Source organism: Aliiglaciecola sp. NS0011-25 (assembly GCF_040370605.1).
Classification (GTDB): Bacteria; Pseudomonadota; Gammaproteobacteria; order Enterobacterales; family Alteromonadaceae; genus Aliiglaciecola; species Aliiglaciecola lipolytica_A.
Genome location: NZ_BAABWR010000006.1, coordinates 115,343 through 219,159, shown reverse-complemented (window position 1 = coordinate 219,159; position 103,817 = coordinate 115,343). Strand labels below are relative to the sequence as shown.

The 103,817-nt window shown below is 40.3% G+C and carries 86 protein-coding genes and 4 tRNA genes (1 of these 90 cut by a window edge); 38 read left to right on the top strand and 52 right to left on the bottom strand.

Annotation, left to right across the window (positions count from 1 at the left end):
- Nucleotides 1-5: 5 nt before the first annotated feature.
- Nucleotides 6-293: a DUF6471 domain-containing protein gene (locus ABWV72_RS07490; protein WP_342807264.1), complete on the bottom strand. Its 288-nt coding sequence runs from the start codon at nt 291-293 to the stop codon at nt 6-8.
- A 216-nt stretch (nt 294-509) separates the two neighbouring features.
- Here ABWV72_RS07490 and ABWV72_RS07485 point away from each other — a divergent pair, with 216 nt between their 5' ends.
- The 12 genes from ABWV72_RS07485 (at nt 510) to ABWV72_RS07430 (ending at nt 11,263) form a co-directional block, all read left to right on the top strand.
- Nucleotides 510-899 (top strand): DUF2170 family protein, encoded by a 390-nt coding sequence (locus tag ABWV72_RS07485; RefSeq protein WP_216050020.1) that lies wholly within the window; start codon nt 510-512, stop codon nt 897-899.
- A 25-nt stretch (nt 900-924) separates the two neighbouring features.
- Entirely contained in the window at nt 925-1,605 is a 681-nt protein-coding gene (locus tag ABWV72_RS07480) for a PspA/IM30 family protein (RefSeq protein ID WP_216050019.1), read from the top strand.
- 16 nt (nt 1,606-1,621) lie between these two features.
- Nucleotides 1,622-2,674, top strand: coding sequence for a potassium channel family protein (locus ABWV72_RS07475; protein WP_216050018.1), 1,053 nt, complete (start codon nt 1,622-1,624; stop codon nt 2,672-2,674).
- 30 nt (nt 2,675-2,704) lie between these two features.
- Nucleotides 2,705-3,352 (top strand): YjfK family protein, encoded by a 648-nt coding sequence (locus ABWV72_RS07470; RefSeq protein ID WP_216050017.1) that lies wholly within the window; start codon nt 2,705-2,707, stop codon nt 3,350-3,352.
- Between the two features lie 33 nt (nt 3,353-3,385).
- Nucleotides 3,386-3,802, top strand: a complete 417-nt coding sequence (locus tag ABWV72_RS07465; RefSeq protein WP_216050016.1) for a DUF350 domain-containing protein — start codon at nt 3,386-3,388, stop codon at nt 3,800-3,802.
- Nucleotides 3,803-3,813: 11 nt separating this feature from the next.
- Entirely contained in the window at nt 3,814-4,425 is a 612-nt protein-coding gene (locus ABWV72_RS07460) for a DUF1190 family protein (RefSeq protein ID WP_353369671.1), read from the top strand.
- Between the two features lie 38 nt (nt 4,426-4,463).
- Nucleotides 4,464-5,630, top strand: coding sequence for a glutathionylspermidine synthase family protein (locus ABWV72_RS07455; RefSeq protein ID WP_353369669.1), 1,167 nt, complete (start codon nt 4,464-4,466; stop codon nt 5,628-5,630).
- Between the two features lie 5 nt (nt 5,631-5,635).
- Entirely contained in the window at nt 5,636-6,193 is a 558-nt protein-coding gene (locus tag ABWV72_RS07450; RefSeq protein WP_303499524.1) for a rhomboid family intramembrane serine protease, read from the top strand.
- Between the two features lie 102 nt (nt 6,194-6,295).
- Nucleotides 6,296-7,030 (top strand): VC0807 family protein, encoded by a 735-nt coding sequence (locus tag ABWV72_RS07445; RefSeq protein ID WP_342807256.1) that lies wholly within the window; start codon nt 6,296-6,298, stop codon nt 7,028-7,030.
- Nucleotides 7,031-7,060: 30 nt separating this feature from the next.
- Complete coding sequence (locus ABWV72_RS07440; RefSeq protein ID WP_353369666.1) at nt 7,061-7,729, top strand: ABC transporter ATP-binding protein; 669 nt, start codon at nt 7,061-7,063, stop codon at nt 7,727-7,729.
- Nucleotides 7,722-10,184: an ABC transporter permease gene (locus ABWV72_RS07435; RefSeq protein WP_353369664.1), complete on the top strand. Its 2,463-nt coding sequence runs from the start codon at nt 7,722-7,724 to the stop codon at nt 10,182-10,184. The genes ABWV72_RS07440 and ABWV72_RS07435 overlap by 8 nt, the downstream gene beginning before the upstream one ends.
- Nucleotides 10,169-11,263: a lipocalin-like domain-containing protein gene (locus tag ABWV72_RS07430; protein ID WP_353369662.1), complete on the top strand. Its 1,095-nt coding sequence runs from the start codon at nt 10,169-10,171 to the stop codon at nt 11,261-11,263. Before ABWV72_RS07435 ends, ABWV72_RS07430 begins: the two co-directional genes overlap by 16 nt.
- A 48-nt stretch (nt 11,264-11,311) precedes the next feature.
- On the opposite strand, the gene ABWV72_RS07425 is transcribed toward ABWV72_RS07430, so the two are convergent.
- Together ABWV72_RS07425 and ABWV72_RS07420 are read right to left on the bottom strand one after the other, a co-directional pair.
- A complete protein-coding gene (locus ABWV72_RS07425; RefSeq protein WP_353369660.1) occupies nt 11,312-12,604 on the bottom strand; it encodes an alkaline phosphatase in 1,293 nt (430 codons plus the stop codon).
- A gap of 174 nt (nt 12,605-12,778) precedes the next feature.
- The gene (locus tag ABWV72_RS07420; protein WP_353369658.1) at nt 12,779-13,729 is read right to left on the bottom strand and encodes a chemotaxis protein CheV; all 951 of its coding nucleotides are present in this window, start codon (nt 13,727-13,729) and stop codon (nt 12,779-12,781) included.
- Between the two features lie 348 nt (nt 13,730-14,077).
- Between ABWV72_RS07420 and ABWV72_RS07415 the strand changes: the two genes are divergently transcribed.
- The 3 genes from ABWV72_RS07415 (at nt 14,078) to ABWV72_RS07405 (ending at nt 19,019) form a co-directional block, all read left to right on the top strand.
- Complete coding sequence (locus tag ABWV72_RS07415) at nt 14,078-15,679, top strand: isocitrate lyase (protein WP_216050006.1); 1,602 nt, start codon at nt 14,078-14,080, stop codon at nt 15,677-15,679.
- A 113-nt stretch (nt 15,680-15,792) separates the two neighbouring features.
- Nucleotides 15,793-16,731: a LysR family transcriptional regulator gene (locus tag ABWV72_RS07410; RefSeq protein ID WP_216050005.1), complete on the top strand. Its 939-nt coding sequence runs from the start codon at nt 15,793-15,795 to the stop codon at nt 16,729-16,731.
- Nucleotides 16,732-16,847: 116 nt separating this feature from the next.
- Nucleotides 16,848-19,019 (top strand): malate synthase G, encoded by a 2,172-nt coding sequence (locus ABWV72_RS07405; RefSeq protein WP_353369655.1) that lies wholly within the window; start codon nt 16,848-16,850, stop codon nt 19,017-19,019.
- 76 nt (nt 19,020-19,095) lie between these two features.
- Here the strand turns inward: ABWV72_RS07405 and ABWV72_RS07400 are convergent, their stop codons facing one another.
- The 7 genes from ABWV72_RS07400 to ABWV72_RS07370 all read right to left on the bottom strand — a co-directional run bounded on the left by ABWV72_RS07400 (nt 19,096) and on the right by ABWV72_RS07370 (nt 25,458).
- Nucleotides 19,096-20,115, bottom strand: a complete 1,020-nt coding sequence (locus ABWV72_RS07400) for an NAD-dependent epimerase (RefSeq protein WP_353369653.1) — start codon at nt 20,113-20,115, stop codon at nt 19,096-19,098.
- A gap of 10 nt (nt 20,116-20,125) precedes the next feature.
- Nucleotides 20,126-21,406, bottom strand: coding sequence for a Vi polysaccharide biosynthesis UDP-N-acetylglucosamine C-6 dehydrogenase TviB (gene tviB, locus ABWV72_RS07395; protein WP_353369651.1), 1,281 nt, complete (start codon nt 21,404-21,406; stop codon nt 20,126-20,128).
- Nucleotides 21,407-21,642: 236 nt separating this feature from the next.
- Complete coding sequence (locus tag ABWV72_RS07390) at nt 21,643-22,761, bottom strand: nucleotidyltransferase family protein (RefSeq protein ID WP_353369649.1); 1,119 nt, start codon at nt 22,759-22,761, stop codon at nt 21,643-21,645.
- A gap of 4 nt (nt 22,762-22,765) precedes the next feature.
- Nucleotides 22,766-23,614, bottom strand: coding sequence for an HprK-related kinase A (locus ABWV72_RS07385; protein WP_353369647.1), 849 nt, complete (start codon nt 23,612-23,614; stop codon nt 22,766-22,768).
- Complete coding sequence (locus ABWV72_RS07380) at nt 23,601-23,879, bottom strand: hypothetical protein (protein WP_353369645.1); 279 nt, start codon at nt 23,877-23,879, stop codon at nt 23,601-23,603. The genes ABWV72_RS07385 and ABWV72_RS07380 overlap by 14 nt, the downstream gene beginning before the upstream one ends.
- Before the next feature lie 14 nt (nt 23,880-23,893).
- A complete protein-coding gene (locus ABWV72_RS07375; RefSeq protein WP_353369643.1) occupies nt 23,894-24,541 on the bottom strand; it encodes a hypothetical protein in 648 nt (215 codons plus the stop codon).
- A gap of 146 nt (nt 24,542-24,687) precedes the next feature.
- Complete coding sequence (locus tag ABWV72_RS07370) at nt 24,688-25,458, bottom strand: S1 family peptidase (RefSeq protein WP_353369641.1); 771 nt, start codon at nt 25,456-25,458, stop codon at nt 24,688-24,690.
- A gap of 100 nt (nt 25,459-25,558) precedes the next feature.
- Between ABWV72_RS07370 and ABWV72_RS07365 the strand changes: the two genes are divergently transcribed.
- Complete coding sequence (locus tag ABWV72_RS07365) at nt 25,559-26,404, top strand: patatin-like phospholipase family protein (protein WP_353369639.1); 846 nt, start codon at nt 25,559-25,561, stop codon at nt 26,402-26,404.
- A 61-nt stretch (nt 26,405-26,465) separates the two neighbouring features.
- Here ABWV72_RS07365 and ABWV72_RS07360 read toward each other — a convergent pair whose 3' ends face one another.
- Nucleotides 26,466-27,356: a hypothetical protein gene (locus ABWV72_RS07360; protein ID WP_353369637.1), complete on the bottom strand. Its 891-nt coding sequence runs from the start codon at nt 27,354-27,356 to the stop codon at nt 26,466-26,468.
- A gap of 177 nt (nt 27,357-27,533) precedes the next feature.
- Here ABWV72_RS07360 and ABWV72_RS07355 point away from each other — a divergent pair, with 177 nt between their 5' ends.
- Both ABWV72_RS07355 and ABWV72_RS07350 read left to right on the top strand, forming a co-directional pair.
- Nucleotides 27,534-28,271, top strand: coding sequence for a PEP-CTERM/exosortase system-associated acyltransferase (locus ABWV72_RS07355; protein WP_216049995.1), 738 nt, complete (start codon nt 27,534-27,536; stop codon nt 28,269-28,271).
- Between the two features lie 112 nt (nt 28,272-28,383).
- The gene (locus tag ABWV72_RS07350; RefSeq protein WP_216049994.1) at nt 28,384-29,250 is read left to right on the top strand and encodes a ThiF family adenylyltransferase; all 867 of its coding nucleotides are present in this window, start codon (nt 28,384-28,386) and stop codon (nt 29,248-29,250) included.
- 499 nt (nt 29,251-29,749) lie between these two features.
- Here ABWV72_RS07350 and ABWV72_RS07345 read toward each other — a convergent pair whose 3' ends face one another.
- The 5 genes from ABWV72_RS07345 to ABWV72_RS07325 form a co-directional block, all read right to left on the bottom strand.
- On the bottom strand, nt 29,750-30,580 hold the full coding sequence (locus ABWV72_RS07345) for a PEP-CTERM sorting domain-containing protein (protein WP_353369634.1): 831 nt from the start codon (nt 30,578-30,580) through the stop codon (nt 29,750-29,752).
- 192 nt (nt 30,581-30,772) lie between these two features.
- Nucleotides 30,773-33,439, bottom strand: a complete 2,667-nt coding sequence (prsT, locus tag ABWV72_RS07340) for an XrtA/PEP-CTERM system TPR-repeat protein PrsT (protein WP_353369632.1) — start codon at nt 33,437-33,439, stop codon at nt 30,773-30,775.
- 94 nt (nt 33,440-33,533) lie between these two features.
- On the bottom strand, nt 33,534-34,775 hold the full coding sequence (gene wecC / locus ABWV72_RS07335) for a UDP-N-acetyl-D-mannosamine dehydrogenase (RefSeq protein ID WP_342807233.1): 1,242 nt from the start codon (nt 34,773-34,775) through the stop codon (nt 33,534-33,536).
- Between the two features lie 9 nt (nt 34,776-34,784).
- Nucleotides 34,785-35,909, bottom strand: coding sequence for a non-hydrolyzing UDP-N-acetylglucosamine 2-epimerase (gene wecB, locus ABWV72_RS07330; protein ID WP_342807231.1), 1,125 nt, complete (start codon nt 35,907-35,909; stop codon nt 34,785-34,787).
- Nucleotides 35,910-35,934: 25 nt separating this feature from the next.
- The gene (locus tag ABWV72_RS07325; protein WP_216049989.1) at nt 35,935-36,177 is read right to left on the bottom strand and encodes an acyl carrier protein; all 243 of its coding nucleotides are present in this window, start codon (nt 36,175-36,177) and stop codon (nt 35,935-35,937) included.
- A 134-nt stretch (nt 36,178-36,311) separates the two neighbouring features.
- Between ABWV72_RS07325 and ABWV72_RS07320 the strand changes: the two genes are divergently transcribed.
- From ABWV72_RS07320 to ABWV72_RS07305, 4 genes are read left to right on the top strand one after another with little or no spacing between them, the layout of a single operon-like run.
- Nucleotides 36,312-37,889, top strand: coding sequence for an acyl-CoA ligase (AMP-forming), exosortase A system-associated (locus ABWV72_RS07320; RefSeq protein WP_353369629.1), 1,578 nt, complete (start codon nt 36,312-36,314; stop codon nt 37,887-37,889).
- A complete protein-coding gene (locus tag ABWV72_RS07315) occupies nt 37,882-39,117 on the top strand; it encodes a pyridoxal-dependent decarboxylase, exosortase A system-associated (RefSeq protein WP_216049987.1) in 1,236 nt (411 codons plus the stop codon). The genes ABWV72_RS07320 and ABWV72_RS07315 overlap by 8 nt, the downstream gene beginning before the upstream one ends.
- Before the next feature lie 21 nt (nt 39,118-39,138).
- The gene (locus tag ABWV72_RS07310) at nt 39,139-40,431 is read left to right on the top strand and encodes a chondroitinase-B domain-containing protein (RefSeq protein WP_353369627.1); all 1,293 of its coding nucleotides are present in this window, start codon (nt 39,139-39,141) and stop codon (nt 40,429-40,431) included.
- Between the two features lie 24 nt (nt 40,432-40,455).
- Nucleotides 40,456-41,901 (top strand): polysaccharide lyase, encoded by a 1,446-nt coding sequence (locus ABWV72_RS07305; protein ID WP_216049985.1) that lies wholly within the window; start codon nt 40,456-40,458, stop codon nt 41,899-41,901.
- A 22-nt stretch (nt 41,902-41,923) separates the two neighbouring features.
- Here the strand turns inward: ABWV72_RS07305 and ABWV72_RS07300 are convergent, their stop codons facing one another.
- The 3 genes from ABWV72_RS07300 to ABWV72_RS07290 are packed head-to-tail and all read right to left on the bottom strand — an operon-like array spanning nt 41,924 to nt 46,218.
- Nucleotides 41,924-43,144 (bottom strand): hypothetical protein, encoded by a 1,221-nt coding sequence (locus ABWV72_RS07300; protein ID WP_353369624.1) that lies wholly within the window; start codon nt 43,142-43,144, stop codon nt 41,924-41,926.
- Nucleotides 43,113-43,922, bottom strand: a complete 810-nt coding sequence (locus ABWV72_RS07295) for an outer membrane lipoprotein-sorting protein (protein WP_353369622.1) — start codon at nt 43,920-43,922, stop codon at nt 43,113-43,115. Before ABWV72_RS07295 ends, ABWV72_RS07300 begins: the two co-directional genes overlap by 32 nt.
- A complete protein-coding gene (locus ABWV72_RS07290) occupies nt 43,912-46,218 on the bottom strand; it encodes an efflux RND transporter permease subunit (protein WP_353369620.1) in 2,307 nt (768 codons plus the stop codon). The genes ABWV72_RS07295 and ABWV72_RS07290 overlap by 11 nt, the downstream gene beginning before the upstream one ends.
- 360 nt (nt 46,219-46,578) lie before the next feature.
- On the opposite strand from ABWV72_RS07290, the gene ABWV72_RS07285 reads away from it, so the two are divergent.
- Nucleotides 46,579-48,822, top strand: a complete 2,244-nt coding sequence (locus tag ABWV72_RS07285) for an acyl-CoA dehydrogenase (RefSeq protein ID WP_353369618.1) — start codon at nt 46,579-46,581, stop codon at nt 48,820-48,822.
- A gap of 217 nt (nt 48,823-49,039) precedes the next feature.
- Nucleotides 49,040-49,783, top strand: a complete 744-nt coding sequence (locus ABWV72_RS07280; RefSeq protein ID WP_216049981.1) for a hypothetical protein — start codon at nt 49,040-49,042, stop codon at nt 49,781-49,783.
- 87 nt (nt 49,784-49,870) lie between these two features.
- On the opposite strand, the gene ABWV72_RS07275 is transcribed toward ABWV72_RS07280, so the two are convergent.
- The 11 genes from ABWV72_RS07275 to murJ all read right to left on the bottom strand — a co-directional run bounded on the left by ABWV72_RS07275 (nt 49,871) and on the right by murJ (nt 64,263).
- Nucleotides 49,871-50,341 carry a type IV pilin protein gene (locus ABWV72_RS07275; RefSeq protein ID WP_436792310.1) on the bottom strand — a complete coding sequence of 157 codons (471 nt, stop codon included), beginning with the start codon at nt 50,339-50,341 and terminating at the stop codon, nt 49,871-49,873.
- An 11-nt stretch (nt 50,342-50,352) separates the two neighbouring features.
- A complete protein-coding gene (locus tag ABWV72_RS07270; RefSeq protein ID WP_353369615.1) occupies nt 50,353-54,438 on the bottom strand; it encodes a PilC/PilY family type IV pilus protein in 4,086 nt (1,361 codons plus the stop codon).
- Nucleotides 54,439-54,451: 13 nt separating this feature from the next.
- Nucleotides 54,452-55,018: a pilus assembly PilX family protein gene (locus tag ABWV72_RS07265; RefSeq protein ID WP_216049978.1), complete on the bottom strand. Its 567-nt coding sequence runs from the start codon at nt 55,016-55,018 to the stop codon at nt 54,452-54,454.
- A complete protein-coding gene (locus ABWV72_RS07260; protein ID WP_216049977.1) occupies nt 55,015-55,884 on the bottom strand; it encodes a PilW family protein in 870 nt (289 codons plus the stop codon). Before ABWV72_RS07260 ends, ABWV72_RS07265 begins: the two co-directional genes overlap by 4 nt.
- A complete protein-coding gene (gene pilV / locus ABWV72_RS07255) occupies nt 55,881-56,522 on the bottom strand; it encodes a type IV pilus modification protein PilV (RefSeq protein WP_216049976.1) in 642 nt (213 codons plus the stop codon). Before pilV ends, ABWV72_RS07260 begins: the two co-directional genes overlap by 4 nt.
- Nucleotides 56,523-56,849: 327 nt before the next feature.
- Nucleotides 56,850-57,791 carry a 4-hydroxy-3-methylbut-2-enyl diphosphate reductase gene (ispH, locus tag ABWV72_RS07250; protein ID WP_216049975.1) on the bottom strand — a complete coding sequence of 314 codons (942 nt, stop codon included), beginning with the start codon at nt 57,789-57,791 and terminating at the stop codon, nt 56,850-56,852.
- Nucleotides 57,792-57,802: 11 nt separating this feature from the next.
- Nucleotides 57,803-58,234: an FKBP-type peptidyl-prolyl cis-trans isomerase gene (gene fkpB, locus ABWV72_RS07245; RefSeq protein ID WP_216049974.1), complete on the bottom strand. Its 432-nt coding sequence runs from the start codon at nt 58,232-58,234 to the stop codon at nt 57,803-57,805.
- Nucleotides 58,221-58,733, bottom strand: a complete 513-nt coding sequence (gene lspA, locus ABWV72_RS07240; protein ID WP_216049973.1) for a signal peptidase II — start codon at nt 58,731-58,733, stop codon at nt 58,221-58,223. The genes fkpB and lspA overlap by 14 nt, the downstream gene beginning before the upstream one ends.
- Entirely contained in the window at nt 58,726-61,551 is a 2,826-nt protein-coding gene (gene ileS, locus ABWV72_RS07235; protein ID WP_353369611.1) for an isoleucine--tRNA ligase, read from the bottom strand. The genes lspA and ileS overlap by 8 nt, the downstream gene beginning before the upstream one ends.
- Nucleotides 61,552-61,581: 30 nt before the next feature.
- Nucleotides 61,582-62,508 (bottom strand): bifunctional riboflavin kinase/FAD synthetase, encoded by a 927-nt coding sequence (ribF, locus tag ABWV72_RS07230; RefSeq protein ID WP_353369609.1) that lies wholly within the window; start codon nt 62,506-62,508, stop codon nt 61,582-61,584.
- A 186-nt stretch (nt 62,509-62,694) separates the two neighbouring features.
- On the bottom strand, nt 62,695-64,263 hold the full coding sequence (gene murJ / locus ABWV72_RS07225; protein WP_216049970.1) for a murein biosynthesis integral membrane protein MurJ: 1,569 nt from the start codon (nt 64,261-64,263) through the stop codon (nt 62,695-62,697).
- A gap of 212 nt (nt 64,264-64,475) precedes the next feature.
- Here murJ and rpsT point away from each other — a divergent pair, with 212 nt between their 5' ends.
- The 3 genes from rpsT (at nt 64,476) to olsF (ending at nt 67,660) form a co-directional block, all read left to right on the top strand.
- Nucleotides 64,476-64,736 carry a 30S ribosomal protein S20 gene (gene rpsT / locus ABWV72_RS07220; RefSeq protein WP_216049969.1) on the top strand — a complete coding sequence of 87 codons (261 nt, stop codon included), beginning with the start codon at nt 64,476-64,478 and terminating at the stop codon, nt 64,734-64,736.
- A 296-nt stretch (nt 64,737-65,032) separates the two neighbouring features.
- Nucleotides 65,033-65,833 carry a UDP-2,3-diacylglucosamine diphosphatase gene (locus tag ABWV72_RS07215; protein ID WP_216049968.1) on the top strand — a complete coding sequence of 267 codons (801 nt, stop codon included), beginning with the start codon at nt 65,033-65,035 and terminating at the stop codon, nt 65,831-65,833.
- Nucleotides 65,834-65,941: 108 nt separating this feature from the next.
- Nucleotides 65,942-67,660, top strand: a complete 1,719-nt coding sequence (gene olsF / locus ABWV72_RS07210) for a bifunctional ornithine lipid synthase OlsF (RefSeq protein WP_342807222.1) — start codon at nt 65,942-65,944, stop codon at nt 67,658-67,660.
- Between the two features lie 337 nt (nt 67,661-67,997).
- Here the strand turns inward: olsF and ABWV72_RS07205 are convergent, their stop codons facing one another.
- Nucleotides 67,998-68,360, bottom strand: coding sequence for a type IV pilin protein (locus ABWV72_RS07205; protein ID WP_353369605.1), 363 nt, complete (start codon nt 68,358-68,360; stop codon nt 67,998-68,000).
- Between the two features lie 80 nt (nt 68,361-68,440).
- Here ABWV72_RS07205 and ABWV72_RS07200 point away from each other — a divergent pair, with 80 nt between their 5' ends.
- Genes ABWV72_RS07200 through ABWV72_RS07185 form a run of 4 tightly spaced genes read left to right on the top strand, consistent with a single transcriptional unit; the run spans nt 68,441 to nt 72,768 of the window.
- A complete protein-coding gene (locus ABWV72_RS07200) occupies nt 68,441-68,989 on the top strand; it encodes a GspH/FimT family pseudopilin (RefSeq protein ID WP_342807220.1) in 549 nt (182 codons plus the stop codon).
- A complete protein-coding gene (locus ABWV72_RS07195) occupies nt 68,983-69,609 on the top strand; it encodes a prepilin-type N-terminal cleavage/methylation domain-containing protein (protein ID WP_353369603.1) in 627 nt (208 codons plus the stop codon). Before ABWV72_RS07200 ends, ABWV72_RS07195 begins: the two co-directional genes overlap by 7 nt.
- A complete protein-coding gene (locus ABWV72_RS07190) occupies nt 69,602-70,720 on the top strand; it encodes a hypothetical protein (RefSeq protein WP_353369601.1) in 1,119 nt (372 codons plus the stop codon). Before ABWV72_RS07195 ends, ABWV72_RS07190 begins: the two co-directional genes overlap by 8 nt.
- Entirely contained in the window at nt 70,720-72,768 is a 2,049-nt protein-coding gene (locus ABWV72_RS07185) for a type IV pilus modification PilV family protein (protein WP_353369599.1), read from the top strand. Before ABWV72_RS07190 ends, ABWV72_RS07185 begins: the two co-directional genes overlap by 1 nt.
- A 104-nt stretch (nt 72,769-72,872) precedes the next feature.
- On the opposite strand, the gene ABWV72_RS07180 is transcribed toward ABWV72_RS07185, so the two are convergent.
- From ABWV72_RS07180 to tig, 6 genes are all read right to left on the bottom strand, one after another.
- Entirely contained in the window at nt 72,873-74,759 is a 1,887-nt protein-coding gene (locus ABWV72_RS07180) for a SurA N-terminal domain-containing protein (RefSeq protein ID WP_342807215.1), read from the bottom strand.
- Nucleotides 74,760-75,061: 302 nt separating this feature from the next.
- Nucleotides 75,062-75,334 carry an HU family DNA-binding protein gene (locus ABWV72_RS07175; RefSeq protein ID WP_353369596.1) on the bottom strand — a complete coding sequence of 91 codons (273 nt, stop codon included), beginning with the start codon at nt 75,332-75,334 and terminating at the stop codon, nt 75,062-75,064.
- Nucleotides 75,335-75,570: 236 nt separating this feature from the next.
- Nucleotides 75,571-77,937 carry an endopeptidase La gene (gene lon / locus ABWV72_RS07170; protein ID WP_353369594.1) on the bottom strand — a complete coding sequence of 789 codons (2,367 nt, stop codon included), beginning with the start codon at nt 77,935-77,937 and terminating at the stop codon, nt 75,571-75,573.
- A 287-nt stretch (nt 77,938-78,224) separates the two neighbouring features.
- Nucleotides 78,225-79,502: an ATP-dependent protease ATP-binding subunit ClpX gene (gene clpX, locus ABWV72_RS07165; RefSeq protein ID WP_216049960.1), complete on the bottom strand. Its 1,278-nt coding sequence runs from the start codon at nt 79,500-79,502 to the stop codon at nt 78,225-78,227.
- A gap of 95 nt (nt 79,503-79,597) precedes the next feature.
- Entirely contained in the window at nt 79,598-80,227 is a 630-nt protein-coding gene (gene clpP / locus ABWV72_RS07160; protein WP_353369592.1) for an ATP-dependent Clp endopeptidase proteolytic subunit ClpP, read from the bottom strand.
- A gap of 90 nt (nt 80,228-80,317) precedes the next feature.
- Nucleotides 80,318-81,628: a trigger factor gene (gene tig, locus ABWV72_RS07155; RefSeq protein ID WP_353369590.1), complete on the bottom strand. Its 1,311-nt coding sequence runs from the start codon at nt 81,626-81,628 to the stop codon at nt 80,318-80,320.
- 445 nt (nt 81,629-82,073) lie between these two features.
- Here tig and ABWV72_RS07150 point away from each other — a divergent pair, with 445 nt between their 5' ends.
- Nucleotides 82,074-82,913, top strand: coding sequence for a GGDEF domain-containing protein (locus tag ABWV72_RS07150; RefSeq protein WP_353369588.1), 840 nt, complete (start codon nt 82,074-82,076; stop codon nt 82,911-82,913).
- Here the strand turns inward: ABWV72_RS07150 and ABWV72_RS07145 are convergent.
- Both ABWV72_RS07145 and ABWV72_RS07140 read right to left on the bottom strand, forming a co-directional pair.
- Nucleotides 82,845-84,518: a ligand-binding sensor domain-containing protein gene (locus ABWV72_RS07145; RefSeq protein ID WP_353369586.1), complete on the bottom strand. Its 1,674-nt coding sequence runs from the start codon at nt 84,516-84,518 to the stop codon at nt 82,845-82,847. The two genes, ABWV72_RS07150 and ABWV72_RS07145, sit on opposite strands and share 69 nt — an antisense overlap.
- Before the next feature lie 146 nt (nt 84,519-84,664).
- Complete coding sequence (locus ABWV72_RS07140; RefSeq protein WP_353369584.1) at nt 84,665-86,719, bottom strand: S8 family peptidase; 2,055 nt, start codon at nt 86,717-86,719, stop codon at nt 84,665-84,667.
- A 390-nt stretch (nt 86,720-87,109) separates the two neighbouring features.
- Between ABWV72_RS07140 and ABWV72_RS07135 the strand changes: the two genes are divergently transcribed.
- Entirely contained in the window at nt 87,110-87,982 is an 873-nt protein-coding gene (locus ABWV72_RS07135; protein ID WP_353369582.1) for a type II secretion system protein N, read from the top strand.
- A 131-nt stretch (nt 87,983-88,113) separates the two neighbouring features.
- Here the strand turns inward: ABWV72_RS07135 and ABWV72_RS07130 are convergent.
- From ABWV72_RS07130 to ABWV72_RS07105, 6 genes are all read right to left on the bottom strand, one after another.
- Nucleotides 88,114-88,198, bottom strand: a tRNA-Leu gene (locus ABWV72_RS07130).
- Nucleotides 88,199-88,201: 3 nt separating this feature from the next.
- Nucleotides 88,202-88,277 (bottom strand) — tRNA-His (locus ABWV72_RS07125).
- A gap of 137 nt (nt 88,278-88,414) precedes the next feature.
- Nucleotides 88,415-88,491: transfer RNA gene (locus ABWV72_RS07120), tRNA-Arg, on the bottom strand.
- Between the two features lie 26 nt (nt 88,492-88,517).
- Nucleotides 88,518-88,594 (bottom strand) — tRNA-Pro (locus ABWV72_RS07115).
- 187 nt (nt 88,595-88,781) lie between these two features.
- Nucleotides 88,782-89,042 (bottom strand): DUF5062 family protein, encoded by a 261-nt coding sequence (locus ABWV72_RS07110; protein ID WP_216049953.1) that lies wholly within the window; start codon nt 89,040-89,042, stop codon nt 88,782-88,784.
- 35 nt (nt 89,043-89,077) lie between these two features.
- Nucleotides 89,078-89,737, bottom strand: a complete 660-nt coding sequence (locus ABWV72_RS07105; RefSeq protein ID WP_216049952.1) for a hypothetical protein — start codon at nt 89,735-89,737, stop codon at nt 89,078-89,080.
- A gap of 208 nt (nt 89,738-89,945) precedes the next feature.
- Between ABWV72_RS07105 and folD the strand changes: the two genes are divergently transcribed.
- Both folD and ABWV72_RS07095 read left to right on the top strand, forming a co-directional pair.
- Nucleotides 89,946-90,800, top strand: a complete 855-nt coding sequence (gene folD / locus ABWV72_RS07100; RefSeq protein ID WP_216049951.1) for a bifunctional methylenetetrahydrofolate dehydrogenase/methenyltetrahydrofolate cyclohydrolase FolD — start codon at nt 89,946-89,948, stop codon at nt 90,798-90,800.
- Nucleotides 90,800-91,363, top strand: coding sequence for a DUF1415 domain-containing protein (locus tag ABWV72_RS07095; RefSeq protein WP_353369579.1), 564 nt, complete (start codon nt 90,800-90,802; stop codon nt 91,361-91,363). Before folD ends, ABWV72_RS07095 begins: the two co-directional genes overlap by 1 nt.
- Before the next feature lie 195 nt (nt 91,364-91,558).
- On the opposite strand, the gene ABWV72_RS07090 is transcribed toward ABWV72_RS07095, so the two are convergent.
- From ABWV72_RS07090 to ABWV72_RS07075, 4 genes are read right to left on the bottom strand one after another with little or no spacing between them, the layout of a single operon-like run.
- Nucleotides 91,559-92,581, bottom strand: coding sequence for a DUF4340 domain-containing protein (locus ABWV72_RS07090; protein WP_353369577.1), 1,023 nt, complete (start codon nt 92,579-92,581; stop codon nt 91,559-91,561).
- A complete protein-coding gene (locus tag ABWV72_RS07085) occupies nt 92,574-94,439 on the bottom strand; it encodes a GldG family protein (RefSeq protein WP_353369575.1) in 1,866 nt (621 codons plus the stop codon). Before ABWV72_RS07085 ends, ABWV72_RS07090 begins: the two co-directional genes overlap by 8 nt.
- A gap of 4 nt (nt 94,440-94,443) precedes the next feature.
- A complete protein-coding gene (locus ABWV72_RS07080) occupies nt 94,444-95,178 on the bottom strand; it encodes an ABC transporter permease subunit (protein WP_216049947.1) in 735 nt (244 codons plus the stop codon).
- Entirely contained in the window at nt 95,178-96,101 is a 924-nt protein-coding gene (locus ABWV72_RS07075) for an ABC transporter ATP-binding protein (RefSeq protein WP_216049946.1), read from the bottom strand. Before ABWV72_RS07075 ends, ABWV72_RS07080 begins: the two co-directional genes overlap by 1 nt.
- Nucleotides 96,102-96,491: 390 nt before the next feature.
- Between ABWV72_RS07075 and tsaA the strand changes: the two genes are divergently transcribed.
- Complete coding sequence (tsaA, locus tag ABWV72_RS07070; RefSeq protein WP_216049945.1) at nt 96,492-97,196, top strand: tRNA (N6-threonylcarbamoyladenosine(37)-N6)-methyltransferase TrmO; 705 nt, start codon at nt 96,492-96,494, stop codon at nt 97,194-97,196.
- 4 nt (nt 97,197-97,200) lie between these two features.
- Here tsaA and ABWV72_RS07065 read toward each other — a convergent pair whose 3' ends face one another.
- Nucleotides 97,201-98,376, bottom strand: coding sequence for a DUF1501 domain-containing protein (locus ABWV72_RS07065; RefSeq protein WP_353369572.1), 1,176 nt, complete (start codon nt 98,374-98,376; stop codon nt 97,201-97,203).
- Nucleotides 98,377-98,381: 5 nt separating this feature from the next.
- Entirely contained in the window at nt 98,382-99,806 is a 1,425-nt protein-coding gene (locus tag ABWV72_RS07060) for a DUF1800 domain-containing protein (protein ID WP_353369570.1), read from the bottom strand.
- Nucleotides 99,807-100,065: 259 nt separating this feature from the next.
- On the opposite strand from ABWV72_RS07060, the gene ABWV72_RS07055 reads away from it, so the two are divergent.
- Both ABWV72_RS07055 and ABWV72_RS07050 read left to right on the top strand, forming a co-directional pair.
- On the top strand, nt 100,066-101,781 hold the full coding sequence (locus ABWV72_RS07055) for a proline--tRNA ligase (protein ID WP_353369568.1): 1,716 nt from the start codon (nt 100,066-100,068) through the stop codon (nt 101,779-101,781).
- A 182-nt stretch (nt 101,782-101,963) separates the two neighbouring features.
- On the top strand, nt 101,964-102,803 hold the full coding sequence (locus ABWV72_RS07050) for an MBL fold metallo-hydrolase (RefSeq protein ID WP_353369566.1): 840 nt from the start codon (nt 101,964-101,966) through the stop codon (nt 102,801-102,803).
- Between the two features lie 14 nt (nt 102,804-102,817).
- Here ABWV72_RS07050 and ABWV72_RS07045 read toward each other — a convergent pair whose 3' ends face one another.
- A protein-coding gene (locus ABWV72_RS07045; RefSeq protein ID WP_353369564.1) for a GGDEF domain-containing protein crosses the window boundary here: on the bottom strand, nt 102,818-103,817 show its 3' portion. It continues 56 nt past the right edge of the window; 1,000 of the gene's 1,056 nt are visible here — the last part of the coding sequence; its start codon lies off the right edge, out of view — the gene reads right to left on this strand; it ends in the stop codon at nt 102,818-102,820.

Here is a 103,817-nt window from a genome sequence, read left to right as displayed (position 1 = left end):
GTTTTTCAAAATTCATCTTCATCCAATGAAATTTGCATATCTGCAAATAACTCAATGATATCTTCTCGCTCAATTCTACGCATTTTTAAAACGTACATTATTTGTAAAAGTAAATCAGCACCCAAAATTCCTTTGTTCACTTTATTGCGCAAATTATCAGCACTTTGCGTAATGCCAATAGTATTTAATCTGTCACTGAGATCTTGGTATTTGACTCCGCGCTTAGACATTTCAGCCTTAATGATACGTTGCACTACTTGTCGCCAGTTTGCGTTATGTTGTTTTTCTGTCACGTTCCACCCAATCAAAATAAACCAATTTGTGAATTATAATTTACAAAAATAAATTATACTAGCCAAATAAGTAAAATAAAGTTTGACTTTAAAAATCATTTATCAGTACAATCCGACCCGTTGCGAAAAAACTTACAATTCATTTTGAACTGATCATGTTTTTTCGTTTACAAAGGTAACATACTATAGTCATTACACTGACAGGAGAGTAGGCATATGACTTGGGACCTTGATCAACTTGAGACCCTTTTATCAAAAAACGACAACATTGTTGTCACCCGGGAAGACAATTGTTTATTGATCGGAAATGGTGATGGTTTAGACGCATGGTTGGCGCTCAGTGGAGAGCAGATCATTATCGAATCCATTTTATTTTCAAGTTCAGAAGTCAAAGATAAAGCAGCTTTGAACGAAGAAATATTAAAAACACATATGTTGTTTCCATTAACAACGATTGGAATATCCCAAGTTGCTGAGCAAGACTATTACACTGCATTTGGTGCATTAAGTTCACAATCTAAAGCAGAGAGCATTCAAATTGAATTAGATGCCTTATTCCACAATGTGGCTGCATTTTTAGACGCTTATCAAGAACATTTGCACTAAACATTTAGGTATTTTGGAGAAGATTATGTCGGTTTGGAGAAAGTTAATTACAGCTGTTAAAGGTGGCGCAACTGAAGCTGCTCAATCCGTTGTAGACAGTCAGGCCATTCGAATTCTTGAACAAGAAATTCGTGATGCAAAAGAAGAATTGCGTAAATCAGATCATGCTCGCACGCAAATTCTGGCAAAATGTAAATTGGCAAAACAAAAGGTTGATAGCCTGAAAGTATCAATCGGACAATATGAAGAGCATGCCCGCAAAGCGGTAGAATCGGATCGTCAACTGGCGTTAGATTGTGCTCAAAAAGTAGCGGATTTAACTGCAGAGATGGAAACAGAGCAAGAGTTTCTTGATCAATTTACGCAATCAGAAAAACAACTTGCCACAAACATTAATCAGGCCAAAGACAACCTGAAGCGTTTAGAACAACAAGTTGACATGGTTAAGGCTACTGAGTCAGTTCAAAAAGCACAAGTTGCGGTTTCCTCCAGACACATGGGTGCAAACAGTAAAATGAAAACCGCTACTGAATCGTTAAGTCGTATTCAAGATAAGCAGAAGTTACGTAGTGCTGAACTAGAAGCGGCTGAAGAGCTTGCCTCAAGTGATTCGACTACGGACTTAGAAAAACGCTTAGCGGAAGCTGGAATTCAGGGCGGGAAAAGCTCTGCCGATGACGAACTTAAACGCATTTTAGGCCAATAAATTGGTCAGTTTCTAAATGTTATTAGTACTTAAAGTTCGCAAAGTACTCACTCGAGTTTTTTCGGAGATGCGCTGGTACACTATTGTACTGGCGCTTTTGTTTTATGCACTAAGCACATGGATTTTACTTTATGTGTCTGGTGAAGATGCCCTTCTCAACGTTAATGATTTCATATATTGGTTAGTTGTGACCGGTTCGACTGTTGGTTACGGCGACATGTCGCCCGTTACGAGCGCTGGTAAATATATTGTTTCCTTTTATGTTATCCCCTTAGGTTTGAGTATTTTCGCCTTAGTCTTAGGCCGAGTCGCAGCTTGGGTTTCTATGCAATGGCAAAGAGGAGTGAAAGGTTTGAAACCATTAGATCTTGAAAACCATGTTCTGGTAATTGGCTGGAACGGTCATCGCACGATTCAACTACTTAACTTGTTGCTAAAAGAACGTGCAGAAACAGAAAATAAGCCAGAAATTGTTTTATGTGTCAAAGCGGACATAGACAATCCGATGCCAGACAAAATCGAATTTATTAAAGTTATCTCATTCAATAATGATAAAGAAATGGATCGGGCCTGTGTAGACAAGGCGGCGGTCATTGTCATGGATAACGAAGAAGATGATGTCACTATGACAACGTCTTTGTATTGTAGTAAACGAAATGAGAACGCCCATTTATTGGCTTACTTTAAAGATGAAAGCTTAGTCGACTTATTGCAAACCCACTGCCCTAATGTTGAATGTACTCCTAGCGTAGCGGTTGAAATGTTGGCTAAGTCAGCATTCGATCCTGGCTCAAGCTTATTGCAACACGACTTGTTGACAGTACAAGAAGGACAGGCACAGTTTTCGATGGAAGTGCCTGACTCAGTTCAGAACCTGTCTGTTGAAAAATTATTTGTCGTCCTTAAACAAAAATACAACGCTACCTTTATTGGTTTTGTTGAGCCAAGTATTCCCGCCAAAGTTACGTTAAACCCAGACTTCAATGTGGCAATCTTGCCAAAATACAAATTATTTTATATTGCTGAACAACGTATCAGAGCCCTTGATTGGCAATTGTTTACTGAATAAAAACAGCAGTTTAGATTCTACGGAGAAATCATGTTTTCAAAATGGTTTACTAAAAAGAGTGATAATTCTGACATAAAAGCGCCCGAAATTATGGGCTTATATTTAGGTGGCTCTTTTGAACTTGACGACTTAAAACTCAAACTTATCGAACCTGAATTAGTCATTGAAGGTGCGGCTAGACAGCATTTAATTCAGGCTGTCGGCGAAGCTCACTTAGATACCGGTGGCAAGATATTACGATATTACACTGACGATGACGCTTTTTTACAGGTTGTTTTAGACGGTGGTGACACAGAAAATCACATTACCGATGTGAAGTTATGGTACTTTTATGAAACACAAACCGTTGGTACTGATAACCAATGGAGAGATTTGATTGAACGTCAGATTTCTCAGCCCCATTACCAAATCGAAAACAACACTTATAGTCGAGTATGGAACGCCGTAGGAGATGAGTCTCCCCCCGTGGCAATGACTGAAAAAACCTTCGAGCTTGATGGTGATACAAGTCAAACGGATCAATTTGTGATGTTATACGAACGGCAAATCGGCAACGAAAGCTACGAAACTTTGTTGGTTTGTGCAGAAGAAAAAATTGTAGATAATAACCATGATCGCTGCCTAGTTATCAGCACTGGGTTCGATGTCTTGCCTGCCGATATTAAAATAAACGGTTAGCAAATCTAAATTTATATAGAAAAGGAAAAATCGATGGACATTTTATTGGAATCAATAGCCGGATTGGGTAACTTTACAATTTATTTCGTGGTCTCAATAGTGCTTCTATTTCTATTTAAAATTGTGTACGCATGGGTAACCCCCCACGATGAATGGAAACTGGTAAAGGAAGAAAAAAACACCGCTGCCGCTATCGGTTTTGGTGGCGCTATAGTCGGCTTTAGTATTGCCCTTTCTGGCGCTGTTACCAACTCGGCATCGCAATTTGATTTCGCTATTTGGGGTGTCATCGCTCTAGTGGCACAAGTTTTAGCTTTTCTTTTGTTGCGTTTCACTTTTATGCCCGCAATTGCTGAACGAATTGATAATCAAGAAGTGTCTGCTGGAGTAATGTTAGCCTCAATGTCAATTGGTGTTGGTTTACTCAATGCGGCTTGTATGACCTATTAGGAGACACGAGCATGACACGTAAACGCAGTGAACATATTAATTTGAGCAGAATGCGTAAGCATTTTTCAGTCAAGCCTTTGGCGATTGGCGTAGCCTCTGTTTTTTTAGCCGCTTGTACGAATAGCCGTCAAGAAGCAACAATATACAAAGATGCCCAAGATTGTGCGAATGATAACCCTGAACAAGCGCAAATTTGTCAAACAGCCTATCAAGAAGCGCTGGCGGAAGCTGAGCGCACAGGCCCTAAATATAACACCGAACAAGATTGCGAAGGCGAATTTGGCCCGAATCAATGTCAACGGATAGAACGCAGTTCGGGGTCCTTTTTTATGCCGTTTATGGCAGGTTATATGTTGAGTAACTTGCTCTCACCTAATCGTTATCAATATCAACCTATGTTTACCTCCTATTCACCTTACTCTTCATATCGTTATCGATGGATTGGTGCCGGTGGATACGATTATGGCGACTTGCGTAAACGTAACTACAAAGTCAGACCCGACGCATTTAAGCCTAAACCGGCCGTCACGCGAACAATAAAACGAGGTGGATTTGGTAGTTCTGTGCGGGCTAAATCAAATTGGGGCAGTAAGAGCAGCTCCAAAGGTGGTTGGGGCGGTTAATTCCCCTTTCATTCATTAATCACAGCAATAGAGTCCTGATGTTCAGAATACCAAGTGAGCCCCGCAAAAACTGGCAACAAAAAGCCAAGGAATTTGGCTTTTCGTTCCACAGTATGTACGGCGAACCCTACTGGGATGAGTCAGCTTATTATCAGTTCAATTTGCAGCAAATAGAAAAAGACTTGGAAGACCCCACAGTCGAAATTCATCAAATGTGCTTACAAGTTGTAGACAAAGTGGTGAATAGTGACGCTTTATTGTCAGCTTTTAAAATCCCAGAAGCATTTTGGCAAGGGCTTAAAGATTCTTGGCGCAATCATGATCCCTCTTTATATTCACGACTGGATTTTGCATATGATGGCAGTGGCCCTGCCAAGCTTTATGAAAATAATGCAGACACACCTACCAGCTTATATGAATCAGGATTCTGGCAGTGGTTGTGGTTACAAGATTTGGTGGATGGCAATCGCATATCTCGCCATGCTGATCAATTTAATTCTTTGCAGGAAAAGTTAATTTGGCGATTAAATGAAATTGCTAAACATTATCAAACCAAGCATATCCACTTTGCCTGCTGTCAGGACACAATAGAAGACAGAGGCACTGTTCAATATTTGCAAGACTGTGCCGCAGAATCTGGACTCAAAGCGCCTTTTGTATTTATCGAAGACATTGGATTGGGTGAGTCGGGCCGTTTCACAGATTTAAAGAATAATGAAATAGATACCTTGTTTAAACTGTATCCTTGGGAATTTATGCAGCGCGAGGAGTTTGGTGACTTTGTGGAAAGCTCCCAAACTAATTGGATCGAACCTTTATGGAAAAGTATTCTGTCGAACAAAGCGCTAATGCCTATGTTATGGAAGATGTTTAAAGGTCACCCAAATTTGCTGCCTTCTTATTTCGAAGATGAATTACATCTATGTGATCACCAGCGAATTGTAAAAAAACCCATTTTTTCTCGTGAAGGTGCAAACGTCAGTGTGATTGAAAAAGGACAACAGATTATTCATGCCGACGGCCCTTATGGCGAGGAAGGATTTATTTACCAAGCATTCCATCCACTGCCTAAATTTGACAACAACTTCACATTGATTGGCTCCTGGTTAGTTAATGATAAAGCCGCTGGAATTTCTGTTCGAGAAGATACTTCGGTTATTACCCAAGATATGTCCCGTTATCTACCACATATTATTTTAGGATAAGTCGAATGGGCTCAAAAACAACGGCTTTAGCATCCCAGTTGAAATTTGTTTTGTACTTGATGCTATTTTTTGCCGTGATAGAAGGCATCAATATCCTATTTGGCCGCAGTCTAAATATTTATGGGATATACCCACGTGAACTGATTGGCTTACGGGGAATTATTTTTAGTCCATTTTTACATGGCAATTTGAGCCATTTTGCATCCAATATTATCACTTTAGGCATATTTAGTTTGCTCGTCATGCAGTACGGTAAAAAAACCTATATAACTGTCAGCATCTATTTAATGTTAAGTATTGGTGTGTTGGTGTGGTTGTTCGCTCGCCCTGCTATGCACATTGGGGCTAGTGGGATAATTTACGGTTATTTTGGATTTTTAGTTTTAGGGGGGCTAATATCAGGTCGCATAAAACTCATTATAATTTCACTAATAGTAGGCTTTTTCTATGGAGGCCTAATATTTGGTGTAATTCCCTCAAACGCTTTTGTGTCATGGGAATCTCACTTATTCGGATTTATCGCGGGGTTATGCGCGGCTAAATTATGGGCAAAAAAACGCTAATCACAATAAAAGGTCGCTTTACGTTTAATGCCTATGAAAACCATAGTGGATTGATTGCGAGTTCGATATACTGACAACAGTTAAATTTATTTTAAAGATTTTATGAATAAGCCAACAGCAAACGAGTCAACTCAAAATACGAAAAAAAACCCGCCACAAAATAACGGGTTTTTAGGTAATCTTGCGTTCAATATTGTTATTCCAGTATTGATTTTGTCGTATCTCAGTGGTGAAGAATATTTGGGACCCGCATTAAGTGTGGTTTGCGCTTTGGCATTTCCTATTGGATACGGTATATGGGACTTAAAAAAATCTGGAAAAGTAAACGGTTTTTCCATTCTTGGCATTATCAGTGTCATACTTACCGGTGGTATCACCTTGTTGAAACTTCCCGCCGAATACATTGCGATTAAAGAAGCGGCTATCCCGGGCATTTTAGGTATTGCGGTTTTAATTTCCCAATATACCAACCGGTCGTTAGTTAAAATTCTTATCCTTAATGAAAATGTGATCAATTGGAATGCATTAGACGAGGCATTGGAGAAAAAACAAAATACCGCATTATTTAATCGAAAAATAACCATCAGTTCTTATATCGTCGCCGCTTCGTTTTTTGTTTCATCCTTTCTCAATTACATATTGGCGAAAATCATCTTAGTCAGCGAGCCTGGCACAACCGCATATACTGAAGAGTTAGGGCGCATGACTGCGCTAAGTTATCCAGTGATCATGGTGCCAAGTTTAATTATGCTTTTTTCCGCTTTGGCCTATTTAATTGTACAAATGAAAAAGTTAACCGGTGAAGATTACTTGTCTTTCATTCAAGAAGAAGGTTAATTGATTAAACGTTAAAAATTTGGTGGTGCAATGATTAAGATTGAAGCGCTATCTAAGTCTTACCAAGACGGAAAGCAATTAACCTCTGTTTTAGACAATCTAAATTTAACTATTGCTCCTAAGCAACAAATTGCAATTACTGGCGAGTCTGGTTCTGGTAAGTCAACACTGCTGCATTTGTTGGCTTGTTTAGACAAACCAGATACAGGCTCGATAATAGTTAACCAGCAAAATATCTGTTTATTCTCCTCTAAGGCTAGTGATGCCTATCGACAAAAATCTATCGGCATTGTTTTCCAAAAATTCAACCTCATTGAATGTTTATCGGTTTGGGAAAATGTGTGTTTTCCTGCTCGTTTAAACCAAAATTTAGATGAAAAATATCTGCTTAGTCTGTTGGAGGAGTTAGGCATTGCGAAGCAACGCCATAAAATGCCCATGGATTTGTCTGGAGGTGAGCAGCAACGAGTAGCCATCGCCAGAGCTTTGTCTCATAAACCACAACTAATATTAGCCGATGAACCCACTGGTAATCTTGACGACAAAAATAGCGACAAAGTAGCTAATTTACTGTTATCACTGTGTTCTTTGCACAACGCTATGCTGGTTATGGTTACTCACAGCCATAAACTGGCCAAGCAAGCCCACCTCCACTATCACTTGAGCGACAAAAAGCTAACCCTTCAAGCTAATGATTAAATTAATTCATGCTGTATTGTGGGTGATCCTAAAAAGCTATCGATTGCAAAGATATCGAATTTTTACTGTATTGTTAGCAATCATTATCGGATGTGCTGGTTTCTCTTCTGTTCTAGTCATAAATGAGACCGCCAAACGCAGTTACAACGATGCAAACCTGCCGTTGTTTGCAGACGTACACTACGCGATTTATGCCAAGCAAGGAGCGTCAATTTCCAAGGCAGATTATGCCAATTTACGGAAAAGTGGACACCGAAATATAGTTGCGCTATCGCGCATGGAAGTTGAGGCGATAGATAACAGCACCCTAGTTTTTATTGGAATCGATTATTATGCGCTAATGAGCTTAAACAACGGGCATTTGAATTCCAATTCGTCCGAGGATTCCATTGGGTGGTTTTCTCCAAATATAAAATTCATGCTTCACCCCGAGTATGCTAAGCAATTAATTGCCAAAAAAGTACTCTCCTCAGATAATTATTTAACACTCAATTCTCAGCTATCAATAGGCCCTATTAGCCAGATAAAAACTGCGGGGTTAAATAATCAAATTGTCAGCGACATTGAAACCTTATTTAACCAATTCGATAACAAGACGATTTCTTATCTGTTGGTTGTGGGAAATTATGACGACAAACGGCCTCCGCCAATTAAGCTGCCAACACATCTAAAATTAGTCAAATTAAAGACTGCAGAAGACGCTAACCAACTGACTGCCAGCTTTCACCTTAACCTGTTCGCGATGGGACTACTCATGTTCGTGGTGTGCATGTTTGTAGTGTTAAATGCGTTAAATTTATTAATGATTAAACGCGTACCCATGTTCAAGATTTTAAGACAACAGGGGGTGCCAGTATCAGCCGTGTTTATCGCTAGCATCATTGAAATGTTGGGTTTAGCCGTGATTTGCAGTGCTATAGGCGTAATCTTAGGGATCGAAATATCGCAATGGTTATCGCCTGCGGTAAACCAAACTCTTGAGAGCTTGTATGATGTAAAAGTAGGTTTTCAGACATTTTCTTGGTTCACTTTATATTTGCAAGTTTTGCTAGCCAGCATTATTGGTTTAAGCCTCGCCGCAGCCTTGCCCTTGCGTTTGGTTAATCATCAAATAGGCTCAATAAGTGCTTCAACTCCACGAACAAATAATGAGAACAAATGGTTAGCATTTTCACTCATATCAATTTTAATCAGCATATTGGTTTATTTTAGCGACGCAGACATATTTGGTTCGTTTGTGATTATTGCTTTGTTGATAATCAGTGGCTGTTTCATGGTTTTGTTTATATTACCCAAGTTACTTTCGGTGGTTATTCGGCTAATTCCTCATAAAATGCCGACTTTACGTTGGAGTTTGGCGGACGCAAAACGCGTTTCAAACAAAAGTAGCATTGCTTTTTGTGCCTTTTTTATCGCTGTAGCGGCAAATGTTGGTATGAATTTAATGGTCAACAGTTTTCGAGTTGCAACGGATTCATGGATAACCCAACGTCTCAATGCCGATGGCTACATTTATACTAAGAATACAGACCAAGTTATCTCCTTAATTAAACAAAACTACCCTACTGTTAACCCCGTTATTCGGCAGCAAGAAACGGCAAGCTATCAAGGGAGTCCAATTCAAATTCGCTCCTATCCAAGTAATGTTGAGCACCAAAAAGCGTTGTTATTTGAACGTTCTTTATCTGCACCTTGGAACACCTTTATCGATGGTAACGGCATTTTTATTAATCAACAGTTTGCCCTTTCAAAGCAACTTAAATTAGGGCAAAAAATAGAGATATCTCGGCGTGATAATTCTAAGTTATCGATGCAAGTTGTTGCTATCTACTATGATTATGGTAATCCCAAACCACAGGCATTCATTTCTGAGGATTTAATAAAAGATCAATTAATCGGCCGACACGTGATCGCCTTATTCAATCAAGCACCTGATCAATCTTGGTTGGCTGAACTGAAAAAGCGAATAGCAATGCAAATTCCAGAAGCACAAATCATGGAAACACAGGAAGTGCTGAAAACATCAATGCAAACATTCGATAGCACATTTGTGGTGACCCAAAGCCTCAATATCATCACCCTATTGGTCGCTGCTTTTTCATTAGCATCTTCCCTTAGCGTGATAGATTTTGACAATAAACCTCAGCGCGCTTTAATCCGCTCTTTAGGCATCCCAACCCTTCGAATTTTAATCCTCACGCTGTTTCAATACACTGTGTTGTGTTTGTTCATTTGTGCTCTGGCGATACCATTTGGCATTTTACTTAGCTGGCTACTGATCCACCTTATCAATGTACAAGCTTTTCACTGGTCTTATCCTTTGATTATTGAATTAAAAACGATTGTACAGCTAGTTTGTTCCAGTTTGGCTGTCGTGCTATTCGTTGTTGTTTTACCTGCAGCTAAGGCAATATTGAAGCCACCTATTGAGGATATAAAATGGCTAAATGGATAAGACTGCTGAACGTAATACTATTAACAAGCCTAGTATTAACTGCCTGCTCGGAAGCTGATAAACCTTCTTCTGGCATGTATGGAGGCTTACTAAACCAAGAAAACTTTTCCAGCGCAAAAGCCCATACAGAATTAAAAATTAAATTTCCGCAAGATCATTTAAGCCATCCAGAATTTGCCATTGAATGGTGGTACTTAACCGCTAACCTGTTTGACCAGCAAGGAAATCAATATCCGCTGCAGTGGACGCTATTCCGTTTTTCAGGGGGGGTTACCGATTCTAACTGGAGCGATGGGCAACTATATATGAGCCATGGGAAATTAAGCTCTAAAACCGATGATTGGTTTGAAGAGGTGTTCGCCCGAGGAGGCGTTGGTAATGCAGATGTTTCGTTAGCAGCGAATTCTAACGCTTTTACGGCGTATTTAGATGACTGGCAATGGCGTTCAGAATCAGCAGATTTATTTCCAGCCACATTGAATTTTAACCTCAATGAAGACGTTAATATAAGACTCACAATGAAAGCAAGTGGTCCTTACGTTTTGCACGGTGAAAATGGTTACAGTATTAAGCTTAGTAACCATCAGCACGCCTCAATGTATTATAGTCAGCCATTTATTGATATTACTGGAGTGATCGAGTTACCCACCGCAAAAATTGAAGTTTCTGGGCAAGGTTGGTTCGATCACGAATGGAGTGCAGGCCTGTCAGATCAGGCAACCGAAGGCTGGGACTGGTTTTCATTGCATCTACAAGATGGTCGTAAACTTATGTTGTATCAGGTTCGTCATGGGCAATTGAGGAATTCCTGGTTCGGCAGTTTAATAAGTTCAAATGGAGATAAAACTCACCTAACTGAACAAGATATTGTCGCTTCAATTAATGGCTACTCAGAAATTGATGGTGTGAAAATACCTCTCAATTGGTCGATATCCTTACCCCAATACCAAATTGATATTCGCGTTTCAGCATTTAAAAAGGACCAATATAATCGTGGCATGTTTCCCTATTATGAGGGAGCAGTGTCAATTGAGGGCAGTCATAAGGGGTTAGGGTTTATGGAGTTAACAGGGTATTAGCAGCCAAATCAGGAAAGCGACTTGACTGCTAACTTTGCCAATTGATGACTATTCAGATTGCATTAATTCAAAAATAACTTTTGGAATATCAGTATTGTCCATATGACCATGGAAGTGTTCTTTTCCTGCGCCCATAGCAAAAATTTGAACATCCACGGCAGTATGACCCGAGCTAGTCCAACCTGAGTTTGAACGAATATCCATCAATTTTTTAAGCTGAACATAAAGTGCTTTACTGTTTTTCAAATCCGCTTTTTGCAAAAGTGACTTTTCAGTTTCATTCAGTTCAAAACCCAACCCTGCTTCTGCGGTGTCTAACGGTGTTTCACTATTTGCCATTGATTTTGCCAAAGAGCTTAGAGACTGTGTCAGATTTTTTAACGGATCAGGATTCCATTGATAGTTGCCATTAGCTGCAATTGTAAAACCACCAGTACTATGATCGGCAGTCACCACCACTAAGGTATCTGGATTCTCTTGAACATATTGTTCTAACCATTCCAGAGTTAACGCCAAGTCATGCATCTCTGCCATAGCAGATGCAATATCATTTGAGTGTCCAGCCCAATCAACCTGACTACCTTCTACTAATAAAAAGTAACCTTTATCGTTAGTTAACTGTTTAACCGCTGTTTTCACCAATGCAGGTAGACGCTGTTTTCCTGGCATATCCAGGGCCCAAGGCATGCCTTCATCGCCAAATAGTCCAATAACAGGTCCAGGTTTAAGGGAAGTTAGTTGCGCTAAATCATCAATATATTGATAACCCGCCGATTGAAACTGCTCAACTATATTACGATCATCACGAATAAAGTATTTCCAACCACCACCTAACATTACATCTAGTGCAAATTGACCATTCACTTTGTCGTCAAAATAACTGTCTGCTATTGCATCGTAGTTGCGGCGACTTTCATTGTGCGCTGCAAAAGAGGCTGGGGTTGCATGATTAATTTGTGATGTCACAGCGACACCTGTTTTTAAGCCATTCATACGAGCTTGTTCAAGTACCGTTTTAACCGATTTTTTGTTCTCATCCACAGCGATGGCGCCGTTATATGATTTCACTCCAGCAGACAAAGCGGTAGCACCTGCAGCGGAGTCGGTTACATAACCACTTACTCTAGCCGGATAAGTGCTCGCCATCCCAACTAAATGTCGGTCAAAGACCGTTGGTTCAATGACTGGCGAAGACTTTTTGTCTGCAAAATAACGATATGCTGTGGTGTACGCAGGCCCCATGCCGTCGCCAACTACCATTATAATGTTTTTAGGTTTTTCTTGACTAGCTTGCGCTACAGAAACAAACAGCAATAATGTAAAAACCGAAAGCCACTTCATTCTATCTCCAAAGGTTAGTAAAAATAATTTCAGGGGAAATGATACGTGAAATTTTATCTGGATAAACCGATTTCTTGTATTTTCACTAAACTTAACAACAGTGTGATCTACAAGGGTAAAAAATCATAACAAAAAATCACAAAAGTAAATTGCAGAGCCATTGAAGATAAATATCTATTTGGACTCTTGAAGTTTTTCTCGCATCCGTTGTTGAACCACATTTACGAGTAAATCCGGCTGAAACTTTGAAATAAAACGGTTACATCCCACTTTTTTAACCATCGCCTCATTAAAGCTGCCACTGAGTGAGGTATTTAAGGCAATAAATAAATCACTCATTCGCTCGTCTTGTCTCACTTCTGCGGTCAAGCGATAGCCATCCATTTCGGGCATTTCAGCATCAGTAAACATCATTAGAATCTGGTCTGTTACCTGTTTACCACTGTTTGCCCACTCTCGCAGCAGGTTCAACGCCATCAAACCATCACTGCGCTCTATAATATTAATACCCAACTGTTTTAACGTATCGCGAATTTGAAGACGGGCGGTAGAAGAGTCATCAACAACTAAAACTGTTTGCCCGTTTAAATGTTTCAGCACATCTTCATCTAATATTTCTTCAGAAATGTAAGTGTCATATTCGATGATTTCAGCAAGTACTTTTTCAACATCAATAATTTCGACAAGTTCTTTATTGCCATTTATTTCAATTTGCGTAATTGCTGTTAAATAATTATTTTTTCCAACTGTAGTTGGTGGGGCTTGAATATTACCCCACGACGTATTAACTATATTAATTACATCTCCAATCAGAAAACCTTGCACAGTTCGGTTGTATTCAGTAATGATTACATTTTGGTTAACAATATCTGTTGAATCTGGCAACTTTATTGATTTGCGTAGATCAATAATGGGAATAGACTTTCCCCGATAATTAGTCACCCCTTTTAAATTCCCGTGGCTACCAGGCATTTGATGCATCATGGGGACAGTAATCACTTCCTTTACTTTAAATACATTAATTGCAAATGTGTGCCTTGAACCTAATTTGAACATGAGCAATTCCAGTCGGTTTTCACCAACTAATTGAGTGCGCTGATCAACGGACGCTAAAATTCTGCTCATAAAATCTTAAAACTACTAAGTGATAAACGAAAGAATAACGCGAAACCAGCACATAAGGGAGTAAATAAACCACTAGCGGCAATTTAAAAGTCACTTTTTTGAGCTTATCAACGATGAGGTGAATTTACTTTACCCTTTGAATTCTAAGGAAATACAAACCAACATTCACAATATCTATTTCGAAAATCATTATTATACGTTTTTTTTATTATCCATGTGAGGCTAGGATAATTGCATCGACACAAAACAATAATCAGGTGAATCGATACCAGTCGTCTAGATGTGTTCAGAATAATTATGCACTAGGCCTCAGTTCCCTACACATGTAATAGAAATAAGGAAAATATGATGTCTCAATATCAAAATGACCTAAACGCTGTAAGTCAGTTATGCCAAGAAAATGGTTCTGGTTGGAATGCGATTAACCCTGAATTTGCTGCAAGAATGAAAGCTCAAAACCGTTTTCAAACCGGACTTGATATCGCGAAATACACAGCGGCTATTATGCGCAAAGATATGGAAGAGTATGATGCAGACTCTAGTCAATATACTCAATCTTTAGGTTGCTGGCATGGTTTTATTGGACAACAAAAAATGTTGGCAGTGAAAAAGCACCAAGGTACAACAAATAAAAAATATTTGTACCTATCAGGGTGGATGGTTGCAGCACTTCGTTCAGAATTTGGTCCTCTACCTGACCAATCTATGCATGAAAAAACCACTGTGTCTTCACTTATAGAAGAGCTATATACTTTCCTACGTCAAGCAGATGCAAAAGAATTAGGTGAGCTATTTCACGAGCTTGATTCAGCAAGAGCTGCAGGCAAAGATACTAGCGAAATTCAGTCAAAAATTGACAATTACGAAACGCATGTGGTGCCAATTATTGCAGATATCGATGCAGGCTTTGGTAATGAAGAAGCAACCTACTTGTTAGCTAAGAAAATGATCGAAGCCGGCGCATGCTGTATTCAAATCGAAAACCAAGTATCTGATGCTAAACAGTGTGGTCACCAAGATGGCAAGGTTACTGTTCCTCATGAAGATTTCTTAGCTAAAATTAATGCCGTTCGTTACGCCTTTCTTGAGCTAGGTGTAGATGACGGTGTAATCGTAGCAAGAACTGACTCTCTAGGCGCAGGCTTGACGCAAAAAATACCTGTATCTACATCTGAAGGCGATTTAGCGTCTCAGTACAATGCATTTTTAGACACCACAGAAGTTAAATCTGTAGATGACTTACAAGAAGGCGATCTTGCCCTTCGTCAAAATGGTAAATTGGTTAAACCTGTTCGTTTACCTAACGGTTTATTTAAATTCAAAGACAATACTGGTGTTGATCGTGTAGTGCTTGACTGCATAACTTCATTGCAAAACGGTGCAGATCTTTTGTGGATTGAAACTGAGAAACCTCATGTTGGTCAAATCGGTGCAATGGTTAACGAAATTCGCAAAGCGGTACCAAATGCTAAATTAGTTTATAACAATTCACCTTCATTTAACTGGACCTTAAACTTCCGTCAGCAAGTATTCGACGCTTGGGTTGAAGCAGGTAAAGACGTTAGCGAATATAACCGTGAAGAACTTATGCAAGTTAAATACGACGATAGTCAATTAGCCATAGAAGCTGATGAAAAAGTGCGCACCTTCCAAGCAGATGCTGCTCGTGAAGCTGGCATTTTCCATCACCTAATCACGTTACCTACTTATCACACTGCTGCATTATCAACTGATAATCTAGCCAAAGGTTACTTCGGTGACGAAGGTATGCTTGCTTATGTTAAAGGTGTTCAACGCCAAGAACTACGTCAAGGCTTAGCATGTGTTAAGCACCAAGCGATGGCAGGTTCTAACATGGGTGACGATCACAAAGAATATTTCAGTGGTGAGCAAGCCCTTAAAGCTGCAGGTGAAGACAACACTATGAATCAATTCGACGTTGCTTTATAAAGCTAACTTTTAACACGCTAAAAAAGCAAGACGTAATGTCTTGCTTTTTTTTTGTGGTATCCCTTATACAGCTGGTATAATCACTGATAAATCAGTTTAGAAGTGAAGTTAATTTGAATATTGCTAAAGTTGATCTAAATTTATTGGTATATCTGGATGTGTTGCTTCGCGAAGGAAGCGTAACCAAAGCTGCAAATCAACTCAGCATAACCCAACCAGCAATGAGCAATGGTTTAAAGCGTCTACGTGATTTGTTTAATGATCCCTTGTTAGTGCGCACCAGTGACGGTATGACGCCAACTAAACGGGCATTGGAACTTCAACCTGTTGTGCGTGATGTTTTAGCCAAGTTGGAAACAACTATTCAGCCTGAAACAGAATTTATACCTGCCAGTAGCCAAAGAACATTCCGCATAATGGCCAGTGATTATGCAGAGTCAACCTTGTTAATTGAAGTCATTCGTCAACTGGGAAAAATAGCGCCGAATATCACCTTGGACGTTATTACACCGAGTGATGTGACTTTCCACGATGTTGAACATGGTAAAGTTGACATGGCGATTAACCGCTTTGATGAACTCCCCCTCTCCTTCCATCAAAAAGTCATATGGTATGATGCTTTTTCTTGTGTATTGAAAAGTAGTAATCCGATTGTTTCGCACTTTGATTTAAGCAGTTATTTGTCTGCGCAACACATTTGGGTGAGTAAAACAGGCTTTGGAGTAGGTGTTGGTGTTGATCCTAACGAAGTGCAAAAATTAGGTTGGGTAGATGCAGAGTTAACTAAATTAGGTAAAAAGCGAGATATTAGGGTATTTACCCGACATTATCATGTTGCCTTACAGTTAGCTAAAGCTCAAAATCTAATTGCTACACTACCTAGCAAAGCTGCAAACTTGTATCGCAACGATCCTGACGTGGTCATTTTAGAACCGCCATTTGATATTCCCCCCATTGGCCTAAAAATGGCTTGGAGCGCGCTGCTCCATCACGATGCGGGGCATATTTGGTTCCGTCGTCTGATTAGTGAAGTAGCCAATCAACTTAGTTAATTGGCACTTCCAGCTTCAACATTCACAAAATCTATCACAAAGATAAAAGCCATAAATTAAACATATTCCTAAGAAGTGGGTAGAATCAATCTATTGGACAGCTTTGGAGTACTACAATGCAAAATTATATATCTCGCGGAAAATTGAAAATAGCGGAAGAGTTAGATTGTTTCATTAAAGACGAAGCAATTGGCCAAACAGAAGTAGCATTAGATACTTTTTGGAATGGGTTTGAGCAGTTGTTGACGGAGTTCATGCCGAAGAATCAGGCGCTGTTAAAAAAGCGCGACGACTTACAAGTAAAAATCGATAAGTACTGCCAACAAAATCCGCAATATAACCTTTCTGACTACAAAGCGTTCTTGCAAGAAATTGGTTACCTGTTACCTCAACCTGCTGGGTTTCAAATTAGTACGCAAAATGTTGATCCTGAAATTGCAACTATGGCAGGTCCACAACTCGTTGTTCCAATCAACAATGCGCGCTATGCAATTAATGCGGCAAATGCAAGATGGGGTAGCCTTTACGATGCCCTTTATGGCACCGATGTGATTAGTGAAGAAAATGGTGCTCATAAGAGTGGTCCTTATAATAGTGTTAGAGGGCAAAAGGTTATAGAGCACGGACGTCACTGGCTTGATGTCGCCGCTCCGCTTGAAAAGGGAAGCCATCAGAATGTAATAGCCTATTCAATTGAACAATCAACTTTAGTTTGCAAACTTGATAATGGTGAACAAACCCAACTAAGTGATATAGATCAATATATAGGTTTCATTGGCGAAGTTGACGATCCTAAATCAATTATACTTACCCACAACGGGCTGCATATTGAGTTGCAATTCGACCGCTCGCACCCAGTTGGCGCAGCGGACCCAAGTGGATTAAAAGATATCGTCCTTGAAGCGGCTTTAACCACTATCATGGATTGTGAAGACTCTGTTGCCGCCGTTGATGCAGAAGATAAAACTTTAGTTTATCGAAATTGGTTAGGCTTGATGAAAGGCACACTTTCCACTTCTGTGCAAAAAGGCCAAAATACCATTGAGAGAACACTCAGTAACGATAAGGTTTTTACAAATCTAGATGGTCAAACAACTAGCTTGAAAGGTCGCAGTTTGATGTTTATTCGAAATGTTGGCTTGCTAATGTCAAACGATGCCATTTTGTTTGATGGTCAGGCAATACCTGAAGGCATTATGGATTGCATGATCACCTCTTTGATCGGTAAACATGACTTATTAGGACATAGCCCATTCTCGAACAGTGAAAAAGGCAGTATCTATATAGTGAAACCTAAAATGCATGGCCCAGAAGAAGTTGCGTTTTCAAATGCCTTATTTGCACAAGTAGAAAAAATACTTGGACTAGATGAAAATACGATAAAAATGGGTATTATGGATGAAGAAAGACGCACTTCAATTAACCTCAGTGCCTGTATAGAAGCAGCGAAAACCCGTGTAGTATTTATCAATACTGGATTTTTAGACCGCACCGGCGACGAAATCCATACGTCTATGCAGCTTGGTCCATTTGGTTTAAAAGGGCAATTGAAGACACTTCCGTGGATAACTGCTTATGAAAAAGATAACGTAGGTCATGGTTTAGCGGCTGGCTTGTCTGGAAAAGCACAAATTGGTAAAGGCATGTGGCCAATCCCCGACCACATGGCCGAAATGATGAAAGCCAAAATACAACATCCTAAAGCCGGTGCGAATACAGCTTGGGTGCCTTCGCCCACTGCCGCGACTCTACATGCTTTGCACTATCATCAAGTTGATGTATTTGCAGTGCAATCGACACTTAAAACGCAACATAGTGATGGATTAGACGATATCCTTACTGTTCCTTTAATGGAGCCAGGAACAGTGCTAGATGACGAAACTAAGACCCGAGAATTAGACAATAATGTTCAAGGCATTTTAGGTTACGTGGTTAGATGGGTAAACCAGGGAATTGGCTGTTCAAAAGTGCCCGATATCAATGATGTAGGGCTGATGGAAGACAGAGCGACACTTAGAATTTCCAGTCAGCATATAGCCAATTGGTTATTGCATGGAATAGTTGACGAGTCACAAGTCAATGCATCATTAAATAGAATGGCAAAACTGGTAGACCAGCAAAATGCCGGAGATCCTGAATACATCAATATGTGTCCAGATCTGGATAAATCTATTGCTTTTGAGGCGGCAAAGGCACTAATTTTCGAAGGGGTAGATCAGCCAAATGGTTATACCGAACCTTTACTGCATGAAATGCGTCGTAAGATGAAAGAGCAACTCGCTTCTTAACCTGAGTACAAATAAAAACGCAAGGTGACTCTTATATAGAGTACCTTGCGTTTCTTATTTCAAACCTGAAAAACGATTAATTCACGTTGAAGTAATCTTTATACCAACCTACAAAGTTTTTAATCCCGGTTTGAATTGTCGTTTGTGGACGGTAATCAACATCTCGAACCAAAGCTTCAACATCAGCGTAAGTATCAGGAACGTCACCCATTTGCAGCGGCAGTAGCTCTTTCTCTGCGGTTTTACCCAGGTTATCTTCCAAGGTCTCAATATATTCCATTAACTGAACAGGTGATTGGTTACCGATGTTGTAAACCCGCCAAGGTGCTTTACTTGTTCCAGGATCTGGATTCTTACCAGACCAATCTGGATTAGACTCAGCTGTGTGATCTAGGGTGCGGATAATACCTTCTACTATGTCATCAATGTAGGTGAAATCGCGTTTATGGTTACCGTAGTTAAACACTTTAATCGGTTTATCTTCTAAAATCGCTTTAGTAAATAAGAACAACGCCATGTCTGGACGCCCCCAAGGACCGTAAACGGTAAAGAAACGCAACCCAGTCGTAGGCAAGTTGAATAAATGACTATAAGTATGAGCCATCAGTTCGTTGGCCTTTTTACTTGCCGCGTATAACGATACTGGATGGTCAACGTTATCGTGCACAGAGAAAGGCATAGACTCGTTAGCCCCATAAACTGAACTAGAGGAAGCATAAACTAAGTGTTTCACTTTATTGTGTCTACATCCCTCTAATATATTCATAAAACCAACAATATTGGCATCAATATAAGCGTGAGGATTTTCTAATGAATAACGCACACCAGCTTGTGCCGCCAGGTGTACGACTTTGTCAAATTTATGTTCTTCAAACAAATCAGCCATAGACTCTTTGTCTTCCACTGACATTTTAACAAAGGTAAAGTTATAGCTGTTTTTATGTTGCTCTACTCTTTTTAATCTATCGAGCTTGAGGTTCACGTCATAATAATCATTGAGGTTGTCTAAACCCACTACTTCATCACCACGTTCAAGCAAATACAAACTTACATGAGATCCAATAAAACCGGCAGCCCCAGTTACTAAAATTTTCATTTACTTTGTCCTAAAGTCTTAAATCAACGATTTCTTTATCAATAATATATTTCAAGTCAAACACAACACAATTGTCTTTACCTAGCGCACGAAGTTCTTGGCTCGACATTTGTTTGAACTCTTGGTGGGCAACGGCCGCAATGATAGCGTCATATTTGCCCACTTCCGGTTCACTGACTAATTTCAATCCATATTCAGCTTGAACCTCTTCTGATTCAGCCCAAGGATCATAGATATCGACATTCACATGATAGTTATCCAACTCAGTGGCAATGTCGACTACCTTAGTATTGCGAATATCGGGGCAGTTTTCTTTGAATGTGATCCCCATAAGAAGCACATTAGCGCCATTGACCATGATTTTTTTGTTTAGCATTTTTTTCACTAGACGACTGACCACGTACTCGCCCATTTGGTCGTTAATGCGACGGCCCGCCAATATAACTTCAGGATGATAACCAATCTCTTCGGCTTTATGGGTCAAATAATAGGGGTCAACACCAATACAGTGGCCGCCTACTAACCCGGGGCGAAACGGCAAGAAGTTCCATTTACTACCGGCGGCTAATAACACCTCTTCGGTGTCAATACCGAGCCTTTCGAATATCATTGCCAACTCATTTATTAGCGCAATATTCAAATCTCGTTGGGTATTTTCAATCACTTTAGCCGCTTCGGCGACTTTTATGGAAGACGCCCTATGTGTACCCGCTTCAATAATACTGAGATACAATTGATCGACTAAATCACCAATTTCAGGAGTGGAACCACTGGTGACTTTGATAATGCTTTCCAGACGATGGGTTTTATCTCCTGGATTGATTCGCTCTGGGCTGTAGCCTGCATAGAAATCTTGGTTGAACTTCAATCCAGAATACTTTTCGATTAACGGAATACATACTTCTTCAGTCGCACCTGGGTATACTGTTGACTCATAAATAACAGTAGCGCCAGATTTGACCACCTTACCAATCATTTCACTGGCTTTTTTCAAAGGGGTCAGATCAGGTTGACGATTTTTGTCTATTGGTGTTGGAACGGTAACAATAATAAAATCGCACTTGGACAGATCTTCGGGTGCAGATGAAAAGGTTAATGAGGTAACACTTTGCAACTCTTCAGGAGAAACCTCTAAGGTGTGATCTTCACCTCGATTAAGCTCTTCAATCCGCTGTTGATTGATATCAAAGCCAAGGGTAGAGAATTTTTTCCCGAACGATACAGCTAATGGTAAACCAACATAACCTAACCCAATGATGCCTATGCGCTTTTCATAGATATTAACCGTCAAACCTAACCTCACTTTTAAGCCCAGAAAATGATTATTGCTAATCTCATAGTTTGCACCTAAATTAACAGAATTAGTAGTGCTAATTGAAATACTTAGGTATCAATTTTACCTGAGTATGCAATCAAAATTACCACGGTTTTTTTTAACTATGTAATTGAAAGTATGTGATTAAGTTTAATTCTATTGTTCGATAAAAAGATCAAAAGTAAAACCAACAGAAACCTAAAACATTGAAATTACCAATTGGGATTTTCAGGTAATTTCGGGTCAAAATGATGTTTTCCCATAATTTGATCTCGAATCGCAAAAAACGACTTAAATGCAAAATGTTTTATTAATACGTTAAATGGCATTTTTATCCAGTGACCACGAAGATAGACCAATTTTTTTGCCCAACGAATTTTTGCGGTTAAAAGCAAGTCATGTTCTGGACAAATTGCGGGGATAATAGCGTGATTCATTAACCAAACTTGTATCTTAGTCATTTTGTAACGAGCAATATAATCATTTGCTATCTCAGGAACAGAGATATCGGTATAAAACTTTAGTGCGTGCATACAACAAACGAACTCGAATTCGAAATCAGTCTGCTTTGACAAGTCAATTAATGACGTCCAAAAATCATCGCTTTCATACTCTTTTATTAATAAGGTAATATCAAATAAATCTCTAATCCAACTGCTACTATCTTCATTGGCAAATAAGTGAATAATGCTATGCATAACAGTGGTTGCGGGCTCCAACACAAAACAACCAGAAGCCGTTTTTAAACGTGATGAGATAAATTGATCAATATTTGTGGTTCGTCCACTAATTGGCGGATATAGATTGTGGTGCATATCAACCACAGTGGCTCGATTAATATGGATTAGTGGGGGTACTTCATGAGCCCACTGACGATAGTACTTTTCATCGTAATCACTTAGAACTTCAGACTGCCAACGATTATTCTTGAGGTGCGCTTCGGCAGCACTCAAGTCTTTTTTGTTTACCAAAACATCTATATCAGAACAAACTCTTCCGTGACTATTCAAACTATTACGCAGCGTGTATCCGGCTCCTTTTAAAAAGACCGCGGTAATACCAACCTGCTCTAATTGTAGGCGAAACTCAACGGCTTCAAAAAGAATTTGTTGAGCTTGTCGCTTTGCATAAACCTGAGCTGAGCCTAAATGGCGTTTTGCAAACTCAGGATATTGATCAAAACTTCCATCTCGCAAAGCCACATGATACAAGCTAGCTAATAACTTACTCTCACGGAAAATGAAAATAACATTCTGCCATTGAGACAAGGTTAACGTCAGTCCCAAACGAGGTGATAACAATAGTTGAAATAGTATTTTAGTGTCTAACAATTTATTACCCGATCACATCTTCACTGAGAAATTCATTTACTTCATTTAAGTCACTATACTGAATTTCAAAAAGTCGACAAGATTTAATAATTTTAGCAACAGCGTCAAAAGCCTCAGCGCCAAGTACATTGTAGTTAAACGCATTTTTACTCAAGGTGTTGAAGGCATCTAATTGAGTTAATTGGTAAATATTTAGTGTGGATTGGGCTACATATTTTGGAAAAACTACAGCAACAATTGGGGCTTTTTCAAACGTCTGATATTGCTTCCAATTCAACACTTTAACGTGAGCTACATCGCCCTTTTGCGTATCTTTACATATAGGTGAGAAGTAGGCTTTAGGATGCCAAGACTTAATCAGATCGATTGAATTATTTTTAAGACAAACCGGCCTAAAAAGAGGGTTAACCATAGAGGTTGAAGTGTCAATAATAGCCATTTCATCAGAATAAACATCCCAGCCTGACAATCCCAAGTGGGCAGTAAGTGTGCTCTTCCCCGAGCCAGGGAGTGCAGGAAAAATAATTGCTTTGCCGTTTTTAACGAGTACGGCTGAATGAATTAATAAGCGCTCAAATTCATGGGCAGCAATACACCAGTTCATTCCCCATTCAAGAACGGCAGCGGCTTGAGATATTGGAAGAGGTTTAAACGGAGAATGTTGATCAGAGTAAAAACTAATTTGCGGTTTAATAAATCGTCTTAATAATGATTCGTAAACTAGACGAATGGAAAAGTCGACAGGTCCATCAACACTATCAGCATCTGAATACAAACTACTGGCAACTGTCGAAACGTGTTTAACATCTGATTTTAAAGAAAAGCGGTAAAGACCGGTGTCAATAATCTGCATCTAGCTCTACAACTTTTTGAAGAACCTTCTTCTTAACTAAATCGTGGAAAACGAATTCTGCTTCAGACTGATTTAAACCAAGAATAGATTGAAGTAATTTTGCATCGAAGGTTGACTCAATATTGAGTCCAACCTTCTTGGGAGCTTCTAAATGTTTAGAATTGATGAACAGAGTGTTGCTATCATAACCAGAGTATATTCCCAGACCACTCCCATCTTCAAAAAGATGAATCCGAGATCCTGGAGTAAGACTATAGTAACTCACGTCTACTTAATTTCTTAGGATGGCTCCCAGTTACTAAGTGCATGATAGTCAGTCATACCTAACTCAATATCAAGTACAGGCGTGCCCGTTTTGTCTTTCACATACATGAAAACAAACACTTGCTTGCATAAATCTTCGGCTTGAGCAACACCTTCGTATCCCGAATAAAAGCCAAAGACAGCGTTTAAGAATACTGCACCCAATTTTTGGTAGGAACTTCCACAGTTTCCGCTTAATAAATTTCCACAACTATCATCGCTGTAACGGAAGAATTCCTTCGGAAGATTGAGAGAGTAGCCTTTAACAGCATCAATGCTAGCAATATACTTATCTCGTTCTTTTTTACATTTGTCATCACTTTTTCTATGACTACCGTGATTCATGTCTTGTAATTTTTTGAACATGTCATTGCAATTGTTGTCGAGATCCTTCCACTTGTGTGGACGGCATCCGTCATCTAGCACTGGGATAGTACAGGTTTTTTCATGGGTACTAGTTGACAAGTTACCTGACAAATTACCTGACACATTGCAAGTGGTTCCCCAGACTGATTTGGCTGGAAGGCTAACAATCACTGCTCCGGTGGCCGACTTTTTAAGAAAATTACGGCGCTTGTTCACAGCAGAAACATCCTTTTTATACGACTTATCGAATTCATTCATTGATTAAAACCCTTTTTATGCGACTTCTAAAACGCAATTAACTTGATTGAGATCGTAGAAGCAAAAACCACGCCAACACAACAATCCATTGATTTATATATGTTTAATTTGTGTAATATAGTGCAACTGTAAATTTTTTCGACAAGCTAATTTATATCTACATTAGCCGATCGCAAAAGCTGTTTGACATATTTTACAGGTATTGAGTAAGTAATTCCACTAGGCTCGGATAAAATAGTTTCCTTTGTTTCCTTTACAAACACTTTATTAATAACTGCAACGACTTTTCCAGTCTCTACTTCGTATACTGCACTACCACTATTACCTGGGTAAGCAGTTGCATCCATTTGGTAAACTAAGTAAGGCTCTCGTAACCGTTTTAAGGTTTTTGCATCCAATTGACTAGAATGTTCAGTTGGGACAATCACCGGCGTCGATGATGCGATAATTCCGCGATGTGTTGCAGGATATAAACCGAGGATTGCACCAATAGGAAACCCAGTGAAAGCCACTTCTGTTCCATCTGGAATCAAATTGCTACCCGCTAACTGAAAAGGCTTTAATTTTGTGCTAATGCGCAGTAATGCTAAGTCATGTAATTCATCGACTTCTACTATGTATGCCTCATACATTTTAGGATAACGGCCAACTCCCGCTAAAACCACACGCTTTTGTTTCGCTGTCTCATCTAAAGGTTTAGCAATGACATGATTATTAGTCACAATATATTGTCCGTTTGCAACAACAAACCCTGTGCCGTGTAAACTGGTTTGCGGCGCTTTAATTGGATCGTAAATTCCAATTCCCACTACAGATTGTTTCGCCTCTTTTACAATATCGACAATATTGTGGGCGTAACTAGCAGAATGTGTAAGTAAAATAACAAATACAAACAAACGTTTAATCAAACTAGACATAAAATCCATATTCCATTAATTAGCTTAAAATAATAATGCAAAAAACCAAATTGTCAGCCATATTTGAAAGAAAACCAGCTTTATACGAAGTGAAGTAGCCATGTCGCATCCATACAATAACAATAAAAGTCAGATCGTACCTATTTTTTCAGGCGGAGGCACTCGGTTATCTTGCCATATTGGAATACTTCAGGCTTTACTTGAAATGAATCTGTCATTTAATCACGTCGTGGGGATCTCAGGTGGGTCTATCATCAGTGCTTTGTACTGTAGTGGCATGCCATTGGAAAAAATATTAGCCTTATCGCTGGAAACGGATTTTAAACAATTTAAGGGGTATTCCATATTTCGCCTGCTAAAAGAGGGAGGATTAAGTTCGGGAAACCAATTCGAAAAATGGATGGATAAGCAGTTAGAAGGTAAAACCTTTTCACAACTCTCTACCGAGTTAAGCATAGTCGCTACAGATGTTAATGGTGGCGGTCCAGTGGTCTTTAATCATCAAACCACGCCAGATTTAAAAGTTTCTCAAGCTGTTCGATTTTCAATGTCTATTCCATTAATTTTTAGCTTTAAAACCTATGGAGATCACCTTTTGGTGGATGGCGCAATTTTAGCGGAGGATGCGCTTTTTAGAAATTGGACGGGAAGTGACGCTAAAAATGTTTGTTTCAGGTTGAAAAGTCAGCAGATACAACAAGTACGGAAGCGGCAGGTATTTTTTCATTTACCTGAATATATATTTATGCTGATAAAGACCTTTATGACAGCCCTATCAAGGGAATATGTGCACGCTGAGCATTGGCATAACACGATTATAGTTGATACTGGAACCTACTCTTCAGTTGATTTTTCACTGACGATAGAGCAAAAAAAAGAGCTTTATCAAATTGGCTATGACACTGCCCACGAATTCTTACCCAAAAAAATCACACCATTGCAGTAAATTCTAATAATCTATAGTTAGTCAAGCAGTTCTGCTAATTTATTGGTAAATAACTCAACCATTACTTACCTAACATTGCACTCAATGGTAAAAGTACAATTTGCGCCATAAATAACGGCACATTTCCTTTTAAATACCCCACACAAATGTGGCTCACTTTAGCACCACTGCCTGACATAGGGATCTCTGGCGTGACAACAATATTCAGCACGTCGTTGCTGCGCAGACTCTCTAATTGTCGTTTATCAATACACAATTTGTGAGACGAATAAATCATCGGACCCTTTATTAAGTCGTGACCGATGGCTTGGGCGCGTTCCAACAAAGCAGAAGATAGCAAACTCATTGGGTACATTTGTGGAAAGCGAACTTTATCAGCAAATTCATCGATATATTCAGATTGCTCGCCAAAAGCACTGGTTAGGAAGTTTTTCGCATTGCCAACAATCATGTATTTACGCTTCAAAAAACATTGGCTTGCCTGATCAAATGTACGATCTGCGCGCATTCCCCAATCAACATCCTCTGGAAAGTTATCGGGCAGTTGAATAGGATTATATTCAGACTCACGCTTAAATCCCAAAATAACGGCTTTGTCATTTGCTTTTAACAAAAGACGATTAGAATGCTGCTCACCGTCCGCGGTTTGTGTTTTTTTACCTGCTTTGATATCCAGCGTTAGGCTATCACCAGGATTCACAACCCCAGCAAACGTAAACTCAAATACACTGAAGGAAAAGTTTTGAATTTCATCCGATGTATTTAATTCAGTTTGGCGGTGTTGAAATTGAGTTTCAATAAAGCAGCCTAATTGAAATCCCAGAGCGATAGGCCCTTTAAATGGATTATCAGCAATCCAATTCCAGCGATTTTTATCATGAAACAAGTTAAAATCGTCTGTCGAATTCCTAGCCGTTTCAATGTGAATTTGTGATAACTGATAGTTTTTCAATTAAAATCCTCTTTTGAATGATATTCAGGCCAACTTTAAACTAATGTATAACATAGAAATTGCGGTATTTGTTTGACAAATAAGGACTTTAACCCGACACTTTAGTATTAACATAGTTTTAATTTTTTGAGTTTCCCTATTAATAATGGTCAATAAACATAACAAAGGAAAGTTGTAATGACAGAAATTTCTGCGGACAGTATTTCGGGTCATTTTTCCGATTATTTAAAACCTGTATTTTCGGAGTCTGAGCAGCACAAAAAACACTCCTTTGGTATTCGTCACCAGGTGTACTGCGAAGAGTTGCATTTTGAACCTGAAAACATTCAAAAAGTCGAAACTGATGATTTCGATGACCATGCCTATCATTGCCTAATTCAACATAAATCAAGTAAACAATATGCTGGCACTGTAAGGTTAATAACCTCAGCAGATGATAGTCAAAAATTACCGATTGAACTTTACTGTCAAGATGCAATTCAACGACCTGAACTTTTTCCTGATAATTTTGCTAGGAACGATATTTGTGAAATATCACGTTTAGCGGTTCCATTAGAATTTAGACGCCGGAAAATGGATAATTACGACGGTGCAGCTTTAGGTGTTATCAATAAAGAAATATATTCAGAAACAGAATTGCGCTGTTTTCCATTTATTGCAGTTGGATTATATTTATCTGCCACGGCAATTTTGCTGAATAAAAATATTCATCATTGTTACGTTATGGTTGAGCCTAGGTTAGCCAGAAGTATGCGATTTGTTGGACTACCTTTTGAACAAATAGGTCCGGTAATCGATTACCATGGGAAACGAGCCCCATTTTATATTCAACCTCAATCAGTTGAACAAAACCTTAAACAAGATTTTAAAGCCTTATTACGCAACATAACAGCTGAACTCGCCCCACAAATATAGATGATTGATAGCGACTAAGCATTACAGCCATAGGCGATACAAGGATATTACGGGAAGTTAGATATATCCCGTTAATAGACCACGACACTAATTACTTTTGAGAGCGAGATTTATGTTTGACTATAAAGAAGCATTTTCACGTAATATTGGCTGGATGACTGAAGCAGAACAAGATGTTCTCAGACATAGTAAGGTTGCAGTAGGCGGATTAGGCGGTGTAGGTGGAGACCACGCAATTGTCTGCGCAAGGCTTGGCATAGGTAACTTCCACATATCTGATATGGATCAGTACGATTTAGTAAACTTCAATCGCCAAGCTGGAGCTTCAATGAAAACTTTAGGACAAGAAAAATCTAAAGTTATGGAAGATATATTGGCAAACATCAATCCTGAATCAAGTGTCAAGAATTTTGACAAAGGGATTAATGACGAAAATCTCGAAGATTTTTTAGACGGTGTAGATTTATATATTGATAGTTTAGATATTTTTGCTATGGATATTCGCAGAAAGGTTTTCAAGAGGTGTTACGAAAAGAATATCCCTTGCATTACTGCAGCTCCAATGGGAATGGGAACTGCAGTATTAGTTTTCATGCCGGGTAAAATGTCATTTGAAGAATATTTCTGTTTAGAAGGTTTAGAACCTGAAGACCAGTTCTACAATCTAATCATGGGCTTATCTCCAGCTATGTTGCAATTGAGCTATCTAGTTGATAAAAGCAAAGTAGATTTTTGGGCAGGAAAAGTTCCCTCAACACCAATGGGAATCTCGTTGGCGGCAGGAGTATTAAATTCAAATGTGTTGAAAGTACTGCTAAAACGAGGGGAAGTGCTGCACGCTCCTTGGGGTTGGCATGTTGATGCATATAAAAATAAAGCGAAAAAAACGTGGCGCCCCTGGGGTAATAAAAACCCTATCCAAAAATATATTATGTTCCCAATGGTTAAAAAAGCAGTAGGTAAATCGAAGCCTAGCTAAGTTTTTTAGCATCTCTTCAAAAACAAAATAATAGCCATCAGCAACATAGCCCTAAAGCTCAAGCTGTTGGCGCTCCCTCCCCACTTCTGTAGGGCTTTAGACTTTTTAGCATCATTTCATACCCAATAATAAATTAAACTTTCTATAAAGCGGCTCAGAGCTTGGCTTTCTTGTCTAACCTAATCATGTAGTAACGGAAAAAGTTCTGGCAGAAAAGCCAGCTAAGAACGTAAAAGCATTTCATTGGTAATTAGGACGGCAACTATAGATATATAACAGAAGCGTAACTTAGCTAAATGCAGACTTTATGAAACTAGCTATAGTTACCTGTACCTTGGATTTTTAGATCTAATCTTGAATGGCCGAGTATGTGACGTAAATTTGGAGGAAATATAGAGGTTAAATGGGTTAAAGATAATAGTAACTTTTGATTTTTGTAACTTTAAACAATAAAAAACCCGGTGTTTAAACCGGGTTTTTAGAATGCTTTAAAGCAATCTTAGCTTTTACGTCTGCGAGCTGCACCAGCAAGACCTAGAAGACCAAGACCCAATACCGCTAAGCTTGAAGGCTCAGGGATTTGGAAAGAGATAGAACCATCATGGTTACCATTCAATGTGAAAGTACCATCGCCGTTGTTAGTAACAACTACGTCGTTAGGGTCAGTATTGAAATCAACGAATGAGAAGATATCAACCATGTCACCAAGTAAGTCAGTCATAGAACCGTCAGCGAAGTTGAAAACATCACCAGCAGCAACACCATTGACAGTACCAGCACCTACAGAACTAACCATAGTTTTCAAAGAAGGACCACCCAAGCTTTGAACAATTGATACGAAATCAAGAGTAAATAACTCTACGAATTCAGAAGTGTTAGTAAAACCAGGTTCAAAATAATAGAAAGTGATATCACCTGAATTATAGTTAGTTGCTAAAGATGGACCAAGAGAACCAGATAGTTCGAATTGGAACGTTAGTCCCCAATCGCCGTAATCGTTGTCACTTTCAGGACCAAAGCTGTTTGGCAAGAAACCTTCAACAGCATTAAAAGCAATCGCTGAACTTCCCGCTGGACCACTAATGAATCCACCAGTAGTAGTAATTGCATCACCATCGCTAGGACCGTTTGCGTCAGCATCTGTAACAAGGGTTTCAGATTGGTAGTTGTATGTAGCTTGATTTAACCAACCAGTAGTAGTTGAGCCAGCAGCTTGATTTCTTAAGTTGTCACCAAAATCAGCGCCAACATCGATAAAGAATTGGTCAGCCATAGCAACAGACGAACCAGTTGCTAAAATTATCCCTGCTATTAAGGACTTAGTTTTCATGTCTATTCTCCAGCGTAAGTAAAATAAAGGTTTTAAGTTTGCAAAGCTGCTAATTCAGTCACAAGCTTTCCATGGTTAAGTTAAAGCACATTACGGGCCAACTTTTATCCTGTTGATTTATAAGTATTTTAATTTAACATCATTTCAGCCCTGTTAAAAATTCTGACACTTTATTTACCCAAACCTAAATATTTATTGATTTGCTTTGAGAGAATTCTCGTAATGAATACGATAACTCTGATTACTCGGTTCAATATCAAATGCTTTTTTACTCACTTCAATAGCACGCTTTATTTGTCCGTCTTCCAGTAATGCAACGCCAAGGGTGTCTAAAAGCTTAGGGTTCTCTGGACGCAAAGCCACTGCTTTTTGCGCATAGTCAACAGCCTTTTGACTATTACCGGCTTGAGTATAAAGCCATCCAAGATTGTTTAATGCAATAATGTTCTCTGGTAAGAACTTTACAATCATTTCATAATGCTCAATTGCTTTTTCTGGCTGGATATCCATGTAACTCTCAGCTAAACGCCCCCTTACATTGACATCATTAGGACGTTTCGCTAAGTGCTCTTCAAGAAAATCTATTGCGGAGTCAGCGTTCTCTAAATTAGCTTTCGCTTTCGCTATTAAAATTGCAAAGCGACCATCTAAACTCGCATTATAAGACTCTTCTAATAACGGCAACGATTCCTTAATTTTGCCTTCTGCAAAGAGTATTTGGCCATTAATACCTTTGACCGTAACCAAAGATTTAACTTGTTCAGGGAGATTATTCATCAGCCTTTTTGCAACAGATACATTACCACTCATTAAACTGTAATGAACTTCCATTACTTTAAACTCAGGGTCATCTTGATGATACCCCAAGGCTCGCTTAACTGTATCTAACGCACCGGACAAGTCCCGAAGGCCGTCATTGATATAGATCGCTCCCGTCCAAGGCTCTCTTCTTTTTGGTTCTAGTTGTTGCCAACGAGAATAAACATTCAAAGCATCTGTTGGTTTATTAAGCGCTAAATAACTATCAGCTTGAGCTTTCCAAAAGAAAAGAGGCATATCCTTAGCGGGCTTTATATTCTCTAAAATACTTAGCGCTTTTTGTGGTTCAACATTAAATACCAGTGCACGAGCATAATTGAGTTGCTTCATTAAATCATCTGGCTGCTTTTCATACATGGACTTAATTAAATCCAATGCTTGCGATTGTTCATCTTTGCCTTGTCGTGAAGCTTCAATAAAATAATCAAATGAACCTTGAACATACTCTGGATTATTCTGCGCAGCTGTTTTAAGAAGACTAAGTGCCTTATCTTCATTTCCATTTTGTTTAGCTAACTCAGCCAAAAATTTTAATGAAGCAGGATTATTAGGCGCAAGTTTAAGTATTTCATTATGAGTTTGCTCTGCTAGTTGATTTTGTTCAGACACTTCATAAATTTCAGCCAAAAGGTTGTAGGCGGTTATTTGTTCTGGTGCAAACGCAATCCAATTTTTTGCAACGCCAACCGCTAATTCATATTCGCCTTCACTCACATATGCTTGAGCTAAAACCAAACGTGCTGTTTCCATTTCAGGAGATAGTTCTATGGCCGTTATTAAATTTTCTTTTCCTGAATCATCTTTAAGAGATAATTTTAGAATACCAACACGGGTTAACTCTTCTGCGTTAGTTGGCTCGGTTTTTTTAGCCAATTCCAACATTTTTCGCGCTTTGGAATCATCTCCACTTTTTATTAGATCGAAACCAGCTTGGGTAAACAAAGTAACATCATTCAGATCATAACTTCCCATACCACCTAAAGTTTGCGCAGCATCAGTGCTATAGCCTAAGCGCAATTGGATTTCTGCGAAAAGCCTTTTTGCAGGATGTGAATCTGGAAGGACATTTTGTACTGCAGCTAAATGGTTGTGAGCTTGCTCTAGCTTCTGTAAATTATAAGATGAAACACCTGCAATAAGTCGTGAAGTGGGTGAATTAGAGCCCGCTGAAATAGCCTTTTCCATGGATGTTTTCGCAGCAGAGTACTCTTTTTTATTGAATTCAACGATTCCCCTAAATTCGTTTAGCTGTGGGTTATCTGGGAGCTTTTTAAGTAAATCAACTGTAAGTGATTCTGCTTTATCGTATTGCTCGTTTCGCAACAATGCATCGATAAGCAAAAAATTACCCTGTGCATCACCAGGTTTCTGCTCAACATATTCAGTGAAGTCTTTAATCGCAGTTGCATAGTCCCGTTGCTGCATGCTCAATTGTCCCTGCAGCAACACCGCTTCCATAAATTTCGGGTCTTCAGCTAGTAACTCTTCAAGAATGATTAGTGCATCAGTGACTTCACCATCGTTTAGTGCGTGATGAGCCCTTCCCAAACGACTATAGGATGAATTAGGATAAAGCTCAGACGCTCGCTTTATAGCTAGTTTTGCCCGCGAAACTTCATTTTTTCTAAATAGTGCTAAGCCTTTATATACCTGAGCGATCGCTTCAGTCTCGCTAGTGAGCCCAGTTAAACGCTCTACCACTTGAATTATTTCGTCATCTCGCTGTAAAAAATTGAGCGTACCTAAATAAAGAGGTAAAACTTCATTTTTAAAGTACCCTCCTTCAAAAGCTATCTTTAGTTCTTTTTCCGCAGAGTTCGAATTACCCCGTTGAAAATATACCGAGCCTAATAAAAATCTTGCTCTTAAGTTTTTAGGATCTGATGACAATGCATTCTTGAGTACGATTACTGCACTTTCAGTGTCATTTTGTAAAATCGCTTTTTCCGCTTCATCGATGTATTCGGAAGGTGTTTTTTGACTACACCCCATCATTACCAGAACAACAAGCAATACTCCGTATTTTTTAACTGAACACATATGTTTCTCTTTAAAGTTGGTATGAAATTTAGGAATTAGATGGGCCCGAATAGGGCCTATCTATGATGATTTTATCATTGAAATAGCTCAACAACTAGGCAATAAGCCCACTGGAATCTATCAGAACTTTAGTATTTAAATGGGTTTTATCAAGGCCTTTAAACTGCTTATGGTTAACCAATACAACCACTATATTAGCTCGCTCCAGAGCTGTTTCAATGGGTAACAATTCAATATCCGCAGCAACTAATTTATCCGGTAATGCATGGATATTAGGTTCAACTGCAAGCACTTTGCCCAATCCCATCTGCGCTAACCGGAGAGTAATATCCAAAGCAGGACTTTCACGCAAATCGTCAATATCAGGTTTGAATGCCAATCCTAAACAGGCAATTACAGGTCGTTTAAATTCGTCAGCAGCTTTTTGAACTTTGCCAATAACAAAGCCTGGCTTGCCGTCGTTAACTTCTCTAGCAGTACGAATAATTCTTGCTGTTTCGGGAGCCGAGTCAACGATAAACCAAGGGTCTACAGCTATACAGTGCCCACCAACACCAGGACCTGGCGTCAATATATTAACCCTTGGATGACGGTTAGCTAATGCAATTAAGTCCCATACATTGATATGCAATTCATCACATATCATCGATAACTCATTTGCAAAGGCAATGTTTACATCGCGGAAGCTATTTTCAGTGAGTTTGGCCATTTCTGCAGTGCGAGCGGTGGTTTTCAAACAGTTCCCACGTACAAACACATCGTAAAGCTCAATGGCTTTGTCACTGCATTCCGCGGACATACCACCGATAATACGGTCATTTGATACCAACTCTTCTAACACACGCCCAGGGAGTACTCGTTCAGGACAATGTGCCACAAACATATCAGGCTCTTGGCTACTGTGTCCGGGGAAGTGCAAATCTGGACGAAGTTCTTGCAACCAAGCAGTCAATTTTTCAGTAGCGCCTACAGGAGACGTTGACTCTAATACAATTAAATTACCTTTTTCCAATACCGGAGCAATGGCATTAGCCGCTTTTTCAATAAAACTTAAATCGGGTTTTTTACCTTCTTTAAAAGGTGTAGGGACGGCTATCATAAAAGCGTCAGCTGGTTCAGGTGTGAGGGAGGCTCTTAGTTTCCCCATAGTCACAGCAGCTTGAACAACCATGTCTAAATCAGGTTCAACAATATGTACCTTGCCTTGATTAATTGTATCAACAGCCTTTTCAGAGACATCAATACCAATCACTTCTACACCACGAGAAGCGATGACTGCGGCAGTGGGCAAACCAATATACCCCAAACCAATAACTGAAACTTTAGCAAATGCCATGTTTTTCCCTTAGTTATTTATAATTAAATCCGCTATTCGTTGACATGCTTTGCCATCTCCATAAGGATTATGGGCGAAAGACATTGCCTGATAAGCTTTCTCATCATTTAACAGCGCAAACGCATTTTCAACTATTTTATCGTAATCCGTACCAACCAATTTAACCGTACCGGCTTCAACTGCTTCTGGTCTTTCGGTTGTGTTGCGCATTACCAATACAGGCTTACCAATAGAGGGCGCTTCTTCTTGCACTCCACCAGAATCGGTAAGAATAATGTGAGCTCGGCTCATTAGGTACACAAAAGGAAGGTAATCTTGCGGATCAATTAGAAATACGTCTGGCGTATTTGCTAACAAACGATTGACCGGCTCTTGTACATTAGGATTTAAATGCACAGGATAAAGTACCTGTACGTTTTCTTGCTCGGCTAAGGTTTTTAACGCCCTACATATATTCTCAAAGCCATCTCCAAAACTCTCGCGACGATGGCCGGTGACGAGAATGAGCTTTTTACTTGCATCCAAAAACTCAAATCGACTGGCAAGTTCGCTATTCAATGCTGTATTAGTGGCTATTTTATTTTCCACCTGAATGAGCGCGTCTATGACGGTATTGCCTGTGACAAAAACAGAATCCTTAGATATGTTCTCCACCAACAAATTAGCTTCAGCTTTTGGCGTGGGTGCGAAATGCAGTTTGGTTAAGGCACCGGTTAATTTGCGGTTTATCTCTTCAGGCCAAGGACTATAGATATCACCGGTGCGAAGCCCAGCTTCCACATGACCCACAGGTATACGTTGATAAAATGCCGCTAAGGATGCTGCAAAAGTGGTTGTGGTATCACCATGAACTAAAATTAAGTCTGGTTTGGCTTCACTGAAAACATCCCGTAATCCCAACAATGCCCGAGTGGTAATGTCGTATAAATCTTGCCCAGGTTGCATTAAATCTAAATCAAAGTCTGGTGTCAGTTCAAAAAGCGACAATACTTGATCAAGCATTTGACGATGTTGTGCGGTCACACAAACTGACACATCTAACTGGCTATGTTTTTTAAGCTCAATTGCTAATGGCGCCATCTTTATCGCTTCAGGACGGGTCCCAAACACCAACATAATTTTTTGATATTTCATAATGACTCTTTATTGATTAGGTAAACTAGACTTTGGTTTCTACATATCCGCACAAGGCACCAAATGTCTCGAATATATCAGCGCTTATTTCATCATCATCGACCTCAACACCAAAAGTGTCTTCTATCGACGTTAACACTGTTACTACCGCCATTGAATCAAATTCAGGGATTGCGCCTAACAGGGGAGTTTCTTCATCAAATTCAACATCACTGGATAATTGTAAAACATCAATTAATATTTCTTTCACAGACGCAGCTGTATTCATACTCTTAGTACCTGTATTATTATAATTTTTTCGCTAGATAGAGCATTAATCTCTATCATCCGTTAATGTATTGTTCCATTATTTAAAGTAATAAGAAATAGTTGCAACCCATAAACAAGAGATAAGTATTAAAAATGGTAACGTTTTTTGATGAGTTAGTATCGGAATCAGCTAAACAGCATGCTCAAAAGTCTGCGTTAATTTTCAAACAAACGAAAATGACTTATGAAGAACTTGAAAATAATGTTTTGAATTTGGCCTGTGGTCTTCAATCTATCGGGGTAGAACGGCACGATCGGGTCGCGGTTTTCCTACCCAAATTGCCTGAGACTATCGTAAGTTTATTCGCAATTAGTCGCGCAAACGGTGTGTTCGTTCCAGTGAATTCGGTTTTAAAAGGGCCGCAAGTTCGACACATCCTAAATGACTGTGATGTCAAAATTCTGATTACTAGCAGTGACAGACTTAAATCTCTTGAACCGGTATTATCCAACTGCCCTGCTCTACAACAAGTAATACTCACCGACAAACTACCCGCGTTTAGCATTGATGGCGTGTCTTTTTCGTTACTCTCAGATTTACCAATTCAAGCGTTGAAACATGTACATCGCACCGACAATGACATGGCTGCCATCTTGTATACATCAGGCAGCACTGGCAGACCCAAAGGGGTTGTGTTGTCTCATCGCAATATTGTTGTAGGGGCAATTAGCGTCGCCGAATACTTAGAAAATGATCAATCAGATGTGCTTTTAGCACTGCTACCTTTGAGTTTTGATTATGGACTAAGCCAAATTACTACTGGATTGTTGTGTGGTGCAACCGTAGTGCTAATGGACTACTTTTTGGCAGGTGATGTTGTGAAAGCAATGGCGCAACATCAAGTCACCGGTCTAGCAGCTGTGCCGCCGCTATGGCAACAATTAATGAAAGCTAAATGGACAACAGAAGCAACCGAAAATTTACGCTATTTCACCAATTCCGGTGGTGCTATGCCGCAGGTAACCCTAACCTCGATTCGCGCAACATTCCCCAATGCAAAACCTTACTTGATGTATGGCTTGACTGAAGCCTTTCGTAGTACTTATTTGGCTCCTGCTTTAGTGGATCACAAAATCGGCTCCATGGGTAAAGCCATTCCTAATGCAGAGGTAATGGTGGTTAGAGAGGATGGCACTGAATGTGATGTCGATGAGCCCGGTGAACTGGTCCACAGAGGTCCTCATGTCAGCCTAGGCTACTGGAACGATCCGGCTAAAACAGCTGAACGATTTAAACCTGTGCCCGCTCAGCTTGGCGGTTTAGTATTGCAAGAAATGGCCGTTTGGTCAGGAGATACGGTTAAACGAGATGATGAAGGCTTCCTGTACTTTGTAGGGCGCAAAGATGAAATGATTAAAACTTCGGGCTACCGAGTCAGCCCAATGGAAGTTGAGGAGGCATGTTATCAAGGAGCCAGTGATATTGCTGAGGCCATAGCCAGTGGTGTAAAGGACTCTGAGCTGGGGCAAGCCATTACGTTATTGCTTGTACTCAAAGAAAATGCAAAACATTCCGAAAAAGAAATATTGGCGATGTGCAAAAAGGCCATGCCCAATTTCATGCACCCCAAATACGTCGAATTCAGAACGTCGCTTCCACGCAATCCAAATGGTAAAGTTGACCGCAGTTTGCTTAATAAAGAAGTAAAGGAAAAGTACGAAAATGTCTAAACCCACTCCCGTGCACGCCCCTATGGACCAATTCGAGACCGATCATCAGCAGATTTTAGTGGGTGGAAAAAATCTTGACACCATCGAAGCAATGCTTGATAAATCAGTGTTTTATGCTTACGACAAAAAAATCGTAAAAGCACAAATAGACAAATTTAATCAAGCAATACCTGACGCAATAAAATTACATTATGCAATTAAAGCCAATCCCTACCCGCCACTGGTGAATGCCATGTGCGAATGGGTAGAGGGCTTCGATGTAGCATCGCAAAAAGAAATGTTAATTGCTATCCAATCTGGTATGCCGGTAAAAGACATTAGTTTCGCAGGTCCAGCCAAACAACAAGCTGAAATTAAATCCGCTATTTGTGCCGGTGTCACATTACATGTGGAATCAGAGCTGGAACTAGCGCGGGCCATCGAAATAGGTCAGCAAGTAGGAATATTGCCGATCATTGCGTTTCGCGTTAACCCTGCCTTTGAGCTCAAAGCCTCGGGTATGAAAATGGGGGGTGGTCCGAAGCAGTTTGGTATTGACGAAGAACGTTTGTTTGAAATTCTGCCAACACTCGATTACAAAAAAATACAATTTCGCGGTTTCCACATATTTTGGGGATCTCAAAACCTCAAACAAGAAGCTATTATTGATGCCCATAACAATACATTCGAATTAGCCCAGCGTCTTTTAGATGTGACTCCAGTTAGCGTCGAAACAATTAATTTAGGGGGTGGCTTTGGTATCCCATATTTTCCAGGAGAAACTAGATTAGACCTTGCACCAATTGGAGATAATCTGGCGACACTGTTGTCTAAATATCCAAATTTAGCTCAAATGGAACTGATCATTGAATTAGGTCGATTTGTGGTGGCCGAAGCTGGAATTTATGTCAGTAAAATAACGGATAAAAAAGTGTCGCGGGGCCACACCTACTTAATGACCAATGGTGGTTTACATCATCACCTTTCAAATTCAGGTAATTTTGGTCAAGTGATTCGTAAAAACTACCCAGTGGCAATCGGTAATAAAATGAATCTAGGCCAAGGCACAGAAGCCGTTACCGCCGTCGGTCCTTTATGCACTCCCTTAGATACGCTAGCCGACAAAATGATGTTAACAGACCCGCAAATAGGCGATTGGTTGGTGGTATTTCAATCTGGTGCTTACGGTCCAACAGCAAGCCCTCAAGACTTTTTAGGCCACCCACATGTAGTTGAAATTTTGCTGTAAATTAATCTGGCTTAATAGTTTATGAAATTTTATAAGGCTGGCGTTAAAAAGCTTGCTATCGCTTGCGCTTTTTTCGTCTTTATTGCTTCTGCAGTTGTTCTGATTTTTCTACAAACAGATTACGCAAAAGAGCTAACAATCAAAGGCCGTCAGTACGTACAAATTAATCTGCATAAAAATTGGGGAATAAGGCTTACGCTGTTAAAAAGTGCTGACTTGTTCCTCAAACTCATACCTCAACCATCACTGATTCCGTTTGATAAAGAAGCCTCTGGGGTTGGAGTTGACCATAACAAAATAATTGATTCTCACAGTATTAAAGCACTGTCATTACTCGCTTCCAATTTTTACCCCGTGCAAAACGTCGAAGAGTTACGATCTGCAATGTTGAAGGCTCGAAAAGGCGATGTGATTCTGCTCTATCCAGGTCATTATTCTATTCTAAAACGTCTTGAAGTGAGACACCACGGTAGTCAAGACAGTCCTATTCGACTATTAAGCAGCGTGCCGGGTACCAGCATTTTGGAAATTAAAAATACAGAGGGTATATATTTAAATAAAAGCAATTGGCGCATTGAAAATCTCACATTCCAAGGAGCCTGTGGTCAACAAAGATATTGCGAACATGCAATCCATATGTATGGTAATGCTGATCAAACCCAACTAATTAATAATCAATTTATCGATTTTAACGCCGCCTTGAAAGCCAATGGAAACTACCAACAAAGCCCCGCAGTATTTGCTGATAACGTGTTAGTACAACACAATGATTTTTATAATCAAACCTTACGAAAAACCGACACCCCAGCGACGCCAATAGATGTGGTAGGAGGAAACAATTGGCTTGTTGATAACAATTTCATTGCTGACTTTGCTCGCCAATTAAGTGGTAGAGTTTCAGTAACATACGGAGGGTTTATGAAGGGCGGAGGCTCAGGTGGTGTGTTTAGCAATAATGTGGTGAATTGTGCGTGGCATTTACCTTATCAATCGAGCTTAGATGTTCGGGTGGGCTTATCATTCGGAGATGGTGGCACTCAGGATCAATTTTGTCAAAATACAGATTGTGAGTATGAGCATTTTGCGGGAAAGATAAAAAATAACTTGGTGCTTAACTGTATCAATGATGTGAGCATCTATCTCAATAAAGCTGCCGACACAGAAATAAGCGGAAACACCATATTGAACTCTGTCGGTATAGATGCTCGCTATAAACAAACTTCAGTGAAAATATTTGATAATAGATTAAATGGGCGTATTAATGCCAGAGACAATGCATTTATAAGTCAACGAGACAATGTTATGGTTAAATAACAGCTCACAGCCTACTCAGTTAAAATGAAAAACTTATTTTTATCTTTATATTCTTTAATATTTTTCACGCTGCCTTCTGAAGCACAAATATTCGACAACAGTGTTACCTTCAATTACGCCAGTAATATGGCCCAAATATATTGGCCTGAAGGTAATTTTGCTAAATTCCATAAAAAGTATGCCCGGCATTTAAATGAGTTTGAAGTTCAGGATCTGGATCGTGAGCACACTATTAGCATCGACCTATCGTCTGTTAAATTAACTAATCCACTAATGATTACCATTTCCGCCGCCCCAGGAAACAAAGGCGTGGCCGATTTCCACAGCGTTGAAAAAGGTGGATACAATGCACCTCAATTAACCTTTGTAGAAGGCGATAAAAAGCGTTTATTGTTAGCGGAAATAGATACCTTTGTGGCTAAAAAAAATCGTAAACCAGATGGATCTAAGTCGATTATTAAAGCTGGAGGTGGACATAGTGTGCTGCTGAAATTCCAGTTTAGCGAAGATATCGATTGGCAATCTTTGAAAAATCTTAAGTTACTTCTCACCACGACAAAACGTCAGTACGGCAAGTCGACGCTGCAAACAGATCAAATAGATTATGTTCCGCCATCTCGGCTGCCAGAAGTTAACGGGATTGCACAAAAATACATACTAGATAAAGGAATTAAACAAGATAGCGCAGTTTATTATGCAGATGATTTTGACGAGCAAAGTTGGTTAAACGAGATTAAGAATAAAATTGGCATGTCTGAACCCAAATGGCAAAACACTGGAGAGTTACAATTTATAAAACACAAAAACGTTAGACACTTTACTGGTCAGCCCGGCAACAGCGTGAATATTCAATTTAGAACTTCTCGTAATCTAGCCGGTAACCTCGACTATTATTTTGCTAAGGAAATTGGACGTGAGCCCGAAGAAGCTTATTTTAGATATTATTCGATGTTAGCTCCAGGCGCTAAGGTTAGTGGTGGTGGAAAACTGCCAGGCTTCAGCGGCACATACAACAAAGCCGGCTGGGGTGGTCGGCCAAACAATGGAAAAAATGGGTGGTCGGTACGTGGATCATTTTTTCAAACTGTGCCTTCATCAAACCTTGAATGGGGAGGCCGAATGCCAATCGGTAGTTACCTTTACGAAGTGGATACCAAGAACAAATATGGCAAAACTATATCTTGGGGAGACGAGTTATCGACAATGAAACCGGGACGCTGGTATTCAATTGAACAATATATCAAATTAAATACCCCTGGTGATAACGATGGTATTTTCAGAGTATGGATAGATGGAATACTCATTTATGAACGGGAAAATATGCACTTCAGAGATACGGATAAACTTAAAATAGAAAAAGTATGGTTAAATTATTATTTTGGTGGCGTCGCTAAGCCTAAAAACAACTTCAATATGTATCTCGATAATATCGTTATTGCATCAAGTTACATTGGTCCAGTTAGAAAATAGCCGCCTATTTAGGCGGCTAAGATTAAAAGTAGAATTCCATACTCAATTGAACAAAATCATCACGGCGATATTGATAAATAGGTTCATCTGGCGTATCGCTAGAGAAAAACCAGGCATCAAGACGCCACTTCCAGTTGTCACTGATTCGACTGGATGCTTCAATAAAGCCCGAACGACTATTAGTTTCATCTAAATCTTGCACAATACCAAACAGAATTTCAGTGCCATCAATATCATTGTAGACAACGCGGGTACCAAGCATTAAATCATTCTGCGACGGTGTGAGCAGAGTATTGTCCCGACCATCATATTGGTACTCCATCAGCCACCCCAAATCAAATTGAGTGTCAAACACACCAACAGTGGTATATTCAAATCCTCCCACTAACGCAGTGTAATCTTCAGCTGTAGTTTTACGGCTTATTCCTTCAAACTTAATAAGCCAAGATCCCATTACCGCAAGAAGATCGATACCAGCCTGTTGCATTTGAGGATAATAAGGTCGAAGCAAAGCCGAGTCTTCATTTAATTCAGGAACTAAAATAGGCTCTCGAGAAGTACCATCAAAGTAAGAGACCCCAACTTCCCACATTCCTAACGTGTGCTGCCAACGGGCTGCCCAATCAACATTATTTTCATCATCATCCGACTCATAGAGTGGATTATCAGTATCAACGTCTAGCGCGAACCTTGGTCGTCCATCTAATCCGGCAAACGTACGTTCACGAAAGTAAGGTAAAACGAAGACAGAAGTGGTTCCCCAATCTCTAATTAACGAAAGGTTGACCATGGGTTGGCCAAGCTTATCTTCACCATCAATGGCTTCAATCGAATCAGTTTGGTTAATAACATCAACCAGATGTAAGGATTCTGTTTGTCCCCAAAACACTTTACCCACGCCGGTACGCATTTCCCAACCGTCACCAACGTGCAACCAGATAAGTTCGCGAATATCAGCATGAGTTCGCTCATCGTCGTTTTGATCTATGCGATAAAAAGGTTTGAACGAAATGCTATCATCGCCATCATTGAAAGCTTTGTAGATTTCAGCATACCCGTAGATAGAAAAGTTCGCACGGTCCTGCTCTTCATACAAAGCATCCTGCAAAAAATAACGTTGTTCAATCACTGCTGAGCCGCGAATTTCAATATCACTGGCGGCTGAATTAGAAGCAGTAAATAACAACGCTAAGCATGTTAGAGCAGCGGTACTACCTCGCCCGTTTGAGACTATTCTTGTCAAAGTCACTGTCCTCTAGTCCAGTTTTAAACTCAATTTCATGGGTAATAAGCTCGGTACTTTTACCATTTTGCTCATTAAACATTTCAGTGCGCAATGCACGCCAATATTTATCTAAGTATAAAGTATACTCATCTAATTCAAGGGTTTTTAATAAACTATTTTTCTTATCAAAGTACTCTATTTTGTAAGGGATGTATCGTTCTTGATCTATCCAAACCTTTTGTCGAGTGTAGCCAGAAAACTCATCTACAGGTGTTTGTTCAACCACAAACATTTTTCGATTTTTGTAGGTTTCATCAGTAATATATTTAAAAGTATATTTCTCAACTTCAAACGCTGTCATATCTTCATACGCAAATTCACTGCCCATAAATGGACCAGATTTATTGCGCGATGCAATTCGCTTGACTCGTTTTAACGCAGGCAAATAAATCCATTGTTCATCGGGCTTTTTGGCATGAGAGAAATTAAGAAATGCGGTTCCATTTACATCTTTGGGCTCATCAAATATAGTGAGCGACTTGTCCCCCCCATCTAGATTTTCAAGCCCATGCAAACGCATCGCCCGCTCAGTTTCTTGCCCTTGAGAGTTGCGCAAAATCATAGTTAATTGAGCCACAGAATCTCCCCAACCTCGATCTCGCAATTTACGCTCTTTGGCGATTTCTAACCCTTTTTCCTGTGGCGATTGTGCCACCCCTTCTTTGCCGATTGTGCATAACATGAATACAGTAAAAAAAAGACCGAAACGTTTAATATGAATTTGATTAAATTTCATTGCTTGCTTCCTCAGACAAATTTTGTTTGTCAAACATCAATAGAAAAGCGGGTAAAAACAGGAAATCGACAGCTAAAGCAACGACAATAATAATACCTGTTAACAGCCCCATATCAGAGTTTAGTGCAAAGCTGGATAAAGTTAAGACAGCAAACCCTAAAGTTAAAACCACAGTGGTTACCCAAAGCGCTTTACCAACACTTTTAAAAGCATATCGCACGGCATTTTCAGCAGATTCACCGTGTTGCCGCGCATGCTGGTATTTACTTAAAAAATGAACGGTGTCGTCGACTATTATACCTAAAGCCATACTTAATACGACTGACAAGCCCATATTAATTTCGCCCGAGTATAGTCCCCAAATGCCAAAACCAATTGCTGCTGGTAATAAATTGGGGATTAAACTTATGGCCCCCATTTTCCAAGATTTCAGCGCAAACATTAAGATGACACTAATTAAAACCAAAGCCAAAACTGTACCTCTAAGTAAACTATTCATATTTGCTTCACCGATGTGAGCAAACATTAAGTTTTGACTACCAGCAGTTAAGCGCAATTCTGGGGCATTTTCTTCGACCCACTGATAAGCTTGCTGTTCAAAAGAGGTAATTTCTTTACTGCCTAAGGTTTGCATAGTAACAAAGATTCTAGTTCCCGATTTATCAATATTTAACTGATTATTAAGGTCTAAGTTAAACGGTAGTGACATTTCATAAAGGAGTAAAAACTGTGCGGCCAATGGCTGGCTTTCTGGCAAACGATAATACGCTGGGTCATCGCCATGCATATTTTTATTAAGCCGTAAATAAACATCACTAATTGTAGATACGTTGTCCACCTCTGGTCGTGCTTTTAACCACTGACTAAATTCATGAATATGTTTCAGACTGGTCGGCTCGTTAATTCCCGACTCTTGTTCGGTAAATAAAGCAAAATCTATTGTTGTCATACCGCTTAAAACTTGCTCTTGATAATCTGCGGCAATTTTGAATTCCGCACTATCATCAAAATATTCAACAGGAGTGTCATTTATCTTGTTCATAAGTGACGTACCTATAGCGGCAACAACCACTACAACAGTAAAGGGTAATATACGTTTATGGTGGGCTATTACCCACTCTCCAATCTTTACGAAGCTATCATTGCCGCTATGTGATGCTTTAGCTGCTTTTATTGGCAAAACTCGCAGTATAGAAGGCAGAAAACTAATCGACATAACAAAGGCTATCATCACACCTATTGCGGTTAATGTGCCTAAATCAGCCAGCGCAGGGACATTTGAAAAGTTTAATGTTAGAAAACCAATAGCAGTTGTCGCGCTGGTGATAAAAATAGGCTTGATATTCAGTTGCATACTGGTTTCGATAGCTTCTAATTTTCCTTTACCTTGTCGTAACTCATATAACAAAGACGCGATAACATGCACACAATCGGCCACAGCTAACGTCATAACCAAAGTCGGAACGTTAACTGTTGCAGTGGTTAAATCAAACCCAATCCAGCCGCCGATCCCCATTGTTGAGACAATTGAAAGCGCAACCACCAACAACGTCACAAAGGTGCCAACAAAAGACCGTAATAACACGCCTAAAACCACTAAAATAACAACAAACATCAAAGGTACAAGGGTTGAAGCATCGCCTTTCGCCGCGGTTTCAAAAGCAGAATTCATAAATACAATGCCGGTATGATGAAATTCATGGTCGGGATATAACAATTCATACTTGGCAGTTAATTGTTTTAGAAACTCAACAATCTCAGCGGTTTCTTTGGTCTTATCCCCATCAGGAAGATTAACCGTCACGGCCACAAGCGCGACTTTTCCGTCCGCGTCTACTAATCGATTAAGTAAATTCGGTTCTACTAAAGCAACACTTTTTACTCGCTCAACCAACGCATTATCGATCTTGTCGGAATCAAGTATTAATTGCTCAACTATCATGTCATCGTCTTCAGCCCAAGTATGCTGAAAGTTGGCGATTGAGTCGACGCGACTAGATAAGGGCGTTTGCCAAGCGTCTTCGGTAAAGTCAGCTATTAATTTTAAGGTAGTTGGGTTGAAAACATTTCCCGTTTTTGGCGAAATTAGGATATTGGCGTTTTCGTTTTTACTAAAAATAGCCTGCATCTCTTCAAATGCAATTCGCTGCGGGTTATCTTTCTCAAAATAAACTTTATAATCACCGTTGAAGGCTAATTTCTGCGCACCTGCCCCACACAGGACAATAAATATTAGACTTAGAAATATTGTTAACCAGGGTCTATTTAAAACGGTATTCAACCACAAACTGCGCATTTTTAATCCTCTAAGGGGGGTAAATTGATCGCATTGCAATGCATTAATATTAATTTGCAACAATACATCAATAAGCCAACAAATTCTTTATAAAGCAGATGTTTAACATAATAGTTTAATCCTTCAACAAACACCTAATTACTACCCCATACAATTTTTCATGCCGTATAAAAAAATATTTTTTTATACTTTCCAATTCATCAAAAGAAAAACATAAACCTTTGTTAAACATGTATTTAATCTTAACCCGCTGTCTATTTAGCAGTAAATTTCGGACATCTTTATCACAGTTTGTTTTGATCTTTTGTTAAAAACATGTAGTATTAATCTCAACTGGTCAGATGAGCGGATGTGTTAACAATGAGTATAAGAACAAGTTTAAAGAAAGTTTTACCCCCAATTTCAGTTACCGAGCAAGAAGCCTTGGATGCTGGTGATGTTTGGATTGAATCGTCAATTTATCAGGGGAAGCCTGACATGCAGGCCCTTAGAGATATTCCGGCGGCAAAGCTAACTAAAGACGAGCAAGCCTTTTTAGATGGGCCGGTTACCGAATTATTGGCAATGGTTGACGATTTTGAATTACAAAATAGCAAACATATTCCAGATGAAATTCTCACTTTCTTAAAAGTGAATAAATTTTTTGCTTTGATTATTCCTAAGAAGTTTGGAGGATTAGAATTTAGTCCTTATGCAAACTCAACGATTGTAGCCACTATTGCTGCGACAAGCGGTGCCATTGCGGTAACCGTTATGGTTCCTAATTCCTTAGGCCCTGGTGAGCTATTAATGCACTATGGTACTGAAGACCAACAAAATCAGTGGTTACCAAAGTTAAGTGTTGGCGAAGATATCCCTTGCTTTGCATTGACTGGCCCTGAAGCGGGTTCCGATGCCGGTGCAATTCCAGATGCGGCATACGTCACTAAAGGCACATGGGAAGGCGAAGAAGTTATTGGCCTAAGTGTTAGTTGGGATAAGCGTTACATTACCTTAGCTCCGATTGCCACAGTACTTGGCCTTGCTTTCAAAGTATTTGATCCAGACCATTTAATTGGTGATTCCCTAGAACTTGGTATCACCTGCGCGCTGATTCCTAAAAGCCATCCAGGTGTGGAGTTAGGTAATCGTCATGATCCAATGGGTGTGCGTTTTTATAATGGTACCACTCGGGGTGAAAACGTATTTATTCCAATGGACTTTATCATTGGTGGCCAAAAGAATATTGGTCGTGGATGGCAAATGTTAGTGGCCTGTTTAGGTGCCGGCCGCGGTATCTCATTGCCTGCTATGGGCGTTGCGACTGCACAAACTGCATTTAAATCTACTGCGGAATATTCGTTCGTACGTGAACAATTTGGTGTACCTATTGGTCGCTTCGAGGGTATTCAAGAAAAACTAGCTGACATTGCTGGAAAAACCTTTGTGTTAGAAGCGATGCGAGTTTTAACAACTGAAGGCCTTGGCTTAGGGCTTAAACCATCGGTTGTCACAGCTATTGCCAAATACCACATGACAGAATTAGGTCGCGATGTACTCAATTCAGCCATGGATGTGCAAGCAGGTAAAGCGATTCAACGTGGTCCTCAAAACACCTTGGCAAATGGATATTCGGCATTACCAATTGCGATAACGGTTGAAGGCGCGAATATTTTAACGCGTAACCTGATGATTTTTGGACAAGGTGCGATGCGTTGCCACCCTTACCTAAAAGAAATGGTTGATTTAATTCACAGTGAAGATAATTCGGCTGATAGCGAATTCAATAAAGTGTTAGGCAAGACGGTTAAATTCAGCGTGGCGAACTCGTTCCGTTCAATTTTGAATAGCTATATACCTTTTGCACGTTCAGCGAAAAGTGCGATGCCTGAAGTGAAAAAGTACGAAAAACGGCTAAATGCACTGTCGGCAAAACTTGCTCCACTGGCTGACCTTTCATTGTTAGTATTAGGCGGTGATCTGAAAAAAGCAGAGCTTTTATCTGCACGTCTAGGTGACATCATGAGCTACACCTATGCTGCCATGGCTGTTGTACGCTTTTATGAGCAAAAAGTGTCTAATCGAGCTGAAGCGTTACCCTACTTCGAGTACGCAATTCAGTGGTGTTTACAGCAAGGTGAACAAGCGCTGGTTAATTTTGTTAACAACTTCCCGAATACTGCTACCCGCGGTTTGATGAGAGTACTAACAAACACTTATAGCTCTTCGGTAAAAGGAATTTCTGATGATTTGGTTCGTCAGCTATCTGCGGCAACTATGCAGCAATCGAGCATTAAGAGCGAATTAACGCATCTAGTGAAATCTAATGTAGGTGATGGAAATTACATTAACGAACAAGCGTTCGATGCAAAACATGCGGCCATGCCTGTTCTGAAGAAGATTCAAAAGCAATTACGTCAAACTCCTGTAGTGCCGGCTTTAACCTTCGAACATATCGTGAATACCTTTGCTGACAAAGGTCTGTTAAGCACTGCTGAAGTTGCTTTAGTTATGGATTACAACGACAAACGTAAATTGGCCGTAAGAGTAGATGAATATACATTTGATTTAGAACTAGTGGATATACATAAAGCGCCCGATTCCCAGCAAGCTGACGCAGCTTAGGCGAATAACCGTTCAAAAAGCAGATAATAATATCTGCTTTTTTTTTGCCTAACTTTTACTTAATTTACCCCTCTGATGCAGGATAATTGCTGCATTGATAGCATCGGCCACAAAAAAACGCTACCATCACGGATATCCGTAAAGAATATTGTTTAATCAATATTTAGACACGACCCTCATCACAAACTCAAGATTATATAAGGTTGGATTATACGTAATGGCAAACGAGCGATTAGATAACGATCTTCCTAACATCGTTCTAGATAAAGAAGATAGAGAAGCTTTTCAACGCACAAGAGCGAAAGAAAAAACCAAATCCAAAAAATCAGGCGACTCCAATAAGGAAGATAAAAGTGGTGTTTCGGGTGCTTGGTTATTTTTAGTATTGCTGATTGCATTGGCAGCTTGTGGCGCAAGTTATTGGCTTTACCAACAAAAAATGCAAAGCGATGCTGAATTAGCTAACGCGATTAGTCGTGTAGCAGAATTAGAAAGACGCCTGTCTGCCACAGGTGAAGAAATGGACCAATCGGCTGGTGCACTTAGAGTAACTGTCTCTGAACTAACGGAAAAAACAGATGAGTTATGGGCTCAAATGGACAAGCTTTGGGCCTCAGCTTGGCGCAGAAATCAAACTGACATCAATCAACTTGCTGAAAATGTAAAACAACAAAATAGTCAAACTCAGAAGAAGTTAGGTGTCATGGAAGGTGACTTTTCAACTGTCTCAACTAACTTAGCGATATTACAAGAGCAACTGTCACAACAAGCAAATGAGTTATCGCAACTTAGTACTTTGTTAGCGGAAGTGAAATCTAGCAGTAACAATAGCGCCAGAGAAGTAGGTGATATTCAAGCGAAGCTCGTCGCTCTAGATCAAGTTAATGGCGCATTGACTCGCCGTGTCGCTGAATTAGAAAAATGGCGCAGAGATGCCCAAATCACCACCACGGTTCCCTAATCAATTTGAAATAACTGTGTAGTTAAAAACAAAAGGCTCAATATTTGTAATATTGAGCCTTTTGCTTATAAGTACTGACATTTAAAACTAACAACCCCAACAATATTCACTGGATGATAAAGAGCTACTATTGTCTTTATCCCAGGCTTTTCTTCCGTCACTGTAGAAATAAATATTGCCATCACCGGCTTGAGAAGTGCCAGACACAGGTGTTGCGGTTATCATGTAACTGTTTCCCGACGTCGAAACGCTTTCAATAGTTAGGTTATACTTTTTGTTGGCTGCTGGTTCAGATGATGGAGAATAATCATGAAATATAGCTGGTTTCCCCGTATCCGCAGCAGATTCAGCAGCTCCTTTATAACTATAGGTCGACGCTTTATGGCGCTCCATAGCTGCGGCTAAAGCCATTAAATCAGACTGGGCAGCACCTCTGTTGCTGGTTTTTAAAAAACCTTGATAACTTGGATAAGCAATACTGGTGATAATGCCAATTATGGCAACTACTATCATCAACTCAATTAACGTAAAACCCTGATTTAAATTACGTTGCATCATCATTCCTCTTGTCACTCTCTTTCAACTTCAGTTTTCCAACTGTTTTTCAACACTCGTTCGAAACGTCCATAAATATTTTCAGCTAAACACTCAAATGCGGTACCACATGCTATTGGGTCTCCATCCTCATCAACGTCAATCACTGCTGAAGTACATTCAGTACCTAAACACACCACAGGTGTCGTAATATCTTCTATTAGAATTTTAGTCTCAGGCGCGATACCCGTTTGTTGCAGTTGTGCATATCTGTCTTCATTGGACAAGTCGTCATCATAATTCAAATCAGTTACTGCGTTAGCATTGACTAGATTAACTAGATAAGCACGACTGTTCCCTGTGGGAGGTGCACAGGCGCTATCACTTGCTGACGCGGGTAAGTAGGTGGTGAAAAACAACTTATAATCAATAATTAGTGGCGAGGCTAATACCTTTTCACCACCAGCTCCTAGGGTTAAATACCAACCGTGTTTACTGGCGAACTCTGATGTTGCAATTTCCTTAACGGTATCATCGCTAGAGGTCAATGTATGAGCAGTGGCATCAAATAAATCTGAAATCAGATAGGGTGTTGCTGGTAAGGTATAATTACCATCTTCATCAAGATTAAAAACACCTTCGTCTTTAATCATGTAAAAGTGATCCTGAATTACACTATTTAGCGGTTTAGCTCGAAAGCCTGAACCAACAGCCACAGCGTAAAAGTGATCATTACCGAGGTTGATTTCTGACACATCTGGACCATAAAAGAAGCGTCTATTATCAGCCGCTGCATCGCCACCAAATTTGGCCATTACAGCTCCAGTTACAAGCTCGCTTACACCACTACCATTATGTATATCTAGTCTGAACAGTTGACCGCCCATATCAGCAACATACATATGGTCTGCAACACCGTCCCCTTCCCTGTCAATCACAGATACTCGAGCAGGAATACTGTACTGCATGTCAGTAAGCACTAGATCTGCATCAGCATTACTCGCACTCCAAATCAAACTGCCAGTATCAGCGTCTACCATATAGACCGCGTTACCAACAGAATCAGCACTGCGAATTTCTTTATCGTCTTGCGACTCATCATAGCCACCAGCAAAAATTAAAACATCTTTAGTGGTAGAACCTATTTTCACTTTAGTAACAGTAGGCCTTGACCAACTTTGTCCTAACTTTTCAAAGCCAGTGCTACCACCACTAATTTCAAATTTCAGTGCAGGTTGGGTTTTATTGGTAATATCAAATGCATAATAATTGCGGCCACCTCTGCGCATTCCTACATAAAGGTAAATACTGTCGTCAACATTGCGTAAGACCATATCGCCATCTAAACCATAAATATGATTATAAGATGAGCCGTCTTTATATAAATCATACTGATTAGTTAACAGCTCTTTGGGCATAACCGCAAAGTTTTCACTGCCCGAACTTGGATCAAATGAATGCAATAAACCGTGGTTAGTAGCGACTAAAATTGCACTATCTGTGGATGAATAATTAACGATAATAGGCTGAGAATGAATCGGGTCTCCCATAGCCAAGCGAATATCAGTGTAGTCGCCGTCCCCATCTTCATCTCTAACATCTACGCCGCGTACCCATTTAAGAATATCCGTACGCAGTTCATCCGCATCAGGTAAGGCTGAAATAGCTAAGTCATCTTTACTAATATTAGAATTACTTTCATGTATTTGATTCGCATCAACGGCTATAGAACCGGTACCTTCAAACGCATATATATTGCGCGTCAGATTCATTCTGCTTGCCGCACCACCTTCTCTAACGTCATTACCATCGGCTAATACAGACCAGTAGCTATGCGCATTTTCAGAAAAGAAACCAGTACCTTCATCTACTGCCTCTATACCATTTTGATCTAAAACTTGATCACCGTCGATGCGATAACGTTTCAAGTTTCCAGGCCATATAGCGCCTTCTGAAGGTTTAAATAAAGCAAAATAAAGCTCATCATTGTGGGTCAAGCGATTTAGCTGGTTAACCGCAACACCAGGAGACACGAAGGTCGTATTAACATCTTTAACCGTTTTTAAAATTGATGAGAAAGCGGTAACTAAATCAGCGGAATTATCGGCTTCATAGAAACCTCCGCCACCATTGATAGCGAGTTGGTTTAAAAAAGCACTGGCACTGCTGCTGGTGGCAAACCCAATGGTGTGTGTGATAATTCGAGTATCGATGACAGAGTCACCCAAATCACCGATATTTTTGACCAAATCTACACCGCATTTCTCACCACCACTTCCGGAGCAATTTTTCCCTAGCAAAGCCTCAATTTTTGACTCGCTGTGATTGTAGTTTGCTTCACCATCAGAGAGTAAAACAATATGGTTATTGGTCTGACATTGCTGATCTTGAATCGGCGTATCGTATACCGCACCTGAAGGTATGTACTCACCAACACAATAGCTAGAACTTAAATTATCTTCAGTACACCCATATGGAAGCACTGAATTATCGCCGATATAAGACAACCGGTGACTGACACGAGTGCTTCTGCGCACAGAAGATGACACTGAACTAGGACCACGTTGTAAGCCATAATCTACCGCTCGACCACCGTAATAATTTGTAGCCTCTAATAATGTATCAACTATGGGGGTATAACCATTTGCGGTTAATTCATCCACTTTACCAATCAAGTGCTCTCTTACCGTTGAGGTACTTCCTGGTGTAGATAATCCTTCATATTCAACCACTAAAACGGGAGTTGCAGAGGGTTTACCATTATATGAGTAGGCACCTCTAACACCGGTGATATCAGACACCACAAAGGACATATCATTCCCCGACTCCCAATCCCCTCGATTAACTAACTCCTGCACAATAGAAGACAAGTCTGGGGTTTCATAAGTGTAGTTCTTGTACCAACTTGGAATGCTTCCCCAGGTCACAGACGCCGAAGTTTTAGGGTCGTTTCGCAAGCGATACCTTGAATAATATTTAAAGTTACCAGGGTCGGCTTGATTAATACCTTTAATAACAAAAGAGGCACCACTGCCTGTGCGGTTTTGATATGCTGTAAAACGAATATAAGCGTTAGTGATTATTGCATTTTGTGGTAGTGCTAAGCTTCTAAATCGCATACCTACATAAGCGTTATAAGACGGATTGAAAGTTAACTCTGTCCCCGTAGATTCATAACCATTAGTGCGTTCTTCAGCATTATCATCGTTAGAAGCAACTTGATAAGTACTCGAGCCTCTCACGCAGCCGGGTGATGAAGAACTGTCATAGGCGACCACCAGTTGCACGCCCGAGCCCGAACCATCTTCAAAGGATTCGATTTTTCGGTTACTTGAACTATCCACACTTGAGCCTTCAATAATGACATTTAAGTCGTTTTGACCACACCACGTAGTTTGATCAATCACTTCTTGTATTACGTTGGTTATATCTGGTGAAGATATGGTTTGGCCGGCCAATGGCCAACTATTGTCACTACTCCAATCGACCTCATTTGAAGTTAAAGTACGGGTGGAAATATCGAAACTATTACTATTAAAAGCAGTAGCATCAGGGACCCGTTCCGCGCGTATTTTAAAAGTAGTAGCTGAAGTATTTAGCTGTGCTGAGGTAAAACGCAAATAAGCGTTGGTAATAGTCGCGCCTTGAGGAATATTGAGCTCTTGAAAACGAAAACCACTGGTCACCACCTCAGTTCCATATGAAAGCCGGATTTCAGAACTAGTCCGGTTTACACTACCCAGTATTTCATAGGCGTCATCATTGCCCTCAATTATCGTTTTGGTTAGCACCGGTAAAACACTGGAGTCTATTTGGCTCACTGGATAGAGTACGGGGCCACCGTAATCGGAAAAGCGCATTAAACCTGCATTAATATTGGTTACCGAGCCTAAGGTCTCTTTTAACGCATTTTGAACCCGCAACATCCGCGTTTGATCTGTACCATCCTTTGAGTCCATACTGCCTGAGGTATCCATAATGAACAGTACGTTGGGATAATATTCAACAGCAGCATCAGAACTGCCTAAATAAATTTCTAAATCATCAGCAAATGCTGAAAACATAATCATGCTCGAAAATATGCAAGCTAAACCAGAATGCAGCGCTTTTTTAATAGACATAAATACAACCTCGCTATTGTGACGCTGGCGCAAAAACGGATGCACTTAACGTATTAGCCACAGCAAACTTGGATCCTTCCATCCTTCCGCAACCTTTAATGATAAAAACATGACAATTAATGTTACTGCCACCAATAACATTGCTCGATCCTAAACACGCACGTTCTGCAATAAACGCTGTTCTAGACCAACTGGAAATGGCCGGATTATCATCGTATAGACCTTCAGCAACATGAACAGTATTAGTAGTCAGCCCATTGGCGGCGGTAACTGCGCGGTTTGTCCAATCGTCGTCATTGAAACAACTCATGTCATCATTAACCAAATCCACAGCGTCTCCCATTCTGGCTTGAGATAAGGGATCAAGTTTATCAGGATCAGAAAGTAACACTTCATCTTCAGATTCGAACACCACCCCAGCAATTGCAGATTCTGCTGCATCAAAAGCTAAAGATTGTTTCTCCATTGATACCGCCATTTTGTTTTGCATTAAACTACTGGATACTGAAGCCACACCAAGAACGGTTAAGCTCATTAACACCAATAGTGCAAATACCATAACTAAACCATGTTGTTTCATACTTTTATACTTCGCATTAGGTTCTTTGCATTTCGTAACGTAATTGTGGTTTCAAACAATTTAAACAGACGATTCTCGCTAGGAGAAATGGCTGTCTCATTTAATAATTTGAAACTCGGCACTGAATTTAAAAACACTTCAGCGTCACCTTTAATCAATACAGCAATTCGAATAGCCACAACTTGACCATTATCAGCTAAAATTGCAGGCAGTTGGTCGGCAGTAACGTAACTTACTGGCCGCGCAGAGTTGTCGCCAGTTAACAAATTATTGGTGTAACCGTATTGAACTTGAAAGCTTTCGACTTCATCCAGTAGGATCACTGGGGAATGTCCATCGTGTCCTACGGCCACTTTTTGTCCCCGTAACACACGTCCATCAAATCCCCTGCACTTTAGGGTTTTACCATCAACAAAATATTCGTTAACCACGAAAAACTCTTCATCATCGGCATATCCTAATTTATAACCACGACAATCCGTCTTCCCTTGCATTGCTACAGCTACTTTGTCACTCGCTCCTGACGCCCCTTGGGCAGAACCAACATCATCAAAAGCAGCAAAATCCCCAGGCAGAATAACGGGGTGGTTTCTAACAAATGCACTTTCTAAGACAATATCTTGATCGGTATTTAATGCGGGGTCTAAGATGTCGTATAAACCCGACATTAGAAGTTCGTTACGCAAACGGGTAATAATAAAGCGTCCACTTTCTTGGGTAGACGACAAAGAACGGTTCAAACGTTCAGTCAAACTGTTGCTGACTAAAACTTGAATAATGGCGCCGGTAATCAGTAGTCCAAGCGCCAAGGTGATCATAATTTCGACTAAACTAAAACCACCTTGAGAACGATTAAATGCCCTCATAACAGCACATCCAACTTAACGCAATCACGAGCTTCATCATCTTCCGATTCACACTCGTCATTTAAGGTTCGATCAATATTTTTCCAATTTTCCACCGGCCAAGATAAAAGAATGCTCACTCTTGAACCTGTGCTGCACGCCTCGCCATCAAGAGCATTGTTATCTTGACAACTAACTGCCAAGGTTACCGATGGATTCGATGACACCGCCGAACAAGATGCTTCGTAACCATCATAAACAGCAAATTGAGCCGCAGAACATTGTCCACCCGCACAATCAGGTATCGCCGCCGGTTTAGTTAAACAGAAACAGTTATAATCCGAAGCTGTACTAGCACATGAAAGGTTATTAAAATTATACACATCGCTATCAAAGTAGTTTTCATCAACCACCAAACCATCGCCAATTAGAGACATTCTAGCACTGGCTCTGAGCCTCTCACTTAGTTGCTGAGCAACCATTACCGATTGTGAACGGTTTAACGCGTCAGAATTAGAAAAAGAACTGATAAACTGCAAAGAAGCCACACCCAGTATGCCAATTGACAATATAAATAGCGTCACTAACACTTCAATCATACCTACGCCATGTTGACGTAAATAAATCTGTTGATTAGTTTTGCTATTGATCACACCCATTCCTCAATTCTCGTTTATCTTGCCGAATTTAAGTTATCTGCAGCACCTAGTATAGCCAGTAACCTTGCTTCCTAAGGAAAGACTTGCTTGATGGTAGTAAATTTAGCCTATTTGACACAAGTTTTGGTTATCGTAAGTACGGCTTAGGTATGAAAATGAGGTAGTAAAGTATAATTTTGAGAGCGTTATAAAGCGGAGGTATTCAACAAAGACAGCCATATTAAGAAAAATTAAGGCTGCCTTCGTTATGCTTTTCAATACCTTAATAAAAAGGAAAAATTAAAATAGTTGCCCAATCGAAAAGCAAATTGGCGCTTAAAACAGAAACTATATTTGACGTACTCTGAGCTCTTTAGGTACAGCAAACTCTATATTTTCTTCACGACCAGGACGTTCGTGTGCTTGTTTAGCGCCCCAACTAAGAAGTTTATCGATAACTTCCTTAACTAAAACTTCAGGCGCGGAAGCACCTGCGGTTACGCCGATATTTTTAGCGCCATCGAGCCATTCTTTTTGAATGCATTCAGCACTGTCGATTAAATGTGCTTGTGCGCCGATTTTTTCAGCAAGTTCACGAAGGCGGTTTGAATTAGAGCTATTTTGCGCACCAACAACAAGCAATACATCACAGTCTGCAGATAGCTCTCTGACCGCATCTTGTCGATTTTGAGTGGCATAACAAATATCGTCTTTGCGCGGGCCTTCGATGGCAGGAAACTTTTCCCGAAGGGCATCAATCACATCCGCTGTATCATCAACTGAAAGTGTTGTTTGACTGCAGTAATACAACTTTTGAGGGTTCTTCACTGGCACATTGGCAACGTCATCCACCGACTCCACCAGATAAATTCCACCAGCATCGTTATTGTACTGTCCCATAGTTCCCTCAACTTCAGGGTGTCCTTGGTGACCTATTAGGATACATTCAGTGCCTTTTTTACTAGCGCGCATGACTTCCATGTGTACTTTGGTAACCAGTGGACAAGTTGCGTCAAACACTTTTAAACCGCGTTTATCTGCTTCATTGCGCACCGCTTGAGATACACCATGAGCAGAGAAAATAACGATACTATCATCGGGAACTTCATTTAATTCATCAACAAACTTGGCACCACGTTGTTTCAATCCATCGACCACAAATTTATTATGGACGACCTCATGGCGTACATATATTGGCGGCGCAAAGATTTCTAACGCTCTTTCAACGATAGTGATCGCGCGGTCAACACCGGCACAGAAACCTCTTGGATTGGCTAAATGAATCTGCATAAGTTACACACTTAGCTTACGCTAAGAATCTCCACATCAAAAATTACCGTTTGACCGGCCAATGGGTGATTAAAATCGACAGTTACTGAGTCTCCAGCGACATCGCGAATAATTCCCGGAATTTCACTGCCATCTGGCTGACTAAAAGCAATGATAGCGCCCACTTCAATAGGAGTCTCAGCAGAAAAACGAGATTTATCCATATGGTGAATATTATCAGGATTAGGCATGCCAAAGGCTTCATCCGCTTGTAAGGTAAATGCCTTTTTATCACCTTCTTTCAAACCCAATAAGCAGGATTCAAAATTAGCAGTCAAACTGCCATCACCCATTTGCAGCTTAGCAGGTTTATTATTCACCCGAGTGCTATCTGCAGCTGAGCCATCAGACAATTTAAGATCAAAATGCATTAGCACCTCACTGGATTGATTAATTTCCAGCATTATCTGTTTCTCCATCTTTTTCTTTATTCTTAAACATATCAACAATTAGTAAAAATGCGCCCAAACAAATCGCGCTATCAGCGACATTAAATACCGGCCACTCATACTGTTGATAATAAACATGTAAAAAGTCGACTACGTAACCATACATAATACGATCGTAAACATTGCCAAGTGCACCACCTAGAATTAAACAAAATGCAACGGGCAACATAATTTGATGTTTTTTGGCACCTTTTAACCAACGCAAAATTACCACACTTACGGCTATCGCTATGCCAGTGAACATCCATCTTTGCCAGCCACTTGCATCATTGAGAAAACTAAATGCTGCGCCATAATTACGTGTATGAGTTAGATTGAAAAAAGGAGTAATTTGAATGGATTGATACAACTCCATTGCAGCTAGCACTGCATGCTTACTCCACTGATCTAGCACTAAGGTTAAAACAGTAAGCCATAAAAAACGTAATCCGGTTTGAGAGAATAAATTAAGCATATTGTCTCGACTCACCAGCACCTTCTACATTGTCTACGCAACGATGACACAACTCAGGATGAGTTTGGTCAGTACCTACATCTGCTCGATGGTGCCAACAGCGAACACACTTGGCATCCTCTGATTTCACAATCTCCAACCATAAATCGGCGATTTCAGTGCCAATTGCGTTGTCAGGCTTAGCTGAAGCTTCGACTACTTTCGCTGTGGAGGTAATCAACACAAAACGCAATTCATCTTGCAATTGTAAAAGCTTAGCGGCTAATTCTTTGCCTGCATACAGGGTCACTTGAGCTTCAAGTGAAGCACCTAATTTACCCTCTTTTCGCTGTTGCTCTAAAGCTCTATTTACCTGCTCTTTGACTGCAAGTACCTGTAACCAAAAAGCATTATCGAAGCTACCAGCGCTAGATTGTTTCGGTAAACCATCGTACCAAGTACCAGTAAACACGAATTCGTCACGTTTACCTGGCATTTCCTGCCACAGCTCTTGTGCAGTAAAGCTAGTAATGGGTGCCATCCAGCGTACTAATGCTTCAACAATGTGGTACAACGCGGTTTGACAAGAACGTCTAGCATGTCCATCTGCCTTAGCAGTGTACTGACGGTCTTTAATGATATCTAAGTAGAAACTACCTAATTCAATCGAACAAAACTGCATCATTTTTTGGCTTACAACCAATAAATCATACTTTTCGTAAGCTTGAATAATGTCATTTTGAATTTCTGCAGCACGTCCAACCGCCCATTTATCCAGTTCAACCAACTCATCAAAAGGCACTAAATCTGTTTCCGGATTAAAGCCATTCAAGTTAGCTAGAAGGAATCTCGCGGTATTACGTATACGGCGATAGGAATCCGCTGAACGTTTTAAAATTTCATCCGATACTGCAATTTCACTGCGATAATCGGTAGAGGCAACCCACAAGCGCAAAATGTCCGCGCCTAATTTATTAATCACTTCCTGAGGAGCGACGGTGTTACCGATAGACTTTGACATCTTCTTACCTTCACCATCAACGGTAAAGCCATGAGTTAACACTTGCTTGTATGGAGCATGTCCTTTTTCAGCCACACTGGTCATCAATGATGACATAAACCATCCGCGGTGTTGGTCTGAGCCTTCAAGATATAAATCAGCTGAAGCAGGAATATCATCTCTACTGTCCACCACAAAGTGATGAGTGACACCTGAATCGAACCAGACGTCTAAGGTATCTGGAACTTTTACAAACTCTGTTGCGTCGTCACCCAAAAACGCCTGAGTGTCGATGTCCCACCAAGCTTGGATCCCACTTTTTTCAACTAACTTCGCTACTTTTTCCAACAGTTCATCGGTATTTGGATGCAGTTCACCGGTATCTTTATGAACAAATAAAGCGATTGGCACACCCCACGTACGTTGGCGTGAGATACACCAATCAGGACGTCCTTCGACCATACTCTCTATTCGGCTTTGCCCCCATTCTGGTATCCATTGGGTTTTCGCGATTTCGGCCAAAGATTGTTGACGTAACCCATTTTTGTCCATGCTGATAAACCATTGGGGAGTTGCACGGAAAATAATTGGCGTTTTGTGACGCCAGCAATGAGGGTAACTATGCGTATAAGCATGATGGTGAACCAAAGCTTTGCGCTCCACTAACACATCAACAATGTGAGAGTTAGCTTTTAGTACGTGCTCGCCTTCAAACAATTCAGTGCCAGGCAAATATACACCGTTTGCACCCACTGGATTAGCGACTTCTAAACCGTACTTTGCACCAACGTTAAAATCGTCGACACCATGACCAGGCGCCGTATGTACACAGCCAGTACCGGACTCAGTGGTAACATGGTCACCTAAAATAATAGGTACCGTAAAGTCGTAAAATGGATGCCATATATGTTGATTTTCTAATGCATCACCATGGCAATAACCTAACGCGTGATAATGTTCAATGCCAAAACGGTCCATACAAGAACTAACCAAATCGGACGCTATCACCAATCTTTCAGGCTTATCACCCTCAACTTGCACTAAGGTATACTCAAGTTGCGGACTCACACAAACAGCTCTGTTGGCAGGTAACGTCCATGGTGTTGTCGTCCAGATAACCACTGAAACGGGACCTTCTCCCACGTGATTTTCTGGATGTTTAAAGGCTTCTGCTATGGCGTCTTGATCTTGCGCACTAAAACGCACATCAATCGAAGGTGACTGTTTGTCTTGATATTCAACTTCCGCTTCAGCTAGAGCCGAACCACAGTCAGTACACCAATGAACAGGTTTAAAGCCTTTTTCCATATGACCTGAACGCACTATACCGCCAAGTGCCCGAATGATGTCGGCCTCTGAGGTAAAGTCCATTGTTTTATAGGGTCTGTCCCATTCGCCTAAAACACCAAGGCGAATAAAATCACTTTTTTGTCCGGCTATTTGACGTTCAGCATACTCGCGACATTTTTGTCTGAATTCAGCTGCAGTGACCTTCTTACCTGGTTTGCCTACCTTTTTTTCAACTTGTAGTTCAATAGGCAGACCATGACAGTCCCACCCAGGCACATAAGGCGCATCAAAGTCAGATAGAGTCTTAGATTTAACAATAACGTCTTTAAGAATTTTATTTACCGCATGACCGATGTGAATATCACCATTCGCATATGGAGGGCCGTCATGCAAAATAAAAGGTGTTTTGCCTTTTTTAGCATCGCGAATAGCATGGTAAAGTTTTTTCTGAGTCCATTGCTTCAGCATTTGCGGTTCCCGATTAGCCAAATTTCCGCGCATTGGGAAGTCTGTTTCGGGTAAATTTAACGTATGTTTATAATCGCTCATTGAGGCTAAAATCCAATTCTTAAATCTATTTTAATCAGCACACAAAAGCTCACGAGCTATTTGTGCATCGAACTCTATTTGTTTTTTCAATAGTTCGAATGACTCGAACTTAATTTCGTCTCTTAACTTCTTAATAAATTCCACTTGAATCAACTGCCCATATATTTGTTTATTAAAATCAAACATATGAACTTCAAGCTGAGAACGTTGACCATTTACTGTAGGACGGATCCCCACATTAGCAACGCCATTTAAGTAAGCACCATCTAATCTTACTTTTACTGCAAACACGCCTTGAATTGGTGTTTGACATCGTTTCAACAAAACATTTGCCGTAGGGAAACCTATTGTTCTCCCACGTTTTTCACCATGAACCACTTTACCGGCAATGGCAAAAGGCCTGCCTAACATCGCTTCTGCTTCTGAGATATCCCCATTTGCCAAAGCGGTGCGTATTTCAGTAGAACTAATACGGCAATCTTTACGTAAAAAACTCCGAGTACTAACGACTTTGTATCCGTACTTGTCGGCATTTTGCTCTAGTAATGTAAAATCACCTTGTCGCCCTTTGCCAAAGCGGAAATCATCGCCTACCACTAAAAACTTGATACCCAACTTTTCAACAAGCAGGTGTTTAATGAAATAATTAGCGGTTTGGCTTGCAAACTCTCGGTCAAACTTAATACATAACAGGCGATCAACGCCAACCAATCTAAGTTGTTCGAATTTATCCCGCAATCGACTTAATCGCGCTGGCGCATCTTCAGGCGTAAAAACTTCTTCAGGTTGAGGTTCAAATACCATAACGGTGGAAGGCAACCCAAGATTTTTAGCCTGTAGAACCAAATTTCGCAAAACGGCTTGATGACCTAAATGTACACCATCAAATTTGCCAATTGTTAACACGCATCCTTTGTGGTCCTCGCGGATGTTGTGTAAACCTCGGATCAATTCCACTGCTTTCCTCAATTCAATAACTAAATTATTTCACTTCGATCAAAGGCGGGAATTATAACGAACTGTGCAAGTAAAGAAAGTCAATCGGTGTTATATACTAGCAAAAGTAGGTATTAGTGGACAAAACTCACAAAAACCAAGGAATTTATCGGTTTAATATCTAGGTTTATTCGCTGATTGATTGTTTTACTGAACTTTATGGGTACCGACGAAACTGCTTGTTCGAACCCCAACTAGCAGTAAGGTGACTACAAAGGATAAAAATCCAAACACTATTAGCTTGGCTAATTCGTATGCTTTTGAAAGCGTGTCCATGTTCTGCCAAATCGTCACATCAGCATTAAAAAATTGTATGACTGACACCATCACCACACAACCGGCTAGTATTTTAAGCAAAAACACACAAGTATTAGCTGTAATTTGAAACACCCCTAAACGATGTAACTGCACGTACAAAAGTGTTGCATTCATGGTTGCCGACATAGCCGTTGCGATAGCAAGACCGACATAACCATAAGGAATGGCTAATGCGATGTTAAAAAATATGTTAGCCACCATGCAATAAATACCGTAACGCACAGGGGTTTTGAGATCTTGTCGAGAGTAGAAGCCAGGTGCCAGTACCTTCACTAACATAAAGCTCAATAAACCAGTGGAATAGGCCATTAAACTATAAGACGCCATAGTGGCATCTTGCGCGGTGAAAGCACCGCCATAAAATATGGTTAATAACATAGGTTCAGCCAGCACAAATAAACCAGCCGCTGCCGGCGCCCCAAGCAAACACACAACCTTTATTCCCCAGTCCATACTGTTGCTAAAGGATTGTCTATCTTGACTCACATACTGTTTTGAAAGGGTTGGTAGAATAACAGTCGCAATAGCAATACCGAAAAGCCCTAACGGAAACTCCAATAACCTATCGGAATAGTAAAGCCAACTAACCGAACCTGTCATTAATGTGGTGGCAATCATAGTATCGATAAGTAGATTGATTTGACTCACAGATACACCGAACAGCGCGGGGATCATCAAACGTCTGACTTTACGAACTTTAGGATCAGACCAAGCCCATTTGGGCTTAACTAGCACACCAGCGCGATATAAAAATGGAATTTGAAATAGTAATTGCAACATTCCGCCTGTAAAAACACCCCAGGCCAGCGCGAACTCTGGATTTTCAAAATACGGAGATAAATACAGTGCGCAACTGATAATCGCCACATTTAGCAGCACAGGCGTAAACGCCGCAACCGCAAATTTATTCAGCGTATTTAATATGGCACCAGACAAACCAGTTAGCGAAACAAAAAATAGATACGGAAAGGTAATTTTCAGCATTAAAGCAAAGGGTTCGAATTTATCCCCTTGCGGGCCGTCATTTAAATAATCAACAAACCAACCTGCGCCAAAAAGCGCCGCCACGACTGGCGAACCTATTACCCCTAAAAGAGTGACTATGGTTACAATGACACCTAAGGTACCTGAAACTTTTGCGATAAATAACTTGAGATGCTCTTCATCACCCTCACTTTTCACTTCAGATAAGACCGGAATAAAGGCTTGAGCAAACGCCCCTTCAGCGAATAAACGACGTAAAAAATTGGGAATTTTATTCGCGACTAAAAAAACGTCAGCGGCTGCGCCCGCACCGAGCATGTTGGCCACCACCACATCACGTATTAGGCCAAGTATGCGCGACAAAAACGTCATAAATGAGACAATGACACCGGACTTAAGCAGTTTTTTTGACAAAAATGATTCCTTTACACCGTAGCCGGTAAAAACAGGGGGGTATTATGCGCGATAAAGTAGAACAGAGTCTATACTCTCCCCTGAATCCAAGGTAAATTAGAATACTTGATGTAAATATCGATTATTCCTTTAAAACTGTTTGACAAAGGCCTATCAAATAGGCACAATCTGCGCCCTTGAATTTTGACTAGATTTTTTTCGGGAGTTTCAAATTGGCTAACATTAAGTCTGCTAAGAAACGCGCAATCCAAGCAGAAAAACGCCGCCAGCATAACGCTAGCCGTCGTTCAATGGTACGTACTTACCTTAAGAAAGTAATCGCTGCTATTGCTGCTGGTGATAAAGAAGCTGCTACAGCTGCTTTCACTACAGCTACTCCTTTGCTTGACCGTATGGCAACCAAAGGTTTGATCCACAAAAACAAAGCTGCTCGTCATAAGAGCCGTCTTGCTTCACAGATCAAAGCTCTATAATTACGCGTTTAGTAATACATTAGAAAAAGCGCTTATGGCGCTTTTTTTATGCCTGCAATTTGATATCTCCACGAATCCTGTCAATTTAATGCCAATTTGATTAGCTTTAGGCCTGCCTGCCGTGGCAAACGAATTTTCCTTGGCCTGTCATCATTTATTCAAATAAACGTCACTAATTTGTAAATACCGTCCGTTAACTTGCAAACCCCATAAACAAAACTTAATTACCTTACAGCTTCGGTGAAGGGTAAGGGTTTTATTTGTTCTGCTTTCTACTTCACGTTTATGGTGCGCACATGAAAAAACAATATAGAACGGTTTGGTTGTCTGATATCCATTTAGGTAGCAAAGACTGTAAAGCCGAATATCTACTCGACTTCCTGAGCAACCACCAATTCGAAACCATTTATTTGGTAGGTGACATTATTGATATGTGGGCGATGAGTAAGCAGTTTCGTTGGCCAGATAGCCACAATCAGGTTCTGCATAAAATTTGGCAATTATCACAAACTGAAACCAAGGTAATTTACTTACCAGGCAATCATGACCAACCATTGCAAAAATATAATGGCATGGAGTTTGGTCATATCAAAGTAGTGCGGGACACCATCCACATCACCCAGGACCATAAAAAACTATTGGTTTTACATGGCGACCAATTTGACCAAGAAGTGTGCTTCGGACCAGTCCATGCGTGGATTGGCGATAAAGCTTACGACTTATTATTGTTTATAAACCGTTGGTTCAATCGTATTCAAACCCTGCGTGGCAAACCTTATTGGTCACTGGCGGGACATATTAAAAAGCATATTAAAGGGGCCAGTTTAGCCATTGAGAGATATAAACAAGCCTGTTGTGAACGAGCAACTAGTCGCGGCTTAGATGGTGTGGTTTGCGGTCATATTCATCACCCTGAAATATGCACAAAACGTGATGCTACTTATTTCAATGATGGAGATTGGATAGAAAACTGTTCAGCGCTGACGGAAAATGCAGAAGGTCAATTACAGCTGGTGTATTGGACTCAATTAGCTGAAAAAGCTCAGGTAATACCGATAAAAACTGACGAGAAATCAAAAAATTCGCAAGCAGCCTAAAAGCATATTAAGACAATGCAACGTCACAAATTTGCAAGAAATGTGGCGTTAAATTGTCATATTTGCAACGTAACATCCGCCAAAATGCAGACACATTAAGGTGTGAATATGTTCACTGTTGAAGAAGTTATAAAAAAACATTACCCACAAGCAGAAAACAACCCTTGGCTTTCGAAACCGCTGCAATTCGCCTTACGACACTTACTTCATGAAAAAGAAATGTTGGAATTTGGGCAGACCTATCCAAATATCCAAGGCATTGATTTTATTGAGCAGGTACTGGAATACTTTAATATTAGTTACTCCGTTAGAGATATTGAAAAAGAACGCATCCCAAGCTCAGGACGGGTTGTGGTGATTGCTAACCACCCTATCGGCTCGCTAGACGCCTTAGCGTTATTAAAATTGTTATGTGCAATAAGACCCGACGTAAAAGTCGTTGCCAATCAGATGTTGATGACCTTAGAGCCACTACAAGACATGTTACTGCCAGTCAATAACATGCATGGAGGCACCCCTAAAGAGCATCTTCAAAATATTCATCAACATCTTAAGCAAGAAGGGGCTGTGCTGATTTTTCCTGCTGGCGAAGTCTCACGTTTACGTCCTCAAGGCGTTAGAGACACACGCTGGAATTCAGGTTTTTTGAAAATTGCTCGCTCTACAAACTCCCCCATCTTGCCAACTTTTATTGACGCCAAAAATTCACCACTTTTCTACGGCGTTTCCATGTTATACAAACCTTTGGCTACCGCGTTATTGGTCAAAGAAATGTTCAAACAAAAACGCAAACATTTACCCATTCGAATAGGCGAAATAGTGCCGGTAGAGTCATACAACCACAACACCTTATCGCGCACTCAACATGTCAAATTATTCAAAAAACACCTGTATAAAATCGCGTCAGGTAAACGTGGTGTTTATAAAACCCAAACGGCCATCGCACTACCAGAGAACCGTAAAACATTGTCGAAAGCCATTAAAGCAGAATGCGAGTTATTGGGTGAAACCGGTGATGGCAAGCTTATCTATTTATATCAATATGCTAAATCATCTCCGATTATGCGTGAAATAGGACGACTTAGAGAGGTGGCTTTTCGTGCTGTGGGTGAAGGCAGTAATAGGCGCAGAGATATTGATAAGTTTGACAATCATTACTTACAGCTGATCTTATGGGATAGAGATGATCTGGAAATTGCCGGAGCTTACCGCATTGGTGATGCAAAAAGAATTGTCGAAAAATATGGCATAGATGGACTTTATTCAAGTACTTTGTTTAATTACCAAGACAGCATGACCCCCTACTTTGAACAAGGGTTAGAGCTGGGGCGAAGTTTTGTACAACCACGCTATTGGGGTAGACGCAGCTTAGATTATTTGTGGTACGGAATAGGCGCTTTTATCCAGAAAAATCCTCAATACCGCTATTTATTCGGTCCTGTTAGTTTAAGTAACTCTTATCCTAGCGCGGCAAAAAGTATGATTGTGCAGTTTTATCAGTTGTATTTTCCACCGCAGGAACATCTGGCCAGTTCAAAGCTACCCTATGAGATGAGCGAACAACTCACTTCACCATTTACTGGTGAAAATTACAAACAAGACTTCACGACGTTAAAACACTTATTAGCGAATATGGGCATGCTTGTACCAACCTTGTATAAGCAATATTCTGAGACTTACGATGATAATGGTCTGCAATTTTTGGACTTTAATATCGATCCTGACTTTAACGACTGTATTGATGGGCTAGTTTTGGGCGATATTTCCAAAATGAAAGCTAAAAAGCAACAGCGTTATCTGCAGCAGGATATTAAAAAAGCTAGCTAACTTAGAATGCAAGTAAAAGCCTAACCAGTGGATATTCACGATTCACCATTGACTATTGCTGTTGAATCGCATTATCGTTGATAGCATCTGAGCTACTTTAGCCACTTGCTAGCTCTACGCTGATGTTAGGAGGAATACATTGCTGCGCTTTTTATTTTTAATACCCATTGCGCTATTCCTGATTTGGATAGTCTACCTAAAAACCCACGGTTACAGTTTAGATGACGGCAAAAAAGGATTTATTAAAATCCTAGTGATTTCAATCGGTATTGCTGCGACCTATTTGATCTTAATGTGGATACTTTGAACAATTTCATCCTCATTAACCTAGGTGTTTTTACCAGCACTTCTTAGGCTCACGCTGCATGGATTGATTAATGCTTAGAATGCTGCATGCTGAGTCTTTTTTTTGATTATTTTGTGCTTTTGCAAATAGGGTAAAAGTTGCTCCGCCCTTTATTTCTGCGGAGTAGATATAATGTTCGGAATTTTCTAAGCCCAATTCTTCAACACTTGCATAACGCCCATTAGTAATTCGAAATTGCCCTTGCATAAGGGTACTTTCGAGCATCTGATTTTGCGCCTGCTGCCGCCGTGATTTTAAGATATTTCCGCTAAAAACATTACCTGATATGGCCACCAAAATGGCAATGATTGCCAAGGTAATCATTAATTCGATCAAGCTAACTCCTTTGCTCATAAAACTGTACTCCATCTTTTTTAAATTTTCATATACTCAATATCAGTAAAGCACATGGAAAATTTCAAAGGGTATTGAAAGTGCGTTTAAATAAAAAACATCAGCTTAGATCTCACCTCACTAGAGGGCTTACCATTTTAGAAGTGATGGTGGCGCTTACAATTATCGCTCTACTTGCTGCAATTGGCGGCCCATCAATAATTCAAACTTTACGCCATCAGCAATTGAAGGCTTCTTTGCAGACCAGTTACTTTTTACTGCAACAAGCTAAATCCACGGCAATCACACAGAATAAAAACATTACCGTACAATTTAAAAATGGCGACAACTGGTGTATCGCATTAAGCGATACGGGCCCTTGCAATTGCCAAGTAAAATCGCTGTGTAGTGTGGATAACATAGAGTATCGCGTATCGGCTGAAGATTATCCTCACATCTTATTTTCGAAAATTACCATGGGAAAAGATCAGGCTATTATCTTTGACGGGGTCAGAGGCACTGCAATTGGCAATGCAGGCTCCGGTGTGTTTAGCAATGGCACTGAAGCCGCCAAACTCATTGTGAGCAATTTAGGTCGAGTCAGAATTTGCATGCACAGTGGTCACTTAGGAGCTTTCCAAATATGTTAAGTAGACAACTAAGAGCACTTGGTTTTTCGCTAATTGAATTACTTATTGCCATGGTAATTGGAATGTCGGCATTGGCCAGTTTAGCCGGATTTATTGGTAATGCCGCAGCTTCTAATAGCAAGTTCTTAATGCTAATGCGTTTAAATGAGGAACTTAATACCGTAACAAACTTGATCACTGCAGAAATACAGCGAACAGGTTTCAATGCTGAAATAACCGCTGCGATAAATAATCCTGATATTTACCTTAGCCAATTTCATCAACCTATTGTTATTTCCAAGCACCCTAAAGAAAGCAGTGATAGCTGCATACTCTATGCGTACGATAAAGATAAAAATGGCGTTATCAATTTAGAAGGAAGTGATGAAAATTACGGATTTCGACTACATAACGACGCAGTTGAGATGCGTCAAGATGGCGCTGATTGTGCTGCTGGCGGTTGGCAAGATCTGACCGACAGCAGTGTCACTTCTGTTGAGGAGTTACGATTCAGCATCATTTTCATATCCGAATCGACAATAGGTATCCGGATACATATATCAGCCTCAGTGAAACAGCATAGCACCATGAGTAAGCAAATTACTCGAGACGTGTTTGCACATAGCCAGCAAAATGTTTAAGCCTAATCGAGCCAAGCAACAGGGTGCAATGATGTTAATCACAGTTACCTTATTGTTGCTGCTGACTTCGACCATCATTGTATATAGCGCTAAGGTTAGCCTAGTAAAGCATCGAGTTAGCCTGAATACACAAAATAAGGTAACCGCTGAGAATATGGCAGCGTTAGGTAACTTCCGATTGCTGTCGCAAATTAGTCAACAGCCGCAACAAGAACTGCCTAAACTAAACATGCTGATAGAAGGACAAGGACAGTATTCTGCTGAAATGAAAAGCTTACAAACTGAGCGATTTAGTCATCAAATGCGCGTCATAAAAATTAGCACTACAGGCACATCAGAAGACCATTTAGCCAACATAGAGGTTTCCCAACATATTATTGCATACCCGCTAATTCGCTCATTGCCTAAGGCGGCATTAATAGTTGGTAAATCCATATCTATCGAAAATAAGTTAAAATTAATTGCTAACCCCAACGGTGCAGGTATAGGTCTACCCTTGTCCCTGTGGACGTCCGACAAAATCGATATCACTACCTTAGACCTAATTACCTGTCAGTTGTATGAATATATCAATGGCGAATGTGAATCATCCCCCTTGAGTATGGGTCAGCAGAAAAATGGCGATATTGTGGATAATCCGAAGGATTTTCCCAAGGACATATTTGCTTACCTGACGAATTTACCGGTTAAATACCGAACACAGCTATTAGATGAGGCTGATAAAGTCATTTCCCACTGTGAAGACCTGAACAATCTAAGTTCAGGATTAATATGGGTGAAAGGCGATTGTAAACTAAGTAAAGAAACCACAGTGGGTACAACAGAACGTCCTGTCATGTTAATAATTGCGAATGGCAATTTGGTTTTTTCTGAAAACTCAGGAGTCCAGGGTATTGTGCTGATGTTGAAGCCATTTGATTCAATTTTGGCAGCCCATATTGAAGTCAACGGGCCAGCAGTAATTGAAGGTGCGCTCATCGCAAGCGAATCAATTTCATTTAACAACCTACCTTTAACCATAAAATATGATGCTGTTGTGTTAGACAATTTTCGGCAATCTCCAAGTAACTGGCGAATCGCACTTGTACCTAATAGTTGGCGCAACTTCTGATGCCTTTAATAGGTGGAGCGTCACAAAAGTTATCACAGGGCTTTTCACTCGTTGAAGTGATGATAGCGTCATTAATATTGCTTGTGGGAATAACGGGGTTTGCAACTATGCAAAACCGCATAATGCAATCAGAAAAATCCTTAGATTTACACGCTAAAGCGGTCCAAATTGCGAAACAAAAAATGGCTGAGCTTAGCCATTTTAAACGTAATCAAACAGCCGACGGTAAAACCAGCTACCAATCAATCGCTGACGATAAAGGGGGCGCTTCAGCGGCAGGTGAGATTGAAATAATCGAAAATGCGCATACGGATAATAGCGCTAAATTTAAGCAGCACTGGCAGGTTACAGAGCAATATTATGTTGATTCTGATGATGATGGTAAAGCTGACAAGTGGGTAAATGATGAAGATAAAGATGCACCAGCTCCGCTACCTTCGTTAGCAGACAGAAAAGCCGTAACCGTTAAGGTAAGCTGGCTAGGTAGTGACGGCAAAACCCAACAATATGAGTTAAGTGGTTTTATTGCCCCTATCCCCACAAATAGAAGTTTTCATGTATTTCATAAAACGCCAGAGGGTAACTTAGTAGCCAAAAATCAAATATCAATGACGAGTCAGAAAAATCTCGTTAAACACAAATTAGACGAAGATTTAGTACAGGCAAGTTTACCCATTAAATTCGACGAAAAAACTAAAATCAGCACAGCGAGTACGATTAGGTTGGTGCTCGATGAAGATTCAAAACACGCCACAATACAACAACAAAGAGAATTTGCCTTCGCCCAGTGTCGATGTGCATTGTCCACTGAAACTAAGGCTAAAACGCCAGCACAAGTTGTCATTGATGGAAACCAGTTGGCAATCAAAAAAGGGCTGTGGAAAATCAAAACCTCAGGTATTGCCGAACCAGGTCAGTCCCCATTGTGTTCTAGTTGCTGTCGTGACCATCACGATACAAAGGATATGCTGACAAATCAAAATTACTATAGAAACGAAAGTGGTAGTGCGCACAAACATTTTAAAGTCGTCAGCAAAGGCAAATATATTAGTGCCAGCAAGATTGGTGATCAATATGATGAAGTATGCCGCTTTGAACGAGTTGATGGCGACTTTGAGTTACTAGCAGATTTACATTCCCTGCAAACCATTTCTTTTCTCAAAAATCAGATGACGGAGGAGTTCAGTAACCAATATCAACAATATGTATCAAACCTGATTAAGAGTCACGTTTTAGAAAAAGCTTTACCTTTATCACCACTTGAAAATACCTTGCTGATGTCGCCATCTGCAGCTCAACTTGAGTTGAGAAGTATCTATGTGGAACGGCTTCAACATGAAGACAATGAAGTCATTAAAAAAATGATCCTCGACGGCGACTCTGATTGGCAGAGCTTGATACCTTTTTTAGATTTTGAGATAACCATGCAAGCTAACTGGAATAGCAGTAATGAACTCGTTGCTGAGGTTAGCAATCAGCCGAAGCAAAGTGTATTTTCTCCCGAAGAGTTACAATATGCATCTTATAGTAAGGGCCGTTTAATTGCCTTAATGGCTGGCAACAGTGAACTATCAAATGAAATAAACAAAGGTAACGAAGGCCTAATTGGCTCCCCTTCCATTTCAATGTTTAATCAGTATCAAACAATATCTAGCAGAGTACTCCAGCTAAAGGTGAAGGGTGGCGATACACCTGGCCTAATCGTGGATATATTTTGTACGAACACTGAGGATGATATTCAACAGCCTTGTAATGAGAAGCAACTTGCACAAATAAGTAAACTTAAAATGGCACCTGAGAAAAGCGAGTTTAGCTGTAATATTGAAATGTTAACAAACCCTAATACTAGTTTCTTTAGCTGCTCAAACGCTCCTAAAGGCTGGCTGGGCAAGATTGTTATTGATACCAGTCTGCTAGACTCGAGTGTCAATTTAGTTTGGAGAGATCCTAGTGAAAAAACCACAATGGGCACTAGCTTTGGATTGATAAAGCCATTAATTGAAACATCCCACTCTGACTATTGGTTGATAGTAGAATTTGATAGCTGAGCTAGATTCAGGTGGTACTCTCCCCATGCGTTAGCAACCATAAAAGGCAAACTTCAGGCATAAAAAAGGCCAGTGAGACTGGCCTTTTGAGAACTAATTATGAATTACTGAATATACACTTCGATATCTGCTTTTGCTTTCAATGCTTCAATTAGATTAGTAATTTCAGTTTGAGATTGCATTTGGCCTAGTTGACGTTGCATGGCTATCACCTGCTCTGCAGGTAATGCCGCGGAGCTGTTCACATTGTTTAGCTGCACAACACCAATATCACCGTTGGCTAATTCTACTACCGCTTTATTTTGCTCAGGATTAGCTGATAATTGAAATACTTTATCAACAATCGCCGCTGGAATTTCACTACCGAATCTAGCCACGTCAGCTTGTAGTTCCCAACCAAGATTTTTTTCAGCAAGTTTATCGGATATATCAGTACCGTCTTGTAAATCAGCCAATAAAGACTGCGCCCAAGCTTTAGCTGCTTCTTGCGCTTTTTGAGCAGTAAGCTGAATGACGATCTCAGGTTTAACTTCATCTAGTGACTTAGTGCGCTCTGCTTCGTGCTCTTTAACACGAATAATCATCACATTATTCTCACCAATTGAAATCAGTTCACTATTTACACGATCTGCAATTAACTCTTCTGAAAATGCTTGGTTCACTACCAATGGACTTGAAACCTCTGCTGGAGGCGCATTTTGAGTAAACAACTCCGTAGATTTCACTTCAGTATCTAATGCTTCTGCAACTTCGACCAAACCATTTGGCATTTCAAATGCCAACTCAGCAGCGGTGTTCTGAAGAATAAAGAACTCTTCAACTGCTTTTTCCCGTCTTACTTGTTCAGTTAAGGTATCTTTAACTTCGGCAAAAGGCGTTACTTGCTGATCTTTAATCTCAGTAAGCTTAATGATTTGTAATCCGAAATCAGACTCAACAATATCGGTAATATCACCCACATTTTCAAGATTGAATGCTGCATCTTCAAATTCACTATCCATATCACCGCGAGCAATAAAATCTAAGTCACCACCATTTTCAGCAGAAAACGCGTCATCTGATACTTCAGAAGCAACTTTTGCAAAATCTTCGCCACCACGTACACGCGCTAAAGTAGCTTCCGCTTTCGCCCTGGCAGCTTCTTCGTCATCACCAAATTCGATAAGAATAAGTGAAAGTTTTCTTTGTTCATCAGTTTGGAAATCATTAGAAGATCTATTGTATAAGTCTTCTACTTCTTGTTCTGTCACTTCAATACCTGACATCAAATCATCAGCATTAAGCTCAATATATTCCAAGCTTACTTTTTCTTGAGTATCAAACTGAGCAAGATTTTGTTGATAATATACTTCAATATCCTGATCGTTTACTTCTACTGATGAAGCAAAATCAGCCGAGGGCACTGAGAAATATTGAATATCGCGAGTTTGCAATTGCAGGGAAAGAACTTTAGATGCTTCAGACTTAAGACTAAACTCACTGCCTAACATCGCGCTAACGAACTGTTGTCGCGTCATTTCGCTACGCAGGTAGTCTTTGAAGGTACTAGGTTGAAAGCCAACTTGACGTAATGTCGCTTTAAAACGCTCATTATCAAAAGATTGACCAACTTGAAACTCTGGCATATTGACAATACTTTCACGAATTTGCTCATCGCTAACACGCAAACCAATTTCTTCGGCTGCTTGCTCCATCAACTTATCCGCGATAAGTCTATCCAGAATACTCTTACGGAACTGATTCAAATACGCAGTATCAGCGGCAAGTATGCTGAAACTTTCTCCGAATTGTGCTTCCATCCGTGCACGCTCATTCTGATACGCCCGATCGAATGTAGTTTGGGATATTTCACTTCCATTAACCGATGCAGCTGCATTGCTAGATGAAGATACATAACCGCCAACGCCCGCGAAGACGAAACTTAAAATAACTAAACCTAGGATCACAACAGCCCAAGTGCCTTGCGATCCTTCTCTAATTTTTTCCAACATATGCGTCTTTTCTCTCCGACGGACTAATGAATTCAACCGTGTTAAACGTTTTCTACACGGTAATAAAGCGGCAGGATTATAACGTGAAAAATGGTTTGATCACCAGTGATATACCCAAGTAAAACGAATTCAGCGGTTGTTTCGAATAATTCTTTAAAATATATTCACGTTGGAGGCCAATATCCCCCTAACAAGCAACCAACTCATTGCACTTTACGCTTTTTCGTTTTTTCGTTTTTTCGTACTAAACATACAAAAAGGGCGATGATCGCTCATCGCCCTTTTTTAAAAGACTAAAATTCTTAGTTACAAGAATCTTTAAGTGCTTTACCTGCTTTGAAAGAAGGCACTTTCGCTGCAGCAATCTGGATAGTTGCGCCAGTTTGCGGATTACGGCCACTGCGAGCTGAACGCTCACGAACTGAGAATGTACCAAAGCCAACTAGCGCTACTTGATCGCCGTCTTTAAGAGCTGCAGTAACTGCATCGGTAAATGAATCAAGAGCACGACCAGCAGCTGCTTTAGAAATATCTGCACCAGCAGCAATACTATCGATTAGTTGAGACTTGTTCACAATAGATCCCCTTCATTTGTTTTTATTTATTGTTCCGTACACTTTTTATTACGGTCACGTTATAGCAAGCTTAATTTTTTATTTCAAGCAATGTCTTACAATCTTTTTACATTTATGAATCGTCTCAATCCCTTTTGTGATAAGGCTTCTGACGAATCTGTGCTAAAGGCTATCATATCTTTTAACTTAGTGAAGCCCTAAAATTCAAAAAATATAAAAAAAATAGCCGTTATTGGCTATTTTTTCTTCGATTTCACTTTTTCGGTGCTAAAACCCTCTGGGTTTTCCTGTAAAGCCAAGTTCAAAACTTCATCAATCCATTGTACTGCATGAATATCTAGGTCTTGTTTGACGTTATCTGGAATCTCCTCAAGGTCACGTTCGTTGTCTTTAGGAATCACGACTGTTTTAATTCCACCACGGTGAGCGGCCAATAATTTTTCTTTCAATCCACCGATGGCTAACACTTCACCACGAAGTGTAATCTCACCAGTCATAGCCACTTCAGCTTTAACTGGATTACCGGTCAGAGAAGAAACCAAAGCTGTGCACATTGCGATACCCGCACTTGGACCATCTTTTGGCGTCGCTCCTTCAGGAACGTGCACATGGATATCACGTTTTTCATGGAAATCTTCGTTGATACGTAATTTCTCAGCTCGGCTACGTACAACTGTCATTGCCGTTTTAATGGACTCGAGCATTACGTCGCCCAAAGATCCGGTAAAGGTTGTTTTCCCTTTTCCAGGCACTGAGGTTGTTTCAATTGTGAGCAAATCACCGCCAACAGACGTCCAAGCGAGCCCAGTTACCTGACCAATTTGATTGCTGCCTTCGGCTTTTCCATAATCAAAACGTTGAACACCTAAGAAATCTTTTAAATTATCTTGGTTAGCAACAACTTGCTTTATCGATTTATCCAGTAAAATGTTTTTCACTGCTTTGCGACAAATCTTGGAAATCTCTCGTTCCAAGCTACGTACGCCGGCTTCCCGAGTGTAATAACGAATAATGCCAATAATCGCCGAATCTTCAATGACCAATTCACCGGTTTTAAGTCCGTTTCTGGACATCTGCTTTTCAACCAGGTGACGGGTGGCTATGTTCAGCTTCTCGTCCTCTGTGTAACCAGATAAGCGAATAACTTCCATACGGTCTAACAATGGACCGGGGATATTCATACTGTTAGACGTCGCGACGAACATCACGTCTGACAAATCATAATCCACTTCTAGATAATGATCGCTAAAGGTGCCGTTTTGCTCGGGATCTAACACTTCTAACAATGCAGAAGAGGGATCACCACGCATGTCTGAAGACATTTTGTCAATTTCATCTAGTAAAAATAGTGGATTTTTAACCCCAACTTTCGCCATTTTTTGAATCAATTTACCAGGCATCGAGCCAATGTAAGTGCGTCTATGACCACGAATCTCAGCTTCATCACGCACTCCACCAAGGGCCATTCTCACGTATTTACGGCCGGTAGCTTTGGCGATTGACTGTCCCAATGAGGTTTTACCCACTCCAGGAGGACCAACTAAGCATAAAATTGGACCTTTGAGCTTCTTAACTCGCTGTTGAACCGCTAAGTACTCAATGATTCTTTCTTTAACTTTGTCCAAACCGTAGTGGTCTGAGTCAAGAATATCGTCAGCTTTGGCTAAATCTTTCTTAACCACACTGCGTTTATTCCAAGGTACATTTGCTAGCCAATCAATATAACTGCGCACTACAGTCGCTTCCGCAGACATTGGCGACATCATTTTAAGTTTGCGTAGTTCAGCCGTTGCCTTTTCTTTTGCCTCTTCAGGCATTTTAGCTTCTTCAATCTTTTTAGCTAAGGCTTCAAATTCATCTGGAGTTTCATCCAGCTCACCCAATTCTTTTTGGATAGCCTTCATCTGCTCATTCAGATAATACTCACGTTGGCTTTTTTCCATTTGCTTTTTAACCCGAGTACGGATTTTTTTCTCTACTTGAAGCAAATCGATTTCGTTTTCCATAAGTGCCATCAAATACTCTAAACGCTCATTCACGCCTTCCATTTCGAGTACTTTTTGTTTTTCAGACAGTTTCAATGGCATATGTGCCGCCATCGTATCTGCAAGCCTAGCGGCTTCTTCGATACCACTAAGAGAGGTTAACACCTCTGGTGGGATCTTTTTATTCAGTTTAACGTAACCTTCGAACTGAGAAATTGCTGAGCGTATCAACACTTCTTGCTCGTTTTCTGCAACCTCTTGATCTTCTTTACGCACAACTTCTGCAACAAAGAATTCGTCGGTTTGTAAAAATGTTTGAATTTGACCTCGTACGTTACCTTCAACCAACACTTTTACTGTGCCGTCAGGTAATTTAAGAAGCTGTAAAATCGTTGCGATGGTACCAACTTGATACACATCATCTGTCTCTGGCTCATCTACGCCAGCGTCTTTTTGGGCAACCAAAAAAATCTGCTTATCTTTGTCCATTGCTGCTTCTAAACAACGGATAGATTTTTCTCTGCCAACGAACAATGGGATAACCATGTGGGGATACACCACCACATCACGCAATGCCAATACTGGCATTTCAATGCGATCTACTCGCTCATCTGTCATGCTACATCTCGTTTTAGTTAACTGCTAGAAAGGTAATGCTTATGTATATGGGGTTAACACAGTAAAGTTCAATTAAATAACACTACGATACTATGAAATCTTATTCAAATTATATTTTTATCTTTGAAAATCAGAAAGTTAAATAGACTAACAATATGAATTAATTTACCTAAATTAAATTAGGTAGAATTACGCTTAAGCATTAGGGGGACTTAGATAGAGTATCGAGTTAATTAACTCGTAGATAATAATAAAGGCTCCGAAGAGCCTTTAAATTTCTAACTAGTTTATTCTGCGGCGGCTTTTTTATCTGTACCGCTGTCGTAAATAAGGATGGGTTTAGATTCCCCTTTGATGACTGTTTCATCAATAACCACTTTACTTACGCCTGTCATCGAAGGTAAATCATACATTGTTTCCAACAAAACACCTTCAACGATAGATCTCAATCCACGTGCACCAGTTTTTCGCTGCATTGCTTTGTTGGCAATAGCATGCAAAGCATCTTCTCGAAACTCTAACTCAGTATCTTCCATTGCGAACAATGCACCGTATTGCTTAGTTAGCGCATTCTTAGGCTCTTGAAGAATTTGGATTAATGCTTCTTCGTTCAACTCTTCTAAACTAGTAAGAACGGGCAGACGACCGATAAATTCTGGAATCAGTCCATATTTCACCAAGTCTTCTGGTTCTACTTTTTTGAATAGTTCATTAGATGCTTTTTTATCGTCTTTACTTTTAACTGTTGCACCAAAACCAATACCAGAGCCCACCGCTGCGCGCTGCTCTATGACTTTATCCAAGCCAGCAAATGCACCACCACAGATGAATAGGATCTTAGAAGTATCAACTTGCAAAAACTCTTGTTGAGGATGTTTACGGCCACCTTGAGGTGGAACCGAAGCAATAGTACCTTCAATTAGTTTTAATAGTGCTTGCTGAACACCTTCACCTGAAACATCACGGGTAATCGAAGGATTATCAGACTTCCTAGATATTTTGTCTATTTCATCAATGTAAACTATGCCGCGCTGCGCTTTTTCGACGTCATAATCACATTTTTGCAATAATTTTTGAATAATATTTTCAACGTCTTCACCCACATAACCGGCTTCGGTTAATGTAGTTGCATCGGCCATCGTAAATGGCACGTCTAAAAGCCTTGCAAGTGTTTCTGCAAGCAATGTTTTACCACTACCAGTAGGTCCAATAAGTAGAATGTTACTCTTACTTAATTCAATACCATTATGTACGTCGCCACTTCTAAGTCGTTTATAGTGATTATAAACAGCAACAGACAATACTTTTTTAGCGTGTTCTTGACCAATCACATACTCATCAAGATGGGCATGGATTTCTTTTGGTTTAGGTAAAGCGTCTTGCTTTTTCTTAGGCGAAATCTCTTTAATTTCTTCACGAATAATATCGTTACAAAGTTCGACACATTCGTCGCAAATGAACACTGAAGGTCCAGCGATAAGTTTGCGCACTTCGTGCTGACTCTTACCGCAGAACGAGCAATACAATAGCTTGTTGTCGCCGTCTGTGTTTTGCTTATCACTCATTTATCAATTGCCCCTTCCAATTCGTCATATCGTTTTGTGCTTTATCTCTAAGCCCATATTGACGTTACAGGCTAAACAATATACTACTTAAATTACTATTTGGTTTTTAGTGCATCACTTCGACTAGTTAACACTTGGTCAATTAAACCGTAACCTTTAGCTTCAGCTGCACTTAAAAAATTGTCACGATCTGTATCTTGAGAAACTTTATCGTAATCCTGACCGGTATGTTCTGCCATCAAACGGTTTAGCTTCTCTTTAATAGACAGGATTTCTTTAGCATGTATTTCAAAATCAGATGCCTGTCCTTGAAATCCGCCCAAAGGCTGATGAATCATGACTCGAGAGTTTGGCAAACAATAACGCTTACCTTTAGCTCCACCTGACAACAAGAATGCGCCCATACTGGCAGCTTGCCCAACACACACAGTGCTCACGTCAGGTTTAATAAAGTTCATTGTATCATATATGGCCATTCCTGCCGTAACAGAACCACCTGGAGAGTTAATATATAAAAATATATCTTTCTCAGGGTTTTCAGCTTCTAAGAACAACATCTGAGCCACGATTAAGTTAGCCATGTGATCTTCAACTTGACCAACTAAGAAAATTACATTCTCTTTCAATAGTCTAGAATAGATATCGTAAGAGCGCTCACCCTTTGCAGTTTGTTCTACAACCATGGGGACAAGTGCATTGAGTGGATCGATCGGATTATTCAACATAAAATTAATTCTTCAAAAATGAAAATGCTCGGTAATTACCGAGCATTTAATCAGGTGCTGACTATTGAAGTCAATTACCAAAGGCCTAAATTATTGTTGTTTGTTCATGATATCGTCAAAAGCTGTGTCAACTTCTTTAACTTTAGCCTGACTTAGAACCAATTCAACTGCTTGCTCTTCAAGCGCAACATTCTGAATTTGCTGCAATAATTCATTATTTGTTTTGTAGTACTCAATGACTTCAGATGGATCTTCGTAAGCAGAAGCAGTTGTTTCAATTAACTGCTCAACTTTTGCATCATCCACTTTAATTTCATTGGTTTTGATGATTTCACCTAAAATTAGACCAATTGAAACGCGACGTTTGGCATTTTCTGCAAACAAGTCAGCTGGTAATTCAGGCATATTTGCACTGTTGCCACCAGATTGTTGTTGGAAACGTTGCTTCGCTTGCTCGCGTAGCGCATCGATCTCTTGATCAAGAAGTGCTTTAGGAACATCAATACTGTTTTGCTCAAGCAATCCAGAGATGACATCTTCTTTCAATTTAGCTTTAAGGGTTTGATCAAGTTCACGTTGCATGTTCTTACGAACTTCAACTTTAAGTGCTTCAATATCGCCATCTTCAATACCGAATAATTTAGCAAATTCTTCGTCTACTTTAGGTAGCTCTAAACCTTCAACCTTAGTGACAGAGATAGTGAACTCAGCTTCTTTACCTTTTAGGTTTTCAGCGTGGTAATCTTCAGGGAAAGTCACTTTAGAAACAACTTCTTCACCTTTCTTCGCGCCAACTAATGGTTTTTCAAAACCAGGAATCATGCGATCTTTACCAAGCTCTAGTGGGAAGTCTTCGGCTTTACCGCCGTCAAACTCTTCACCATCAATAGTACCTACGAAATTAATCGTTACACGATCATCTTTCTTCGCTTTACGCTTAACTTCTTTCCAGTCAGCGTGTTGCTTACGCAAGGTATCCATCATGTTGTCGAGATCTTTGTCGTTTATTTCAACAACAGGCTTTTCAATCTCGATTTTATCAATACCTTGAACTTCTAGTTCAGGATAAATTTCAAAAGATGCAACAAATTCTAAATCTTCGCCATCCACATCTTTTGTCATTTCAAAGCGAGGCATACCCGCTGGATTCAGTTTCTCTTGAACCACAGCTTCGTAGAAATTACGTTGCATGGCTTCACCAGCAACTTCTTGACGAACAGCCTGGCCAAAGCGTTTTTTAATAACAGTGACTGGCACTTTACCTGGACGGAAACCATTAATACGTTGGGTTTTAGCCAACTGCTGTAAACGTGACTTTACCGCTGAATCAATAGAATCAGCAGGAACAGATATGGTTAAACGGCGTTCTAGGCCTTGAGTCGTTTCGACTGACACTTGCATTATTATTCCTCAACTATGCGTCACATAACGCGTAATTCGAACTCGCAGCAACTGATAAATAACGTATTAGATTGATGTATTTATTTAATGTAAAAACAACAGGCTATTTTAGATACCAATACTGCCGCATATTGCGGACCTTGTTGGTCCACCTCGGTTAAAAAAGACGCGACAGTATACAGGCTGAGGGCTGCATAGTCGAGGGTAAAAATTAATTTAAATTAGCCCATCAATATAGAATAAGAATATCAGTCAAAAACCCATAGCAGCAGCGTCGGCTGATATGTTTTTTTCACCGGCTTAGGTTAATTGCATAACTGCTTAATATGTGGAATATTATTTGAAGAAAAAGTGACTATACTCTGAGCCTAATTTGAATCCCAAAGATATACTATTGCATCAGTTGAGATGCATATTGACGATTTCAGGTGCGAAACATATCAGCATGTTTCACCCCCAGCTGGATTGGAAATCTGATCGAATTTCGGCCGGTTCAACTGAACCTATTGGGCAATTATCAAGTGATGAGATTAGCTTTTATACGGGTATAGAAGCAGTTCGAACATCGTTAGATAAGAAGGTTCAATACAAGCCCTTAGACCAAACAACAATGCTGATACAAGTCACGGTTTCCTTCAGCTCAGATGTTAGCAGTTTAAACAGTGAAGACTCCAATTTCGACTTAGTACCACCAGAAAAATCTCGCCGCACCCCAGTTCGCCCTTTTAATGCAGAGCAGTCTTACTTTGTAAAAATGACGTTCAACCAAGCTTTGCCTGCATGGTTAACTCAATCAAGCAATAATTCAGAACAATCGAACAATACCTTTTCTGCGTTAGAGCAGTTGATCTTAGCCGCCGGAATGCAAAGTCAATTAGTTAGTGATTTCTTATTTTTATTGTCTGACCCTCTCACGAACCTGTGCCCAAGACCCGTACTGCAAAGTAAAATCGCCAAGCTTAGTCAATCCTATTCGATTGGTTTAGTGATGCTGCACTGTATCGATTTTCACCAGATCAATAAGAAATTTGGACACCAATTTGGCGATACCGTAATACAAGAAATCGCGACTAATCTTAAAGATATCACTCGTGAAGGTGACATCTTATGCCGATTTGGCGGGGCACTTTTTGGCGTCGCATTCCCCGTCAATGAGCAGACGGATGTTGCTAGCCTAGCTAAAAAATTACAACGCTCCTTGCAGCAAAAACAATATCTAGAGGGTGCAATCAACCTTATTCGGAATTCGCATAGCGGTGCCCGTAGTAGGATTGAAAATATTTAATCCAGCTCCCCAAGTGCCTATCCAAAGTAGGCCATTCTTGGCTTTATGAACGGTCAATAACTTATTGCTACCTAAGGTTTGTAGATCTGTTTCATCCGATAAATAACGCATGAATTTTTGAGTTTTTATGTCAAACAAATTCAAACCACCACCAAAGGTAGTAATCCATAATTTGTTATTGCCAGCAGGTTCAATTGAGGTAACCCCCGGTGCTGATAAAGCGTTAGGATTGTTTTTATCCGCAGGGTAATGAGCGAAGGTCATCGTGCGAGTATCGAGTTTACTCATACCTTGGTCTTGATAGCCAATGTAAAGCTCATCACCATTTTCAGAGTAAAGTGACATCACAGTGTTACTGCGTAACGAATTATCGTCATTTTCATCCGCAACTAAATGTTGAATAATGCCAGTTTCAACATTTAACAAATCCAATCCACCAATCGAGCCTATCCAGATTTGATTTTCTTTGCCGTCAAAAAAAGTATTGATGTAACTACCGCTAAGGCTTTTTGATTTGTCTACCGCTTCCCGAATGTGGTCAAAGTTAGAGGTAGCCGTATTCCACTTGTTCAACCCCTTAATACTTCCTACCCAAAACACATTACCGCGATCTTGGAATAAGTAAGTTAACTTGCTATCTGAAAGGCTATAAGGGTTTTGTTTTTCAGGTTTGATATGTAAAAACGATTCACTATCGCTTTCCAATCGAAAAAGACCGTCAGAGGTAGCTAACCAAATTTTATTATTGCGATCTTGATATATATGGCTGATTTTCTGGTCAACTAGGGGCTCAGGTAACCAAACTCTGTAATCATCATTCGCTTCTTTGGGCAAAGTAATAACAGTTGCACCTTTATCACTGCCTAGCCAAAGCCTGTGTTGACTGTCAACCATAATTGTCTTTACTTGATTAGTTTGCCCCCCCGTAACTAAGTCCATTTCCGCAGCGTCCACTAAAACCTGATGGGAATTGGCGTCGAGTTTGATTACGCCTAAACCTAGGGCTGAGACCCACAAATTGCCTTGCTGGTCTTCGCTGATACTTTGCACTGAAATACGCTTTGTTTCGTCAGCGCTAAGGGCTACATTAGTGAAATCATCAGTGGCTGGATTATATATATTCAATCCGTTGTCAGTGCCAATCCAAATTTGATTTTGTGATGAGTTAAACAGTACTCGCACAGTGTCTGAATTTATACTACCTTTGTCTGCGGCTTGATATCGGTAATGTTTGAAGGTTTGCGAGCTTTTATCAAACACATTAACGCCATTGCGTGTGCCTATCCATAGGACATTTTTTTGCGGCTCTATAATCGAATAGACCCAATCAGAACTTAACGAGTCTTTATTTCTGGAACTGTAAGTGAATACTTTGAATTGATAACCATCATATCGGTTCAGGCCTTCTTGCGTGCCAAACCACATGTATCCTTCAGAGTCCTGAAAGGCGGTTAATATATTTTCTTGGGACAACCCTTGGTCTAGGGTAATACGCTGAAACTTAATATTTTCATTATCTGCTATCGCGTTAAAAGCGCTAAACAATACAATTAAAATAAGCATTATTTGTAATTTTAGGTTTTTAACTAGCATCAATGACTTCATCTATTTATTTTGTCCTAATCGTTGAAAGCATGAGCATCTTAGTAGCCGATTACCACATGTTCAACCAAAATTGATAACTCTTTTATTCTGAAACAAGCAAGCTGCATTCATGGAATGCAGCTTGCTATTACGCAATGTAGAATTAATTAGTCTATTTCAATTTCCAATAGCTGATTTGATTGTTGTTCATCATTCGCTACAGATTCGTCTAACAATGCTTGGTTAACAGTTTCGATTGATGTATTTCCATCCCATACTGAACCTTCGATTGAAGTTAAGGCATCCCAAATTGAGCCTTGGATAGACGATAAACCATCCCAAATCGAACCTTCAAGGGCAGTAGAACCATCCCAGATTGAACCTTCAAGACTAGACAAACCATCCCAAAGTGAACCTTCAAGGGCGGTAGTGCCATCCCAAATTGAACCTTCTAATACTGAGAATCCATCCCAGATTGAACCTTCAAGTATAGTAGAACCATCCCAAATCGAGCCTTGCAGGGCAGTAGTACCATCCCAGATTGAACCTTCAATAGTCGCTGAACCATCCCAAATTGAACCTTGAAGTGCAGTGGTCCCATCCCAAATTGAACCTTCAATTGCAGTAAGTCCATCCCAGATAGAGCCTTCAATTGTTGTCGTACCATCCCAGATTGAACCTTCAGCTACGAATTCACCATTACCTAGTGCTAACAACAGTTGACCTTGTTCAGTCACTCGTGCTGGCCCTTTAAAGTGAGCAACACCGTTCAAATCAGCTGTAAGATCTAAGCCTACATTGGCACAACCTGAAGCAGTACTTGTAACTGCCGCATAGGCATTGATTAGACCTGCACCTTGTGTGAAAGGACCATAAGCTTCACCTGTAGATGGATCTGTCATAGCTGACGCTGAATCAATCAAACGACACTTTACATCATCAGGGCTTAAGTAAGGATTGTGTTGCAACATTAAAGCAACCGTACCTGTAACCACTGCAGCTGCCTGTGAAGTACCAGATATCATGTGGTAATCTTCACCGGTCTCAGATTCTACGAAGTTTTTGTTTTTCAGTAAATTTTTGTTCATTTTAGAGCTGATATGCCCGCCAAATGCTACGATTTCAGGTTTAACAAAGCCCTCTACTGAAGGTCCCTTAGACGAGAACGTAGTCATACGATCATCACTTGCATCGCTGGGAGTATAACTGTCTGTCGCTGCACCAACGGTAATAATATACGGATTGTTACCTGGAACTGACACTGTCGCATAATCTGAGCCAGTGTTACCCACTGAAGTCACCACTACAATACCAGCATCCCATAAACGCATCACAGCTTGGTTAATTGGATCGCTCCAATAGTTAGATTGCACACTAGCCCCTAACGACAAATTTAGCACACGGATACGATAGCGATTACGGTTTTGATAGATATAGTTTAAGCCGTCTAACACATCCGTATAGCTGCCGTTTCCTGAAGCATCAAAGGCTTTAACAGATAACAAATATACATCTGGCGCCATGCCGTTAAACTTACCATCTTCACTTTTTAAACTGCTGGCAATTATCCCGGTCACGTGACTACCATGACCGTTTTGGTCATCATTCAAAGTTCGCGTCTTTTTACTTTTAATCGCGTTATACTTATAAAATGCACGAGCACGGTCATATTGATTGCGTAATAAATATTTACCTTGGCTTCCGCCCATCAATGTACCGCTGTCTAAAACAGCTACTGTCACACCTCGTCCAGTAATCCCCCTTTCATGCAACAAATCTGCCTGAGTTTGAGTGGCGATATTATTATCGATGGCGAATTTTTTAAGTTGGCCTGATGCACTTTCCAACTTCCCATTATCACTTCCCATGGTCATTACGTTTCTATCTGCGGTAACGTGCAAACCAGATATATTGGCTAGTTCATCAGCCTGAGAAACAGACAAATATGCGCTTATGGCGTTGATAATAGGGAATTCACGAGCCACCGCACCACCAACGCGCTCTACTGCAGAAACTAGAGCATCGCGACCTAACCCCTGTAATATATAGGATTGTTCTTTTGCAACGTTCTGTTTAATAACCATTTGCGGGGTACTGCCCGATTCGGTAAAAAAAGGAACACTGCTACTATTGGCTTGAGTTGTCAGCATCACTGCTGAAACACTGCCAATTAGTGATAACGCTCCAACTAACAATGTTTTCTTATCTGTAAAAAAACTCATTTTACCACTCCACTTCGGATAAATTTTAATCTCTACAGATATCAATGCACACACCATGCCAGATTTAAAAATAAGTGTAACCCATTGTTTTAATTGATTTAATATAATTTATCAAAAACAAAACTTAAAATATGAAACATAAACTTAAATACTGAACAAAAATAAGAACCACTTATTCATAATTTAAGTCATAAATGCGAGTCCAATTAAATTACCTTAAAATTTGCGTTACTTGCCTTTAGTATTTGTTAGACAAAGTAACAAAAGCCTTCTTTAAGATGTATTGATAACCGTTATTAGGGTGTCCCCCTGAAATAGGCATTGAGAAGCAAGCTAGTGATGGTTATCCTGCACCTAACATTAATACAAATTTACTCCCGAGTTCTCTGCATGAGCAATAGCAATAGCAATAGCAATAGCAATAGCAATAGCAATAGCAATAGCAAAATAATTCTAACCATCCTTTTCATCGCAATAGCAGTATTGTGTTATGTCATGTTTGCACCTCCTGCTCATGAGCCAATTGAGCTGTCAGAGGAAGTCAAAAAAGAGTTACTGAATGAGACCGGCGATATCGGTATGCAACAACAACAGCATCCACAACATTCACAGCCGGAGGAACAAGAAATAGATTTGGAAGGTATACCGCCAAGCCCATTAGATATTTCATTAATAGGCGTGGTAGCCAGTGATGTGGATACTGAAGCCTCAGCAACCATTCAATCACGTTTACAAATTCGCACTTACTTTATTGAGGACCAAATTGCATACACCAATGCGGTTATTCAAGAAATAAGGAACGATAGGGTTATATTGTTAAATGAAGGTCAACGACAGGTTTTATTGCTTAGAGGAACCGCTTCGAGTGATGAAGACAAGGGAAGCACTAATACCAATTCAAACTCATCAAATGGTTATGATCAAAATTCCAATGATGATGACATTGCAAAATCAATTGGCAATCGGCCTAAATTATTAGAGCACATTATTCATATTTCACCGTTTGACCAAAATGACTTATCGGCAGGTTTTAACGTGTCTCCAGGCATGAATCCAAAACTGTATAAAAGTGCAAATTTCAAACAAGGTGATATTTTACAAAAAATAAATGGTAACGATATCACCACAGAAGAGGGACTAGAGGCCGTTCAAACATTACTGCCCACCGCTCAAACATTGGTGTTTAGCGTATTACGTGGTGGTCAAGTGATTAGTTTATATTTAGATATTCCTTCAGAAAACCTAAGTATTCAGAAAATTTAGAAAAACGAAAATAGGCAAGGATGCTTATAGTTAAATAGACACAAAGAAAATTAAGAAAAAGGACAGAAGGAAAATAAGGGAGTTTAACGGTTATTAAATAACTGAGATATTGAGAAGGGATCTTCTAAATATGGTGCGGAAGGAGAGACTTGAACTCTCACGCCGTGAAGCACTGGAACCTAAATCCAGCGTGTCTACCAATTCCACCACTTCCGCAAGTGGGGTGGACGATGGGGTTTGAACCCACGACCACCGGAATCACAATCCGGGGCTCTACCAACTGAGCTACGTCCACCACTGTGTTACTCTTTTCTACACTAAATCTTTTTTACTTACCAGATAATTATATATCCGTATTCATCTGTCACTCTCATTAAATATACATTATCGAGAAGTAACACTAGATATCAAATTCATATCCAACCGTTCCGCTGGCGCGTCCGGCAGGATTCGAACCTGCGACCACCCGCTTAGAAGGCGGGTGCTCTATCCAGCTGAGCTACGGACGCTCTACGAATCTGAACAAGCAAAAAAATGGTCGGTGAGACAGGATTCGAACCTGCGACCCCTTGGACCCAAACCAAGTGCGCTACCAAGCTGCGCTACTCACCGAACAATCGTTGCGATAAAAACCTCATCGCTTCGAGGGGGCGCATATTACCCACTTGCCCCAATCTCGTCAAATACTTTTTTATAGATTTTTTCTAACTGCTTAATTATGGAGCAAATAGTTTATAAAACAGTCTTTTTTGATGCTTATTATTAATAATCCGTGCAGGTCAGCATAAAAACCAAAAATTTATTTTAATAACGCATGATCAGCGGGCAATTTATTTTTTATCCAAATAGCCAACCTGTGCTTCATACTCAACAAATCTTCAGAATCTCCACCTAAAGACGCAATCAGTTTATCGTTTACTAATAGACGATAAATAATTTCCACTTTTTCCTTTTGTCCCATGGTTTCACTAAAACCATCATATCCACGGTTTTTTGCATAGGTTTCCCCTACGCTAATTGCCATTTTCAACAATTGTTGTTCATTTTTGATTTTCTTCAAAATAATTCCTTAAGCCAGAAAACGCTACTATACGCTTATTTTGTTTTGTCTACTTCAGCGCTGTGCTTTGATTCAGGATAAAACCATATACCATTCTTCTCTGGGGAAAAACCCAGCTGAACTAAATAGTTTTCATGCTTCAAGCTGTCTGCTTTAGCAAATACATTCCCATAGCCAAATTGTTTTTTTAGTCGTTGGCCTTGCCCCAACACAAAGTGTCCAATGCGACAATCTCGATAAGCAGGGATAACAAAATCAAAATCAACAATAAAATTATTGTTTTCATCAGGGTATCCAGAAAGCAATCCTGCCACTTCAGTATTTTCCATCATAAAGTAAAATCGACGGTCCTTTTGTTGCATTTTTTTGAAAAAACGAGGAAAGTGGAATTCAATATCCTGGCGATGATAATCAAGGAAAAAATCCACATAATTCGAAGGCATACTCACCTCTAATACAGAAAAATGCTGCTCGGCTTGCATTAACATTTTGCGTAAATAAACAACGTTAGTAATAGCAATAAAACCATTTAGAAAAGCCACCGGAGAAGCGCCGATAATAATTCCGTAAATACAAAATGATGAGGCTCCAAATAGATTGTACCAACGGAGTCGTACAATTGAATCTCGCGTTAATGAAAACGCAATTAACGCCGATGCACAGTAGCCAAAAATTTCTACGCCAGAGAGTTGCAAGAGTCTTTTCCTTTATAATGTCGGTTATCTAAACCATTTCAGATAAACATATTGGGATTATACGTCAGTTCAATTGCAATTCCTGCTAATCCGTAGCATCAATTAATTTGCACCTAACATCTAAGCATAATTAATATCAACTCACGATTGCTTGGCTTGCCATGGTTATGGGACAATAAGCGCAACTGAAGATTTAAAAGCTAAACAAATGCCAGCACAACTGATAAACGGAAAATCAATTGCCAAACAGGTAAGAGAAAACGTCGCTTCCCAAGTAGAAGCCATAACGGCCGCAGGAAAAAGACCGCCAGGCCTTGCAGTAATTAAAGTGGGGCACGATCCTGCCTCAGGTGTATATGTGGCAAATAAACGTAAAGCCTGCGATGAAGTTGGCTTTGTCGATAAAGCCCATGATTTACCAGCCAACATTACTCAACAACAGTTGCTAGATTTAGTGGATACACTCAATCAGGACCCTGAAGTTGACGGTATTTTAGTGCAATTGCCTTTGCCTGCAGGATTGAATGCAGAAGAGGTTTTAGAACGCATCCGTCCCGATAAAGACGTTGACGGTTTTCACCCTTACAACATTGGCCGTTTAGTGCAACGTATGCCAGCTCTAAGGCCGTGTACTCCAAAAGGTATAATGACCCTCATTGAATCGACAAAACGTCCAGCAAAAGGGTTAGACGCTGTAATAGTTGGGGCTTCAAATATTGTCGGTCGACCTATGTCTCTTGAACTACTTTTGGCCGGATGTACCGTCACCACTTGTCATAAGTTTACCCAAGATTTAAAAAGTCATGTGAAGCGCGCTGATATTCTTGTAGTCGCCGTCGGCAAAGCTGAATTCATCCCTGGTGATTGGATTAAGCCAGGAGCAATTGTCATTGATGTTGGGATTAATCGCCAAGCAGACGGCTCGCTAGTTGGCGATGTAGAATTTGAAGTAGCTAAAGAACGTGCTGGATGGATCACTCCCGTGCCCGGCGGTGTAGGACCAATGACAGTGGCAAGCTTGATTGAAAACACCTTAGAAGCTTATGTTAAGTATCGCAGCTAGTGACTAACGAGAGTGAACAACTTGGTAACCAAGCGGTTGAAGAAACCAAAGCTTGGTTAAACCAAGTGGTAATTGAGTTAAACTTTTGTCCATTTGCGAAGCGAGAAATGCAGCGCAATTCGATTCGATACAGGGTTTGCAATTCCAAAAAAGCCAAAGATGTACTCAACCTATTCGCTCAAGAAGTACTGTTTTTAGATCAACACCCAGAAATTGAAACCTCTTTACTTATACTCACTGAGGGCTTTAAACACTTTTTTAGCTATCTAGACATAGTGGATATCACCCAAAACTGGTTAGATGAAAACGACTATTCAGGGGTTTATCAAATTGCCAGTTTTCACCCTGAATATGTTTTTGACGGGGAACCAGATGATTCTGCGGCAAACTACACTAATCGATCTCCCTACCCCACTTTACACTTGCTCAGAGAAGAAAGCATAGACAGAGCAATTCGCTCCTACAAACATCCAGAACAGATACCCGAAGACAACATTAACAAAGCGCACAGCATGGGAGAGGCCGCGCTGAAGGCATTGTTATTATCTTGTATGATAAACTAAAGGGTTAAATGACGGGATAAAATAGCCAAGTATAAATACACTAACGATTGAACAAAAGCCTTACACAATCGGCACAAGCAGATTACAAAATGAACCTGCGATGATGAGTTACGCACTTGAACGCTTTCGAAGTGGAATAACACCGCAGGTTTGTGAACGTTGTTAAATCTTACCTCACCGTATTAAATAAATGGATTATTGCGGCGACTCACCTTCATCAATTGGATACTCTTGCGGCTGCTGAATCTGACTATTTTTGTTTTCAATGAAGTCCTTGTACTCTTTGTCTATTTGACCTGCAGAAAAGCTGGATAACTGATAATTAACGTCATACCAGTATTTGCCAGAATCACCTTCAAAGCGAGCAAAAATAGCACCTTCGTTTTCCCATAACCACAGGCTTAGAATACGACCATCTTGCAGGCCAATTTCGAACACTGCGGTCACTGACTGAGGATTAAATCCACTATCTTCAGTTTCAGCAATTTGTTCAAATTTCAGGTTCACTAGGTTATCCACATAAGCACTTAAAATGCTGTCATATTTGAGTTGTGCGCTGTCTTCCAAACCTGACAATTGAAAGTCATCTTGCTGTTCGAAATCCCGTAAAATTTCAAAACCTAAGTCTCCTTCGCGGCGCACATAGCTTACTTGCTCAGCTAACACGTCAAGAATAGGTTGTTTTAGCCAAGCGTTTTGATCTGATGGCAAACTGATTATACGATCCAACAACCAAGTTTGTTTTTGTCCCAGCAAACGCACATAGGTTCCTTGCCCTAAACTCGCTTGTGAACCTATTAATACCTGATAGTTTTTTGCGCCCACGCGTAATTCCACTAATGTTGCTTGACTGTCAACCACATCAATATCTTGTAATCCCAATCGAGCAAAGTTTTCAGCTTTAGCGGTTTTAGCTTCGAATAAAATGGCTTTTGATAAAGCATCCACTAATTCAGCCAATGCCTTTTGTTGCATTGGATACTCGCGCTTACTTTCTGCTAGCACTGTCACCCATCCATCGTCAGACTGACGAGCACTGAATAACATTCCATTAGTGTTAGAAACTTGAATTTCTTGAATCTTTTGAGCCTGCACAGCAAGTTCTGGAAACAGCTTAACCTTTTCCCCAGAAACCTGATTAGCACGGATGGTCAAAAAATAAATTGCGGTTGCTAAAGTAACAATAATGACCAGCAATGAAATCAATTGTTTATTCATGTGATAACCCCTCATCACCTTTAGAACGAGTTCTCAGCAAACTAGCAAGTAGCATAAGGATCAGCATTAGCACTATAGGAGCAACAGCGATATTAATAAATTTCAACCAATTCCCCAGCGCCTCAATATCCTTGTCTAACTGATGTCTCACTTCACGCAAGGCTTTTCGAATCTCAGTCCGTTTCTCGATAAATTCGTCAAGTGCTTGTTGTTGTTCTGGCATCATAACCAAACCAGCTCCTTCTACTTGCTGACTTTGCAGCTGAGCGAGTTGCTGTTCAGTTTCGTCTAATTGTTGCTGTAGAAGTTGTTCTTGTTCGCGGAACTTACGTTCAGCCTCCACTTTTAAAGCATCGACAGTGTTAAATGGACGGGCAAATGTACCGCGACTACGAATACTGATAAGTGCCTCACTCCCGCTTAGATTCTCTACCGCATTAGTAACAAAATCGCCGTTGTTCGCAAAAGGTGTGTAAACCGTTTCGCCAAAGAAGTTCGCTTGTTGCACCCAAAACCGATCTGCCAGCAAATCCGTATCACCCACCACAATGACATTTAATTGATTGGTAGAAGAAACGTGTGCACTATCAGCTGTAGCATCATCTGGCGCACTTTTGTAAGCGGAAGAAGCTCTGCCATGCAATCTGGCAGCAAGCACATGTTGTTGCTTCTGGTTGGTAAACTCTCTTGCTAATGCGTTAGGGTCTCGTAATGCAGAATAAGTGGTTACATCAATGAAACCTGAATTTGCAGAAGAACGCATCAACGGTGTCCAACGTAAGTTACCACCTGTGGATTTACTAAACGCGCCAAATGACGCGCCATTGATTATTTCGAGACTTGCGGTAGTTACGTCGTCGCGATCAAGTTGTTGAGATTGAATCCCCACAAAACCAAAATGACGAGCGACACCGCCATCTGCAGTGCGAATATCTAGGCCTAGTTCCGCATCAAGCAGTACCTGACTATCATTAAACTCTAGTCCCCAAGCTTCGAATAGAGAGGTTAAGTTAGAACTATTTTCAGTAGATGCGCCCATACCTGCCATCATCGCCATCGGATCTGACTCATTGTTGGGATCAACAAAAGCAATGAGTTTTCCACCTTGCATGACGTATTGATCAACCGCGTATAACAAGGATTCATTTAACGATTGAGGATGCACTAGCATAAGCACGTCAGTATCTTCAGGTAAGGCTTCTGCGCTATTTGGAATCTGTTCCACTTGATACAATTGCTGTAATTGAGTGTAAAACGTCCAAGCTGGATCAAACTGTCCTGTCATCGGATTCTGTCCACCAGCTAGCGGCAAATCCGTGATTAAAGTCACTTTAACCGACTCAGGTTGAGATAGTTTATGGATCAGTTTACTGATTTCGTATTCAAGAAACTTCTCTTTTTGGGGATCAAAAAAGCCAATCACTTCTTGATCATCTAAAGCGTTAGTCGCCGCCAAGCCCAAATATATAGCATCGCCCATAGTGCCAAGTGTGGCGGCAGTCAGACCAAATTCATTGGCTTGATCTTCCGCTTCGGAAAAGGGCTCAGGATCAACAATATGCAAATTGATTTTTCCATCTGCGGCTTTTGAATACTCTCGCAACATACTTTCTACACGGTTCGCATAGTTGCGCAAAGACGTCATACTTTTTGATGATTTATCTGAGAAAAAGAAATATAAATTAATGGGTTCATCAATTTTTGAAACAATTTCCTTGCTGCCATCAGACAAAGAGTAAACTTGATTCTCAGTCAAATCGAGGCGAATTGGACTCAATAACTGATTGTTTAGCACCGTTAAAGCAAAAAATAAAACGGCCAATAGAATTAAAATTATGGAGGTGGAAAATTTACTCATATTACTAATCCGCCTTTTTACGTTCGATGATCAATAAACTGGCGTATAACCAAATTACAATTGAAATGAAGAAATAACCTACGTCATTGAGGGCAATTACTCCCTTCGCAAGTGACTCATAATGAGTCAAAAAGCTAAATGAGGCGACGGTATCAATCACCATGGTTGGTGCCCAGTTTTTGAACGCATCCAAAACAATATTGCTGCCACTGACAACAAACAAAAAACACACGACCACTGCCAATATAAACGCCACCACCTGATTTTTAGTCAGTGCCGACATACACATTCCAATGGCTAAAAAGGCTCCCGCCATTAACCAACTACCAATATAAGCGGCGACCACCACCCCGTTATCAGGATTCCCCAAATAATTGATGGTTAGCCATAATGGGAAGGTCAATAATAAAGACAACCCCAACACAGCCCAAGAGGCTAAGAACTTTGCAACCACAGCCTGTAGACTGCTTATTGGTAGTGTCATCAGCAGTTCAATACTTCCACTTTTACGCTCTTCAGACCATGTGCGCATAGCGATTGCTGGCACTAAAAATAAATATAGCCAAGGGTGGAAGTTGAAAAAGGGCAGTAAATCGGCTTGCTCTCTTTCATACAAACTACCGATAAAAAACGCAAAAACAGCTGATAAAATCAAAAATATTGTGATAAAAACGTAGGCAACAGGGGTAGCAAAAAAACTTGCAATTTCCCGCTTAAATAGTGTTGAAATCATTCCCATTAGCCCTGCCCTCCTTGTGTCAATTCTCGAAATACTTGGTCTAGACGACCTGGCTCAACATACAAAGTATCAACCGGTAAACGACGTTCATGAATGTGTTTATTTACCTCATGCAAAATATCACTGCCAGGTTCTGTCAATAATGTCACTTTCCCAGTGGCTCTATCGGCTTGAATATCCACTATGCCCGGCACATCTAAAAAGCCAGAAGTATCCGATGGATAACTTAAATGTAAGGTGATGGCATTGTGATATTTAGATTTTTGGATAAGTTCTTTCGGAGTACCATCAAACTTCATTTGACCTGCAGCTATAATCATTACTCGATTACACAGTGCAGACACTTCCTCAAGTATGTGAGTGGAAATAATCACTATTTTATCTTTCGCCAGATTTTGGATGAGTTCACGCACATGATGCTTCTGGTTTGGGTCTAGTCCGTCAGTCGGTTCATCTAAAATCAGTATTTGCGGATCATGCAATAAAGCTTGTGCTAAGCCAACCCGACGTTTAAATCCCTTAGATAAATTATCAATGGGTTTATCTAACACCGATTGCAGGTCTATTTTGTTAATTACATGGCTAATTCTTTGGCGTTTTAAATCCCCCTTTAAACCTCGAATATCTGCAATAAAATTCAAAAACTGCAATGGCGTCATATCACCATATGCTGGCGCACCTTCAGGTAGATAACCTATTTTTTGCTTTATTTTTTTGGGGTCTTCATAAATTGATAGGTCATCAATGAATATTTCACCATCATCTGGGGTGATAAAGCCTGTGAGCATTTTCATAGTAGTTGATTTGCCTGCCCCATTGGGGCCCAAGAATCCAACTACATCGCCAGGTTGTATATTAAAGTTCAGGTGATTAACAGCGACAAAATCACCAAAAATCTTCGTTAAATTTTTTACATAGATCATGCTATTCCCATTATGATCATTGAGTTCACCAAATTCTTTGTGAATATGGTGCTCAGAAAAAAGAAATCAAGAATTTACGCGAACAATTAAGACTATTTTTATTTTAAGTAAAACGTCAGTACGACACAGTTTCATTGCAAAGGAATTTTATTAAAAATGCAATTTGATGCCAATTTTTTTTAGGATACCAAAAAAAAAGACTTAAACTCGGTAAAAACGTTAATTTAACCTAAGTTTAAGTCTAAAATTGGTTCGGGAAGTGAACGCCTAAAGGATAACAAAAAATGTATGGCATAATCATTTCAATATAATGCCAATGTGTTGCAAAATGTGTCCCCTCAGTTTCGAGATTCACCTTGCAACAACTGATTAAAAATATGAAAGGCCTCCATGCCAATAGAGATTAACCCAATTGGGCACATTAAAACCCCGTATAAAGAGAAGTTTGCAATCCCAAGACAACCAGGTTTGGTGACTGCAGCATTTGGTCAGATAATGTTTACCCAAGCTTTCAATTCGGTAGACTTTATTCGTGGTATAGAGCAATTCAGCCATTTATGGCTAGTTTTTCAATTTCATCAGACTGCCGATAAATCCACATCCCCTTTAGTTCGCCCACCTCGACTCGGTGGCAACGAGAAAGTGGGAGTGTTCGCCTCACGCAGTACTCACCGCCCTAATAATTTGGGCATCAGTGCGGTTAGGCTGGAGAAGGTATCGTCTATAAGTGGCCAACATTGTTTAATTGTTTCAGGAATGGATCTACTAGACAACACACCAATAATAGATATCAAACCTTATATTCCATATTCAGATAGTATTGCCGACGCCGCAGCGGGTTATGCGCAAGATAAACCAGAAGAGTTACTCGCCGTTAGGTTTTCGAAAAGCGCACAACAACAGCTAACTATCTACCAGCACAAATATCCCCATTTAAATATTTTGATTGAGCAAATACTAAGTCAAGATCCCCGTCCGGCGTATCACAAAACCACAACAAGCGATCGCCTTTATGGGGTAGCTTTATATGATTTAAACATCCAATGGCGTGTTGCAGAACATTGTTGTGTCGTGGAACAAATCAACCAGATTTAAACGCTTACAGAGGTAAATCTGGAAATATCCGACTAAGCTGTTGCCGATTTAACTTCCAGTGAGATTGCAGAGCCTTGGCATACCAGTAACGAACGTCGCTAGTCGCCATCAAATCACGCCCCTGATACAACTTTTCAGGAGCAAGACCAGGCCAATCACCGAGCACTTTTCCGCCGCTTAATTCGCCGTTGAAAGTAGCGAGCGCACCACCGGCTAAAAACATACTGCTTGCAGTGCCATGATCAGTGCCCATAGTGCCGTTGACTGCAACAGTACGGCCAAATTCAGTCGACACAATTACCAGAGTATCTTGCCACTTCTGCCCCATTCCTAGTTGCAAATTTTGAATCCCTTTATCAAGCAATGAAAGATTACGAGACAATCGTCTTACTTGATTATTGTGTGTGTCCCAACCGTTTAACTCCAGCATTGCACAATTGGCGCTACTATTTGCCAGCAAGTGCGCACACTGTTTTGCCAAATAATCAAAACCGGTGGGTCGTTTTTCTTGCATCATCATGCTTGGGTTTTGTTTTTGCTCGATTACTGCCTGTAGGTGTGAATTTAAGGCCGGGTCTTTGGCATACATGTCATTTAAGCGATTTAACAAGTCCTCAGGTGCCTCTGGAAAACTAGAAGGGAACCATGTATCAACATCAACCCCGGAATTCGTAAGACCATCGCGAAATGCAATAGGAATGCTGCGTGATATCGCTAAGCCTCCGCCATTTATTTCCTTTAATGCTCGTGCTAACCATCCGTTGTCATGGTCTGTCTGATTCAATCCCGATTCCATTTGATCTTGAGCATCAAAATGCGAGCGTTGTCTATAACCACTTGCCACGGCAACAACAGGTGACATTTGTTTTTGTTGATATAACTGATGCATAAAAGCCAAGTCTTTGGCTAGGCCGAACTGAGAATTCAAAGTATGCAATTGCGATTGAATAGGCTCAATGAGCCCTTTTCTATGTTGCTGTAAATAAGGGTCTGCTACAGGTACAACTGCATGTAAACCGTCTAATGCTCCCCTTAAAAATATCCAAACTAATTTTTTCTGCTGGAAATTGCGGTTAAAAGCAAACGAAGCAGACGAGTTCAGTAATATCCAACCAGCAGCGGCTCCCTTAATAAAATTTCGTCGGTTAACACTTAACGTTTCATTCTCATAATTCATCATTAGCATTATCTCCGCTGAAACTCAGGACTTAACAGCAATAGAGCCAAACTTTGTTGTTTGCTTTCTGCTCTTTTAATATGAGTGAAGGTTTGCGTACTCATCAATGGCCCTAACGCTGTCTTGGCGACTACTAGAGGGTCCACTTTGTTGCGTTTAATCACAACAGAAGAGAAGTAATTAGCCCATTCGATGCGAGCATCTAACGCACCTGTCCCTAACCATTCGCTTTCTTCATCAGCGTAACCGGCAGGAGACCCCGCATTGAACAAGCCTTGTCCAAGAATCTCAAGAGTTTTAAATAACCTAGGTGACGGTGATGACTGATTACATGCTCGACAACTGGATAACACAAAGTCTCGAGGCGTTTTTAGCTTACGGGAATTCAATGACCAACTTTGCGGATGGTCAATTAAAGTAGAGATTACCGTTGGAATATCCCCATCACTACTTATCCAAGATTTAGTCATTGCATCGACTAATACGTTGGGAGGGTTGTCAGCAATAAAATGTTTGGCTAACTTGTAACTCAAATGCCGCGCTGTATTTGGATGATTTGCTAAATCAGATAATATTTGCAATCCCTGTTGCATACTATATTCGAATTTAAAACCTGTTTTAGTCGCAATGCGGCTTTCGCCATAGACTTTACCCAGTAAAACCCGATCACCTGGTTCATGCGCTTGCCATTTAAATAGGAACCCAGGCTTTTCGCCTCGTTTGACATTTCCAACGCCCCAACCGGTTATTGCTCGCGCCATCTCGGTGACGTCATTTTGTGAATATCCGGCATCCACGCCAAGGGTGTGCAATTCCAAAATTTCACGGGCTAAATTTTCATTTAATCCAGTAAAATTGAGGTTCTGCTTAGCATTGCGTTTTTTCCCTAATTTGCTATTGGGGCCAATTGAACGCTCATTATTTAAATAAATAAGCATGCTCGGATGGGTTATTACAGCCTTGAGCAAGTTAGCAAAACTACCGTGCAGATTGGGCGCTATGGCTTCGACTTCCATTGTAGGTGCAATTAGATTGAGTAATGCGTTATTGCTGGTGACACTAAAATGGTTTGAAAAAAAATCGAGTAATCTCGACTGTAATGGTTGCCCATGATTAATGCTAACTAGCGCAGTTTGTTGGGCCAGTTGGCGAGATGATTCTTGCAGTCCTTTGCGGGTCAATTTAAGTTCGTCCGCGCTCATCTTTGAGGTTGATTTTTTCGCATGCTCCTCTTGCTTTTTAAATTGATGGTATTGCACAAAAGCTTGTTCACTTGTCCAGTCTGAAGCGGGCAAAACAAAAGGTTTAAGTTGGCCTTTTAACCACTGTTGAGCATCGACTAAACTCTTACAATAAGATAAATCCTTAATGCTTTTCTGATCCGCGCCATAGGCGAAACGGTTCATAGCGATATAAGCATATTGCGATAACATATGTTTCCTCAATACCCTGCTGATGGGATATAAAATCGAGTATAACCCCAATCTTCTTGGCAACAAGTGTATTTGTTAGGGTATGCAAGTACTTTTGCGCCGCCTGAGAATAGCAAAATCTATGCAGTCTCAATTTAATACGAAAATAGTGACAAGAAGTTTATCCTGACAAGGATAATATCCCTTTTGCCTTTTACAGGGTGCTGGTAGAATGGCGGCCGTTTACGATTTAAGAGCAAAATAAGGATCAACTAAGCTGATGCGTACCAGCCAATATCTGTTATCTACCCAAAAAGAAACTCCTGCCGATGCGGAAGTGATTAGCCACCAATTAATGTTACGGGCTGGGATGGTTCGTAAGCTTGCTTCAGGTTTATATACTTGGCTACCCAGTGGCCTACGAGTGCTCAATAAAGTGGCTGACATTGTTCGTCAAGAAATGAACAAGGCTGGAGCGATAGAAATGTTGATGCCGGTGGTGCAACCAGCAGATTTATGGCAGGAAAGCGGACGGTGGGACGAATATGGTCCAGAATTGCTGCGCATTAAAGATCGCCACAATCGTGATTTTGTTTTAGGTCCAACTCATGAAGAAGTGATTACTTCCCTTGTTAAAAATGAAATCAGCAGTTACAAACAACTGCCAATAAACCTCTATCAAATTCAAACCAAGTTCCGTGATGAAGTACGCCCTCGTTTTGGCATAATGCGTGGTCGTGAATTTACCATGAAAGACGCCTATTCATTTCATACATCAGATGAATCAATGCAGCAAACCTATGCTGGAATGTTTCAGGCTTACTGCAATATCTTTGAGCGCCTAGATTTAGAATATCGTCCGGTTATCGCTGACTCCGGTTCAATTGGCGGTGCGGTTTCCCATGAATTCCATGTATTGGCTGATTCCGGTGAAGACGCCATTGCCTTTAGTAATGGTTCAGATTACGCAGCCAATATCGAAATGGCTGAAGCGATTGCGCCCTTGACTGAAAAATTGCCGGCCATGGCAGTAAAAACCCAAGTTGCCACTCCTGATGTAAAAACCATTGAACAAGTTTGTGCGCACTTTGATATCAGTGCCGACAAAACGGTTAAAACCATAATCGTTTTAGGTGAACAAGATGACAAAGGACAACAAGGTTTAGTCGCGCTAGTGCTGCGCGGCGACCATACGTTGAATGACATCAAAGCCGAAAAGCTAGATTCAGTGTATGCGCCCCTCACAATGGCCTCAGAGCAACAAGTTTTACAAACGTTAAGCTGCGAACTTGGCTCAATTGGTCCAATAGAGCTTTCTATTCCTGTGATTGTCGATAGAAGTGCAGCCCACTTAACAGATTTTGTTTGTGGCGCAAACAAAACAGGGTTCCATCTAACTGGCGTAAACTGGGAAAAAGACATCGTAGACTATCAAGTTGCCGATATACGTAACATTGAAGCCGGTGATCCCTCTCCAGATGGAAAAGGTACGTTAGAGATCAAACGCGGTATCGAAGTGGGTCACATATTCCAGCTAGGCGATAAATACTCCGAAGCAATGGGCTGTGGTGTACTCAATGAACAAGGCAAACACCAGATTTTATCTATGGCTTGTTATGGTATTGGCGTATCGCGCATTGTTGCGGCGGCCATTGAACAAAATCACGATAAATTCGGCATTATTTGGCCTGATGCTATCGCCCCTTTTCAAGTTGCATTGATTCCAATGAATATGCATAAATCTCATCGTATTCAACAGGTTGCAGAGTCGCTGTACGAAGAATTAGTTGCTGCTGGCATAGACGTTCTCTTTGATGATCGTAAGGAACGTCCAGGTGTCATGTTCAATGATATGGAACTGATTGGTATTCCTCATACGATTGTCATTGGTGAACGCAATTTAGACGAGAATAACGTCGAATATAAACATCGACGCACAGGCGAAAAGCAGCTAGTCAGTATCAATGATGTATTGTCGCTGTTACAAAAGCAATAAAGAATTTAATAGCAAAGACCAACCGCTAGGTTGGTCTTTTTCCTGCTAAAATCTATTTCCATATATTTTTCAATAACTTTGAATAACTTCACATCTTAATTGTTGAATTAGTCAGTGATACGCTATGCTAATATCTGCGAATAATAAGTTCGCAAGGACAAACTGCAACAAAGAGATGGAATATGCGATTAACCTTTTTCGGTGTTAGAGGCTCAATCCCTGCACCGGGTCCAGAATATATAAAGTATGGTGGCAATACAGCCTGCGTGCACATTGAATTAAATGATGGCACTGACATTATTCTCGATGCAGGCACAGGGATTAAAAACCTCGGTCAAAAATTAATTTCAAAACAGACCGATGTACATTTGTTGCTGACCCATAATCATTGGGATCATATTCAGGGTTTTCCATTTTTTGCACCTATATATCAGCCTGACAGAAATATATTTATCACACCAGGTATGACGACCTTGGATGAAAATAACGCTATTTTGAATCAGATGTCTGGCAGTTATTTTCCAGTTCATTACAAATCACTACAGTCAAATATAGAACTCAAACCTATACCTGAAGGCATTAATAGTTGGCATATTGGCAGCGCTAAAATTTATCGTCACCCAATGAACCATCCCGGCAGTGGCAGTTCTTATGTGATTGAAGCCGATGGTGCTAAAATTGCCTACATCACCGACAACGAACTTTACCCTCCCTACCGTAAAGAAACTGATTTTCTACAATGGGTAGAGTTTGCAATGAGCGCCGATATTATTATTCACGATGCCCAATACATGCTGTCTGACATGCCAGGTAAATCAGGTTGGGGACACTCGGTGGCAGAAGAAGCGGTAAAGCTAGCTTTAGCATGCAGAGCTAAGCGTTTAGCACTTTACAGCCATGATCATATTCGTACAGATGAAGACATCGCAGCGATTGAATCCCATTGTCAGGAAGTCATAGCTATTGCGGAAGATGATCTGCAAGTTTTTGCTGCGGCAGAAGGATTGGAAATCGTATTTTAAGTTATATCTAAACACTACTTTGCAGAGTTTGACGGCTCGATATTGTCGGCCAGAACGTCGGCCACAACGCGATTGCGGCCATTTTCCTTTGCAAAGTACAAACGCTCATCAGCTTTAACAAGTAAATCATCTAAATCAGTGCCATCAACACCGAAATACGAAATCCCAGCACTAAGGGTGATATTGATTTCTTTTTTATTGTAGATAAATGGCTTATTCATTAGTTTTTTACGTAAAGAGTCAACTTGTTGGAAACTATCTTTAGGCTTAGATGCTAGCATAATCAATGCAAACTCTTCCCCGCCAAAGCGCGCCAGTAGATCACTTTTTCGGGTGTGTTTTTTCAGAAAATCTGCCACAAAACACAGCGCAGCATCGCCAACATGATGACCATATAAATCATTAATTTTTTTGAAATAATCAAGATCAAATAGCACTATAGTTAAAGGCACATTGTGCCTTTTCGCATATTCACTAGCAGATGCATACACATCGATTAATTTCATCCTATTCGCTAAGCCAGTCAATTTGTCAGTACCAGCCAATTGCATAAGTCGCTCTTCGTTCTTCTCCCGATTACGCTCATACACATGAGCGAGAGCAATCATCAGCACCCCGCTGAGTATTACGTTCAATGACACTGTAATACTCAGCGGAATATCATCAGTCATAAATTTCAAATGAAAAATGCTAATTCCCAATGTCATAAAAACAATCGAGAAGTAAAAGCCAATTTTTTTACCTAATAACAAGTAGGAAATAACGGGGATAGTTAGAATCCAAACAAAAATGGATTGTGAGGAACCAGGTACGGATAAAGCATACATCATTATCGAAAAAAACGGGAAAAGGTAACTGATTACCCAAAATTGAAAATTAGTGGTTTTGGCAATTTGACGCCACACTAGGAGTGAAAATAATCCATATCCTACCTCTAGAAAAGCCAAAGTATAGAGCTCTCGATAAATATTGATCAAACCAAAAACAAAGCCGCCGATAAATGTTATCAGCAAC

What these genes read in the sequence shown, in the direction of transcription:
- ABWV72_RS07485 (WP_216050020.1), top strand. Translation starts at nt 510, where the DNA reads ATGACTTGGGACCTTGATCAACTTGAGACCCTTTTATCAAAAAACGAC.
- ABWV72_RS07480 (WP_216050019.1), top strand. Translation starts at nt 925, where the DNA reads ATGTCGGTTTGGAGAAAGTTAATTACAGCTGTTAAAGGTGGCGCAACT.
- ABWV72_RS07475 (WP_216050018.1), top strand. Translation starts at nt 1,622, where the DNA reads ATGTTATTAGTACTTAAAGTTCGCAAAGTACTCACTCGAGTTTTTTCG.
- ABWV72_RS07470 (WP_216050017.1), top strand. Translation starts at nt 2,705, where the DNA reads ATGTTTTCAAAATGGTTTACTAAAAAGAGTGATAATTCTGACATAAAA.
- ABWV72_RS07465 (WP_216050016.1), top strand. Translation starts at nt 3,386, where the DNA reads ATGGACATTTTATTGGAATCAATAGCCGGATTGGGTAACTTTACAATT.
- ABWV72_RS07460 (WP_353369671.1), top strand. Translation starts at nt 3,814, where the DNA reads ATGACACGTAAACGCAGTGAACATATTAATTTGAGCAGAATGCGTAAG.
- ABWV72_RS07455 (WP_353369669.1), top strand. Translation starts at nt 4,464, where the DNA reads ATGTTCAGAATACCAAGTGAGCCCCGCAAAAACTGGCAACAAAAAGCC.
- ABWV72_RS07450 (WP_303499524.1), top strand. Translation starts at nt 5,636, where the DNA reads ATGGGCTCAAAAACAACGGCTTTAGCATCCCAGTTGAAATTTGTTTTG.
- ABWV72_RS07445 (WP_342807256.1), top strand. Translation starts at nt 6,296, where the DNA reads ATGAATAAGCCAACAGCAAACGAGTCAACTCAAAATACGAAAAAAAAC.
- ABWV72_RS07440 (WP_353369666.1), top strand. Translation starts at nt 7,061, where the DNA reads ATGATTAAGATTGAAGCGCTATCTAAGTCTTACCAAGACGGAAAGCAA.
- ABWV72_RS07435 (WP_353369664.1), top strand. Translation starts at nt 7,722, where the DNA reads ATGATTAAATTAATTCATGCTGTATTGTGGGTGATCCTAAAAAGCTAT.
- ABWV72_RS07430 (WP_353369662.1), top strand. Translation starts at nt 10,169, where the DNA reads ATGGCTAAATGGATAAGACTGCTGAACGTAATACTATTAACAAGCCTA.
- ABWV72_RS07425 (WP_353369660.1), bottom strand. Translation starts at nt 12,604, where the DNA reads ATGAAGTGGCTTTCGGTTTTTACATTATTGCTGTTTGTTTCTGTAGCG.
- ABWV72_RS07420 (WP_353369658.1), bottom strand. Translation starts at nt 13,729, where the DNA reads ATGAGCAGAATTTTAGCGTCCGTTGATCAGCGCACTCAATTAGTTGGT.
- ABWV72_RS07415 (WP_216050006.1), top strand. Translation starts at nt 14,078, where the DNA reads ATGTCTCAATATCAAAATGACCTAAACGCTGTAAGTCAGTTATGCCAA.
- ABWV72_RS07405 (WP_353369655.1), top strand. Translation starts at nt 16,848, where the DNA reads ATGCAAAATTATATATCTCGCGGAAAATTGAAAATAGCGGAAGAGTTA.
- ABWV72_RS07400 (WP_353369653.1), bottom strand. Translation starts at nt 20,115, where the DNA reads ATGAAAATTTTAGTAACTGGGGCTGCCGGTTTTATTGGATCTCATGTA.
- ABWV72_RS07385 (WP_353369647.1), bottom strand. Translation starts at nt 23,614, where the DNA reads ATGCAGATTATTGACACCGGTCTTTACCGCTTTTCTTTAAAATCAGAT.
- ABWV72_RS07375 (WP_353369643.1), bottom strand. Translation starts at nt 24,541, where the DNA reads ATGAATGAATTCGATAAGTCGTATAAAAAGGATGTTTCTGCTGTGAAC.
- ABWV72_RS07370 (WP_353369641.1), bottom strand. Translation starts at nt 25,458, where the DNA reads ATGTCTAGTTTGATTAAACGTTTGTTTGTATTTGTTATTTTACTTACA.
- ABWV72_RS07365 (WP_353369639.1), top strand. Translation starts at nt 25,559, where the DNA reads ATGTCGCATCCATACAATAACAATAAAAGTCAGATCGTACCTATTTTT.
- ABWV72_RS07355 (WP_216049995.1), top strand. Translation starts at nt 27,534, where the DNA reads ATGACAGAAATTTCTGCGGACAGTATTTCGGGTCATTTTTCCGATTAT.
- ABWV72_RS07350 (WP_216049994.1), top strand. Translation starts at nt 28,384, where the DNA reads ATGTTTGACTATAAAGAAGCATTTTCACGTAATATTGGCTGGATGACT.
- ABWV72_RS07345 (WP_353369634.1), bottom strand. Translation starts at nt 30,580, where the DNA reads ATGAAAACTAAGTCCTTAATAGCAGGGATAATTTTAGCAACTGGTTCG.
- prsT (WP_353369632.1), bottom strand. Translation starts at nt 33,439, where the DNA reads ATGTGTTCAGTTAAAAAATACGGAGTATTGCTTGTTGTTCTGGTAATG.
- wecC (WP_342807233.1), bottom strand. Translation starts at nt 34,775, where the DNA reads ATGGCATTTGCTAAAGTTTCAGTTATTGGTTTGGGGTATATTGGTTTG.
- wecB (WP_342807231.1), bottom strand. Translation starts at nt 35,909, where the DNA reads ATGAAATATCAAAAAATTATGTTGGTGTTTGGGACCCGTCCTGAAGCG.
- ABWV72_RS07325 (WP_216049989.1), bottom strand. Translation starts at nt 36,177, where the DNA reads ATGAATACAGCTGCGTCTGTGAAAGAAATATTAATTGATGTTTTACAA.
- ABWV72_RS07320 (WP_353369629.1), top strand. Translation starts at nt 36,312, where the DNA reads ATGGTAACGTTTTTTGATGAGTTAGTATCGGAATCAGCTAAACAGCAT.
- ABWV72_RS07315 (WP_216049987.1), top strand. Translation starts at nt 37,882, where the DNA reads ATGTCTAAACCCACTCCCGTGCACGCCCCTATGGACCAATTCGAGACC.
- ABWV72_RS07310 (WP_353369627.1), top strand. Translation starts at nt 39,139, where the DNA reads ATGAAATTTTATAAGGCTGGCGTTAAAAAGCTTGCTATCGCTTGCGCT.
- ABWV72_RS07305 (WP_216049985.1), top strand. Translation starts at nt 40,456, where the DNA reads ATGAAAAACTTATTTTTATCTTTATATTCTTTAATATTTTTCACGCTG.
- ABWV72_RS07295 (WP_353369622.1), bottom strand. Translation starts at nt 43,922, where the DNA reads ATGAAATTTAATCAAATTCATATTAAACGTTTCGGTCTTTTTTTTACT.
- ABWV72_RS07290 (WP_353369620.1), bottom strand. Translation starts at nt 46,218, where the DNA reads ATGCGCAGTTTGTGGTTGAATACCGTTTTAAATAGACCCTGGTTAACA.
- ABWV72_RS07285 (WP_353369618.1), top strand. Translation starts at nt 46,579, where the DNA reads ATGAGTATAAGAACAAGTTTAAAGAAAGTTTTACCCCCAATTTCAGTT.
- ABWV72_RS07280 (WP_216049981.1), top strand. Translation starts at nt 49,040, where the DNA reads ATGGCAAACGAGCGATTAGATAACGATCTTCCTAACATCGTTCTAGAT.
- ABWV72_RS07275 (WP_436792310.1), bottom strand. Translation starts at nt 50,341, where the DNA reads ATGATGCAACGTAATTTAAATCAGGGTTTTACGTTAATTGAGTTGATG.
- ABWV72_RS07270 (WP_353369615.1), bottom strand. Translation starts at nt 54,438, where the DNA reads ATGTCTATTAAAAAAGCGCTGCATTCTGGTTTAGCTTGCATATTTTCG.
- ABWV72_RS07265 (WP_216049978.1), bottom strand. Translation starts at nt 55,018, where the DNA reads ATGAAACAACATGGTTTAGTTATGGTATTTGCACTATTGGTGTTAATG.
- ABWV72_RS07260 (WP_216049977.1), bottom strand. Translation starts at nt 55,884, where the DNA reads ATGAGGGCATTTAATCGTTCTCAAGGTGGTTTTAGTTTAGTCGAAATT.
- pilV (WP_216049976.1), bottom strand. Translation starts at nt 56,522, where the DNA reads ATGGGTGTGATCAATAGCAAAACTAATCAACAGATTTATTTACGTCAA.
- ispH (WP_216049975.1), bottom strand. Translation starts at nt 57,791, where the DNA reads ATGCAGATTCATTTAGCCAATCCAAGAGGTTTCTGTGCCGGTGTTGAC.
- fkpB (WP_216049974.1), bottom strand. Translation starts at nt 58,234, where the DNA reads ATGCTGGAAATTAATCAATCCAGTGAGGTGCTAATGCATTTTGATCTT.
- lspA (WP_216049973.1), bottom strand. Translation starts at nt 58,733, where the DNA reads ATGCTTAATTTATTCTCTCAAACCGGATTACGTTTTTTATGGCTTACT.
- ileS (WP_353369611.1), bottom strand. Translation starts at nt 61,551, where the DNA reads ATGAGCGATTATAAACATACGTTAAATTTACCCGAAACAGACTTCCCA.
- ABWV72_RS07215 (WP_216049968.1), top strand. Translation starts at nt 65,033, where the DNA reads ATGAAAAAACAATATAGAACGGTTTGGTTGTCTGATATCCATTTAGGT.
- olsF (WP_342807222.1), top strand. Translation starts at nt 65,942, where the DNA reads ATGTTCACTGTTGAAGAAGTTATAAAAAAACATTACCCACAAGCAGAA.
- ABWV72_RS07205 (WP_353369605.1), bottom strand. Translation starts at nt 68,360, where the DNA reads ATGAGCAAAGGAGTTAGCTTGATCGAATTAATGATTACCTTGGCAATC.
- ABWV72_RS07195 (WP_353369603.1), top strand. Translation starts at nt 68,983, where the DNA reads ATGTTAAGTAGACAACTAAGAGCACTTGGTTTTTCGCTAATTGAATTA.
- ABWV72_RS07190 (WP_353369601.1), top strand. Translation starts at nt 69,602, where the DNA reads ATGTTTAAGCCTAATCGAGCCAAGCAACAGGGTGCAATGATGTTAATC.
- ABWV72_RS07185 (WP_353369599.1), top strand. Translation starts at nt 70,720, where the DNA reads ATGCCTTTAATAGGTGGAGCGTCACAAAAGTTATCACAGGGCTTTTCA.
- ABWV72_RS07180 (WP_342807215.1), bottom strand. Translation starts at nt 74,759, where the DNA reads ATGTTGGAAAAAATTAGAGAAGGATCGCAAGGCACTTGGGCTGTTGTG.
- lon (WP_353369594.1), bottom strand. Translation starts at nt 77,937, where the DNA reads ATGACAGATGAGCGAGTAGATCGCATTGAAATGCCAGTATTGGCATTG.
- clpX (WP_216049960.1), bottom strand. Translation starts at nt 79,502, where the DNA reads ATGAGTGATAAGCAAAACACAGACGGCGACAACAAGCTATTGTATTGC.
- clpP (WP_353369592.1), bottom strand. Translation starts at nt 80,227, where the DNA reads ATGTTGAATAATCCGATCGATCCACTCAATGCACTTGTCCCCATGGTT.
- tig (WP_353369590.1), bottom strand. Translation starts at nt 81,628, where the DNA reads ATGCAAGTGTCAGTCGAAACGACTCAAGGCCTAGAACGCCGTTTAACC.
- ABWV72_RS07150 (WP_353369588.1), top strand. Translation starts at nt 82,074, where the DNA reads ATGTTTCACCCCCAGCTGGATTGGAAATCTGATCGAATTTCGGCCGGT.
- ABWV72_RS07145 (WP_353369586.1), bottom strand. Translation starts at nt 84,518, where the DNA reads ATGAAGTCATTGATGCTAGTTAAAAACCTAAAATTACAAATAATGCTT.
- ABWV72_RS07140 (WP_353369584.1), bottom strand. Translation starts at nt 86,719, where the DNA reads ATGAGTTTTTTTACAGATAAGAAAACATTGTTAGTTGGAGCGTTATCA.
- ABWV72_RS07135 (WP_353369582.1), top strand. Translation starts at nt 87,110, where the DNA reads ATGAGCAATAGCAATAGCAATAGCAATAGCAATAGCAATAGCAATAGC.
- folD (WP_216049951.1), top strand. Translation starts at nt 89,946, where the DNA reads ATGCCAGCACAACTGATAAACGGAAAATCAATTGCCAAACAGGTAAGA.
- ABWV72_RS07090 (WP_353369577.1), bottom strand. Translation starts at nt 92,581, where the DNA reads ATGAATAAACAATTGATTTCATTGCTGGTCATTATTGTTACTTTAGCA.
- ABWV72_RS07085 (WP_353369575.1), bottom strand. Translation starts at nt 94,439, where the DNA reads ATGAGTAAATTTTCCACCTCCATAATTTTAATTCTATTGGCCGTTTTA.
- ABWV72_RS07080 (WP_216049947.1), bottom strand. Translation starts at nt 95,178, where the DNA reads ATGGGAATGATTTCAACACTATTTAAGCGGGAAATTGCAAGTTTTTTT.
- ABWV72_RS07075 (WP_216049946.1), bottom strand. Translation starts at nt 96,101, where the DNA reads ATGATCTATGTAAAAAATTTAACGAAGATTTTTGGTGATTTTGTCGCT.
- tsaA (WP_216049945.1), top strand. Translation starts at nt 96,492, where the DNA reads ATGCCAATAGAGATTAACCCAATTGGGCACATTAAAACCCCGTATAAA.
- ABWV72_RS07065 (WP_353369572.1), bottom strand. Translation starts at nt 98,376, where the DNA reads ATGATGAATTATGAGAATGAAACGTTAAGTGTTAACCGACGAAATTTT.
- ABWV72_RS07060 (WP_353369570.1), bottom strand. Translation starts at nt 99,806, where the DNA reads ATGTTATCGCAATATGCTTATATCGCTATGAACCGTTTCGCCTATGGC.
- ABWV72_RS07055 (WP_353369568.1), top strand. Translation starts at nt 100,066, where the DNA reads ATGCGTACCAGCCAATATCTGTTATCTACCCAAAAAGAAACTCCTGCC.
- ABWV72_RS07050 (WP_353369566.1), top strand. Translation starts at nt 101,964, where the DNA reads ATGCGATTAACCTTTTTCGGTGTTAGAGGCTCAATCCCTGCACCGGGT.